The following is a 115,343-nucleotide window of genomic DNA, read 5'->3' as shown; positions in this document are numbered from 1 at the left end:
ACAAGAAAAATATAAGGATGTTGGCAAGGAATAGCTTGTAATCGCCACCTTCCTTAGAGAAGAGCAATATTTTAAGAAATTCTATTAGCTCCTTAAAGAGTAAAAACGCTAGTATGAGTGCTAAGAGGACTAGGCAAACATTCAGAAAAAGTTGCAAAGACTTTGGTACAGCTTTAATGAGCTGTATATAGGTTGAATTTTTATGATTCATATAACTCCTCCAATCTGATTTGTATAGTGAGCCTAAACATATTTATCATATGGCAAAATACGAGTGTATTATGATATAAATATAACAAATTGTCGTAAATCTTTCTTTTATAAATTGTAAAGTTTTGGTATTTTTTGCGAAAGAAAGTTTTTAAAATAATTTAGTGGTATGCTAAAATAGATGTGCATGAATATAAAATTTAAAAGGGGTTTTTGAAATGGCAAAATCAGCAAAAACAGATGCGAAAATTACACCAGAGCGTTTAGAAGAAGCGTTAGTTGTTCGCGATCGTCTTATTATCGAACTACTTGTTCAAGTACTTGATGAGAAGCTAGTAATTGAACGCCCAGTATTACGTGAGCGTGTAGGTAACCTTGTAGATCTTTCTAGCTATGATGCAGAACTAAAGGAAACAATCCACGCAGTTATTAACAAACTATAATGAAAAGAAGAATGCTACGACCAATTCGTAGCATTCTTTTTTATAGGATGTCACATGTCATGTAAAGCGTTCTACTAATTCATACATGCGCTCTGCCTCTGTATGCAGCTCCTGTGAGGAGTGCATGATAGACGTAACGGCTGACTTTTGTTCATCAATGGATGCATTAATTTGCTCTGTTGCAGCAGCAGATTCTGTGGCCACGCTTGCTATTTCGTTAATAGCATGAATGACCACTACACGATTTTCTGCCATTTCACTCATACCCTCATTAAGAGAAACAAGGTGCTCGGTTATGTCTTGAATAGAATCGGCTAGGAAAGTAAAAGCTCCTTTTACTTCTGTAATCGACATTGCCTGACTTTGTGAAAGCTGAAGAGTGTGTATCATTTTTGTATCTGAATTGACCGTATCTATCTCAATGCGCTGTAATAGATTTTTAACGCGATTAGTAGCTTCATTTGTATCCTCTGATAAATTTCGTACTTCTTCTGCTACTACAGCAAATCCTTTACCATGTTCACCTGCACGAGCTGCTTCGATACTTGCATTTAGCGCTAATAAATTTGTTTGCTCTGAAATGGAAGTTATTGTTTGTACGACTTGATGAATTTCTTTCATCTGGCTTGTTAAACTTGAAAAATTAGTTCTTAACTCTTCGATTACTTGCGTGAATTCATGAGAATTTTGCAGTAATAGATCTACTTTTTGTCTACCATTTTCTTGTGATTGATTAATAGTATTCATATTTTCGGTAATGTCATTATATTTACTTGTAGCATTGGAAATCAGAGATGATAGTGTTTCCACTTTACTACTAGCCATTTCAGCCTCCTCTGCTTGCACAACAGCCCCTTTAGAAATGTCGTTGATAGCTTGATGGATTTCATCAGCTGAGGCGGTCGTTTCCTCTGTAATCGCACTAAGCATTTCTGAAGAAACTCTCATTTGGGAGGCACTGTCCTTTGTATTGTTGACCATCTCATGCAAGCTTTGCTTCATATCATTGACATTCTTCGCTAGTGTGCCAAGCTCATCCTTTGTCGTAACGGGGATGTCCTCTCCCGCGAGCTTACCTTGCGCAATATCCGATGTGATCACCATAATTTTTCGTATGTAGGCGGTCATCTGTCCAGAGAAGAACCAAAAAAGCACGACACCAATTATAGTAGCTAGCATGGTTGTACCAAGTGTGTAAACTAAAACATTTTTAGTGCCTGCATTAAAATCCATTTCATATGTACCAGCCGCGATGATCCATCCCCAATGCTTGTCCATTTCAACATAAGTAATTTTTGGAGCAACAATATCTGGATTGGAGGGTAGTGCCCAGTCATACCGCACATATCCGCCACCTGCTTGTGCCGTTTCAATCATTTCCTTTACAAAATAACGTCCATCACTCGTTTGTAAATCGGATATATTTTGACCTTCAAGAGAGGGGTGAGTTTCAACCATACCATTATCCTTAAAGGCATAGAAATAAAAATTATCACCGTATTTTACAGGGTTATCGATAGATCGCCTTTGATCTTCAATTTTATTCCCAACAATCTGTGTTCTGGCACTTTCCTGTGCTTCTTCTAACGTTAATTTTCCATTTTGAACCTGGCCATCTAATTGTGCAATTAATTCAAGTATACCTAGAGTGCCATTCTTAAGACTTTGTCTACCTACCTGATCCATCTCGCCTTTTGCTACAAAATAATTCACTGTTCCAACCAGCACTGTAGATATGAGAATAACAATAATAGCTAAAGCGACCAACTTATTACGCACTGATTTAATCATAGAAAAGACCTCCGTTCCTCCAAAGTAATACAGTATATTTATAGTATAATATAAAATTATCTAATAAAATAGAAAATTCTGATAATAAATAGAATATTTTGTTTTGTATTGTAGGCACGGTGTTTATAAAGAAATGGGGTAATGAAATGATCAAAAAAACCCCACTTCAGATTGTTCTATCCTGAAGTGAGGTTATAACGTATTAGTACACTTTATCTCCATTGAAGATAGAGTTTTTCACGATTACATAATCAACATTTCGAATAGCATCTAGCTTTGTGCCACCTGCATAAGAAATAGAAGATTGTAAGTCTTGCTGCATTTCAATTAATGTATCTTTAATGCTTCCTTTATGCTCAACATACATTTTCTTTCCTTCGACGTTTTTACGTTCGCCTTTTTGGAATTCTGAAGCAGAGCCGAAGTATTCTTTTACCTTTTTACCATCGACTTCGATTGTTTGACCAGGTGACTCTTCGTGACCCGCGAATAAAGAACCGATCATCACCATTGAAGCGCCAAAACGTACAGACTTAGCAATATCACCGTGTGTACGAATACCACCATCAGCAATAATTGGCTTTGTAGCAGCTTTTGCACACCAGCGAAGTGCAGCTAACTGCCAGCCACCTGTACCAAAGCCTGTTTTAATTTTAGTAATACAAACTTTACCTGGTCCAATTCCAACCTTTGTCGCATCAGCCCCAGCGTTTTCAAGCTCACGTACAGCTTCTGGTGTTCCCACGTTACCAGCAATAACAAAGCTATTTGGTAAGTGTTTTTTAATATGCTGAATCATACGAATAACAGCATTAGAATGACCATGTGCAATATCGATTGTAATGAAATCAGGTACTAAATTTGTAGCTGCTAATTCTTCAATAAACACATATTCTTCTTCTTTTACACCAACGCTAATAGAAGCAATTAGACCACTGCCATGCATGTCTTGAATAAAGTTGATACGTGCTTCTGGTTGGAAGCGGTGCATGATATAAAAGTAACCGTTTTCAGCAAGCTTCTTAGCAAGAGTTTCATCTATAATTGTTTGCATATTAGCAGGTACTACAGGAAGTTTAAAAGTATGTCCTCCTAAAGTAACGGAAGTATCACATTCTGAACGGCTTTCTACGATACATTTTGCGGGAATTAGTTGAATATCTTCATAGTCAAATACGTTATCCATTATATACACTCCTAAAATACGAATATTTTTAAAGATTTATTTTAAATTGTTCGCCATTTGGTAATTTACATGATTTTTGAGGAAATGTCAAAGCTTTTGCTAAAATAAATAAAAAATTTGAAGATAAGGCTATATTTCTTATGTTATAGATGAATTATTTATCTTTTAGTTTGTGTTATGATTTATAATCCATGTACAATATAATTGTTTCAAAAAATGTCAAGGGAGTGTTGGAAATGGCGGTAGAGGTATATTTAATTTTTAACGGAAATTGTCGAGAAGCTGTAGCGTTTTACGAAGATGCTTTTAGTACGGACAAGGCTGAAATTATGACATTTGGGGATTCACCACAAAACCCTGATTATCCATTACCAGAGGAAGCAAAAGATCTTGTTATGCATACACGACTTTCCGTATTCGGTAGTAGAATTATGTTCTCAGATACATTTCCAGGCTCACCATATGCGGTTGGAAACAACGTTACATTAGCAGTTGTTTCTGATGATGAAGAGCAGATGCGAAAAGCATTTGATAAGCTTAAAGATGGTGGGAAAGTTGTTATGGAGCTTCAAGAAACTTTTTGGAGTAAATGTTACGGCTCCCTTACAGATAAATTTGGTGTAGAGTGGCAGTTTAGCCATGAGGTAAATGAATAATTAATACAATTCAAAGCACGGTGATCATTCACCGTGCTTTATTTTTAGTAATGAAAACGATTGACATAGCCCTGTAATTCATCCGCCATATCGAGTAATGCTTTAGAAGATGATGCGATTTCCTGCATCGAGGACAATGTTTGTTCAGTTGAAGCGGCTACTTCTTCAGATGCTGCTGCATTGAGTTTAGCATGATCCGACAGTTCAATGGCCGTTGCCGAAACCTCTTCCACTACAGCAGACATTTCCTGAGCAGAAGCCGATATATCCTCCATTTTAGGAGCAATGTTTCGTAAGCTCTCAATAATACTTATAAATTTCTTCTTTGTGTCCTCAGACAGCTGTAAGCCCTCTTGGACATCTGTAGAAGCCTTCATCATGGTTTGAACAGATTTAGCCGTATCTTGTTGAATGCCTGTAATTAGCGTGGCAATTTGCTCTGCTGATTGATGAGATTGTTCTGCCAATTTACGTACTTCATCTGCCACAACTGCAAAGCCTTTGCCATTTTCGCCAGCTCGTGCTGCCTCAATCGCTGCATTCAATGCAAGAAGATTTGTTTGGTCTGAAATATTACTAATAATCTCGATGATGGAGCCTATTTCTTTTGTACGATCGAATAGTGATTTAATCATGCTATCAGACTGTGCTACAGATTCATTGATGGATACCATTTGATTCACCGATTGTTCGACAGATTGTCCACCCTCCACTGCTAAATGGATAGCCTGACTGGATAGATCAGAGACTTGTAGTGCACTATCTGCTACCTCTACAACTCCTTTTGCAATTTCCTCTATGGAAATGGCATTTTGATCGATTCCTGTTGTTTGTTTTTCTGTACTTATAGCTACTTGCTGCATTGCCTCTGTCACTTGTTCAGAAGCAGCGATATTCTGCTCAGCATTTGCTGAAAGACCTTGTGCAGCAGTTTGAACATGCTGAGAGCTTTGATCAACATTGCGAATGAGCTTTTTTAAGTTTACTTTCATGGAGACAAATGCCTCACCAAGCTGTCCAATTTCATCCTTCGTATGAATATCAATATATTCCGTTAAATCCCCATCACTTATTTTTAGTGCGCTCTGCTGTAATCGCTTAATAGGGCTAACAATGGATTTAATCATAGCAAGCATAAAAATAATGCCAACAATAATAGAAACTGCAATGATTAGTAGGGTGATATTAAGTGTTGCTGAGGCAGCATCTGTAGCCTCTACGGTAAACATTGTTCCGATAACCTTCCATCCTGTCAGTTCGTTTGTCTCAAAGCGTAAATGTTGGTTTTTTTCAATAATGATGCCTTCCTGTTGTTCATAAACCTTGGATATATATTTTTCTGTAGCTTCGGTTCCACTTTCTTTATCCCTTTGTGCTACATATAGCTGATTACTATCCAGTATGGCCGCAAAGCCAGTTTTCCCAATACGTGTATCATCTGTTAGTGCACTTAGCACAGAGATATTTAAATCTAAGGCAATAACACCTGAATCATCAGGGAGAGCTTGCATAACGGTCACTACGATATTATTTGTAGATTTTGATAGATAAGGAGAAGTGATTGACGCATGTCCCTTGTTTTCAATCGCTTCCGTATACCAAGGTCGAACACGCGGATCATAATCGCTAGCATACTCATGGACAGGTGCATCAATCATGCCACCATCTGCAGTACCTATATAAAGCAATTCTACCTCAGGGTGTGTATGAACGTATTCTTGGAAAAGGTTATTCAATTCCTGACGATTCTCTGGCTGTAAATGAGATAGATTTAACTTTTTTGCAAAATATTCAATATCATATACTTTAGGCGCAATCATATTTGTAATATTGGTATTAAGCATTCTGACACTTTCCATAGCACTTGCTTGTTGCTCATTTAAAATTTGACTTTTAGTACTTTTAAAGGAGGTATAGCCGATCATAAGTGCAGGAACGAGAAGGATGACTAAAAATGCAAAGATGAGTTTCTTTCTTAAACTAAGTAGTTTCATAGGGTATTCCTCCTTAATATGTCATGATTAGTTTGTAGATCATGGGACAACGAAGGCTAATAATGGTTGTACATGGAATTAGTCTTTGTTGTAATCTGATTCTAAGAGGAAAAGAGAGAATAATCAACATAATTTTCTGAAAAATCTGGAAAATAAAGTTAGGTTTTGGTGATATTTAAAGAAAAATGTCCTATTTTGTAGTTTTAGACAAAAGAAAAATCTGGGCTCCATGAAGTGCTGAACCCAGATTTTTAAATGAGGTACCTTAATAGTGAAAACGATTTACATGACCCTGTAATTCATCAGCCATATCAAGTAACGTTTTAGCAGCAGAAGCTATGTCCTGCATGGAGGATAAAGTTTGTTCAGTTGAAGCTGCAACTTCCTCTGTAGTTGCTGCATTTAATTTAGCATGGTCTGATAGTTCAATGGCTGTAGCAGAGACTTCCTCCACGACTGCTGACATTTCTTGAGCAGAAGCCGAAATATCCTCCATTTTTGGTGCGATGTTTCGAAGGCTTGCAATAATATTCGCGAATTTTTTATTCGTTTCCTCCGTTAGTTGTAAGCCATCTTGGACATCTGAAGATGCTTTTACCATTGTTTGTACAGATTTAGCGGTATCTTGTTGAATCGTCGTAATGAGTGCAGAAATTTGGTCTGCTGAGTGATGTGATTGCTCTGCTAATTTTCGAACTTCATCAGCCACTACGGCAAAGCCTTTTCCATGCTCTCCTGCTCTTGCTGCCTCTATAGCCGCATTCAGCGCAAGTAAATTTGTTTGGTCGGAAATCGCACTAATCATTTCCAAAATAGAGCCAATTTCTTTTGTGCGATCATAAAGTGTCTTAATCATTATATCTGATTGTGTAACAGACTCATGAATCGAATTCATCTGCCTAACGGTTTGTTCGACAGCTTGCCCGCCTTCCTCTGCCAATTGGATAGCATGGCTAGAAAGATCAGATACCTGCATAGAGCTATCTGCAACTTCCACAACCCCTTTAGCAATTTCCTCCACGGAAATCGCATTTTGGTCAATAGCAGTAGTTTGTTTCTCTGTACTGATAGCCATCTGTTGTACGGCGTCAGCAACCTGCTCAGAGGCAGCAATATTTTGCTCAGCATTTGCAGATAAATCTTGAGCGGATGTTTGTACATGCTGTGAGCTTTGGTCCACGTTGCGAATCAATTTTTTCAAGCTCACCTTCATAGAGATAAAGGCTTCACCAAGTTGTCCAATTTCATCCTTGGAATGAATGTCTATAAACTCAGTTAAATCGCCTTCACTAATTTTTAATGCGCTATGTTTCAGCTTATTAATTGGATTAACAACAGATTTAATCATAAAGAGCATGAAAATCACACCAACTACAATTGAGACAACAATGATTATTAAGTTGATATTTAATGTGGAGGCAGCTGCTTTTGCTGCTTCTGTGGTAAACATTGTTCCAATAACCTTCCAACCTGTAAGCTCATTAGTAACAAACTGTAAATGACGATCTCTTTCAATAATCGTCCCGTTTTCTTGTTCATAAACTTTCGCGATATAGTTTTCTGTTGCCTCAGTACCACTTTCCGTATCAGGCTGAGCAATATAGATTTTATTGTTATCTAAAAGAGAGGCATAGCCCGTTTCGCCGATGCGTATTTCATTCGTAATGTCACTTAATGTAGAAATATTTAAATCTATTCCTATTACACCTGAACCATCTGGTAGAGCTTGAGTGATGGTAATGACAATATCGTCTGTAGATTTTGAAACATAAGGTGCGGTAATTGAGACTTGGCCATTATTTTCTAAAGCCTGCTTATACCAAGGTCTTGTACGAGGGTCAAAGTCATCCGCATACACTTGGACAGGTTCATCCAGTAGTTTCCCGTCAGCAGTACCAATATAAATAAGGTCAACTTCAGGGTGCATATTCACATATTCCTGTAGAAGGGATTTAAGCTCAGGAATTTTATTTTCCTGCAAATAAGATTGATTAAACTTTTTTGAGAAATATTCCACATCTTTCAATTTTGGTTCAATCGTGTTCGTAATATTGGTATTAAGTATGCGCACGCTTTCAGTTGCACTAGCATGCTGTTCTTCTGAAATTTGCTTTTCAGCGCTTTGGTACGACACTATTCCAATTAACAGTGTTGGAATAAGAAGCATTGCTAAAAACGAAAAAATAAGCTTTTTTCTTACACTTAGTTGTTTCACTTGTATTATCCTCACATAACATTTTTTATTCTATACTTTTCCCTATAAGGTAAATAATTCTCATTCTAACAGAAATAAAGTAAAAGGTAAGCCCTAATAGATATTATTATCAATTTTTAGAAATTTCTCTAAACAGATTTGTTAGAAGCTATATAATGCTTTGATTTGTTGTATACTAAATTCATACAAGAGGAGGGAATAGAGTCATGATTCATCAAATTGGACAAGTCATGTTATATGTTAACGACCAAGATGCTGCAGTGAAATTTTGGACAGAAAAAGTAGGGTTTATTATTAAAAACGAGCAGGAAGAGGCGGGAATGCGTTGGATTGAAATTGCACCGTCGAAGGAAGCTCAAACATCCTTTGTGCTACACAATAAAGAAATCATTGCTAAAATGCAGCCAGAATTAAATTTAGGAACACCCTCTATTATGTTTTACGCTGACCACATTGAAGAAATGTATCAGGATTTTCAGGCAAAGGGCATTAAAGTGGGCGATTTAGTCATGATGCCAATGGGTAGAGTTTTTAATTTTGCTGATCCAGAAAACAATTACTTTGCATTAGTTGAAAAATAATAATAAATGAATGAATCTGCTTATTTTTGTCGTGAAGTAGGCGAAAATAAGCAGATTCCTGTTTAATATCTTCTTATATAAATGTGAGTTAGCCCTCTATGGCAAATCTTCTCCGAAAATACTAACCGTTTGTCGATCTACTACAAATTCGTGGCCATCCCATTTTAATATATTTTCCACATATCCTAAGCCATCAGCATGGTACCTACCCGCAATCTCTTGATACGCTAAAATTTCATAGGTCCCATCCCGATCATAATCAACAGGGTATAATCCGCTAATTGGGTCAACCCAGCCTTCAATCGGTTGCTTTAATGTCCCATCTGGATGATAGATTTCTGCTAAATATTCTGGGCCTTTATATTGTAGATCAAGTATATATTTTTTTGCAGGAGCCTTACTTTGAACAACTGCCTTATAGTTGTTGGCATAATTGACAGTATATTGGAGCTTAGTATTAAATGATTCTGTGTCAAAAATGGAATGCACCTGATTATTCGTAGAGGAGAATATTTCCCCGTTAATAATTCCTCCGCTACCTCCTGTATCAGAAATAACCATGATATCCTCAATATGATTACCAGTAAAATCTCCTAGAAAAATGGTTGGGTGATAGCCCACATTTTCTTTTAGTGGGATTTGTTCAATTCGCCCTGTTTGCCCATAAAAAATGGTTAAGGTTATGTTTTCCCATAATGGGCTACCAGGCCTTTGAGTCCCCATTAAAAAAATAGTTTCAAAGAAGCCATCCCCATTAATATCTCCAAATTTAGTTTGAATAACCTGTGGTGCTAAATGGGATGCGATGCCCGTACCTTGCGGAGAATTTATGTTATTAGTCATATATACACCTCTCTCATAGTCTTAGCATATGTTGTAAACAAAGCTTGGTGCATAAAAATTCGAATAGGTCTAAACCATATTAAACAGACAAAAAAACTTGAATTTCACCCATTGACATTTTTAAAGGTGATAAGTAATATAAATGTCAACGAATCAGAAAATTCAGTACCACATGTTATCTCACTACAAATTTGTAGCGCGGGATTTTTTTTATTATTAATCCTTAGTAAATATATAAGATTTATATATATTGGGAAGAAGGAGATTTTTTGAAGAAATTATTTGTTAAAACGGAGCAACAACGATTTTGGTTAGATAAGTTAGAAGCCATCTCAAGTCCTATAAAGGCCGAGGCAGCTGAGGTAGATGAACAATCTCGTTTCCCGTTCGAAGCACATCGACTACTCCAGCAAATTGGTTATCCGCAACTCACTTTACCGAAACAATATGGAGGAGAGGGCCTATCAGTCTATGACATGGTGCTTATACAAGAAACATTAGCAAGCTATGACGAGAATGCCTCGCTCTCCCTCGGATGGACATTAGGCGTTGTTGGCGAAATATATGACACAAAATTATGGACGGAGGATTTATTAACGGCATTCGCGGAGGAAATAAAGAAAGGTGCCATGATTAATAGGGCTGTAAGTGAAGCAGCAACTGGGAGCCCAACACGTGGGGGGAGACCAGGGACAAATGCTGTGTCTATAAAAGATGGATGGCGCATAAATGGACGCAAAATCTTTACTACAGCTTCGCCAGTGTTAGATTATTTTCTCACTTCGGCTTGGATTGAAGAGAAGCAACAAATTGGGTTCTTCCTCATCCATAAAGATTCAATAGGATTATCCATTGAGGAAAATTGGGAAATGTCTGCCATGCGAGGTACTAGCAGCCATGATCTCGTATTAAATGATGTCGTTGTGGCTAAAGATCACTTAGTCGAATTACCGAGCCATGCTAGTGGCGGTAAAATAAATGGCTGGATTCTACATATCCCGGCCACATATTTAGGCATTGCACAAGCTGCCCGTGACTATGCCGTACATTTCGCTAATCATCATCAGCCTAATAGCTTGAATGCCCCGATTAGTACATTACCAAATGTTCAACAGCTTTTAGGAGACATTGAGTTAAAGCTTCATCAAGCACGCTTTGTCTTATATGGGGTAGCTGAGGCATACGATGATCCGGCAAGACGCGCCATTTTAACAAATGAAATGGCTGTTGCTAAACATACCGTAACGAATATCGCAATTGACATTGTTGATAAGTCGATGCGTGTAGTCGGGGCGAAAAGCTTACAATTGTCAAATCCGCTACAGCGCTATTATCGAAACGTACGTGCGGGGCTTCATAACCCACCAATGGATGATATGACCATAATTAAATTAGCAACGGCTGCTATCGAACAGCAGAAATTAAATGACCATCAATAATAATGTGGATAATAAGGAGAAATGTTACATGAAGAAGAATAAGATATTTCAATTTGCCGCGATTGGATTAGCTTCCATCGCACTTTTAGCGGGCTGTAATTCTGGAGAATCAGCTGATAAGAATTCAGATGAAGGTAGCGAAGTTCGTACAGTCAAAGTTGCCTATGATCAGGCCTCAAAGCCTATTAGTTATATAGACGATAATGGAAATCCAACAGGTTATGACGTAGAGGTAATGAAATTAGTAGATGAATTATTACCAGACTATCAATTTGAATATGTAGGAACGACAAGTGATGATTTATTAATTGGTGTAGAGCAAGGGAAATATCAGGTAGGGGTGAAAAACGCATTCTTTACACAGGAACGTACAGAGAAATTTATTTTCCCAAAGGAATTTTTAGGGTTAAGTAGTGCAGGCCTAGTATTACGTAAAGAGGATGAAGGGATAAAGACATTAGCTGATTTTGCGAAAAAGGGCTATTCGTTGGCACCTATTGCAGCTAATAATGCGCAATACACAATTATTGATGAATATAATACGGCCAACCCTGACAATAAAGTAAAGCTTCAAGCGGGTGACGCATTTACAGTTGACGTTGTGCAGTGGGTAAATGAAGGACGTGTCGATGGTGGCGTTATGATTGAAGGACCATTTAAACAGCAAGTGCTTGCAGAAGATGGACCCTATAATAACTTAAAAGATGAAGTAGTCTATAATGAATTTTCTGTGATTAAAACATGGCCTCTTTTCAATAAAAAGGAACAAGAATTTGCGGATGCTTACGATAAAGCCATCGCTCAAATTAAAGAACAGAAGAAAACAAACGAATTGAGCACGAAATTCTATGGCCGTGATTTATTTGAAGTGTTGGAAACGGTTAATCGTTAATTTAAAGCATATTGACCATTATTAGGACTGTTGAGGCTGGCACGCTCAGCAGTCTTTATTCATAAAATAAAAGTTGGTGAGGAAATGGATAAATACTTTGACGCGACCTATATTTGGAGCGCGATCCCCGTCTTATTACCGTTTTTAAAAATCACGTTTTTAGTTGCAGGGTCCTCTATAGTCTTAGGCACAATATTTGGCTTATTACTAGCGGCAGCTAAGCTCTCTTCTGTCAAGCTATTACGAAGATTAGCGAACCTGTATACGACGATTATGCGATGTACACCATCTATTGTTTTATTATTTCTTGTCTATTATGGTGTGCCCGCATTAGCTGAAAACTTTGGTCTCAATCTCCATTCCATTGAAACAGCTATTTTCGTGGTAGTAACATTCACATTACAATTTGCAGCAATTATGTCAGAGGTGATGCGATCGGCTTATTTAGCCATTCCGAAAGGGCAGTTTGAAGCGGCTGTTAGTGTAGGGTTAACGCCCATACAAGCCTACCGAAGAATTATTTTCCCCCAGGCACTTGTCGTTGCATTACCGAACTTTGGAAATGGCATGATTGCTTTATTACAGGAGGGTGCCTTGGCCTATACAATTGGATTAATTGATATTGTAGGGAAGGCCAATTTAATTATAGCTAGTAATATTAATGCGCATGCCTTAGAGATTTATATCGCCTTGGCAATTATTTATTGGGTATTATCTATTATTATTGAAAAGATATTTGCTATATTAGAAAAGATATTTGGTAGGGGTAAAAAGACCTTAGAAACAACATAAGGAGGCGTAACCATGAATTATCAATTTTTACTTGAAACATTTTTCGTTGCACTATCAGGTGTTCCCATCGCACTCCTTGTCACAGTTGTTGCTTTGTTCATTGCGCTTCCACTAGGATTTTTACTGGCGTTAACGAGGATAAATAAAATTCCAGTTATACATCATTTAGCAAAGATCTACGTATCCTTTGTGCGAGGAACACCAATTATTATACAAATCTTTATTATTTATAGTAGTATTCCGCTTATGTTAAGAATTATTTTTGAAAAATATCAAATTCCATATGATATATATAAAATCAATCCAATATGGTATGCATTTATTGTGTTTGCATTCAGTTCAACAGCTATATTAATAGAGGTATTTCGTTCTGCATTAAGTACCATTGAAAAGGGACAATTGGAGGCAGCATACTCAGTAGGTTTGACAACATTCCAAGCGTATACCCGAATCATTATTCCACAAGCATTAGTTGTTGCGCTTCCAAATATTTGTACAGCGACAGTCAATTTGATAAAAGCAACTTCTTTAGGGTACGCAATGTCTCTACCTGAAATTACCTTGAAGGCAAAGGTAGCTGCAAATGTCGGCTACAATTACGTGGAAGCCTATCTGGATATCTTTATTGTGTATTTAATTTTATGTAGCACAGTCGAATACTTGTTCAAGCGTTATGAAAAATATTTAAGCAAATACAAAGCGGCAAATGCCTAAGGGGTGAATGAGCATGTTAGAAATTAAAAATATTCATAAATCATTTGGTGAAAATGAAATTTTAAAGGGTGTAGATTTAGCTATCGATCAAGGTGATGTAGTCGTTATTCTAGGTCCTAGTGGCTCAGGAAAAACAACATTATTACGCTGTATCAATTTTTTAGAGAAAGCGGATCAAGGACATGCGACATTTGGAGATATTGAAGTGGATTTTCAACATGTAAAGAAAAAAGACGTACATGCAATTCGCCAGCGTGTGGCATTTGTCTTCCAAAACTATAATCTTTTCACGAATAAAACGGCATTAGAAAATGTCACAGAAGGGCTAATTATTGGACGAAAAGTTCCTAAGACAGAGGCAGTGGAAATTGGCAAAAGGGCTCTTGATAAAGTAGGCTTATCTGAAAAATACGACGCATATCCAAGTCAGTTATCGGGAGGTCAGCAACAACGGGTAGGGATTGCAAGGGCGGTAGCGTTGAATCCAGATATTATTTTATTCGATGAGCCAACGTCTGCACTTGACCCCGAACTAGTAGGCGAGGTACTACAGGTCATGAAAAATATTGCAGCTGAGGGGACAACAATGCTTGTGGTGACGCATGAAATGGGTTTTGCAAAGGACGTAGCAAACCGTGTTATCTTCATGGATGGAGGAGTTGTCGTAGAGGAAGGTAGTCCTCATGATATTTTTGTTAGCCCGAAAGAAGAGCGGACGAAGAAATTTTTAAAACGTGTCATTCCAGAAGACTATACGTTCTATATATAACGAGGATCATTTCCATTCGGACTAAGCTCCATGTATACAGGGGTGTCGTCTGGAGCTTTGTAGCCCTGAATGGAAATCACTTCGTGCATTCAACACTTCCCTATCATTGAAGGAAGTACGTTAATTTATTGATGGAATAAATGTGTAACTCATGCATAGCTCTCGTACAGGCTGTATAGAAATAGTTACGTTCTGTTTCTCGTGAATAGTTGGCGGCTGATGCATTATAAATCAGGACCGCGTCAAATTCGATCCCCTTTGCCATATAAGCAGGAAGTAATAATATCCCCTTTTTAAATTGCTTAGTATTGTGTGTAATAAGTTGAATATCAACGTGATGGCTTAATTGTTCAAACACTGCTGAGCATTCCGCTGCAGTTTTACAAATAACAGCGATCGTTTCAAATTTATGAGATAGGTCGTTGATGCTCTGAATAATTTGTTTATTTAACTCCAACTCATTTGGCAATATTGTAATCGAAGGTTCTAGACCATTTCGGTTAAACGCCTCTACTTCACTACCATCATTTAAAATTTTAGCCGTGAGCTGAATGATTTGCTTTGTTGAACGATAGCTTTTCGTTAAAATCATCTTTTCGGCCTGCTCACCATACAATTGAGGGTCAAGCAGTGAAGGATTATCAAAGGTATGCGGATGTATGGTTTGATGGCTATCGCCTAAAATTGTCATACGCGCTTTAGGGAATAACTGCTGTAAGACGGTTAGTTGGAATGGTGAATAATCTTGTGCTTCATCAATTAGTACATGGCGAATTGTTGTATTTGTTTGCTGACCTTCAATTTTATCCTGTAAATATAAAAACGGGGCTGCATCTTCATAAGCAATTAATCGTTTTGCTAAATTAGGAAGGGTGTTTTGGCAAATATCCTCCCAATTGTCTGGGACAAGCTGCTGAAAGTCTTGATTGAGAGTATTAGATATATCAAAGAGTTGACGATAGGTACCTAATATATGAACGAACCTTAATTGATTGACAGAGTTTCGTAAAGGTTTAAAATGCTTTTTTACAATTTGGCGCGCTAATTTTTTGCGTTCATGATCAAAATCATCAAATGAGTTTTCTGTATAGCGTCCCTCATATAAGAGCTCACTGTAAGACTTGGAGTAGTCTTCCTTGTCTAATAGCTCAGTTGCTTCTTCTACCCAATCCTTCGTACGCTCAGCTCTTTCAATTTTCGTTAATTGCTGTAATAACCATTCCTTCACTAATTGTAGGCGGTTTGGTATCGACATGGAGGATGGGAACGAATAAAAGTATTCCGTAATTTCCTGTGCAGTAATAATTCGTTCTCCACGAAAAACAATATTTTTAAATAATAAGCCTTTGTTCGACAAATAACTTACATATTGGTCGATCAATTGCTTGTAAGTCAGGCTTGCTTTAAATGAAATGCTATTTAATTTTGTTACATATTGAGCTTCATCTTTTTCTGTTAATAGATCTTCAAGCTGCTCATAAGGGTATTCTAATTGGAACTGACGACCTAAACGTTTTTCAGCATATTCAATAAACGTTAGTTGTTGCATATTGTCTTCACCTAAATCAGGTAGGACAGTATGGACATATTGATTAAAAAGCTGGTTAGGCGTGATTAATAAAATTTGATCTGCTGTCATTTCATTACGATATCGGTATAATAAATAAGCCACTCGTTGGAGTGCAACGGCCGTTTTACCACTACCCGCAACACCCTCTACTATGAGGTAACGTGAGTGGATATGGCGAATAATTTTGTTTTGTTCCGCTTGAATGGTGGCAACGATACTGCGAATATGTTCGTTTGCATTTTGTGCAAGGATATCGAGCAATAAGTCATCACCAATGGTTAAGCCGGTATTAAACATGGATTGTAGCTGACCATTTTTAATAATAAATTGCCGTTTAAGCAGCATCTCACCGTGAATATCCTCCGTTGTAGTTTCGTAGGAAGCTTCACCAGGAGTGCAATCATAATACATACTGGAAATGGGTGCACGCCAGTCATAAATGATGATGTTTTCATCTTGCTCATCCAAAAGTGTGGCAACACCTATATAAATTTTTAGAGGTTCAGAATGCTCACTTTGTAAAAAATCGATTCGTGCAAAATAGGGTGACTGCTGTAAACGTTCATAAACCTTCACATTTCGAATGGCCCTTTGCTGTGCAAGTTCTGAATCTGAAAGTAGCTCTACTTGTTGTTTAATAGCAAAAAATGTTTCATCAACATCCTCAGCAGTATCTAAATTGACTCTGACATCGTTCCAGAAAGTTTTCTTAATGGCGACAGCATTTTCTTTAAAGCCCTTTTCTTGAAGCAGTAATTCCTTCATTTTGGCATCAATGATATTTAAACAATGCTCAAGGTGCTGCTTTTCTTCCATCCACTCATGTTGATTTTCCAATGTCTACTCACATTCCTCTCCATAGTTATTATCTTCGCTCGGCATGAACCCTTACCTATATAGATGGTGGGATGTAGGTAATTGTGATTCCTTTTCAATGGCTGAACACTGATCCTTTGAATAACTCGAAAGTCCTCAAACGTAATTATCTCAAGGAGATTTAGTATGGTGATTGAATCAGGAAATTTATCATACATCTACTTCAGCAAGAAGTATAGTCTAGTAATTTTTGTAAATTTATGATACAATAATGGTGTAAGGTAATAAAATATTGATATGCATAGACTGCTCTACGAAAAGGTGGAGCAGTCTTTTTTATATGTAGAAAAGTCCGGAATTATTCCTGTTTTTATAGAAATGAGTATTAATTACGTGTCCTTTTAGTAGAAATGTATTTATTTGAATTATCAAAATATATTGACATTTTATATTCTATTTTTTATTCTTGAGTATAAAGTTTCCGTTAATCGGAACAGTTTTCCGTGTAACGGAAAAATAGAGGTATAATCACTTGCCTAATTGCTATGTTGTCTATGTCTCGGTTTAAAGAATAATAAATAGTAGGGGGAGACGGTTATGGTAAACCTGCATCAAGAAAAAAAAGAAGATGAACCACGTATAAAGGGAATTAATGCATTTGTATTAATGTTTATTATTATTTTAGTGATGTCGCTATTAACGTATATTTTACCAGCGGGACAGTATGAAAGAGTTGAGAGTAATGGGAGAATGGTTGTTGATCCAGAATCCTTTCAATACATAAGCTCCAATCCTGTTGGCTTCCTTGAAATATTTAATAGTGTGCATTTGGGGATGCTTGAGGGTGCTCCCATCATTTTATTTGTCTTTCTATTTGGTGGAGCTTTAGGGATCATGCAAAAAACGGGTGCTATTGATTCGTTTATTAAAGTGATGGCCTCTAAGTTTGGGAAAAAGGAGTACGTATTAATCCCTATTCTCGTATTAATATTTGCTAGTTTAGGAACATTAATTGGCTCTGCAGAGGATACGCTAGTATATATAGCCATCATTATCCCTTTAACAATGGCACTGGGTATGGATGCAATGACAGGCTTTGCAATCGTTATGCTCGGTACATTAGCAACGGGCTTTACATCGGGCATTACAAACCCTTTTAACATTGGTGTCGCTCAAACAATTGCGGAGCTTCCAATGTATTCAGGGATGTCATATCGAATAGTCGTGTTTGCCGTTTTTTATATTTTGACAGTCCTTTTTATATATAGACATGCTAAAAAAGTGAAAAGCGACCCATCGAAAGGGATTTATGGAAAGTTTAATCCGGAGGAAAGCATAAAGATTGATCTGGACTTTAAAATAAGTACACGACATTTACTAGCATTACTCGTACTATTAGTTAATTTTGTTGCATTAATTGTAGGGGTAATAAAGTTCCAATGGTATATAAGTGAAATTGGCGGCATCTTTTTATTGAGTAGTATTATTATGTCTATTATATGTAAGATTGGACCGAATAAAATGGCTGAAGGTTTTATTATGGGAGCTCGAGATATGGTAGAAGGAGCTCTAATCATTGGATTTGCCCAAACCATTTTAGTAATTACGACGAATGGAGGATTAATTGATACTATTCTGCATTTTGTTTCTAATGCCGTAAGTGTTCTACCAGCTTCTATCAATGCAGTAGGGATGTTTTTACTGCAGCTTTGCTTAAATTTCTTAGTACCATCTGGAAGTGGACAAGCAGCGTTAACAATGCCGATTATGACACCCTTAGCAGATTTAATTGGTGTAACTAGGCAAACTGCAGTGCTGGCTTTCCAATTTGGTGATGGTATTTCAAATATGGTTATTCCAACGAGTGGGGTTTTATTAGCAGGATTAGCAATCGCAGGTATCCCATTTTCAAAATGGGTTAGATGGGTATTTCCTTATTTCCTTATACAGACAAGCTTAGCCATTGTCTTATTAGTCATTGCACATCTCATAAACTATGGACCATTTTAATAATATATCAAATAGTAGGAGTGATTAGATTGGTAGAAACAATTGATTTAAAACAACAGGTAATAAAATGGCGTCAGCATTTGCATATGTATCCAGAATTATCACATCAGGAGCATGAGACAGCCCGATATATTTATAATCAACTAGTAACCTTTCCACATTTAGAGGTGAAGCGTTTAACAGAGACGAGTGTATGCGCATTTTTAAAGGGGACGAAAACAGAAAATAAGGGGCATACCATTTTACTACGAGCTGATATTGATGCATTGCCGATTGAAGAAGAAACGGATTTACTTTTTAAATCAACCAATCCTGGAGTCATGCATGCGTGTGGTCATGATGCCCATCCAGCGATGCTACTTGGTGCAGCAAAAGCATTGGCTGAGCGTGGGACAGATTTTTGTGGAGAAATTCGTTTTGTTTTTCAGCATGCTGAAGAGGTGACGCCTGGAGGAGCTGCTCAACTAGTAGCCCTAGGAATTGTAGAAAATGTCGATTATGCCTTTGCTCTACATGTGAGCCCTGATTATGAGGTAGGACAATTTGCTATGAAAGATGGTAAATTTACTGCAGCAGCCGATGATTTTGAAATTAAAATCTACGGTCGAGGCGGCCATGCGTCTACACCAGAGGTCGCTATAGATCCATTACTTATTGGTTCTGAAATAGTTGTAGCTCTGCAAACAATTGTGTCACGTAAAGTACCAAGTACACATGCGCCTGTTTTAACGGTGGCAAAATTTCATTGTGGAACGGCCTTAAATATTATTGCAGATACAGCAGAGCTTGGTGGAACGATTCGTTCACTAGATTCTACGATTCGTGTAGATGCGCGAAAACATTTAGAAAAGATAGCTACAAGTATTGCTTCCATGCACGGTGCAAAGGTAGAAATTAAATGGGAGCTAGGATGTCCCTCTGTTACAAATGATAAAGAGTTAACAGCGTTATCTCGCCGTATAGCGGGAGAGATTGTGGGAGATACAGGTGTGAAGGAGTTACCTGGACCAATGTTTGGTACTGAGGATTTCGCAGATTTTTCAGAAGTTGTTCCTTCATCGATGCAATTTATAGGGGTACATAACGAAGAGTTTGGAGAAGCGTACCCATTACACCATCCTCGTTTTAAAATTGATGAAGAAGCTCTAATTTATGGTGTTCGTTACTTTGAAAATATTGCACGAACACTATGTCCATAAGGGTGAAGTAAGCTAAAAATAATTCATATAGAAGGCATGAGTGCGATTTAGTACATGACTCGTGCCTTTTAAATTGCTTGTAAGGATATATTGAAAAGCACTAAAGGATTGTTTATCTTATACGATATAGAAACTGGAAGGGAGGTGAGAAGAGATGAAGGTAATTTTCACAGTTGGATTACCTGGAAGTGGAAAAAGTACATTTGTGAAGCAGCTTGCGAAAAGAGAAAATGCCGTTGTTCTTTCTAGTGACGCTATACGTCAGGAGTTATTTGGTGACGCAACAAAACAGAAATCACGTCAGGTCTTTCGTACATTATATGAGCGTCTTAATGACCTTGTGGCAAAGGGTTATACGGTCATTGTAGATGCTACCAATATCGAACGGGAGCGGAGGATATTTGCACTACGTAAATTGCCAAGCTCGGTTAGGAAGGAATGCTATTATTTTGACACGCCCTATTCCATATGTGTAGCTAGAAACCAACAACGGAAGAGAAATGTACCATTAGTGGTAATGGAAAAAATGAGTAAGCATTTAGAATTTCCGACGGCGGGAGAAGGGTTTGATGAAGTGCATATCGTACATGAATCTAGCCCCTATGCAATTTCCCAACAACAATTTATTTCGCTTATTCAACGTGAGCCCAATTATGAGGAGCTTTTTCAAACACTTCGAGCAATCCCACTTTTTAAAGAGATTTATCATTTCAATCAAGAAAATCCACATCACCAATTCCTATTATGTCAGCATACTTATTTTGTCTTTGCCTATATCAATGAATACTATTCGGAAAGTGATAAGCTGGCATTACAAATAGCAGCATTATTCCATGATGTGGGTAAGCCATTTTGTAAGAAGTATAAACCGTTGCAACAACGATTTGGCTATTTTGGCCATGAAAATGTATCGGCACAGAGGGCTTGTCATTTTTTATTGGAATTGGGCTTTGAAGAGGATTTTGTATTAAAGGTCGTCTATTTAGTGCAATTCCATATGCTAATCCAGTATGGTGGCGATCAAGGGGGAAGTGAAATTTATCATTTATTAGATGGGGATTTATTAACTAGGCTTTACTTTTTCCGTGAGGCCGACCAATTTGCTAAATAAACAGTAAAGAAAGGAAGTGTAAATATGACGAAATTAATGAAATACCCAAGAAGCTTCCATTTACCATGGAGCAGAAGCTATACCCATGATGACAAGGTTGCTAAAAATGTGAATCATTTTATTGGGAAAGAGGTTGTTGTCACTGAAAAGTTAGATGGAGAAGGGACAACGCTGTACAAGGACTATATGCATGCTAGAAGCATCCATTCAGCTAACCATCCTTCTAGACATTGGGTCAAAACATTCCATGCTAGTTTTTCTTATCAGATCCCAGATAGTTGGCGATTATGTGGGGAAAACATGTATGCGAAGCATTCTATATATTATCAGGCATTAACAAGTTATTTTTATTTATTTAGTATTTGGAATGAAGATAATATTTGTTTAAGTTGGGATGAGACGGTGGCCTTTGCGGAAAAATTAGGTGTTGAAACGGTGCCTGTTTTATACAGAGGGATTTTTGATGAGCGTAAAATAAAACGAATGTTTACTGGGAAATCAATGTTTGATGGTGAGCAAGAGGGTTATGTCATTCGAAATGCTGGATCCTTTCATTATGAGGACTTCCAATATAATTTGGGTAAATTTGTGCGACCTCATCATGTTCAAACAAGTGAGCATTGGCTACAAGAAGAAGTAATACCTAACCGTTTAAAATAAACGTAATTACATTCATTTATGAAAAGGACTGAGAAAAATGTAATACTTTATAGAATAAATCAACCATCGTATATATGAGGAAGTTGCTAGGCTGCATATCCCTTTCATCTAGGGATTACAGGTTCGATTCCTGTCATCCTCCATCCAAAAAAGAACTCCCGTCACTAGTACGAGAGTTCTTTTATATTATTTAGTGTAATTATCGAAATATCCTTGAATATAAATCATAGGAGTTCCTTTGTCCCCTGAACCGGATGTTAAATCAGATAGAGAGCCGATAAGGTCAGTTAAGCGGCGCGGTGTTGTTCCTTGTGCAGCCATTTGACCTGTTAAATCTTCATCTTTATTTTGAATGTATTCAGAAATAGCAGCTTTTAACTCTTCTCCTCGAAGATCAGCAAAGTCATTATCTGCTAAATATTTTAATTTAACCTCGTTAGGAGTTCCATTTAATCCGGCTGTGAAGGCTGGAGAAACAACAGGATCTGCTAACTCCCAAATCTTACCCACAGGATCTTTGAATGCACCATCTCCGTAAATCATAACTTCTACAGTTTTTCCTGTAGCTTCTTTGATTTTAGCTTGGATACCGTCAACAATCGGCTGGCAAGTATGTGGGAACAACTTAATACTATCTTCTGTAGCTTTGTTAGAGCCAAGTAGTCCATATTCAGCATTGAAACCAGAACCATTGATGGATTCAGCTAAAATATTATCAAGGCTGTAAACTTTTTCAGCACCGTTTGCTGTTAAAATGCGCTTTGTGCGGAAACGCGAGTGAATATCACATGCTAGAACACTCTTTGTATAATCTAAAATTGTTTTTGGGTTATTTGAGAAGATGACCTCACATGTAGCCCCTTCTGCTTCAATTAATTCTTTATAGTATTCAATATAATCTACACCAGTAAATGTATGCTTTTTATAGCCGAAATGCTCGCGGAATTCCACTTCATTTAATGTATCTGTCCAAGGATTAATGCCTTTTACATCTAACTCATCGATATCGACAAGATGATTACCAACTTCATCAGATGGGTAGCTTAGCATTAAGACAACCTTTTTAACGCCCTTAGCAATACCACGTAAACAGTTAGCAAAACGATTTCGACTTAAAATAGGGAAAATAACTCCTACAGTATCATTGCCAAATTTCGCGGCCACGTCCACAGCGATATCATCAATTGTTGCGTAGTTCCCTTGTGCACGTGCTACTACTGACTCAGTTACGGTCACAATATCTCGATCCTCAATAGCGTAACCTTCTACTTTCGAAGCATTTAACACCGTATCTACAACGATTTGTTCAATATGATCGCCTTCGTTAATAATAGGACCACGAAGACCTCTTACAACTGTACCGATTACACGTTCCAACTTAATCTCTCCTCATTTAACTTTCGTAAAGTGATGTAAAATCCATATGGTTTTACTATACGCCTCACTCATGATATAAGTAAAATTAATAGTTCATATACTAGCTATAAGAGGTGCTTATATGATAGGGAAATTAGATTTATACCGTGTTTTTAGTGTTGTAGCTAAAAATAATAGCTTTTCAAGAGCCGCCAAGGATTTATATATGACTCAACCTGCTGTTAGTCAAGCGATGATGCAACTGGAAAAGGAGCTGGGTACACGTCTTTTTAATCGAACGCCTAAGGGGGTCACTTTGACAACAGAGGGCAGTCTGCTATTTGAATATACAAATTCGGCTTTAGGACTATTAGATGCGGGTGAAGAAAAGTTATTAGAATTTAAAAATTTAACAACTGGGCAACTAAAGATTGGCGTAGGAGATACGATTTCACGTTTTTTCCTTATGCCTTATTTAGAAGCATTTCATACGATGTATCCGAATATTAAGTTGGAAATGCTAAATGGTACTACCTCTGAAATTTGCAATTTTATTAAATCGGGTGAGGTGGATATCGGTTTTTGTAATTTTCCTATAGAGGATTCGACATTACAGTTAACGGTATGTACGGATATTCAAGATATTTTTGTCTGTGGGGAGAAATATAAGACACTGGCTTCTAAAAGTTTAAGCTATGAGGATCTGTTAAAATTCCCGCTTATTTTCCTAGAGAAAAAATCCAATTCACGCAAATATGTAGAGGATTTCTTACTATCCAATGGGGTTCATATTGAACCTGAGTTTGAGTTAGGTTCACATGATCTTGTATTAGAATTTGCCCGTAGTAATCTCGGAATCGCATGTGTTACAAAAGAGTTTTCAAAGGATTATCTCCACCGAGGGCTTCTATACGAATTATCTTTAAATGGGAAAATTCCGCCAAGGAGTATAGGTATGTGCTTTTTAAAGACCGTACCCCTTTCTCGAGCGGCGACCAAATTTGTCGAAATCATTGAACATAAACGTTTTAATACTAGAAGAACCATCAAAAAAGCTTAGCGACGGGAAAAGTCAGCTAAGCTTTTTTGATAATGCTTCAATTAAAATATCGACATTCCGCTTATTTTTCATAGTTGGCGAACAAAGATAAGAAAATGTCCGCATAAAATGCTGTCCTTCAAGGGAGAGAATCGCCATATCACCATTTTTCAACTCACGCTCAATGACACACGCAGACAGTAGGGAAAGCCCAAGTCCTTGCATAACGCTTTCTTTAACGCCCTGATTACTGCTAATGGTTAACAGTGATTGAACCAGTAAACCATTAGCTCTAAATAAATGATCTAAATAATAACGTGTGCCAGAGCCTTCCTCACGCGCAACCCAGCTTTGCTGTTGAAGCTTGTCCGCAGAAATTGGCTGTTGCTTTGTCAGTGGATGATTACTTGCACTGACAATAAACAACTCATCCTGCATAAATGGCTTTATCAAAAGTTCATTGTCGTGTGCCTGTCCTTCTATCAGGCCAATATCAACTTGCAATAATTTTGTATATTGAATGATTTCTTTCGTATTACCAATAATAATTTGAAGCTCAAGTTGTGGGAAGCGTTGTTGCAAGCTAGCGATAATGGGAGGCAATATATATTCTCCAATGGTAAAACTAGCACCTATGACAAGTGTCCCTTGAACTTCTTGATGATAGGCTGCAATGTCATCCTTAGCTGCCTCAGTGATAGCCATAATCTGCTTAGCCCGTTTATAGAGAATTTCACCAGTTGGTGTAATTTGTACAGATTTTGGTGAACGAATAAATAAAGTAGTTTGTAATTCCTGCTCAAGGTTTTTAATGTGTAAGCTGACACTTGGTTGTGAAATATGAAGTATTTCTGAGGCCTTTGTAAAATTATTGACCTCTACCAGTGTGATGAACGTTTTTAAAGCCTCATATTGCATATCTACACCTCTATAATTAGAAATATTAATAATAACTATTATATATATGTATTTTACTAATCATGAGCTTTTTAATAAAGTAGAAATCAACAAAGGAGAAAGAAGTGAACATCATGATTAATGGACAGAGCAAAGGAAAATACGCACTTCATCCAAACTTTCTAAAGGGACTATTACTAACACTCTTTATAGCCTTAGTTGCAAAATATATTGCTACTTTTCCTTTCTTTTCAATTTTGGGCCAATTGGTCATTGCTATTATATTAGGGATGGCTTGGCGTGCAGCATTTAAAGTACAGGATTCCTGGCAAATTGGAATTGCATTTTCCAGTAAGAAGCTATTACGATTCGGTATTATTTTATTGGGGATGCGTTTAAATTTAGCTGATATTTATCACGCTGGAGCCAATGTTTTTTTGATTGCCGTCATTAATTTATTATTTGCATTAATCGTAGTGTACGGTCTTACAAAAATTTTTCAAGTGGATCAAAAGCTAGGGATACTAACGGCTTGTGGAACCGCCATTTGTGGAGCTGCTGCTGTAGTGGCAATCGCACCTCAAATTAAAGCAAATGAAAAGGAAACCGCTGTGGGGGCAGCCATTGTTGCGTTATTAGGAACGGTATTTACACTTGTTTATACAGTGCTTTATGCTGTTATGAATTTAACGCCAACAGAGTATGGCATTTTCGCAGGTGGTACCTTACATGAAATTGCTCATGTTATTGCCGCTGCATCTGCAGGTGGAAATGAAGCCATTGATATAGCGGTCATTGTAAAGTTAACACGGGTCGCATTGCTTGTACCAGTAGCCATTATAATCGGTATTTTCTATCGAAAAACGGCTAAAGGGGAAGAGAAAAAACCATTTTCATTGTCAATCATACCGTGGTTTATAGTAGGTTTTTTGGCAATGAGTGCGATTAATTCATTAGGTATTATACCAGCTTATGTGGCGCAAGCCCTTGTAAATATTGCTTACATTTTGATTGCTATGGCGATGGCTGGTCTTGGGTTAAATGTTGAGATTAAAACGTTTAAGGAGCTTGGAGTAAAGGCATTTGTTGCTGGTTTAATTGGTTCAGTTTGTCTATCCGTGTTAGGCTATTTTCTTGTTATTTTTTTAGTATGATGATGAAAAATATCTCCCTGTATATTAGGACTAATCATTTATTAAAAGATGCTGTACAAACTATCTTAATGAAAAAGACCCTGCATTGTATGTCAACATGCAGGGCTTTTTAGATAGAATCAGAAGATCATGTATAAATATTTAGTGTGTTTATGAACGTAATGCTTCAATGGAAGTTGCTAATTCAGCAACTACTATTTTGCTACCGATAATTGGGCTATCCGTTTTTTCCCCTTCAGAGCCTGAACTTGGACGGTGATGGGCTGCAGCAAATGCATCGCTATTACGCCATGCTTGGAAATGCTCCTTGGATTCCCAATACATATTAACACTCATTTCGTCATAAGTAGGATCATCAGTTGAAATTAATACCTCTACTTTATGGAAGCCTTCAAATTGTTGTAGAGGACCTGGTTTTGTAAAGTTTGGAGCCATTCTTGCTGCAAAACCTGGCTTCACTTGAATACGATTTGTAACAATGATCATGCTTTTCCCCCCTTATTTAATTTACTAGGTTATTGAATGAATTATCACTGATTATCATTCGCAATCAATGATAAGTGGCTGAGGAAGACATTGTCAATAGAAGTCCTCAATATATTCTCATCGTAAGTAAACTTCTGCTTATATGCTGACATTTAACTGACATAATCCGGTGCTATAATAAACATAAGAGCTAGTTAGTCGCGAGGTGAACAAAAATGGCGCATATATTAGTAATAGAAGACGAATATGCAATTAGCCAGGTGTTAAAAGTTTATTTAAAAAAGGTCGGCTATGATGTAACACAGTGCTTTAGTGGTGGTGAGGCTTTACATAAATTTATTGAGACTCAACCAGATTTAGTGTTACTAGATATTATGCTGCCTGAGAAAAATGGTTGGATTATTTTAAAGGAAATTAGAGAATACAGTGCTTGTCCCATTATAATGTTAACCGCTTTAGGCGAGGTTAATTACCGTTTAGAAGGATTTGACCAAGGAGCAGACGATTATATTCCAAAGCCCTTTATTGCAGATGAAGTTGTTGCGAGAGTGAAGGCCGTTTTAAGACGGGCTGAAGGAAGCACCGATTCATCCTCTTTAAAGCGTTACGGTTCTCTCGAAATTGATAGGAAGGCACATAGAGTGTTTCTAAGAGGGAAGGAAATACTATTAACGCCTAGAGATTTATCGGTGCTTTTATTTTTAGCTGACCATCCGAACCAAACATTTACGCGTGATCAGCTCATTGATCATGTTTGGGGCTGGGAGTATGACGGAAGTGATCGAGCGGTAGATTTAGCAGTGAAACGGCTTCGTAAAGCGTTGATGGATTGGGATGAAACAGAGGGCGAAATAAAGACACTACGTGGATTGGGGTATCAGCTGAGTGTTCAAAAGAAATAAAAGAATATCTTTACTTCAATATTGGACAAGCCGTTACTTACTTACACTATTTATAGGTTTAGCTATAATTTCCTTGATTTCGGCAGCTTGGATTCGCCATACGACGTTTGAAAATCGACTAGAGATGATGGAGTTTTTAGCGGATGAGACGGTCTATCGTTTAACCGATAATTCGGGACTCAATAATGGGCCGTTTAACGGTATTCCTGGTTTCATTGGGGATCGGGAACGTTTTACTATGAGAGAAATTGATCCTATCCTGTATGTAGTCGATACAAAGGGCAATATCATAACAAGTAACCGCCCTGTACCACCAGGCAGTGCTAAAAATGTAGAGAGTATGTTAGATGGTGAAGAAGGTACAAAGGAATTAACGATAGGATTAGAGCCTGTTCAATATGTGGTCAAAAGAAAAATAGAAAATAGTCAGGAGCTAATTGGCTGGGTGCTAGTAGTGGAGAAGAAAGAAAATTTAACAAGAGTGAATCAAGCCTATGGTCAGCTTGCTATATTGATTGGGGCGTTGGCTTTGTTAGGCTGGGTTGCTATCTATTTTTTATCCAAACGATTAGCACGTCCCATCAAACAAGTAGCAGCAGCAGCAAAACAAGTGCAGGAGGGTAGCTATTCAGTCGATTTACCTCAGGATTGTAAGGAAAAAGAGGTATATGAGCTTGTAACTTCCTTTGAAAATATGGCTCAAAAACTTGAACAGCTGGAGAAAACCAGAACAGAATTATTGGCAGGCGTCACCCATGAACTGAAAACACCGGTCACTTCTATAAGTGGGCTATTACAAGCTGTAAAGGATGGCGTTGTAACAGGACAAGATGCGATGGAATTTATTGATATGGCTGTGATCGAAACAACAAAAATGAAAACAATGGTCGGTGATTTACTTGCTTTTAACCACTTTGCAGTAGATGCGATTCCGGTGAAGCTTGAGACTGTAAATGTCAATCAACTTCTGCGGGAGGCGGTCGCACAGTGGGAAGTAATGCAGGAAGATGACAGTGTTCATGTAAGCTTGCACCTAGTTGATCCTGCCATCCATGTACAGGTAGATATTGTCCGTATTCAGCAAATTATGACGAACCTATTAACCAATGCGAAACAGTCGATGGATATAGGATCTGTAACGCTAACACTTAAAGAGCAAGGGGATACGGTCTCCATTATTGTAACGGATACAGGTCGAGGTATTCCTGTAGAGGATCAGGCATTTATATTTGAGCGTTTTTATAGAGGAGAGAATAAAAAATATGCCATTCGAGGGTTAGGTCTTGGATTACCTCTTAGTAAAATGATGGCACAATCAATTGGAGGTGACTTAAAACTAATCGAAAGTCATGCCACAGGAACTTCCTTTGAATTACTATTGCAAAAAGCTACTACGTCGTAAAGGCGTGGTAGCTTTTTTTATGGGCTTCATGGCAACACCAGGACAGAAATGATTTGTAAAATATCAGTGAAGAAAATGTAAAGTTGACATCTGCCTGACACAAACGCTCTTTATAGTAAACAGTGTAGACGAGAAACGAGCAAAAAGATGCTTTTGCTATCTTGGGCTTCAGCCGCTTTATGACAATGAAAATTTAGTAGGGAGTGAGATGTATATGCCTATAGTAACCTCATTTAATCCAAATGGTCGTCAAGAAATTAAACAGGCGATTTCCTATCCAGACTATGCGTTATTAAAAGCCAAGCTACAGTATATTATGCAGCTGGACAAGCATGCGGGTGCGGATGGGAAATATGTAATTCGAAGTACGTACTTCGATAATTTTGCGAATAAAGTGCTCAATGAGAAAAAGGAAGGCTATATTAATCGAGATAAATACCGTGTACGAATATACGGTCAATCTAGTGCCATTATCAATCTTGAGCGCAAGAGTAAACGGAATAATTTAACCTTTAAAACGAAGTGTGCAATAGCTCAAGCTGAATATGAAAAAATGCGTCTTGGAGATATTTCATGGATGGAGGAGGATGAGCGAGGACTGATTAGGGACTTATATCAGGAGATGAGTTACAGCCAACTTAGACCAACAACAGTAGTAGATTATGAGCGAGAGGCGTATATTTACCCATTTGGTAATGTGCGAGTAACTTTTGATAGTAAGGTGCAATCCAGCTTACGCAATACAGATATGTTTAATCCAAGCTTACCCATGGTGGATGTACTAGAACAAAACCTAGTGATTTTAGAGGTGAAATATGATGACTATTTACCGGACATCATCAAATATTTACTTCAGTCTGTAGATACACGTGCCGAGGCTTATTCAAAATATCAACTTAGTCGTATGTACGGCTAATAAAAGGAGAACGAACGATGGATACAATTAAATTTAGTGATATTTTTAAATCTAATTTTTTAGAAAAAACAACATCTTTTTCATTAATCGATTCAATTATTGGTTTGGTCGTAGCATTTTTCATTGGGCTTTTCATTTACGCAGTTTATAAGAAAACCTTTAACGGAGTGATTTACTCTCATTCATTCAATATTGCATTGCTCATTATGACAATGGCGACAGCACTCGTGATTATGGGGATCAGTTCGAATGTTCTTCTATCTCTTGGTATGGTTGGTGCATTATCCATTGTGCGTTTCCGAACGCCTATTAAGGATCCTATGGATTTAGTTTATATTTTCTGGGCAATTGTTTCAGGTATTTTATGTGGGGCAGGTTTTATTCCTTTAGTCATTATTGGAGCGGTGTTAATTGGTCTTGTGTTGTTAGTATTTGTCAATAAAATTACAGTAGAAAATCCTTATTTATTAATTGTAAAGTTTGAGGAAGAGCTAGCATCTCAAGAGGTGGAGCGAATTATAGCTGCACAAACAAAAAAATTCGCCCTCAAATCGAAGTCGATTATGAACAATGAGGAAATGGAAACTACGTATGAAATTCGCGTCAAACAAAACGATGCTAAACTAATGGATCTACTAACAAAAGTGCCAGGTGTAAAATCTGCCATTATGCTAAGCTATGACGGGAACTTTACAGCATAATGACTATTTTCACAAAAAGGATTCCAAAGCGAGGTGTCAGTGATGATTAAAACCCGAATTGTCTACCTATGCATGGCAATTCTTCTCCTTCTCTTTGTCGTGATATATGCTGTACTTCCGAATGTAGGCATTGAAACAAAGAATACCGAGTTCTCTTATGAGAATATAATTTTTAATAAAAACAAAGTTACTACAGTCGATATCGAGATAGCCGAGGAAGATTGGGCTGACATGCTGGAAAATGCGGCAGATGAAGAGTTAAAACAGGCAGATATTACAGTAAACGGCAAGAAAATTGAGAATGTGGCTATACGCACTAAAGGAAATTTAACGTTACGATCAGTCATCAACAGTGACTCAGATCGTTATAGCTTAAAAATTGATTTTGATTATTATGATGATACTCAAAGCTTATATGGCTTGAAAAAGTTAAATTTAAATAATAATTATAGTGACTCTACATTAATGCGAGAGTATATATCCTATGAATTAATGGAGCAAATGGGCTTACCAACGCCAGCACATTCCTATATGTATGTCACCGTAAATGGTGAGGAGCGTGGTTTGTTTTTAGGCGTAGAAGCAGTGGATGAAACGTTCCTAGCTAATAACTATGGCTCCAATAATGGCTTTTTATTTAAGCCAGATGGGACAGGCAGTGATTTAAAATATATAAGTGACGATATGACGGATTATACAGGTATTGGTTTAAAAACAAATAAAGATAATATGGATCAATCCAAATTTGTGGAAATGCTGGATGCTATTAATAATGGTGGAGACATTGAGAAATATTTAGATGTCGATGAAATGCTACGATATTTCGCCGTCAATACGGCACTTGTAAATTTAGACAGTTACCAAGGGAATATGAAGCATAACTATTATTTATATGAACAGAATGGCAAGTTTTCAATTATCCCTTGGGATTACAATATGTCCTTTGGTGGCTTTGGAGCAGGTGGCGGTGGAATGGGAATGGGTACAGAAAATCGTCAAAAGCCAGTGGATGCTTCTAATTCAAAAAGTTCACCAATGGAGAACAATGGACAAACGGATCAAGCGGGTGTGGATAGGCAACAACAGAATGGCCAGTTTAACATGGATATGGGCATGTCAGGAAATCTAATGTCCGAAAGTGCTATTAATTTTAGTGTGACTACTCCTGTCTCTGGCACAACTTTGGAGGAACGGCCACTACTAAATGCCTTACTTTCTAATGAGAAATATCGGGCTCAATATGAAGGCTATTTAAAAGAGTTAACGACGAATTATTTAACAGAGGATTATGTACAATCCATGACAAAAAAATTAGCGGTGCTTTTAACAACCTATGTCGAAGCGGATCCAACTAAATTTTCTACGACGGAACAGTTTTTAGAGGCAGTTGAAGGTGAGAATAGTTTACCAGAGTTTGCAAAGCAGCGCTCCGAATCTATTTTAAAACAGCTCTCTGGGGAGCTCGTTGTGGAAGCATCGACAACCTCTCAGGGAATGATGCCGATTCCAAATGAAAATGGAGAAATGAATGCTATGCCTGATAATTTTGATCCGAGTCAGCTACCTGAGAACTTTGATCCATCTCAAGGTCCTCCGTTTAACAAAGAAGGCAATGGACCAGGGAGGGGAGAAGGTCCAAATGGTGGGCCTATGCAGCGCCCCGATGAAAACGGAGCGCCGATGGGCATGCCTGGTGCCAATAATGAAATCGCCGATCCAGCGGCCACTATTGATAAGACTACAGTGATTACCATCATTGCATCCTTAGTATTATTACTCCTTTCACTTCTCTTTGTTTATAGATTTAAGCGTAGAGGCTATTAAAAAATGACCATATCCAAACTTTTGGGTATGGTTTTTGCTTTTTCTCGTGCTAAAATAAAGCATTCTGTTCTTAGGAGTCCTTTTATATGAATGAACAACAGTTTGATAAATATTTGCATATTAAGACCGTGGGAGAACAATATGGTTTCCCAAAGCTTGCCCACTATCACCGTTATGAACCAACCCCTTATATTGGGCTAGAACAATTATTTGCTATCTATGAGATGCCTAACGACCCTGTGTTTATTGATATGGGCTGTGGAAAGGGAAGGGTACCCATTTATGTTCATCATCAATTTCATATCCCAACGATCGGAATAGAGATGGACGCTGGATTTTATGCAGAGGCAGAAGAAAATAAACGAAGCTATCTTCAAAAAAAGCGTTCACATGCACCTATTACATTTATTCATACGATAGCAGAGGCATATGAAATAAAGCCGCGAGATAATGTGTTTTTCTTTTTTAATCCCTTTTCCATTCATATTTTCCGCACGGTTATTCAGAACATTTGGCAATCCTATGAGCAAAAAATGCGAGATATTCATATAATTTTATACTATCCTCCCTATGATTATTTACAGTTTTTACATCAGGGGACACCATTTGAATTGCTCCATGAAGTGCATTTAGAAAATGAAACTAATATGAATGAACGCCTTTGTGTGTTCGAATTAAAGAAAGCATAGGGCAATCGCCTTCATGCTTTTTTCTCTTTTCTAGACTTATTTTCAGGGAAATAATTTAATGAAGATGAAGAACAGCCAAACCCTTATCTTAAAAAAATAAACGCATATGATAGTTTTGTACCACACTATAAACTGAATTGAGAGATAATTCTTAAATAACTAATTATACTGAAAAATCACTCTAGACTAAATATAAAGAATGTTTTACAATGTAAAAGTCATAAATGAATAATATTGTTCTGTTGTTTTTAGGTAGTTATAAATAATTATTTTTGCTATTGAGGAAATGAATTTATTTGTTTATAATTATCAGAAATATCGAATATTTTAGAAATCTTCAGGGGGAATCTAATTATGAAAGAGAGTAAAAAGCTTAAGAAGTTCGGTTCACTATTAGTAGCATCTTCATTACTTGCTGGTGTACTTGCTGGTTGTGGTAACGGAGACGACTCAAGTTCAGGCGGTGGCTCATCATCAGGCGGTGGTTCATCTGATGGCGATACAATTAAAATTGGTGCAAACCTAGAGCTTTCAGGAAATGTAGCATCTTACGGTTCTTCAATCGGTCTGGGCGCAGAATTGGCTGTAAAAGAAATAAATGATGCTGGTGGTATTGATGGTAAGAAGATTGAACTGATTAAAGTAGATAATAAATCCGAAAACTCTGAGGCTACAGCTGCAGCTATTAAACTAGCAACGCAAGATAAAGTAGTAGCAATGCTAGCTCCTGCAACTTCAGGAAATACAGTAGCAACGGTTCAAATTGCCAATCAAAATAAAATCCCGATTGTTACTGGTTCTGGAACTGCCCCAAATATTACGGTAAATGAGGATGGCAGCGTTAACGAATATGCATTCCGTACATGCTTTATTGACCCATTCCAAGGGATTGTGGCAGCTAACTTCGCTTCAGGTGAGCTAAGTGCGAAAAACGTAGCTATTTTTGCTGACAATGCGTCTGATTATGCAAAAGGTTTAGCAAAGTCCTTTAAAGAAACGATTACTAAAAGTGGAGGGGAAATTGTAAAGGAAGAAGCTTATGTAGCGAAAGATACAGACTTCCGTACACAATTAACTAATATTAAAGCAGCGAATCCAGACTTTATCTTTATCCCTGGATACTATGAAGAGGTTGGATTAATTGTTAAACAAGCCCGTGAAATGGGTATTGATGTACCCTTAATGGGGGCTGATGGTTGGGATTCACCAACTTTAGTGGATCTAGCTGGCAAGGATGCATTAAATAATACGTATATTACTAACCACTATTCTGCAGAAGATCCAGACCAAAAAATTCAAGACTTTGTAAAGGCATTTAAAGCGGCAAATGGTGATAAGGCACCTGATGCGTTCAACGCACTTGGATATGACTCTATTTACTATATTGCTGATGCAATTAAACGTGCAGGTTCTACAGATGGAGAAGCTATTAAAAATGAATTAGCTGCAACAAAAGATCTTTCTTTAGTAACAGGTACTTTCTCAGTTGACGAAAACCATAACCCTATTAAAACAGCAACAGTTCTTGAATTTAAAGACGGTAAACAAGTGTTCAACTCTAAAGTTAATCCTTAATGTTTTGTAAGTAAGGGGGAGGCGGGTAAACACGCCTTCCTTTTTTCTGTTTTAGATAACTAGAATAGCAGCATAAAACATAACTTTTTAGTATCGAAGCATGTACAGATTTCTCATTTTTCAGAAAATTCAAAGGAGTGAATGCGTATGGAATGGATACAGCAACTTGTGAATGGTATTTCACTAGGAAGTATCTACGCGTTAATAGCGCTAGGGTATACGATGGTATACGGTATTATCAAGCTGATTAACTTTGCCCATGGTGACGTTTTCATGATTGGTTCATTTATCGGTTTTTACGCAATTGCTAAATGGGAGCTTGGCTTTTTCCCAGCATTATTATTGGCGATGCTCATTTGCGCAATTTTTGGTGTTTTAATTGAACGGATCGCCTATAAACGATTACGAAATGCAACACGTATTGCGGCACTAATTACAGCGATCGGCGTATCGTTATTAATTGAATATACAACGATTTTCTTCAGAGGGGCTCAACCGGCAGCGTATCCTGAAGTGTTCAAAAATAAGTCTTTTGATATTTTAGGCGTACAAATTAGTAGTACCTCTATTTTAATTTTATCAGTCGCAGTTGTACTGATGATTCTTTTACAATTCATCGTACATAAAACAAAAATCGGGAAAGCCATGCGTGCCGTTTCTCATGATGCGGATGCAGCACGTTTAATGGGGATTAACGTTGATAATACAATCTCTGCAACATTTGCAATTGGTTCGGCTTTAGCTGGTGCAGCCGGTGTTATCTTCGGTGTGTATTATACGAAAATTGACCCGTTAATGGGTGTTATACCAGGGGTTAAAGCGTTTATCGCAGCTGTTCTTGGTGGAATTGGGATTATTCCCGGCGCGATGGTCGGTGGTATGTTACTAGGCGTTGTAGAATCTTTAGTAAGTGCGCTTGGCTTCTCTTTATGGAGAGATGCAGCGGCATTCGTTATTTTAATTTTGATTTTAATATTCAGACCATCGGGTATCTTCGGTAAAAATGCCCGTGAGAAAGTGTAGGTGAGCGATTATATGAAAAAGTCTAAAGTTTTCTGGGGCTATGCCGTATTAGCGCTAGTCATCTATGCAGTTGTGCAATTATTGATTACGACCGAAGTCATTGATATGTACTATAAAAATATGCTGATTACGATGTGTATTAACATTATGCTTGCTGTCAGCTTGCATATTGTTATTGGGGTTACAGGTCAATTTTCGATTGGGCATGCTGGGTTCCTAGCAGTAGGGGCCTATGTATCAGCGATTATTACGACGAAACTTATGTTGCCATTCCCATTGGCGATTTTATTAGGGGCAGCGGCAGCAGCTGTCGCAGGCCTTATTGTAGGTATTCCGACACTTCGTCTAAAAGGGGATTATCTCGCAATTGCCACTCTAGGATTTGCGGAGATTATTCGTATTATTTTCTTAAATACGGATTATGTTGGCGGTGCTGCAGGGATGCAGGTTAAATATTTATCTAACTGGACGTATGCATTTTTCGGTGTAGTATTAACAATTCTTGTCATCTCCAACTTTACAAATTCGCGTCATGGTCGCGCATGTATTTCTATTCGCGAAGATGAGATTGCAGCAGATGCGATGGGAATTAATACAACTTACTATAAGGTTGTCGCATTTGCGATTGGATCTTTCTTTGCTGGGCTAGCAGGTGCAATTTTCGCCCATAACTTTTACATTATTCAACCGACAACTTTCGGTTTCCTAAAATCATTTGATATTTTAATTTATGTTGTACTTGGTGGCTTAGGAAGTCTTTCAGGTTCCGTGATCGCTGCGGTTTTCTTAACGATCGTATCGACATATCTAGCAAACTTCCCAGAGACTCGTATGATTATTTACAGTTTAGTACTAATTATCGTAATGCTTTATCGACCAACAGGATTAATGGGAACAAAAGAAATTACGGATTTATTTAAGTTTGGTAAAAAAGGAGGTACAAAATAATGACTGGAAACCTTCTTATTAATGTTGAAAACATGGGGATTCAATTCGGTGGTTTAAAGGCAGTACAGGGTGTTAATATGTATCTCAATCAAGGTGAATTAGTGGGATTAATCGGTCCCAATGGTGCTGGAAAAACGACTAGCTTTAATATGCTGACAGGGGTATATACACCAACAGAGGGGACCATCACATTTGGCGGACAGAAATTAAACGGGCTTGCACCTTACCAAGTAACACAAAAGGGAATAAGCCGTACATTCCAAAATATTCGTCTATTTAAAGAGCTATCTGTTCTAGACAATGTCAAAGTGGCCAACCATTCGCTTGCTAAGCATTCGATGTGGTCATCGATTTTTCGCTTACCCACGCATTTCAATGGTGAGGCTGAAATGGAGCTTCAATCCATAGAGTTTTTAAAAATCTTTGGTTTAGATGTCTATATGAATGAGTTAGCTAAAAATTTACCATATGGAATGCAGCGACGATTAGAGATTGCCCGTGCATTAGCGGCAAATCCAAAGCTATTATTATTGGACGAACCAGCTGCCGGGATGAATCCGCAGGAAACGCATGATTTAATGGAATTAATTGCATTTATACGTAAAGAGTTTGGTTTAACGATCTTACTGATTGAGCATGATATGAGCTTAGTAATGGGTATTTGTGAGCGTATTTATGTACTCGATCATGGACAATTAATTGCTGACGGGACACCAGAAGAAATTCGCAACAATCCAAAGGTAATTGAAGCGTACCTTGGTGAGGAGGTTATCGGCTAATGCTAAAAGTACAAAATATAGATGTTTATTATGGTAACATTCAAGCATTGAAGGGCCTCTCTTTAGAAGTAAATGAGGGTGAAATTGTCACATTAATCGGTGCAAACGGTGCTGGGAAAAGTACATTGTTAAAAACATTGTCAGGCTTATTAAAACCAAAAGGTGGCATTATTGAATACGAAGGCTTCTCTATAGCGGGGAAAGCAGCTCAAACTATTGTTAAATCGGGGATTTCCCACGTTCCAGAAGGACGTCGTGTTTTTGCCAATATGTCTGTAGAAGAAAATTTAGAGCTTGGTGCCTATTTGCGCAATGACAAAGCAGGAATTAAAAAAGATATGGACCATGTTTTTGAGTTATTCCCTAGACTATTGGAGCGTCGTAAACAGCTATCAGGAACATTGTCTGGTGGGGAACAGCAAATGCTTGCGATGGGTCGTGCCTTAATGGCAAAGCCCAAATTGCTATTAATGGATGAGCCTTCAATGGGGCTCGCACCGCTAATGGTTAAAAATATTTTCAATATTATTGAACAGGTAAATAAAGAGGGGACAACAGTATTGCTTGTTGAGCAAAATGCCAATATGGCACTGTCTGTCGCTAACCGTGCATACGTGCTCGAAACAGGGCGCATTGTTTTATCTGGTTCCGCTAAAGAGCTTCAAGAAAGTGAAGAAGTAAAAGCAGCTTATTTGGGTGGTTTATAATGGAGAGGGGCGTCTCAACAAGGAGAGGCCCTTTTTCGTTGTTCTTCCTACTGAATAATCGAAGGTAGCATTTTACTATTCATTTTTGGTATGGTGGAAAAAAGGAGTGATGTTTTTTGAACTATTCAGCACAATATTTTATTCAACAACTAAATTTAGCCGAACATCCTGAAGGAGGCTATTATATTTCTTCATTTCGGGCTGCAGAAGATATTGCAGTAAGGGATGTTCAGAGACCTATTTATACGAGTATTTATTTCTTACTTCGCTCACAGGACATTTCACATCTGCATCGTTTGCAGTCAGATGAGCTATGGTATTACCATGCCGGTAGTCCGCTTACAGTCCATATGATTTTTCCAGATGGAACATATGAAGCGAAGAAGCTTGGCTTGAACGTAGAAGCAGGGGAGATACCACAAATTGTGGTCCCTAAAAATACGATATTTGGATCATCGGTGGAGGAAGCAGATACGTTTAGTTTAGTGGGATGTATGGTTGCCCCAGGCTTTGACTTTGATGATTTCGAATTGTTTACACAGGACGAGCTTTTAGCAGATTACCCTCAGCATGAGGCTGTAATTCGTAAAATGGCCTACCAAACGATTAAATAAAAAATATGCCGTCTCATTCATTGTGAGGCGGCGTTGTTTGTTTACCATAAAATTTCTTCCGGATAGCTAAGCTGCATTTGTATGGCGTGTAAAGGTTGCTTCGTGGCAATCGCGGCTTCCATTAGGTGTGATTTAAGTGCTACATATTCATGATCCTCTACAAGTAAGCGTAATGCAAATGCTGCTAGCTGAGCTTTACGTTCTTCTTTATTTAATTGGATATATTCTAAATTCAGAACATCCACATACTGTGTGGCGAAAAGGAAGGTTAAAGGGCTTTTTGCCTGTAGCATTGTTAAAAAGACTCCATAATCCTCTTCATTCACTTCCTGTTCTAAACAATCTGCAATAGCAGCTTGAAATTTACGAATCGTCGCTATCTCATGATTCCAAATAGATGCATTGTTTAATGTCAGGTGAAGATCAATGAAATCGTTTAAAGCGATAGCACTAAAGATAATTTCAGGCCAAAGGATATCTGTAGCAAAATATATGTTTTTATTGGGGAAAATCAGTTCATGTTGTGTGAGGGTGTTCTTATTAACACCGTTACTCACAAACTCTAGTTGGTGTTCCCCAAGCATAGCATGTCTCAGTTTATAGCAAACGCTTAAAATACGGAGTCGGGGACCTTGATAATCATAGTATTTATTGGCATCACCAGTTACTTTGTAAATAGCGTTGATCAGCTCATCTAAATCCCAAAAATCTCCGCAAATTTGTACACCTGTTAACTGCTCTGTGCTTTGAATGGAAATCATCGTCCTCGCCCTCCTCTAATACTTATTTTGGTGTGTAATTTAGTAGTTTGAATAGCTCTGCCTGCTCTTTATCAGTTAGGTCTCGCCATTGGCCTATTTTTAAATTTCCAAGCTTAATATTCATAATACGAATACGCTGTAGACGCTTTACCGAGTAGCCAAGAGCTGAACACATCCGGCGTATTTGACGATTTAAGCCTTGCTCCAAAATGATTTTAAAAACTTTGTCTGATATCTTTTCAACATAACAAGGTAAGGTCGTGGTATCTAGAATATCTACACCTGCGCCCATCTTGTTAATAAATTGCTCTGTTATAGGTTTATCTACTTGAACAATATATTCTTTTTCATGATGGTTTTCAGCGCGAAGAATTTTATTGACGATATCGCCATCATTAGTTAATAACAATAGCCCCTCCGATTCCTTATCGAGACGCCCAATATGAAAAATTCGTAAAGGATGATTTACAAAATCAACGACATTGCCTTTTATATGGCGTTCCGTTGTGCTTGTTATGCCGACCGGCTTGTTTAAAGCTATATAGACAAGCTTTTGTTCTTTCTTTACCTCTTTTCCATCAACGCAAACAATGTCGCCATTCTCTACCTGACTTCCAACTGTCGCAGGTTCGCCGTTAATTGTAACTTTTCCTTCGGCTATCCACTTATCAGCGCCACGACGCGATATAATGCCTGTTTCACTTAAATATTTATTAATACGCATATTGTTCTCCTAAATCTAATATTATTTTTAAGTATACCTTAACGTTATACAAACCGTGAATTCTATATACTTTTCTAGTAAAAATAAATTGCTTGAAAAATTTTTTAAAAAGTTGAAATTATTATTTGTTTCTGACAATATATTAGATGAGAGGATCTCTATGAAAATATTGTTATTTCGCTATAAAATAATGTTTTTTGTAGATAGTCTCATTAAATTGTGTAAAGGGGAGAAGTAAAATGGTTTATGCATTTCCAAACACTGAAGGATCGGTAGTCCAATTCAAACAGAAATATGATAATTATATTGGTGGCGAATGGACACCTCCAGTGAAGGGTCAATACTTTGATAATGTCACTCCTGTTACTGGACAAGTTTTTACACAAGTAGCACGTTCCACAGCTGAGGATATTGAACTGGCACTTGATGCAGCACATGCTGCTAAAGATGCGTGGGGAAAAACATCACCGACAGAACGTGCAAACATTTTACTTAAAATTGCGGACCGTATCGAGCAAAATTTAGAAAAGCTAGCCGTTGCCGAAACATGGGATAACGGAAAGGCGGTACGTGAAACTTTAAATGCAGATATCCCTCTTGCCATTGATCATTTCCGTTACTTTGCTGGAGCTTTACGTGCTCAAGAAGGCTCTGTAAGCCAAATCGATAACGATACAGTTGCTTATCATTTCCATGAGCCAATAGGGGTAGTGGGCCAAATTATACCTTGGAACTTCCCGTTATTAATGGCTGTATGGAAGCTTGCGCCAGCACTAGCTGCTGGTAACTGTGTCGTATTAAAACCTGCAGAACAAACACCAGCATCCATTATGGTGCTTGTGGAACTAATAGAAGATTTATTACCATCAGGTGTCATTAATATTGTGAATGGTTTTGGTTTAGAGGCTGGGAAACCGCTTGCATCTAATCCACGTATCGGTAAGATTGCTTTCACTGGTGAGACGACAACTGGTCGTTTGATTATGCAATACGCGTCTCAAAACCTAATCCCAGTTACATTAGAGCTTGGTGGTAAATCACCTAATATCTTCTTTGAGGATATTATGGATAAGGACGACGAATTTTTAGATAAAGCAGTGGAAGGCTTCGTATTATTTGCTCTGAACCAAGGGGAAGTATGTACATGCCCTTCCCGTGCAATTATTCAGGAATCTATTTATGATAAATTTATGGAACGTGTACTACAACGAGTAGAAGCTATTAAAGTTGGTAATCCGCTTGATCCAAACACAATGATGGGAGCACAGGCTTCAAGCGAGCAGATGGAAAAAATCCTTTCTTATTTAGATATCGGTAAGCAAGAAGGTGCAGAATGTCTAATCGGTGGGGAGAAAAATAATGTAGGAGAAGGCTTTGAAAATGGCTACTACGTTAAACCAACTGTCTTTAAAGGCCATAATAAAATGCGTATTTTCCAGGAGGAAATTTTTGGTCCTGTTGTAGCTGTTACTACGTTTAAAACGAAAGAAGAGGCATTAGAAATTGCGAATGATACACTGTATGGCTTAGGTTCAGGTGTTTGGACAAGAGATATTAATACAGCATATCGCTTCGGTCGTGAAATAGAGGCAGGTCGTGTTTGGACAAACTGCTACCATGCTTATCCTGCACATGCTGCATTCGGTGGCTACAAAATGTCAGGAGTTGGGCGTGAAAATCATAAAATGATGTTATCTCATTACCAACAAACGAAAAATTTATTAGTTAGCTATAGTGAAAATAAACTTGGTTTCTTCTAATCCATAGGGAGGTGCATGAGCGTGATTGAACGTGTATTAGCCACGGCAGAAGCGCTGGCACTCATCGAGCTATTAAAAGAGAAACATGGGCCTGTTATGTTTCATCAATCAGGCGGGTGCTGTGATGGTTCTTCCCCTATGTGTTATCCGGACGGAGACTTACTATTAGGTGATCAGGATATATGTTTGGGCGAAATAGGTGGAGCTCCATTTTATATGCATAAAAATCAATATGATTATTGGAAACATACTCAAATCATACTGGATGTAGTGGAAGGTAGAGGTGGGATGTTTTCATTAGAGGGCGTTGAAGGAAAACGTTTTTTAACAAGATCGAGAGCCTTCACATCAGAGGAGTTACAGGAGCTAGGATTAATTTAACGAGTCATTTGTACAGCGGCAAAAACTTTGCCGCTGTCTTTTTGCATTAATTTTTAGAAAAAAGGGTATGTAAAGCTATATTGTTAGACGAATTTCGTAAAAATAAAAATAGCTGTAAACGTTCTTTTAAGGTCACGGTAAATATTAATTTCCGAGTGGTTTTTGCAATCAACAGTAGTTCCTCCTTTCGTATTTGTTTAATATTTCCTATTAAATCAAAAAAATGGGGTAACATATATTAAATTAAGTTTACTTTTTATGTTAATTGTTACAAATGGGATGAATCTTTCTCGTATTATGTAACGTAAAATGGGTAAAGGAGCGTGCTAAATATGGATTACGTGATGATAGAAAATCAATTTACAAATACGGTAGAAGATGTTTCGAAGGCTGCGGGATGGACAGTGGATCGTAAAATTGTTTTAGCTATAGCTAGTACGTTTGTTGCGTCAGGGAAAACATTTGATGCGGTCCAATACAAACATATTTTACAGGAAATGAAGAAGCAATCCTCGTGGATGTCTCCCTTAAGAACTACGGTAGGCTATAGTATAGCTGCTAATTTAATGGAGCATGCGGACGCTGAAAAAGCAGTAATGAATTTATTAACGAATGTGAATGCATTAAAGGAAGCGAAATTTAGAAGCGGTAACTTTAGTTATATTGCAGCTCAGTTTTTGACAGAGGACGAAAAGGATAAAAACGCGCATGCATATGCAGCTAGAGCTTTATTTGATGCCATTCGGAAACATCATCCATTTTTAACATCCTATGAAGATATTCCATACACTGTGTTACTAAGTAGTCCATCTGATGATGTGGAAGTACGTGCGGAAACGATGAATCGCTATTATAAAGAGTTACGAACATATAATTTTAATGCAGGGAATGAGCTGCAATGGTTGTCACAAGTATTAACCTTCCTATCTCCACAATTTGATCGTCAACTAGTGCCCAATGTCGTGACCATTCGAGATACGCTAAAAAATCAAGATGTCAAAGTAAAGGCCATGCATTATCCCTTACTTGGATTTTTAGCCTTACTAGATCTTACTCATCACCAATTGCAAGAAGTTATACATTTATATCATGAATTAAAGGATTTAAAATTATTAAAATGGCATCGTGAATTTGTTTTCTTTATGGCTGTACAAATCGCCATTTATGATATGGCGAAAGTACAAAAATCACTGTCTATGACGCTTATGTCATCTATTGAATTATTAATTCAAGCTCAGCATGCTGCAATGATAGCGGCAGTTAGTGCAGCCGCTATTGCATCGAGTTCGAGCTCTTCGTGATAGAATGAGGGAGAACAATTATGGGAGGTGCATTTGAAGGATGAAGGAAACAAAACTGTGGATTAATGGTCAATGGCAAGATGCAAAGGAAAGCTATGAGCTAAAATCACCATATAGTGGTGAGGTGATTGCTCAAGTGGCAAAGGCATCTATACAAGATGTGGAGAGAGCAATCGATGGTGCACAGCAAGCATTCCTTTCGTTTAAAAAGACGACAGCCTACGAGCGTGCCGAAATTTTATATAAAGTTGTCGATTTAATGCGACAACGAAAAGAAGAATTTGCAGAGATTTTAGCATTAGAGGCAGGAAAGCCTTTGACAGCAGGGTTAGCGGAAATTGATCGTACCATTGCCACCTATCAATTTGCAGCAGAGGGTGCCAAACAACCAAAAGGCGAAACTGTACCGATGGATGCGGCACCTGGAGCAGGAGATCGTATAGGCTGGACAAAGAGAGAGCCATTGGGGGTAATTTCTGCTATTACACCGTTTAATTTTCCGTTTAATTTAGTGGCCCATAAATTAGGACCGGCGTTTGCAGTAGGTAATACAGTTGTTTTAAAGCCGGCAACTCAAACACCATTAAGTTCTCTTGTTATGGCAGAAATTTTCCGTGAAGCAGGTTTGCCAGATGGAGCGTTGCAAATTGTGACAGGAAGTGGTGGAGAGCTCAGCGATACTTTGGTTACACATCCTCACGTCAAAAAGGTGACGTTTACGGGCAGTGGTAAAGTTGGATTAGGTATTAAAGAAAAAGTTGGCTTACGTAAAGTAACTTTAGAGCTTGGTTCTAATGCAGCTGTCATTGTCGAACCATCGACGCCTTTTACTAAAATTATAAGTCGTTGTGTGAGCGGTGCCTTTAACTTTGCTGGACAAGTATGTATTTCGTTACAACGCATTTATGTACATTCTTCTATTATTGATGAATTTACGGAGGCATTTGTTGCGGAAACTAAAAAGCTTGTAGTAGGAGATCCTTTAGATAAAAACACAGATGTAAGTGCTATGATCAACCCGAATGAGGTTGGACGAATTAAAGAGTGGATTGAAGAAGCACAGGCACAAGGAGCAGTTATTGCAACTGGAGGAGTATTTACAGAACGGACGTTAACCCCAACTGTTATGACGAATGTGACGGCTGATATGAAAATTGTTTGTCAGGAAACATTCGCGCCAATCGTCTCAATTGTTTCATATGAAACATTAGATGACGCAATTCGACTTGTCAATGAGTCGGACCTTGGCTTAAATGCAGGTATTTACACGAATGTATTACCAGATGCCTTGTATGCAGCCGACGAATTACAGGCAGGTGCTGTCATTATAAATGATGTTCCGACATTCCGTGTAGATAATATGCCCTATGGTGGTGTGAAGATGAGTGGCTATGGGCGAGAGGGCATTAAATGGGCCATTGAGGAAATGACAGACATGAAATTTATTACGATGAAAAAATCGTTCTAAATTTGCATAAGCTCTTTTTCTACGATACGATGACGAAAGAACATACATGAAGGGAAGTTACAAGAAATATGACAAACAATGCTGTACCCATGAGCCAATCACGTACGGTTCAATCACGTCTCGTATTACCTCCAGACACAAACAATCACAATTCCATTTTCGGTGGAAGAGTGTTAGCTTATATTGATGAAATTGCTGCTATTACAGCGATGAAACATGCGAAGGGACTTGTAGTCACAGCTTCAATAGACTCAGTTGATTTTTTATCGGCTGCCCATGTAGGAGATATTCTTGAAATTGAAAGTATAGTTTCCTCTACAGGACGTTCTTCAATGGAGGTTTATGTTCGCGTTGTTTCCCGCAATATAGAGACTGGTGAGGAAAAATTAACGACAGAATCATTTGTAACCATGGTTGCAGTAAATGAAGAAGGAAAACCGGTACCGGTACCTGCCATTTATCCTGAAACAGATGAGGAAAAACGTTTATTTGAAACAGGGCCTGCAAGACGAGAGCATCGTAAACAAAAGCGTGCATTGCCACATTAAGGTTAAAGGGAGCTTCACCTAAAGCGGTGGGGCTCCCTTTGTTATATTACATATTCAATTCATTAACTACATTAATAAGTGAATCAGAAGAAGAGGAAACAAGTGTAGCTCCTTGTGATAGCTCGGTAATTAAATTAGAAATGGCTGAAATGTCTCTAGATGTATGAACATACTGTTGTTGAATGCCAGATACGGCATCAGCTATATCATTAAATGATTTAGATAAGTTTTCTTGCGTATTAACGCTATGTTGAATTTTTTGATCAACATTAATAACTGAATTTGCCATTGTTGTAATATTACTTTCAGTTTCTTTAATGAGATGTGACACATTTTGCACGGCATTTTTCGTTTCTTCAGCAAGCTTTCGTACTTCCTCTGCTACTACGGCGAAGCCTTTGCCATGTTCCCCTGCTCGAGCTGCCTCAATAGACGCATTTAAAGCTAATAAATTTGTTTGATCCGCAATGCCCGTGACAAGTCCTACAATCTCAGAAATTTTTTGAGAGGAGGTACGTAACTGATTCATAGTTACCTCAAGGCTGTTGACACTTTGTAAAATAACTTGGATTAAATCATTTTGCTCTTTCAGCTGATGTTGCCCACGTCTTGATTTCTCCTGTGTATCTGCAACGAAGCTTAATCCCTGTTTGGTTGCCTCTGCAATATCATCCGTTTGCGAGGAAATGACTAACAACGATGCAGCTGTCTCTTCACTAATGGCATTAAGCTCCTCAGCTGTACTTTGAATTGTCGTAACAAGGGCGTTTTTCGTTTGATCAGCGGCTGTTCGAATACGATCTTCCTCTTTTTCGTATGCCTCGATCACAAGCTGTTGCTCAAAATTAATGATTTTGCAAAATGCGTTAATTGCACGAATGGCATCATTCTTTGAGATATCCACTTCATTCACAAAATTTGTGAACGTAGAAGTAAGGGATTGGAAGGATGCTATATACCATTTTGATTGTAAGCCAATTCGAACATGAGTTTCAGCAATGGCTTTTCTTTCAGCGATATAGGCGTCATTAATATGACTTTCAAAAATATCGCTTAAATGCTTATGTAACGTAACTTTTAAACGATCTATATGCGAGGTTCTATTAATAATGTCTACTAAATCTTGGCTCAAGCTAATGGCTGCATAAAATTGCTCCACCATTGCAGGAATTAGATCCTTAGCTAACGGTTGTAGTTGCTTAATAATGGCTAAATCCTCAATTGTTAAATTTAAAAGCTGTAATTGCTTTTGAAGGTTTGGATGACTTAAAACATCTAATTGTACATGGCCCTTAAAATTTTCAGGTGTTAATGTAATTGAGTAGCTGGAACTGCTGTTTTTTGAAAACCAACTCATTATTGTTTGCTCCATTCTTAATATCCATAATAATTGTGAGTAAAATGCACTTCTGAATTTGTTAGGTCTGTAAATTTGATAAATAATTGGTATTAAATCTATTTTACTATTATTTGCTGAATATTTGGTTAAAAATTTGGTTATTTCTTTATTTTTTTACTTTATTGGCAGTCCGACTAGTGAGGCGAAGTAAATTTGAATTTAAATTGGGAAACCTGTAAAATACGAACTGTTTAAGGAGAGAAAAATTGAACGTGAAAGATTATAGGAGGAGGTATTATATGGAGAAAAAACGCTTTAAATTCGTTATTCCAGTCATGGTCATTGTTGCAATAGGTTCCGTTTACATGCTACGAAACTACTATGCGGAAGTACCACATATTGAACAGCTATTAATTACAATTTGCGCCGCTCTAGGGTCAGGGGTTTTAGCATACTTTTTATTCCCACAGCAGGGTGACAATAAAATTGACGATCGAGGTCCTTACTAATAGTGATAAATGAAGCTGCTCGTTTGATTGTTAAACGAGCAGCTTTTTGTGGGAATTAAGGCTTAAATAATTTAAACCAGCCTTTATGTTTAAAGATAGTAAGCATAGCGATTACAACAATAATCATAATACCGAGGACAATAAAATAGCTGTATTGTCCATGTAGCTCAGGCATATTATCAAAGTTCATCCCATAAACACCTGCAATAAAGGTTAGTGGAATGAAGATCGTTGAGACGATTGTTAGAGTCATCATTATGCCGTTCATGCGGCTTGAGCTCATAGCCATATAACTATCTCGCATATCTGCTGTCAGCTCTCGATTGGATTCAACCATTTCTGTCAGTTTTAAAAGATGGTCGTATATATCTCCAAAATAAGCTCTTTCAGATTTGTTCAATGAAAAGCGGTAAGAATTAAGTACTCGATATAAAAGGTCTCGCATCGGTAAAATGGCACGCCGCAAATCGAGCAAATCACTACGAAACTCGAAGACAATCTTCATGGCATTTACATTGCTTTGGTATGTAAGCTCGCCTTCAAGTGCATTTAAATGATCTTCAATTTTATAAACAAGTGGAAAATAACTATCAACGATTTTATCAATGGTTTGATACGTTAAGTAGACTGTGCCACGTTCCCAGTTTTTTGGCTGGCTTTCTAACGTCTTTTGTACCTTTTCAATTTCGGGAACGGGGTTCTTATGGAATGTCACAATATACTTATTCGAGGCAAAAATATTAACCTCTTCTGCAGCTAAGGTCAGCTCGTTTAATCGATGAATGACGAAAAAATGGAAATCGTCATAAAAATCGAGTTTAGGTCGTTGTAATCGCATTAAGCAATCTTCAATAGCTAGTGGGTGAAAATGAAAAAATGAATCTAGCAAAGATTCTTCCTCTGCAGTAGGGCAATTAAAATCGACCCAGTACCATTCGAATTCTTGTTGATGTATCGATTCCAAAGGGAAATCTTTTAGTAATTGTTGTTTTTTTGTAATGCCAATGGTGCTTATCACAGCTTTCACCTCAAAGTATTTACTACAAAATAAATTTAATCTTCTTCTTTAAAGCATACCCATCCACCAAACAAAGTAGTGGCAAAAAATCGAGCAGGTTTTATAAAACCTACTTCTTGTAATAAAGTTAAAATCGCTTCCTCGGGCATAAATGACAGGGCCCGGATGGATTTTTCCATTTCTGCAACATCAGCTACGGAAAGCTTTGTATGTTGGAGCCAATAGGAACGCCATAAATCGAATTGCAGTTCCGTTTCAATAGTACCAGGTTGACCGTATTTCGAAACTAGGACAAACGGTGCGCCAGGTTGTAAATGGTTCCAAATTTCTTTCAAGGTCGATAGCTTATCTTCATAGCTTTGAATAAAATGAAGGACGAGTACACAACTAGCTGCATCATATTTTATAGCAGGTAGATGGGTATCCAGCAATGTTCCTTGATAGAACGACAGATCATTCGGTAAAGATTGGAGACGCTCCTTTGCTATTTCGAGCATGGATTCTGACGGATCAATACCAGTAAATGACCAATGTGGTCTTCCATCTGCTAGCTGCAATATTTCATTGCCACTACCTGCACCAACAACCAATATATCCGCATGCTCATGTAATGTGGAACGATAAAAAGTTTGTATTAAACGAAGCATTGCATCATAGCTTGGTAGAGTACGGCGAATCCCCTTTTCATATTCATTTGCTAATATGTGGTTGAATTCCATTTCTCATCACGACCTTTCAAAATTTTTTTAAAAAACTCACTTTAAACTGAAACTATTACGGGTATAGTTCCGTAAATAGTAGTACATAAAACGATAGATAACGTATAAAGAAAGGGTTGATATATATGGAGAGTAAATGGTCTAAAGTAATCATACACGCAAGTTCGTTTTTTGCGCCATGGTTAGTTCCCATTATCTTCTTTTTAATTAGTTCGGATGAGGAAGTGAAGGCAATTTCTATTCAAGCTATTCTTTTCCAACTTGTCATGGCAATTTTACTTGCTGTTTCTGGATTCTTAAGCATTTTCATTATTGGCATTCCATTTTTAATTGTTTTTGGGATTATGCTATTTGTAGTACCAATTATAGGTATTGTCAAAGCATTAACTGACGAGCCTTGGCGTTATCCGATTGTAGGTCGTTGGGTATAATTTTTATAGACGCAAGTATATGCTAGTTGCATATGCTTGCGTTTTTTCTATGGATAAAAAGGGTACATTAGGTGTAGGAAGCAAAATGATATGCTTGATAACCACTAATTAGTGCTATTTTCTACGCTTGAATATCGTTTTTTAGCCTTTTCATTTTTCTCTAGGCGAAATCATTGCAATTATTTTCAAGCGTTTTGTATAATATACTCAAAGAAAGTCAAAGATAGTCAAAGTCAGTGAAGCAAGCGAGGTGTATTCCTAAAATGCGTAATATATCAGACATCATAGAAGGTTACTTAAAGCAAGTACTTGAATTAGGTGGAGAAGGACATATTGAAATAAAACGTAGTGAAATTGCAGACAAATTTCAATGTGTACCATCACAAATAAATTATGTCATTAATACAAGATTTACCGCCGAGCGAGGTTACCTTGTGGAGAGCAAGCGAGGTGGTGGTGGATACATTCGAATTTTACGTGTCCGCGCGAATTCACAGATTGATCTAATCGACGATGTTCTCCGGCATATTGAAGGTGGAGCATCGCAAACAATGGCAGAAGATTTAGTATATCGACTTATCGATGAGCAGGTAATTTCAAAGCGAGAAGCGAAATTAATGTTAGCAGCAATTGATCGCTCAACAATCGATTTACATCTCCCTCTAAGAGATATAATTCGTGCAAAAATATTGCGGGCGATGCTGACAACTATAAAATACGAGCAACAGAAATAGTGAGGTGATGGAAATGATATGTGAACATTGTAAACAACGTAATGCGACAGTTACTGTAACACAAGTTCAAAATGGGCAAAAGGTGGAGCACCATTATTGTGACGTCTGCGCCTCACAATTCCATCCATTTCATGCAGAGTTTAAACAAGAGCCAGTTTCCATACAACAGTTATTATCAAACTGGTTTGGCTCACCTACATGGCAAAAGGTAGGAGAAAAACAACAAACACAGCCACAACAGCAAACATGCCCACAATGTGAATTTACGTATAAGCAATTTTTAAAAGAAGGTAAGTTTGGTTGCCCAAGCTGTTATGACACTTTTAGTGAGCATTTACCTAAGCTCTTTAACCGCATACAGGCGGGCCCCCAACATATTGGGAAAATGCCAGGTGCCCATAGCAATGTGTATGTCATTAAAAAGCAAATAGAGGATATCCGTAAACGCATGAAGTTCGCTGTAGATGAAGAGCAATTCGAAGAGGCAGCAAAGCTTCGAGATGAAGTCAAAGAGCTTGAGAAGCAGCTACAATTTGAAGGTGGTGATGTGTCTTGATGATTGAATCGTTTTTAGAGCGTGCGACACCTACTTGGATGCGTATTGAAGACGACTATTCTGATATTGTCATTAGTACACGAATTCGCCTTGCTCGAAATTTAGATGGCTATCGTTTTCCACTATCGTTTTCAGAGAACGAGGCTTTACAGGTGGAACAGGCAGTTACACATGCAGTAAGCGATAGTCCAACCCTTCAAAATGATTATGCATATTTTGCTATCAATGATCTAACACCTTTACAACGTCAAATTCTTGTAGAAAAGCATTTGATTAGTCCGCAGCTGGCCAAAAAAGAACAGGTGGGCTCCGTGCTTCTGTCACAAGATGAATCCGTGAGTATTATGGTGAATGAAGAGGATCATTTACGCATTCAATGTATGACAGCGAGTTTCCAGCTTCAAAATGCCTATGAACAAGCGAATAAGATTGACCGTATTCTAGAGAAGGTCTTACCTTATGCTTTTCGAGATACGTTTGGCTATTTAACAAGCTGTCCTACAAATATTGGTACTGGGCTACGAGCATCTGTGATGATGCATTTACCTGCTCTTACGTTAACGGGACAGATGAATCAAATTATAAATGCGATGACACGCTTAGGTATGACCGTAAGAGGTATATATGGTGAAGGAAGCGAAAATTTAGGAAATGTTTATCAAGTGTCCAACCAAATTACTCTTGGAAAGACAGAGGAAGATATTTTAGCAGATATACAAAGTGTTGCTGAAAAAATTATACAAAAAGAACGGCATGCAAGAGGTAGATTGATGGAAAAAGCCGAGCTGGCTTTAGAAGATCGAGTTTATCGAGCTTTAGGTACCCTTACGTATGCAAGAATTTTAACGAGTGAGGAAGCGGCTACCTGTCTTTCGAATGTTCGTTTAGGAGTCGACCTACAGTTGATTGACGGTATACTCGCAACAACTTTAAATGAGTGTGTCGTCAGTATGCAACCAGGTTTTTTACAGCATTATGCAGGTGAGGCATTACCGCCTGCTGAACGTGATCGTGTACGAGCTGAAATGCTTCGTGAGGCATTATTTCAAACACACACGAATAAGCCTAATAATGGGGAAAAAGGAGAGGATTTATATGATGTTTAATCGTTTTACACAACGCGCGCAAAAAGTATTACAGCTTGCTCAGGAAGAGGCTATTCGTTGGAAGCACGAATCCATAGGAACAGAGCACATTTTATTAGGGCTTATACGTGAAGGCGGCGGTATTGCTGCAAAAGCGTTAGAAGCTATTGATATTAGTCCTCAAATGATTGAAGCTGGTATTGAAGAATTAGTCGGTAAAGGGAAAGAAGATGTTGGTCCAATAGTTCACTATACGCCTCGAGCGAAAAAAGTAATTGAACTATCGGTGGACGAATCACGTAAATTAGGTCATTCGTATATCGGTACAGAACATTTACTATTAGCACTTATCCGTGAAGGTGAGGGTGTAGCAGCTCGCGTCTTAAATAATGCAGGTGTAGGCTTAAATAAAGCTCGTCAGCAAGTTTTATTATTATTAGGAAATAATGATAACGCGCAGTCTGGTCAACAAGCGGCACAAGCGGCGAATACCCCAACATTAGATAGTTTAGCCCGTGATTTAACGCAAATTGCCCGTGAAGGTACGTTAGATCCTGTTATTGGTCGAAGCAAGGAAATTACACGTGTTATCGAAGTGTTATCGCGTCGTACAAAAAATAACCCTGTCCTAATTGGTGAGCCAGGTGTTGGTAAAACAGCTATTGCTGAAGGGTTAGCACAGCAAATTATTAATAATGAAGTACCAGAAATTCTTCGCGACAAACGAGTGATGACGCTTGATATGGGAACTGTCGTTGCAGGTACAAAATATCGTGGTGAATTTGAGGACCGTTTGAAAAAAGTAATGGATGAAATTCGACAAGCCGGCAATATCATTTTATTTATTGATGAATTGCATACTTTAATCGGTGCAGGTGGTGCAGAAGGTGCGATTGACGCATCTAATATTTTAAAACCGTCTTTAGCACGAGGGGAGCTTCAATGTATCGGTGCGACAACGCTTGATGAATATCGTAAATATATTGAAAAAGATGCAGCATTAGAGCGTCGTTTCCAACCGATCCAAGTGGATGAACCAACGGTGGAAGAAGCTATTCTCATTATTCAAGGTTTACGTGACCGCTATGAAGCACATCACCGAGTGAAAATTACAGATGAAGCAATTGAAGCAGCGGCAAAAATGGGTGATCGATATATTTCAGACCGCTTCTTACCGGATAAAGCAATCGACCTTATCGATGAAGCGGGTTCAAAGGTTCGCTTACGTTCATTCGCAGTGCCACCAAACTTAAAGGCACTTGAAGATAAGCTTGAAAATGTTCGCTCGGAAAAGAACGCTGCTGTTTCAGGTCAAGAGTTTGAAAAGGCTGCAGCACTTAGAGATACTGAGCAAAAGCTTAAAGATGAGATTGAAGCTACACGCAAGAATTGGAAAGAAGAGCAAGGCAAGGCCGAGTCCAAAGTGACTGTTGATGATGTTGCAGCAGTTGTATCGATGTGGACAGGAATTCCTGTAGCTAAAATCGCTTCTGAAGAATCTTCGAAATTATTACAACTTGAAGAAGAGCTACACAAACGCGTTGTAGGTCAAGGCGAAGCGGTAGAAGCTATTTCACGTGCTATCCGTCGTGCAAGAGCGGGCCTTAAAGATCCAAAACGACCAATCGGTTCATTTATTTTCTTAGGACCTACAGGGGTTGGTAAAACAGAGCTTGCAAGAGCACTGGCTGAAGTGATGTTTGGCGACGAAGATGCTATGATTCGTGTCGATATGTCTGAGTACATGGAGAAACATTCGACTTCTCGTTTAGTAGGTTCGCCTCCAGGCTATGTAGGCTTTGACGATGGTGGTCAATTGACTGAAAAAGTCCGTCGTAAACCATATTCTGTTGTATTACTAGATGAAATTGAAAAAGCACACCCTGATGTTTTCAATATTCTACTGCAAGTTCTTGAAGATGGACGATTAACGGACTCTAAGGGTCGTGTAGTAGACTTCCGCAATACAGTAGTCATTATGACTTCAAATGTTGGCGCGGATGCACTTAAATATCAAAAAAGTCTTGGTTTTAATGTTGGTGGCGCAGATTCTAAACATAACGATATGAAGAGTACGATGCTAGAAGAATTGAAAAAAGCATTCCGCCCAGAATTCTTAAACCGTATCGATGAAATGATTGTCTTCCATTCATTAGAAAAAGAGCATTTAAAAGAAATCATTGCGATGATGGGGAATGCTCTAACAAAACGTTTGAAAGAACAAGATATTTCACTAGAATTAACCGATGCAGCGCTTGAAAAAATCGCACAGGAGGGCTATGACCCTCAATACGGTGCACGTCCACTACGTCGAGCATTACAAAAACAAGTGGAAGACCGCTTATCAGAAGAATTACTAAAAGGTAATGTGGAGAAGGGTAATCATGTTGTCATTGATTATGTAAACGATGAATTTATTGTGAAGAAAAAAGAGGGCGTTTCTATCTCTAAATAATTTCGAACGAAAGACAGTGAGGCATTAAGTGCCAAGCTGTCTTTTTTTTTGTACAATTAATATAAGAACAAATATTCGAGGTGAAAGAAAATTGGCAAAGAAAAAAACGAAATTTGTATGTTCAGGCTGTGGCTATGAATCAGCAAAATGGATGGGAAGATGTCCAGGGTGTGGGGAATGGAATAAGATGGTGGAGGAAGTAGAAGTGATTGCGAAAGGACCACGTGGGGCTTTCCAGCATTCTGCCACTGTTACTCAAAAGGCAATCCCTATCATTCAGGTGGAAGCTAGTGAAGAGTCCCGTGTAGCGACAGAAATGGGCGAGCTGAACCGTGTATTAGGCGGTGGTATTGTGCCTGGCTCTCTAGTATTAATAGGCGGTGATCCAGGGATTGGGAAATCCACTTTATTACTACAAGTTTCAGCCTTGCTTTCTAATAAAGGTCATCGTGTGCTGTATATTTCTGGTGAGGAATCTATCCGTCAAACGAAGCTACGTGCGGAGCGTTTGGGGGTAATTTCGCAAGAGCTGTATATTTATTCTGAAACAAATCTTGAGTTTTTGAATCAAACGATTGAGGAAGTACAGCCGAAATTTGTCATTGTCGATTCCATACAAACCGTCTTTCATCCAGAGGTAACAAGTGCGCCAGGTAGTGTCTCACAGGTCCGTGAGTGTACAGCTGAGCTTATGCGAATTGCTAAGACAAAAGGAATTGCGATCTTCTTAGTTGGGCATGTTACGAAAGAGGGGCAAATAGCAGGGCCTCGTATTTTAGAGCATATGGTGGATACAGTCCTGTATTTTGAAGGGGAAAGACATCATAATCATCGTATTTTACGAAGTCAAAAGAACCGCTTCGGTTCTACAAATGAAATTGCTATATTTGAAATGCTACAGGGTGGGCTAAAAGAGGTTTTGAACCCATCTGAGCTGTTTTTACAGGAGCGTTCACAAGGAGCTGCGGGCTCCACGATTGTTGCCTCAATGGAGGGAACAAGGCCAATACTCGTTGAAATCCAGTCACTCGTAACGCCTACCAGCTTTAATTACCCTAAGCGGATGGCAACAGGGGTTGATCAAAATAGAGTGCAATTACTGATGGCCGTACTTGAAAAGCGTATGGGTCTCATGCTACAAGCGCAGGATGCATATATTAAAGTTGCTGGTGGTGTAAAATTGGACGAACCTGCCATCGATTTAGCTGTTCTGACAAGCATCGTTTCTAGCTTTAAGGATCAGGCTGTGCGAGCAACGGATTGCTTTGTTGGTGAGGTAGGTCTGACAGGAGAGGTGCGCCGAGTATCCCGTATTGAGCAACGTGTCATTGAAGCAGCGAAGCTTGGTTTTAAAAGAGTATTCATACCTACTTCCAATATAGGTGGATGGGATTTTCCACAAGGGATTGAAATTATCGGGGTAGAAACGATAAAGGATGCATTAAATGCCTGCTTTAGAGAGTTATAGGAAAAACCATGCATGTTGGATATTATTCTGACATGCATTTCCTTCAGTTTTGACGGAAAAAGAGGAAACTCAAGTAAAGGGATAGGCGTCCTAGTTAATGCATGGTGAAGGTGTAATGGAAAATAGAGATTAAATAATGATAATTTGATGGGCTGATGAAGGATTTTCTACAGTAAACTATGTATAATCTTAACTAACAATAGGAGGTGACAGCTTGTGAAAAAATTTGTTCAAATTGCTTTTTTACTGATTGGAGGAGCGTTGGGCCTTGTTTTCTTACCGCCATTATACGAATTGCTTCATTTATCATCTAATCCTTGGCTTGATAATCCTTACGTATCAGTAGCATTAGGAGCGCTTTTACTGTTTACATTGTCATTTGCGTTTTCCGATTATTTTGTGAAGCTCATTAGTTGGATGGAAGAGGTCCTGTTTAAGGTCCCTGTCGGAGATTTATTATTCGGTACGCTTGGCCTAATAATAGGGCTAATTGTAGCGTATTTCTTAGGCTTTGCTATTAATAGTGTAAAGGTCCCCTTTGTTACAGAGGTACTCCCTATTATCCTGTCATTTGTATTAGGATATTTAGGCTTCCGTCTAGGTTTTAGAAAAAGGGATGAATTAATACAGCTTTTTACTTTACGTAGTAATCATACGAAGAAAAAAGCTGCTGAGGGTGCTGAAATTCCAGAAGTGCGAGGAAGTTACAAATTATTAGATACAAGTGTCATTATTGATGGTCGTATCGCAGATATTTCTGAAACAGGATTCATCGAAGGGGTTCTTGTGGTGCCTCAGTTTGTCCTTACAGAGCTTCAGCATATTGCCGATTCCTCGGATACATTAAAGCGTACAAGAGGACGTCGAGGTTTAGATATATTAAGAAAGTTACAGGATGAACGTAAGACAAATGTAGAGATTACAGATGAGGATTTTGAGGATGTGCAAGAGGTAGATTTAAAACTTGTACGACTGGCAAAAAAAATGGGTAACGATACTCAAATTGTCACAAATGATTTTAACCTTAATAAAGTCTGTGAGCTACATCATGTGAAAGTATTAAATATAAATGACTTAGCGAATGCCGTAAAACCTGTCGTAATTCCAGGTGAAGATATGCAGGTGGTAGTCATTAAGGATGGGAAAGAGCATAATCAAGGGGTCGCTTATTTAGACGATGGTACGATGATTGTTGTGGAGGGCGGTCGTAGCTTTATAGGACAGGCCATAACAGTAACAGTAACGAGTGTATTGCAGACGTCAGCAGGTCGTATGATATTTGCGAAGCCGAAGGACGATTAGGATGTGAAAAAATGCAGTATGAAGTAGTTTTACCTGCCGCAGGAAGCGGTAAACGTATGGGGGCAGGACAAAATAAATTATTTTTAAAACTTTTAAAGAAGCCTATACTGATACACACATTAGAGGTCTTTCAACAAGATCCCTTTTGCACAGGTATTTGGCTCGCGGTAAAACCGGAGGAGCGTATCTATATTCAAGAATTGCTCGATGAATATCGCATTACGAAAGTCAAAGGTTTACCTGATGGTGGTGCTGAACGACAGCATTCTGTACATTCATGTATGAAGGAAATGCAACAGGTAGACATTGTGCTTGTTCATGATGCGGCACGGCCTTTTATTACACATGATATTATTGCAAAACTTGTTCAAAGTGCCCACGACTTTGGTGCAGCTATAGCAGGTGTCCGAGCGAAAGATACAATGAAAAAAGTTAGAAATGGTGTCATTGAGGAAACGGTAGATCGCGACAGCCTATGGATGATTCAAACGCCGCAAGCCTTTCGGTTTGATTTAATTGTTGAGGCAGAGGATGTTGCTGAAAAAGTAGGTTTTCTTGGTACCGATGAAGCGATGCTAGTCGAGCGTCTGGGTCACACGGTGCATATTGTAGAAAGCAGCTACGAAAATGTAAAAATGACGACGCAAGAGGATTTACTATTCGGAGAAGCTATTTTACGAAAACGCGCATTGCAACTAAACGAATAGTTAGTAGTTTAAACATCTCATTAGTGATAGTTGCTAATGAGATTTTATATTGATGTAGCAAGAAATGACGAAGAGGATATGCTTTTTTTTTAGCTGTCGTTCAAATGGCTGTTGTAATAATGGCGCGCGATATCAATGTGAATAAGGATTTATAGCTTGAAAAAACTAGAAGCAATCACACCTAGGTGGTAAGGTGTAATAGATCTAACGGTACAAGAAAATGCTCACTATTTGCTATCAGCTCAATTTCCTAGGAAATATGTTAAAATGTGAGGGTATAATAGTGAGTAAATAGATAATAGTGAAGGAAGGTGAATGAGACTGCATTATAGGCAAACTAGGAGCAATAAAATCCACATGTATTGCTAACGTAGTCTCTCTATCATATGTTTCGAATTGGACAAGGTTTTGATGTACATGCATTTGAAGAAGGGCGTCCATTAATTATCGGTGGTATTACTATTCCACATGAAAAAGGATTAGTTGGACATTCAGATGCAGATGTTTTATTACACACAGTGACAGATGCAGCGCTAGGAGCAATTGGCGAAGGAGATATTGGACGTCATTTTCCAGATACAGATCCAGCTTTTAAGGACGCGGATTCAGCCAAATTATTAGAATACATTTGGAAAATTGTTGAGGATAAAGGATATATTCTAGGGAATGTGGATTGTACAATTATGGCTCAACGACCAAAAATGGCACCATATATTGAGCAAATGCAAAATCGTATTGCACAATTATTACATGCTGAGCCGTCACAGGTAAATGTCAAAGCGACTACAACTGAACGTCTAGGTTTTACTGGTCGTGAGGAAGGTATAGCAGCGATGGCAACGATTCTTTTGATGAAGAAGTAAATGTGAGTGAACTCCGCTTTTATTTCCAGTTACAGAGTGGTAAAATGAACAAAGTCAATTTTGATCGAAAATTTAGGAGGCTTTTAATATGACGAAAGAAGTTCGCGTTCGTTACGCGCCATCTCCAACAGGTTTTTTACATATCGGTGGGGCACGTACAGCATTATTCAATTATTTATATGCAAAACATCATAACGGTAAATTCATTGTACGTATTGAAGATACGGATATTGAACGTAATGTAGAGGGTGGAGAAGCATCTCAGCTAGATAACCTAAAATGGTTAGGTATTGAATATGATGAGTCCATTGATATTGGTGGACCTTATGCGCCTTATCGTCAAATGGAGCGTCTTGATATTTATAAAGAGCACGCTGAAAAGCTATTAGAGCAAGGTGCAGCCTATAAATGCTTCTGTTCTTCAGAAAAACTGGAAGCATCTCGTGAGGAACAAAAAGCAAGAGGTGTAGCAGCTCCTACTTATGATGGTACATGCCGTCATCTATCTACTGAGGAAGTTGCTGCTAAAGAAGCAGCAGGTGAGCCATACACAATTCGTATGCGCGTACCAGAAAATGTGACTTATGATTTTGAAGATTTAGTCCGTGGACAAGTTACATTTGAATCTAAAGACATTGGTGACTGGGTAATTGTAAAAGCAAACGGAATTCCAACGTATAACTATGCTGTAGTTCTAGATGATCACTTCATGGAAATTTCCCATGTTTTCCGTGGTGAAGAGCATTTATCTAATACGCCAAAACAAATGATGATTTTTGATGCATTTGGTTGGGAGTATCCACGCTTCGGCCATATGACATTAATTATTAATGAAAACCGTAAAAAGCTATCAAAACGTGATGAATCCATTATTCAATTTGTTACTCAGTATAAGGATTTAGGGTATCTTCCAGAAGCAATGTTCAACTTCTTTGCTTTACTTGGCTGGTCTCCAGAAGGGGAAGAGGAAATTTTCTCTAAAGAAGAATTTATTAAAATCTTTGATGAAAAGCGTCTTTCTAAATCACCATCTATGTTCGATAAACAAAAGTTGACATGGATGAATAATCAATATATTAAAAAACTATCTTTAGAAGAAGTGGTTGCTTTATCTTTACCACATTTACAAAAAGCTGGACTCTTACCAGAGGAACTTACAGCGGAGCAACATGCATGGGCAACGGATTTAATTGGGCTTTACCATGACCAAATGAGCTTTGGTTCAGAGATTGTTGAATTATCTAGCCTATTCTTTAAAGACCATATTGAATATGATGAAGAAGCCAAAGCTGTTTTAGCAGGAGAACAAGTACCTGAGGTAATGGCTGCATTCAAGACGCAACTTGAAGAATTAGAAGAATTTACGCCAGATGCAGTAAAAGCAGCTATAAAAGCTGTGCAGAAAACAACAGGTCATAAAGGTAAAAATTTATTTATGCCGATCCGTGTTGTCACAACGGGTGAAACACATGGACCTGAGCTCCCAAATGCAATTTGCTTAATTGGTAAAGAGAAAGCAATTGATCGTGTAGAAAAATTTGCGCAATAAATAGAAATTCATTGACAATTGATTCGTTCGTTGTAAAATGTATTTACATTGGTAAAGCGTTGATAAGGAGAAGTAAGTGGCGCATGCTCTAAAGAGAGGACCATCACCGGCTGAAAGTGGTCTGAGCCTAGGCAAAACTGAAATGCACCTTTGAGCATAAAGCTGAACTATAGTAGGCTTTATCGATTCGTTCTCGTTAAAGAACGTCCAGAGTGGGAGGCTTTTTGTCTTCAATCAGAGTGGAACCACGCAAATTCAAGCGTCTCTGTCATTCCTTTTAGGGATGATAGGGGCGTTTTTTATTTTATCTTCATTCATTGATGAAGAGGGATGCATTTCAAACAAACATGCCACATCATCTTAGGCAGAGAATTCTAAAGAAAATTGACAACAGTGACAACTCTGTGTGAAGGATTTCTAGGAATTTGAGCAAGACCAACATAAAAAGGGGGAGTTTTTGTGTTTAAAAGGATGAAAGAAGATGTGGAAACCATTTTTGAGAATGATCCAGCAGCGCGTAGTGTTTTTGAAGTGATACTAACATATTCCGGTTTGCATGCCACATGGGCACATCGAGTGGCTCATTGGTTCTTTAAAAAACGTTTTTATTTCATGGCTCGTGCCATTTCACAAATAAGCCGCTTTTTTACTGGTATTGAAATTCATCCTGGCGCGAAAATTGGCCGCCGTTTTTTTATCGACCATGGAATGGGTGTTGTCATTGGTGAGACATGTGAAATTGGTGATAACGTTACATTGTATCAAGGTGTAACTCTAGGGGGTACAGGGAAAGAAAAGGGGAAACGCCACCCTACATTAGAGGATAATGTCCTTGTAGCAACAGGTGCTAAAGTATTAGGTTCTATTACAGTTGGCGAGAATAGTAAGATTGGTGCGGGATCGGTTGTTTTAAAAGAGGTGCCGCCAAATGCCACCGTGGTCGGTATACCTGGTAAAATAGTGATTAAGGATGGAGTTCGTCTAGAGAAAAAACTAGATCATCAAAATATACCTGATCCTGTGGAAGATCGCTGTCAAGCTTTTGAGAAGCAGATCATTGAATTAAAGCAAGAAATTGAACGCTTACAAAAGGAGAGAGAGACACAATGAGTATTCAAATTTTCAACTCATTAACACGACAAAAAGAAACCTTCGTGCCGCTAGAAGAAGGCAAAGTGAAAATGTATGTCTGCGGTCCTACCGTTTATAACTATATCCATATAGGGAATTCACGTCCTGTTATAGTTTATGACACAGTACGCCGCTATTTCCAATATAAAGGCTATGATGTAAAGTTTGTATCCAACTTTACGGATGTAGACGATAAAATTATTAAGGCTGCCAATGAGCTTGGTGAAGAAGTGCATGAGTTAACAGAGCGCTTTATTGCTGCGTACTTTGAAGATGTTACTGCATTAGGGTGCAAAAAGGCAGATGTTCACCCACGCGTTACGGAGCATATGACTGATATCATTCAGTTTATCCAAATCTTAATTGAAAAAGGCTATGCTTATGAGTCAGCAGGTGATGTATATTACCGAACGCGCAAGTTTAATGGCTATGGTAAATTATCACATCAATCAGTAGATGATTTAAAAATCGGTGCACGTATTGAAGCTGGCGAGAAAAAAGACGATGCATTGGATTTTGCTTTATGGAAGGCAGCGAAGCCAGGAGAAATTTTCTGGGAAAGTCCTTGGGGCAATGGCCGTCCAGGATGGCATATTGAATGTTCTGTAATGGCTCGTGAGCATTTAGGAGATACTATTGATATTCACGCTGGCGGACAGGATTTAACTTTCCCCCACCACGAAAATGAAATTGCACAATCAGAAGCTCATAATGATAAAACATTTGCACGTTATTGGATGCATAATGGTTATATTAATATTGATAATGAAAAGATGTCTAAATCTCTTGGGAATTTTATTCTGGTGAATGATATTCGTAAACAAATTGATCCACAAGTTCTACGGTTCTTTATGTTATCTGTACATTATCGCCATCCCATTAATTTTGCGAAGGATTTAGTAGAGGCAGCTGCAGCTGGCTTAGAGCGCATTCGTACAGCCTACAACAATGTGAAGCATCGCCTTACGACTACTGTCAGCTTAGGCGATCACTCAGATGAGTGGCTTAATAAAATTACTGAACAAAAAGCGCAATTTGAAGAGGCAATGGATGATGATTTTAATACTGCTAACGGAATTTCGGTATTATTTGAGTTAGCTCGTATTGCTAATATTTATTTAAACGAAACGAATACTTGCAAGAAAGTACTAGAAACTTTTATTGAAACTTTTGAAGTACTAGGTGACGTCTTAGGTATTAAATTTGCAAAAGAAGAGGAATTATTAGACGAAGAAATTGATGCATTACTACAAGAACGTGTAGAGGCACGTAAAAATCGTGATTTTGCTCGTTCTGATGAGATTCGTGACCATTTGCAAGCCCAAGGTATCATTTTAGAAGATACGCGACAAGGAACTAGATGGAAACGAGGGTAATTAAGTTGGATAAACTTCGCAATGAAGATGTTAAGCAATTAAATGCGTTGGCGTTAGCCTATATGGGTGACGCCGTATTGGAGCAAAAGATACGAGAACACTTACTACGTTCAGGTCGAGTTAAACCGAATACACTTCATCGAGAGGCAACACGTTACGTTTCGGCAAAAGCACAATCTATGATTGTTCATCGTATGATGGATGAGAATTATTTAACAGAGGAGGAGTTGGCAGTGTTCCGCCGGGGACGTAATGCCAAGTCCGGCTCTGTACCAAAAAATACAGATGTTCAAACTTATCGAAATAGCTCAGGCTTTGAGGCGGTACTTGGTAGTTTATATTTATTAAATGAACTTGAACGCGTCTATGAAATCATCGCATATGCTATTCAAATCATCGAGGAATCGAAAGGAGTGTAGAATTATAATGACAGAACAAAATGGAGAAATTATTGCAGGTAAAAACCCAGTGTTAGAAGCACTTCGTTCAGGACGCGATATGAATAAAGTATGGATTGCAGAGGGTGTAAAAAAATCGGGTGTCAACGAACTGCTAGATTTAGCTAGAGAACGCGGAGTGATCGTTCAGTTTGTTCCGAAAAAGAAAGTCGATCAATTATCAAGTGCAAATCATCAAGGGATTGTTGCTTCTGTTGCAGCTTATCAGTATGCTGAACTAGAGGATTTATTTACTGCAGCCGCAAAGAAACAAGAGGATCCTTTTTTCTTAATCTTAGATGAGCTTGAAGATCCACATAATCTAGGTTCAATTATGAGAACTGCTGATGCAATAGGAGCGCACGGTATTATTATTCCTAAGCGCCGTTCAGTGAGTTTAACAGCTGTCGTGGCGAAAGCATCAACAGGCGCTATTGAACACGTTCCTGTAGTCCGTGTAAACAATTTAGCTCAAACAGTAGATGAACTAAAAGATCGAGGTGTATGGATTGCTGGTACAGATGCAAAGGGCTCTGTAGACTATCGAAAAATGGATGCAACATTACCGTTGGCTATCATTATCGGTAGTGAAGGTAAGGGAATGGGGCGTTTATTAAAAGAGAAATGTGACTTCTTGTATCATTTACCGATGGTAGGACATGTGACATCATTGAACGCCTCAGTAGCTGCAGCGCTATTAATGTACGAAGTGTATCGTAAACGTCAAGAAGCGATTGAGTAACAATGAAAAACATTTTGCTAGTGGATGGCTATAATATGATTGGGTCCTGGAAAGAGCTTCGACCATTGCGGGATACAAATTTTGAGGATGCACGCAAAAGGTTGATAGAACTTATGGCTGAATATAAAGCAGCTATGGGTTGGCGTGTAATTATTGTTTTTGACGCACATCTAGTTCCAGGCGTAGAGCAATCTTATTTAGAAAGTGATGTTGAAGTCATTTATACTCGGAAAAATGAAACGGCAGATGAACGTATTGAAAAAATGACGCATGAACTTAAGGCTAGAAATGTACAAATACACGTAGCAACTTCCGATATGGCAGAGCAAAGTGTTATTTTTGGAAATGGAGCCTTGAGAAAATCAGCTAGAGAACTAGAAATAGATACAAGCATTATCCAGCATAAAATATCGCACGATGTGAAAAGGAAACAAGAAAGTAGACCACCTTCACGTATAGAATTAAAGCCAGATGTGGCGATAGCATTCGAAAAATGGAGACGTGGATTGAAATGATTGATTGACGCATATTTTCCAATTCCGTTATACTGTTCCTAATTATCTGTTGTGGCTGAGGTGATACCATGTTTAAAAATAGCATTGTACAAGTGACACAAGATTTTGAACGATTCAATGATGAAGAACTTATTGAAATGGTGCATCAAGGTAATACAGATGCGTTGGATTATTTAATTACGAAATACCGTTTGTTAGTTAGAGCGAAGGCAAGATCCTATTTCTTAATTGGTGCTGATAAGGAAGATATCGTGCAAGAGGGCATGATCGGTTTGTATAAAGCGATTCGTGATTTTAAAGGGGATAAGCTTGCCTCTTTCCGAGCTTTTGCTGAGCTATGTATTACAAGGCAAATAATTACCGCTATTAAAACGGCTACTAGGCAAAAGCATATACCTCTTAACTCTTATATTTCTTTGGACAAGCCTATTTTTGATGAAGAATCAGACCGAACGCTCATGGATGTTTTAACAGGCGCTATCATGGATGATCCAGAAGAATTAATAATTCATAGAGAAGAGTTTGGTTATTTAGAAGAGAAAATGAGTGAGATTTTAAGTGAACTAGAGTTACAGGTTTTAGCTCTATATCTAGATGGCCGATCATATCATGAAATTTCTGCAAAATTAAATCGTCATGTGAAATCGATTGATAATGCTTTGCAGCGAGTGAAGCGTAAATTAGAGCGACATTTAGTCCTTGAGGAAATGTCTTAGAGGGCAGAGGCTTTATTGACATTGACAAATATAGGTGTTAGTCTTAAAAAGACAAAGTGCCGAAAAAGGTGAGTATATGGCAAAAAAAGTCGTGCTAAATTGCGAGAAATGTGGATCGAGAAATTACACGTTCCCGGCTAAAGAAGGCTCCACTGTACGCCTCGAATTAAAGAAATTTTGCTCGCATTGCAATGAACATACAGTGCATAAACAAACGCTATAAAATGATATGTAAATAGACAGATTTTGATTGATTCGGAGGTTAAGCTAGAATGGGCAAGATCAAAGGCTTTTTCAGTGATGTAATGTCAGAAATGCGCAAAACAAGCTGGCCAAAAAGTAAAGAGTTGACTAAATATACAGTCGTTGTTATTTCAACTGTTGTCGTTATGGCTTTATTTTTTGTGTTAGTTGACTTAGGTATTTCATCATTATTCCGCTGGTACTTAGATTTATAATTTAGTAAATAGCATGTTAATACTTATGAAATAGCCCGTCCAATGCAATAACGGGTTTTTTCGTTTGTTTTATCTTCATTCAGCAGACAATTCCATCTTTGTGGGCAAGTGATATGGGTGAAGTGAATGGCAGTAAGATAATCTCATTATGATAAGTATGATAGTAGCAATAGATGACTATGCTAGTTTCGATACATATCATCAGGCTTTCTTAATAGGGAAAGGCTATGTCTACATGAGATGTTTGTGAAAAGAGTAAGAAATGCATCTAGCATATCGCGATTCATTTTCACTTTTATTTGTAAGGGAGGGACGGACGAGGAGTCCTAGTAGTTATGGAGAAAAATTGGTATGTTGTTCATACGTATTCAGGGTATGAGAACCGAGTAAAAGCAAACCTAGAGAAACGTGTAGAAACAATGGGAATGCAAGATAAAATCTTCCGAGTGATTGTTCCTGAACACGAGGAAACAGAAATGAAGGATGGGAAAAAGCGTACAATGATGCGTAAAGTTTTCCCAGGTTATGTATTAGTAGAGCTTATTATGACAGATGATTCTTGGTATGTAGTGCGTAATACGCCGGGTGTAACAGGATTTATCGGATCATCTGGTGGAGGAGCAAAACCAACACCTTTACTACCAGAAGAAGCGGATCGCCTACTACAGCAAATGGGTATGACTGATAAAGTTGTCGAAGTAGATATCTCTATTGGTGAAGCGGTTGAAGTATTAGAAGGGCCATTTGCTCATTTCCAAGGACGTGTTGAAGAAATTGACACAGAAAAAGGAAAAGTGAAAGTGTCTGTTGATATGTTTGGTCGCGAAACAATTATGGAGCTAGACTTCGAACAAATTCAAAAATTATAGTTCAATTACTAGAACTGTGACATGCCAATTGGTAGATGTTTCGCAGATTTTGTTAATTACCACTTGCTTAAAAAAATTAAAAGTGGTATCATTTCATAGGTCAGACTGTCATACTTTTGTTTGACGTCTGTAATGATAATTTTAATGTTATCGGCACTTAGCTGACAGACAGATATTGAGTGGGAGGGGCAACCCAATTACCACATCACGGACTTAAGGAGGTGTGTCTCGTGGCTAAAAAAGTTATTAAAGTTGTAAAACTTCAAATCCCTGCTGGTAAAGCTAACCCAGCTCCACCGGTTGGTCCTGCATTAGGTCAAGCGGGTGTGAACATCATGGGATTCTGTAAAGAATTCAACGCGCGTACTGCTGACCAAGCTGGTCTTATTATTCCAGTTGAAATTTCAGTATTCGAGGACCGTTCTTTCACTTTCATTACAAAAACTCCACCTGCAGCGGTTCTACTTAAAGTAGCAGCTGGTATCCAATCTGGATCTGGTGAACCAAATCGTAAAAAAGTGGCAACGGTTAAACGTGATAAAGTTCGCGAAATCGCTGAAACTAAAATGCCAGACCTTAACGCTGCTTCAGTAGAAGCTGCTATGTTAATGGTAGAAGGTACTGCACGAAGCATGGGTATTGTTATCGAAGACTAATCCCAGTTACTTGATGTTTTGTTTTTTGGAAGGTTGCGAAGTTTCTTTGTGAACACGCAACCTTTATTCGTGGGAGGTAAAATCCGCTATAACCACAATCAAGGAGGAAATATATAATGGCTAAAAAAGGTAAAAAACTGCAAGATGCAGCTAAATTAATTGATCGTAACTCACTATATAGTGCACAAGAAGCAATCGAACTTGCTCAAAAAACTAGCACAGTAAACTTCGACGCTACTGTAGAAGTTGCTTTTCGCTTAGGTATTGATACTCGTAAAAACGACCAACAAATCCGTGGTGCAGTAGTGCTACCAAACGGTACTGGTAAAACTCAACGCGTATTAGTATTCGCAAAAGGTGAAAAACTAAAAGAAGCTGAAGCTGCTGGTGCTGACTATGTAGGTGATGCAGAGTACATCCAAAAAATCCAACAAGGTTGGTTTGATTTCGATGTAATCGTAGCAACTCCTGACATGATGGGTGAAGTTGGTAAACTTGGTCGTGTATTAGGACCTAAAGGCTTAATGCCAAACCCTAAAACTGGTACAGTTACTTTCGATGTAACAAAAGCTATCGAAGAAATCAAAGCTGGTAAAGTAGAATACCGTGCTGATAAAGCTGGTATCATCCACGCTCCTATCGGTAAAGTTTCTTTCTCTGCAGAAAAATTAGTAGAAAACTTCTTAGCTGTATTTGATGTAGTTCAAAAAGCAAAACCTGCTGCAGCTAAAGGTACTTACATGAAATCTGTAAATATTACAACTACAATGGGTCCAGCTGTTAAAATTGACGCTGCTAACGTAGTAGTAAAATAATTTAAATATATATATTGACAACAGCGGTGGTTACATGATATAATCGTTGCTGTTGTGAATTATCCATTTGTACCGTAGACAGTAGGAGTGACTTGTCACTTAATGTTCCTACCGAGGACATCGGAATTCAGATTCTTATTTAAAGATGATGACTTTCAGCCTCTGTGTCTATTTGACGTAGGGGCTTTTCTTTTGTCGGTATAAATGACCCATTCTAATAGGAGGTGTCATCATGAGCAAAGCAATCGAAAACAAACAAGTACAAGTTCAAGAGATTACTGAGAAATTCCAAAGTGCTTCTTCTGTAGTAGTAGTGGATTACCGTGGTCTTAATGTTGCACAAGTAACAGAGCTTCGTAAACAACTTCGTGAAGCTGGCGTTGAGTTCAAAGTATACAAAAACACTTTAACTCGTCGTGCTGCTGAAGCTGCTGGTCTTGCAGGAATCAACGACGTATTAGTTGGTCCTAACGCAATTGCGTTCTCAAATGAAGATGTTGTAGCGCCTGCTAAAATCATCAATGAGTTCGCTAAGAAAAACGAAGCTTTAGAAATTAAAGCTGGTATTATCGAAGGTACAATCTCTTCTGTTGAAGATGTTAAAGCACTTGCAGAACTTCCATCACGCGAAGGTCTACTTTCTATGCTTTTATCTGTACTTCAAGCTCCAGTGCGTAACTTCGCACTTGCAACAAAAGCTGTTGCAGAACAAAAAGAAGAACAAGGCGCGTAATTTAATACGCCCAAAAACTTCCGCGGCCTGACCGCAAAAAAATAAAACATTATCCAATTAGGAGGAAATTATAATGAACAAAGAGCAAATCTTAGAAGCTATCAAAGCTATGACAGTTCTTGAATTAAACGATTTAGTAAAAGCTATCGAAGAAGAATTCGGTGTAACAGCTGCTGCTCCTGTAGCAGTAGTTGCTGGCGGTGCTGCTGCAGCTGAAGAGAAAACAGAATTCGACGTAGTATTAGCATCTGCTGGTGCAGAAAAAATTAAAGTAATCAAAGTGGTTCGCGAAATCACTGGTTTAGGTCTTAAAGAAGCTAAAGAAGTTGTAGATAACGCTCCTAAAGCTCTTAAAGAAGGCGTTTCTAAAGATGAAGCTGAACAAATCAAAACTAAACTTGAAGAAGTTGGCGCATCTGTAGAAGTTAAGTAATCTCGCGTTACTTTTAAACAAAAGGAAAGCTCGTCATATTGGCGAGCTTTTTTCTTCATTCTGAGGAGGCGTGAAAATGTCAGATCACTATTATACAAGTAATCCTCAAACTGAGAGTAAACCTCGTCACTGGACATTCAAATTACTAGGGCATACGTTTTCATTTGAAACGGATGCAGGTGTATTTAGTAAAAGCGAAGTAGATTTTGGATCCCGTGTTTTAATAGACGCTTTTCAAATGCCTAATATTGATGGTGCGATTTTTGATATAGGTTGTGGTTATGGGCCGATAGGATTATCCATCGCCAAAGCAAATCCAGACCGTACCGTCTGTATGATGGATATAAATGAACGCGCAGTTGCGCTTTCGCAAAAAAATGCGCAAGTGAACGGTGTTCAAAATGTGCGAATATTTGTGAGTGACGGCCTATCGATGGTTGATAAAGATATAGAAGCAGCAGCTATCTTAACGAATCCACCAATTCGTGCAGGGAAGGAAACGATTTTCCGCTTTTACGATGGAGCTTATGATAGACTAGTGTCATCTGGAGAGCTTTGGGTAGTGATTCAGAAGAAACAAGGAGCGCCATCGACAGTAAGTTACCTAGAAGGTAAATTTTCCGAAGTCGATGTTGTCGAGAAGAAAAAAGGATACTGGATAGTACGTGCAAAAAAATAAATGAAATATGTATAATTTATTGACTTGACAAATCGGCTATGATAATATGATACAATGCAAAAATATTATTTTGAGGTCGTATGCCCTTTTTGTATAGAATTGTTTTAATATGGGTATACTTGCCAAGATAAGTTTAGTTAACCGAAAATGAGATCTTTTTGAAGACTCGTTTTCTTTTTGTCTTTCGAAATCATACACTATTTGTATGATTTTGCAAAGACCTAATATCGCTTTATTGAGGGGTGAATGAGTTGACAGGTCAACTAGTTCAGTACGGACAACACCGCCAGCGTAGAAGCTTTGCGCGTATTAAAGAGGTGCTTGAGCTTCCAAATCTGATTGAGATTCAAACGGCGTCTTACGAGTGGTTCCTTGAAGAAGGTTTACGTGAAATGTTCCGTGACATTTCGCCGATCGAGGACTTTACAGGTAATCTTTCATTAGAATTCATCGATTATTCATTAGGTGATCCTAAGTATGATGTTGATGAGTGTAAAGAGCGAGATGTTACTTACGCAGCTCCATTACGCGTGAAAGTACGTCTTTACAACAAAGAAACAGACGAAGTGAAAGAACAAGATGTCTTCATGGGTGATTTCCCATTAATGACTGAAACAGGTACGTTCATTATCAATGGTGCTGAACGTGTTATCGTTTCACAATTAGTTCGTTCACCAAGTGTGTATTTCCATGATAAAACGGATAAGAACGGTAAAAAAGGTTTTGGGGCTACAGTAATTCCAAACCGTGGTGCATGGTTAGAGTATGAAACGGATGCAAAAGATGTAGTTTATGTACGTATTGATCGTACTCGTAAGTTACCAGTAACCGTATTACTTCGTGCATTAGGTTTTGGCTCAGACCAAGAAATTATCGATATTATCGGTGATAACGAGTATTTACGTAATACGTTAGAAAAAGATAACTCTGAAAGTACTGAAAAAGCACTTTTAGAAATCTACGAGCGTTTACGTCCAGGTGAGCCACCAACAGTTGAAAGTGCGAAAAGTTTATTATACTCTCGTTTCTTCGACGCAAAACGCTATGATTTAGCGAATGTTGGACGCTACAAAATGAATAAAAAGCTTCATATTAAAAATCGTTTATTCAACCAAACGATTGCTGAAACGCTTGTAGATCCAGAAACAGGCGAAATTTTAGTAGAGAAAGGTACAGTGCTTGATCGCCGTACTTTAGATAAAATCCTACCTTACCTAGAAGATTCTTCGAAAGGTATTGGTTTCCGTACTTTATCACAAGTTGGTGGAGTACTTGAGGATGATGTAACAATCCAATCTATTAAAATTTATGCACCGAAAGATGAAGCACAAAAAGAAATTAATATCATTAGTAATGCCTATATTGATGAAGAAGTGAAAAATATTACACCTGCTGACGTACTGTCTTCAGTAAGCTATTTCTTCAACCTGCTTTATCAAGTAGGAGCAACAGATGATATTGACCATTTAGGTAACCGTCGTCTACGTTCTGTAGGTGAGTTACTGCAAAACCAATTCCGTATCGGTTTATCTCGTATGGAACGTGTAGTACGTGAGCGTATGTCTATTAACGACACAGCGGCTATCGTACCACAACAATTAATTAATATCCGTCCAGTAATTGCGTCAATTAAAGAGTTCTTCGGAAGCTCTCAATTATCACAATTCATGGACCAAACAAACCCATTAGCAGAATTAACGCATAAGCGTCGATTATCTGCATTAGGGCCTGGTGGTTTAACACGTGAGCGTGCTGGTTTCGAAGTACGTGACGTTCACTACTCTCACTATGGTCGTATGTGTCCAATCGAGACACCAGAGGGTCCAAACATTGGTTTAATCAACTCATTATCTTCTTTCGCTAAAGTAAATAAATTTGGTTTCATCGAAACGCCTTACCGTCGTATTGATCACGAAACAGGTCAAGTAACGGAACAAATTGATTACCTAACAGCTGATGAAGAAGATAACTACTACGTAGCACAAGCAAACTCACTATTAAATCCAGATGGCAGTTTTGCAAAGGACGAAGTAGTAGGTCGTTTCCGTGGTGATAACACAGTATTCAATAAAGCTCAAATGGACTACATGGACGTATCTCCTAAACAAGTAGTTTCTGCAGCGACTGCGTGTATCCCATTCTTAGAAAACGATGACTCTAACCGTGCACTTATGGGTGCAAACATGCAACGTCAAGCAGTTCCACTTCTTAACCCAGAAGCACCATTCGTTGGTACGGGTATGGAACATGTGGATGCACGTGATTCTGGTGCAGCTGTAGTAGCGAAGTATGATGGTATTGTTGAGCACGTTGAGGCTCGCTCTATCCATGTTCGCCGCATTGAAGTTGTAGATGGCAAAGAGGTTAAAGGCGATTTAACAAAATATAAATTACAAAAATTCATTCGTTCAAACCAAGGTACTTCATATAACCAACGTCCACTTGTAAAAGTTGGTGAACGCGTGAAGCCTCGCGATATTTTAGCAGATGGTCCATCAATGGAAAAAGGCGAATTAGCTCTTGGACGTAACGTACTTGTTGCATTCATGACTTGGAACGGCTTTAACTATGAGGATGCTGTTATTATGAGTGAGCGCCTTGTAAAAGACGATGTTTATACATCTGTTCATATTGAAGAATATGAGTCAGAGTCTCGTGATACAAAGCTTGGACCTGAAGAAATCACTCGTGATATTCCAAATGTCGGTGAAGATGCACTTCGTAACCTAGACGAACGTGGTATTATCCGTATCGGTGCGGAAGTACGCGATGGTGATATTCTTGTAGGGAAAGTAACGCCTAAAGGGGTTACAGAATTAACGGCTGAAGAGCGTTTATTACATGCTATTTTCGGTGAAAAGGCTCGTGAGGTTCGTGATACATCATTACGTGTACCACACGGTGCTGGCGGTATCATTCTGGATGTTAAAGTATTTAACCGTGAAGATGGCGATGAATTACCACCAGGTGTTAACCAATTAGTTCGTGCTTATATTGTTCAAAAACGTAAAATTCGCGTTGGGGACAAAATGGCCGGACGTCACGGTAACAAAGGGGTTATCTCTCGTATCTTGCCAGAAGAAGATATGCCATTCATGCCAGATGGCACGCCAGTAGATATCATGTTAAATCCACTTGGTGTACCTTCTCGTATGAATATCGGACAAGTTTTAGAGTTACACTTAGGTATGGCTTCTCGCTACCTAGGCGTCCACATGGCAACACCAGTATTTGATGGTGCGAATGAAGAAGACGTTTGGGAAACAATGGAAGAAGCAGGGATGAACCGTGACGGTAAAACAATCCTGTATGATGGCCGTTCTGGTGAACCATTTGATAACCGTGTATCTGTTGGGATCATGTATATGATCAAACTTGCTCACATGGTTGACGATAAACTTCACGCGCGTTCAACAGGTCCTTACTCACTTGTTACGCAGCAACCACTTGGTGGTAAAGCGCAATTTGGTGGACAACGTTTTGGTGAGATGGAAGTATGGGCACTTGAAGCATACGGTGCCGCTTATACCCTTCAAGAAATCTTAACAGTTAAATCCGATGACGTTGTTGGTCGTGTGAAAACATATGAAGCCATCGTTAAGGGTGAAAGTGTACCAGAGCCAGGCGTTCCTGAGTCATTCAAAGTATTGATTAAAGAACTTCAATCTCTTGGTATGGACGTTAAGATGCTAACAGTTAATGATGAAGAAGTAGAGCTTCGTGATTTAGACGAAGAAGAAGATCTTCAACCAGCTGATGCACTTAACATCGCACCACAGCCAGATACTCAAGAAGAGCCAGTAGAGTCTTTTGAATAATGGAAACCAATATTCACATTAGTGAATAAGGTCAAACTTATTTTTCAAATTAGCCGGGCAGGATTTAACGCCCTGCCTGGCTTTTTCTTTTAATACATCATTCTATTTCTAATCCTTTGTCAAAGAGGTAATTCTTTGCAAACGATTATCGAGCTGCGTAAAAGAGTCTTTATAAAGACCTATACTAGAGGGAGGTAGGCTCCTTGATAGACGTTAATGAATTTGAATATATGAAAATTGGTTTAGCATCCCCTGACAAGATTCGCTCTTGGTCATATGGTGAGGTTAAAAAACCTGAAACAATTAACTACCGTACGTTAAAACCAGAAAAAGATGGTTTATTCTGTGAGCGTATTTTTGGGCCAACTAAGGATTGGGAATGTCATTGTGGTAAATATAAACGTGTTCGCTATAAAGGCGTAGTTTGTGACCGCTGTGGTGTTGAAGTAACGCGTGCTAAAGTTCGTCGTGAACGTATGGGTCATATCGAATTAGCTGCACCAGTTTCTCATATCTGGTACTTCAAAGGTATTCCTAGCCGTATGGGTCTAATTTTAGATATGTCACCGCGTGCACTTGAAGAAGTTATTTATTTTGCTTCATACGTTGTGATTGAGGCTGGTGCGACGAATCTAGAAAGCAAACAATTACTTTCAGAAAAAGAGTACCGTGCATACCGCGAAAAATTCGGAAATACATTCGAAGCTGCAATGGGTGCAGAAGCAATTAAAAAATTATTAGCCAAAATTGACCTAGAAGATGAGACGCATTCTTTAAAAGAAGAGTTAAAATCTGCACAAGGTCAAAGACGTACTCGTGCTATCAAACGTTTAGAGGTTGTTGAATCATTCCGTAACTCAGGTAACTCACCTGAATGGATGATTTTAGATGTACTACCTGTAATTCCACCTGAGCTTCGTCCAATGGTGCAATTAGATGGTGGCCGTTTTGCAACTTCAGATTTAAACGATTTATACCGTCGTGTTATCAACCGTAATAACCGTTTAAAACGTTTATTAGATTTAGGTGCTCCAAGCATCATCGTACAAAACGAAAAACGTATGTTACAAGAAGCTGTTGACGCGTTAATTGATAATGGTCGTCGAGGACGTCCTGTAACAGGTCCTGGTAACCGTCCACTAAAATCACTTTCACATATGTTGAAAGGTAAACAAGGTCGTTTCCGTCAAAATCTACTTGGTAAGCGTGTTGACTATTCTGGTCGTTCCGTTATCGTAGTAGGTCCAAACTTAAAAATGTACCAATGTGGTCTACCTAAAGAAATGGCTATTGAATTATTCAAGCCGTTCGTTATGAAGGAATTAGTAGAACGTGGTCTTGCTCATAACATTAAATCTGCTAAACGTAAAATCGAACGTTTAAACAACGACGTTTGGGATGTATTAGAAGATGTTATCCGTGAGCATCCAGTATTACTTAACCGTGCACCAACGCTACACCGTCTTGGTATTCAAGCATTTGAACCAACACTAGTAGAAGGTCGTGCTATTCGTCTTCACCCATTAGTATGTACAGCATATAACGCTGACTTCGATGGTGACCAAATGGCGGTTCACGTACCATTGTCTGCTGAAGCTCAAGCTGAGGCTCGTCTTTTAATGCTTGCTGCGCAAAACATCCTGAATCCAAAAGACGGTAAACCGGTAGTAACACCTTCACAAGATATGGTATTAGGAAACTACTACTTAACGCTTGAACGTGAAAATGCACGTGGAGAAGGTACTATTTTCTACGGTCCAAACGAAGTTTTAATCGCATATGATACAGGTCATGTGCATTTGCATACACGTATTGCTATTAAAGCTAGTTCATTAAATAACCCAACATTCACAGAGGAACAAAATAATATGTTCCTATTAACGACTGTCGGTAAAGTAATCTTTAACGAAATCTTGCCTGAATCATTCCCTTATATCAATGAGCCGACTGATTTTAACTTAGAGCAAGTGACACCAGAAAAATACTTTGCAAAATTAACAATTGACGAAGATACACTAAAAGAGCTTGAATCAGATAGTGCTTATAATAGCCTTGATGAAAAAGGGAAAATAGACGCACAACGTACAGCTGTATTGCGCAAGCATTTTGAATCTGTACCAGTTGTAAATCCATTCCGTAAAAAGTTCTTAGGAAATATCATTGCTGAAGTATTTAAACGTTTCCACATTACTGAAACATCTAAAATGCTTGACCGCATGAAAAACCTTGGATTCAAGTATTCAACACGTGCTGGTATTACTGTTGGTGTATCTGATATCGTCGTATTACCTGACAAAGGTGAAATTTTAGCAGTAGCTCAAGAAAAAGTAGATAAAGTTCAAGCGCAATTCCGCCGTGGTTTCATCACAGAAGATGAGCGTTATGACCGTGTTATCTCAAGCTGGAGTGCTGCCAAAGATGAAATCCAAGCGAAACTAATGAAGTCTCTTGAGAAAACAAACCCAATCTTCATGATGTCTGACTCAGGTGCCCGTGGTAACGCATCTAACTTTACACAGTTAGCAGGTATGCGTGGTCTGATGGCCAACCCGGCTGGTCGTATCATCGAACTACCAATTAAATCTTCATTCCGTGAAGGTTTAACAGTATTAGAGTACTTCATCTCAACTCACGGTGCTCGTAAAGGTCTTGCCGATACAGCCCTAAAAACTGCCGATTCAGGTTACTTAACACGTCGTCTTGTTGACGTTGCACAGGATGTAATTGTGCGCGAAGATGACTGTGGTACTGACCGTGGTTTAACAATTGGTGCATTAATGGAAGGCACAGAGCTAATCGAGGCTCTAGATGAGCGTATTGTTGGTCGTCATACGAAGAAAACAATCTTACACCCTGAAACTGGTGAAGTGATTCTAAACAAAGATGGTTTAATCGATCAAGATGTGGCTCGTGCAATTATTGAAGCTGGTATTGAAGAAGTGACTATTCGTTCAGCATTTACATGTAATACAAAACATGGCGTATGTAAAAAATGTTACGGCATGAACTTAGCAACAGGTGAAAAGGTTGAGGTAGGAGAGGCAGTTGGTATTATTGCAGCTCAATCAATCGGTGAACCAGGTACACAGTTAACAATGCGTACATTCCATACAGGTGGGGTTGCCGGGGACGATATTACACAAGGTCTTCCACGTATCCAAGAGATCTTTGAAGCACGTAATCCAAAAGGTCAATCTGTTATTTCAGAGATCGCAGGTACTGTTTCAGATATCACAGAAATCCGTGAGGGCTTAAAAGAAATCACTGTTCAAGGTGACGTAGAAACTCGTAAGTATCAAGCGCCTTATAATGCACGTTTAAAAGTTATCGAAGGTGATAATGTAGAGCGTGGTCAAGTTTTAACAGAGGGTTCTATCGATCCAAAACAATTGTTAAAAGTCAAAGACGTTTCAACTGTTCAAGAATATTTATTAAAAGAAGTTCAAAAAGTATACCGTATGCAAGGGGTAGAAATTGGAGATAAACATATCGAAGTAATGGTTCGCCAAATGCTTCGTAAAGTACGTGTAATTGAAGCTGGAGATACAGATTTATTACCAGGTTCATTACTAGATATCCACCAATTTGCAGAGGCAAACGCAGATGCTGTTATGAATGGCAAAAATCCTGCTACTTGTCGTCCTGTAATTCTAGGTATTACAAAAGCTTCTCTTGAAACAGAATCATTCTTATCTGCAGCTTCGTTCCAAGAAACAACACGTGTGTTAACAGATGCAGCAATTAAGGGTAAACGTGACGAGCTTCTTGGATTAAAAGAGAACGTAATTATCGGTAAACTTGTTCCTGCAGGTACTGGTATGCAACGTTACCGTCAAATCCGCATCGAAAAAGATGAGCTTGACACAGAAGTCGTTTCTGCTGAATAAACATTAATAATAGTGCCGAAGAGATGGAATTACGCCATCTCTTCGGACTTTTTAAAGATATTAGTTGACAGTATAAAATGGTAATGATAATATATTGAAGGTTGATAGTTAACTGTCTGTACTTCGGAGGATATGAAAATGTCTTATGATAAAGTAAGGACTAGTCAAACAATCATAGGTACAAAGCAAGCAGTAAAAGCAATGCGAGCCGGTTCAGTGAAAGAACTCCTTGTGGCACTTGATGCAGACAATTGGGTAACCGATTTGGCCATATCTTTCGCGAGAGAAATCGGTATACCAGTTATTCTTGTTGAGTCCAAAAAGGAACTGGGCAAGGCCTGTGGAATCCACGTTGGAGCTGCGGTAGTTGCAATTACTGGAGAGTAGTTTTTGTGTATTAAACACAAAGACTTTGTTTTTACCCAAAAAATGAACCACCTGGATGTGTGGTATTAACAAGGAATAAATGAAGGGAGGAAAAATCGATGCCTACAATTAACCAATTAGTACGTAAGCCTCGTCAATCTAAAAGCACGAAATCAAAATCACCAGCGTTAAACAAAGGATATAACTCATTTAAAAAATCTTTAACTGATGTTAAATCTCCTCAAAAACGTGGTGTTTGTACTCGTGTTGGTACAATGACACCTCGTAAACCAAACTCAGCGTTACGTAAATACGCTCGTGTACGTTTAACTAACCAAATTGAGGTTACAGCTTATATCCCAGGTGAAGGCCACAACTTACAAGAGCATAGTGTTGTTCTTATCCGTGGCGGACGCGTAAAAGACTTAGCGGGTGTTCGTTACCATATCGTACGTGGAGCTCTTGATACAGCTGGTGTAAACGGTCGTTTACAATCACGTTCTAAATACGGAACAAAACGCCCTAAAGAAAAAAAATAATTTAACGTTCAATAACGTTATTTAAAACTGAGCCTTATACTAATTGTCACAAATATTGAATCTTGCTAGCAGATTTGATATTTGATTGACGAATATAAAAAGGCAAACTTATAAAATAATCGATATTTATTCGAAAGGAGGAAAACACATGCCTCGTAAAGGTCCTGTTTCCAAACGTGACGTGTTACCAGATCCAATTTATAGTTCAAAACTAGTAACTCGTTTAATCAATAAAATGATGGTTGATGGTAAAAGAGGTACTTCTCAAAAGATTTTATACGGTGCGTTCGAAATTGTTAAAGAACGTTCTGGTGAAAATCCAATTGAAGTATTCGAAGCTGCTCTAAATAACGTAATGCCAGTTCTTGAAGTACGCGCTCGCCGTGTTGGTGGTTCTAACTACCAAGTACCGGTTGAAGTTCGTCCAGAACGTCGTACAACTTTAGGTCTTCGTTACCTAGTTAACTATGCTCGTCTTCGTGGTGAAAAAACTATGGAAGAGCGTTTAGCTAACGAAATTCTTGATGCTTCTAACAACACTGGTGCATCAGTTAAGAAACGTGAAGATATGCACAAAATGGCAGAAGCGAACAAAGCATTCGCTCACTACCGCTGGTAATATAACCTATGTGTTAACGGATTGGTTAGCACAAGGTCTCTTATACAGTCTTTACCCCAATATGGAAGGAGAAATTTCCTATGAAACGCGAATTCTCACTTGAGAATACTCGTAATATTGGGATCATGGCTCACATTGATGCTGGTAAAACAACAACAACTGAGCGTATCCTTTATTACACTGGTAAGATTCACAAAATCGGTGAAACTCATGAAGGCGCTTCTCAAATGGACTGGATGGAGCAAGAGCAAGAACGTGGTATTACAATCACTTCTGCAGCAACAACAGCCCAATGGGCAGGCCATCGTGTAAACATCATCGATACGCCTGGACACGTAGACTTCACTGTAGAAGTAGAACGTTCATTACGCGTACTTGACGGTGCTGTTACAGTACTAGATGCTCAATCTGGTGTTGAGCCTCAAACTGAAACTGTATGGCGTCAAGCTACAACTTATGGTGTTCCACGTATTGTATTCATTAACAAAATGGATAAAACAGGTGCAGACTTCTTATATTCTGTAGGAACTCTACATGATCGTTTACAAGCAAACGCTCACCCTATTCAATTACCAATCGGCGCTGAAGATCAGTTCTCTGCAATCATTGACTTGGTTGAAATGAAAGCTACTTTCTATGGTGACGAAAAAGGTACAGCAGTAACTGAGGGAGAAATTCCTGAAGAATACCGCGCACAAGCTGAAGAATACCGTGAAAAATTAATCGATGCTGTTGCAAGTGTTGATGAAGATATCATGGAAAAATATTTAGAAGGCGAAGAAATCACTGTTGCGGAACTTAAAGCGGCAATCCGTCGTGCTACAATCGCAGTAGAATTCTACCCAGTAATCTGTGGTACAGCGTTCAAACACAAAGGTGTACGCCCAATGTTAAATGCTGTTATCGATTACTTACCATCTCCAGTAGATGTACCAGCAATCAAAGGTACTTCTGTTGATGGTGACGAAGAGTTAGAACGTAAATCTTCTGATGAGGAGCCATTCTCAGCTCTTGCATTCAAAGTTATGACTGACCCATTCGTAGGTAAATTAACGTTCTTCCGTGTGTACTCTGGAACATTAGATTCAGGTTCATACGTACAAAACTCTTCTAAAGGTAAACGTGAGCGTGTAGGTCGTATCCTACAAATGCACGCTAACTCTCGTGAAGAGATTTCTAAAGTATTCGCTGGGGACATCGCAGCAGCAGTAGGTCTTAAAGATACTACTACTGGTGATACTCTTTGTGACGAGAAAAACCTAGTTATTCTTGAATCAATGGAATTCCCTGAGCCAGTAATTTCTCTTTCTGTAGAACCAAAATCAAAAGCTGACCAAGATAAAATGGGTCAAGCTTTACAAAAACTTCAAGAAGAGGATCCAACTTTCCGTGCTCACACTGACACAGAAACTGGACAAACAATCATCTCAGGTATGGGTGAACTTCACCTTGATATCTTAGTTGACCGTATGCGCCGTGAATTTAAAGTAGAAGCTAACGTAGGTGCTCCAATGGTATCTTACCGTGAAACATTCCGTGGCTCTGCAAAAGTTCAAGGTAAATTCACTCGCCAATCTGGTGGTCGTGGACAATATGGTGACGTAACGATTGAGTTCTCTCCAAATGAAGAAGGTAAAGGCTTTGAATTCGAAAACGCTATCGTTGGTGGTGTAATTCCTCGTGAATACATTCCTGCAGTTGAAGCTGGTCTTCGTGACTCTCTTGACCGCGGTGTAGTAGCTGGTTACCCTCTAATCGATATTAAAGCGAAATTAGTATTCGGTTCTTACCATGACGTTGACTCGAATGAGATGGCGTTCAAAATTGCTGCATCTATGGCTCTTAAAGAAGCATCTAAACAATGTGATGCTGTTATCTTAGAACCAATGATGAAAGTAGAAGTTGTAATTCCAGAAGAATACCTTGGTGATATCATGGGTAACATTACTTCTCGTCGCGGTCGCGTTGAGGGTATGGATGCTCGCGGTAACTCACAAGTTGTTCGTGCTATGGTTCCTTTAGCAGAAATGTTTGGTTATGCAACGACTCTTCGTTCTGCAACGCAAGGTCGTGGTGTATTCTCAATGACATTCGATCATTATGAAGAAGTACCAAAATCAATTGCTGCTGAAATCATCAAAAAAAATAAAGGTGAATAATTGAATTTTCATCTTGCATAAAGTATAACTAATTTGTAAGCTATGATTGCAGGATAGGGGATGGGCCCGTTCTCTATCAGCATTCATTCTATAAATTTCAAAAATAAAACATATAATTTTGAGGAGGCAATCTCTAATGGCTAAAGAAAAATTTGACCGTTCTAAAACGCATGCTAACATTGGTACAATCGGACACGTTGACCATGGTAAAACTACTTTAACTGCTGCAATCGCTACAGTTCTTTCTAAAAAAATGGGTGGTACAGCTAAATCATACGCTGACATCGATAACGCTCCTGAAGAAAAAGAGCGTGGTATCACAATCAATACTTCTCACGTAGAATACGAAACTGAAACTCGTCACTATGCACACGTTGACTGCCCAGGACACGCTGACTATGTTAAAAACATGATCACTGGTGCTGCACAAATGGACGGCGGTATCTTAGTAGTATCTGCTGCTGATGGCCCAATGCCACAAACTCGTGAACACATCCTTTTATCTCGTCAAGTAGGTGTTCCATACTTAGTAGTATTCATGAACAAATGTGATATGGTTGATGACGAAGAATTATTAGAATTAGTAGAAATGGAAATCCGTGACCTACTATCTGAATATGACTTCCCAGGTGACGATATTCCTGTAATCAAAGGTTCTGCTCTTAAAGCTCTTGAAGGCGAAGCAGAATGGGAAGAAAAAATCGTTGAATTAATGGACGCTGTAGATTCTTACATCCCAACTCCAGAACGTCAAACTGACAAACCATTCATGATGCCAGTAGAGGACGTATTCTCTATCACTGGTCGTGGTACAGTTGCAACTGGCCGTGTTGAACGTGGTCAAGTTAAAGTTGGTGACGTAATTGAAATCATCGGTATCGCTGAAGAAGCTAAATCTACTACTGTAACTGGTGTAGAAATGTTCCGTAAATTATTAGACTATGCTGAAGCTGGTGACAACATCGGTGCTTTACTTCGTGGTGTTGCTCGTGAAGAAATCCAACGTGGTCAAGTATTAGCTAAACCAGGTTCAATTACTCCACACACTAACTTCAAAGCTGAAGTTTATGTTTTATCAAAAGAAGAGGGTGGCCGTCATACTCCATTCTTCTCTAACTACCGTCCTCAGTTCTACTTCCGTACAACTGACGTAACAGGTATCTGTAACTTACCAGAAGGCGTTGAAATGGTAATGCCTGGTGATAACATCGAAATGACAGTTGAACTTATCGCTCCAATCGCTCTTGAAGAAGGTACTAAATTCTCTATCCGTGAGGGTGGCCGTACTGTAGGCGCTGGCGTAGTTGCTTCTATCCAAAAATAATTTTAGCTTTCGCTAATAGTCAAACCAATCTGTAGGGACGCTTACAGATTGGTTTTTTATGTTAAAATAAAAGTAATTAATGTTTTAATTAGTGTATGAATACATAACAGCGAGCATGTCATCTAGGTTAAATAATTAAGCAGAAAGGGATTTGAATATGGAGATGAAAATTTTACTGATAGAAGATGATCCGTCGATATTTAGTATGATTGAAGAACGTTTTGCACAATGGTCATTACAAGTTGTTGGACCTAAAAATTTTCAAAAGGTGATGGATGATTTTATAGAAGTGAAGCCACATCTTGTGCTAATTGATATTCAGTTGCCTGCCTATGATGGCTTTCATTGGTGTCGAGAAATTCGTCATCTCTCCAATGTGCCAATCCTTTTTCTATCCTCGCGAGATCATCCAATGGATATGGTGATGGCTATGCAAATGGGGGCAGATGATTTTATACAAAAACCCTTTCATATGGAAGTATTACTCGCCAAAGCACAGGCTATTTTACGAAGAACATATGACTATGTTGAAGCAAAGATGGATGTTACACGCTTTAACGAAGCCGTTATTGATTATGCAAGGAGTGAAATTATGTGTGATGGAGCTATAGCTTCCTTAACAAAAAATGAACTCTTTATATTGCGCATCTTAGTGGAACAGGCTAATCATATCGTCTCAAGAGATGAACTAATGCGAAAACTGTGGGATGATGAACGTTTTGTAAACGATAATACGTTATCGGTGAATGTTAACCGTTTACGCGCAAAGTTAGAGGATATTGGCTTACATGAAGTGATTCTAACCAAAAAGGGACTTGGCTATATAGCAGTAACCCAAGGGACGTGAACTAATTTGTTACTATTATTTATAAAAGAGCGCTTTGCATGGATCGGTTTTTTTGGATTTATAATGGTACTATTAAACGTGCTATTTTCTTTAGATGTTGGTTTAAATAGTGTGTCTATTTGGTATGTAAATGTTAGTTTGCTTGTTAGTTTCGCACTCTTTTTCGTATGGCGCTTTATCGCTGAAGTTGGGAAATTAAATGATTTCCTGGGAAATATGGATGGTCATCTTGATGAAGCACATAAAAGTAGCTTATCATTATCACCTTTTCAAGAAGTGGGCTTTCGAAAAATAGAGGATGTCTTTCATGAGAAGAATATGGAATTGAATCAGGCCAAAGTGCAGCTCCAAGAGTATTCAGATGAGTTGCTGGCATGGGTTCATGAAGTAAAAGGACCTTTAACAACTATAAATCTAATGTTAGACCATGTAGAGGATTTATCCACACGTCGAAAATTAGAAAATGAATGGTTAAGACTACATCTGTTAGTTGATCAACAGCTGCACCAAACTAGACTTACTTCTATAGAAAAGGACAATTATTTAACCGAAATTGAGTTGAAACCAATTGTTTATAAAGAGATTCGAGCTATGCAAGCCTGGTGTATAGAAAAGGGAATTGGTTTTGAAATAGATGAACTGACTGAAAAGGTGATGACGGATGGTAAATGGCTAGCATTTATTGTACGGCAAATTCTCTCGAACGCCATAAAATATAGTTCAGCCAATTCAGAGGTAACGATTTTTACTGAACTTGACCCAACAGGTGCGACTTTATTACATATTAAAGATATAGGTATTGGTATACCCTCGGAGGATTTACCTAGAATTTTTCAAAAGTCATATACAGGTAACGTAGGGAGAGAATCTACTCAGTCTACTGGTATGGGTCTTTACTTAGCATATAATGTCGCGCAAAAAATAGGTATCCGTATAAATGTTCAATCGAATGTAGGTGAGGGTTCATTATTTACGCTACGGTTCCCATTACAAAATGAATATGTCAAACTAACAGGTAGATGACGAAAATGTCACCTACCTTTTTATATTGTCATGTAAAACACACGAATGAATAGGTGCAACAGGGTACACTTGGAATATAGAGAGGGGCGTTTATAAGTGACAGTGTTAATTGGTCGTAAAATAAAAAAAGTTTATGGAAAGAAATCAACGGCTCAGGAAGTGTTAAAGGGTATTGATTTGGAAGTGAGTAAAGGTGAATTTGTAGGTATTATGGGACCTTCTGGCTCAGGAAAAACAACACTTTTAAATGTCTTATGTTCAATCGACTTTGCAACAGAAGGAGTCATCGAAATAAACGGTCATAATTTACGGGGAATGAAGGAAAAGGCTTTGGCCAACTTCCGTAGAGAGCAATTAGGTTTCATATTTCAAGATTATAATTTATTAGATACATTAACCGTAAAGGAAAATATTCTTCTCCCCTTAGCAATCAGTAAATTGCCTAAAGCAGTTGCTGAAAGCCGTGTAAAAGAGCTAACATCCTTACTAGGCATAACAGAAATTTTAAATAAATATCCCAATGAAATATCCGGAGGTCAAAAACAGCGTACTTCCGCTGCGCGTGCACTTATTACAAATCCATCATTGGTATTTGCAGATGAGCCTACTGGGGCATTAGATTCCAAATCAGCGACAGCCTTGCTTCAAAATCTACAAAATATTAATGAGACAAAAGAAGCGACAATCATGATGGTTACGCATGATGCAGTAGCTGCAAGTTTCTGTACACGTGTTTTATTTTTAAAGGATGGTCTTATTTATAGTGAGCTTTATAAAGGGGATAAAACAAGACAGGCTTTTTTCCAGGAAATCATGCATACGCAAAGTGTGCTAGGCGGTGATGGTTATGAGTCTTAGTAAGCTAGTGTTAAGAAGCATGAAGAAAAATATGAAGCACTACTATTTATATTTTTTTGCGCTTATTTTTAGCGTTACTTTATATTTTTCCTTTGTAACATTACAAAATAATTCTGCAGTATGGGATGCTGTTCAAATGAGTGGAACGGCGACGGCTGGATTCAAAGCAGCAACTTATATTTTATATTTTATCGTCTTGTTCTTCGTCTTGTACGCCAATCATTTATTTATGAAGCGTCGTAGTAAGGAGATAGGCTTGTACCAATTGATTGGCATGACCAAGGGATTGATTGTACGCCTATTAGCAATCGAAAATATTCTACTATTTGTCGGAGCTGTAATTTTAGGTATGTTGGCCGGTTTCTTTAGTTCACGTGTGTTTGCAATGATTTTATTGCGTGTACTTGAGAAAGAAGCTCTTGTATCCATGACATTTAGTACGCAGGCATTACAGCAATCCGTGATTGTATTTACGATACTTTTGTTGATTGTCCTTATACAAATGGCCTGGATGATCCATCGCGTTTCTTTACTATCATTATTTACCGCAGCTAAACAAGCAGATGAACGTGTAAGACGTTTTAGTACATTACAAATGGCCATAGGCTTTATGGGGCTAGTTTTAATTGTTTATGGTTACTATGCTTCAACAAAGTTGTTTGATATTGAATCAGCCGGTAACCTATTTATTAATATGATCATTATTCTAGCTACTACAATTGGTGGAACATTTCTGGTCTTTCGATTCTCGGTAGCGTTTATTATGAATACAATTCGCTTAAAGAAAAAAGGGCATCTTTCCATCCAGGATGTATTGGCATTAACGCCTATTATGCATCGTATGAAGAGCAACGCTAAGTCATTAACGCTTATAACCGTATTAACAGGTGTATCTCTAGGAGTGACGACATTATCCTATATCTCCTACTATTCCTCAGAAGCATCGGCATATAGTCAAGTACCAGGTGATTTTATCTTGCTAGAAGAGCAGGGGATGTCTTTCTTACATGCGTTAGAGGAAAATAACATAGTCTATGATAAGGTAGATTATCGTTTGCAAGGAGTAACAGCCTCCGTAGGACAATTAATGTCTAAAAAGCAGCAGGATAATCCTTTATATGATATGGAAGGAACAATTTATACGATTCCACTTTCTGATTATAAGAAGAGCGTTCCAGAAGCCTCGCTATCAGGGAACGAAGTGATTTTAACAAACTATGGTGGGTATATGGCTGAGATGTTCCCATTAGAGAAAGATCGTGAGGTAGTAGTATCTGCAGGGGAGCTTGAAGAAACTTTTCATGTTGTAGAAGTACACGATAAAAGTATTATAAGTGGTATTGTTACAGCTGGAGGTGGTGGGCCCATCTTTGTTATAACAGATGACATGTTTAAAAGTCTAACTATGCAATCAGAGCATTACCCTTGGCATCAACAATCATCTATTACTATCAATTCAAAAGAAGACTTAATAATGGCAGAGAAATTATATGTACAGACAAATGCCGGGGTGATTATAACTAAAGATCATGAAGGTAAAACACAGCAATATACTCAATCTTCATATGAAGAGAAACGTAAAGATAATATTGAATCATTAGGTCTCACTATTTTTACAACTGCCTTTTTAGGATTAGCCTTCTTAATGACAACTGGTAGCATTCTGTACTTCAAACAAATGTCCGAGGCAGAGGAAGAGCGTGGTTCCTATACAATCCTCAGAAAAATTGGCTTTGCAGAAAAAGATATTATGAGAGGCATATATATGAAACAAGCCTTTAATTTTGGAGTCCCTTTAATTATTGGACTATTGCATAGTTATTTTGCTGTTAAATCAGGATGGTTTTTATTTGGTACAGAGTTAACGGCACCCTTGTGGATTGCAATGTGCTGTTATATAGCGTTGTATACGATTTTTGCCATTTTGTCGGTAGGCTATTATAAAAAAGTCGTTCGAGAATCATTGTAACAATTAAATAAGTAAAACATAGAAACAGTGTGATGCTAAATAGATCATACTGTTTTTTTATTGCTTCGAACGATGAAAAACCTTGACTTTCAATTATCAGAATAATAATCTTTAACATGTTAGTAATTTAGTGTATGAAAGTGAGTGTAACAATGAATGCAGTAATAGTGGCAGTAGCCGTCATGTTAATATTAAGCCTACTTCGCATCAATGTCGTTCTTTCTTTAGTGTTAGGAGCGTTTGTAGGCGGCCTTACAAGCGGAATGAGCATTGAGGCGACAGTAGAATCATTTACAGAAGGGTTAGGGGCAGGTGCAACGATTGCATTAAGTTATGGCTTACTTGGCGCCTTTGCCATCGCCATTGCCAAAACAGGGATACCTGAATTGATGATTACGGGGATGCTAAAGATTTTAAATAGTGAAAGTAATCGTAAAGGTTTAGTGAAGGTCTTAATTTTTTTCCTTATTTTCTTGATGTCCATTTTATCTCAAAATGTCATACCTATTCATATCGCCTTTATTCCACTATTGATTCCTCCTGTTTTAAAAATTTTAAATATGCTAGAGGTCGATCGACGTCTAGTGGCAACTTTAATTGCAGTGGGCTTAATCGGTACGTATAGCTTTGTACCAGCTGGCTTTGGAGCGATCTTTCAAGATATCGTTGCTACACAGGTGTCTGAGGCTGGGATGGTAGTATCCTCACGTGATGTTCCTGTGGCAATGGCGATTCCAGTGCTAGGTATGTTGGTTGGACTATTTACAGCCTTTATTGTATATCGCAAGCCAAGGAATTATAAAAATAATGAAATAGAGGCTGACTCACTCCATGTTAATGTCAGCAAATTTGTGATGTTTTCCACAGCCTTTGCATTAGTCGTATCATTATGTGGTCAAGTGTTAACAGATTCTATGATTGTTGGTTCCTTTGCAGGTATTATGGTTATGTATTTTACAGGGGCGCTGAAATGGAAAGAGGCAGATGACATTTTATCTGAAGGAATGAAGATGATGGCCTTTATAGGATTTGTTATGATTGCCGCAAATGGCTTTGCTGCGGTCATTAATGCTACTGGACATGTGGATAGCTTAATTACAAGCTCTATAACTATTTTAAAAGGAAATAGAAGTTTAGCGGTATTTATTATGTTAGTCATAGGATTAGTTGTGACAATGGGGATTGGCTCTTCCTTTGCCACAGTGCCAATTATCGCGACACTATTTGTTCCTCTTGCACAAGGGTTAGGAATGAGCCCGTTAGCGATCCTTTGTTTAATAGGTACAGCAGGAGCTTTAGGCGATGCAGGCTCTCCAGCATCAGATTCTACATTAGGGCCAACAGCAGGATTAAATGTAGATGGACAACACCATCATATTTGGGATACCTGTGTTCCTACTTTTATATTCATTAACATCCCACTAATTCTATTTGGTTGGATTGCATGTGTGTTCTTTCTATAGAAGTAAGAAGGGGTACTACTATTTAAAAAGACTTCATAGTTATTTGAAATGTTCGACATTGTTGCTTGATAACCTTAGGTGTTGCAATATGTAGTGAAATTTTATATACTAATAAACGGCTTAACAAAGCGAAGTAATAGTAGTACTAAGAATATCTGCAACATTTAAAAGAATTTAGCGAAAAGACTTGCTTATTCTTTTTTTATTGTATATAATGTTGAATGTTGGTCTTTGACTGCGATGAAGCGAGAGGTTGCCGACACACCCGGCCGCTTTGCCATGGCGGTGTGTGGGAAAATTTTCGTGGAGAATGTCTAGAAAATAGGCGAGAAGGAGGGAAAATAATGGCAAAACAAAAGATTCGTATTCGTTTAAAAGCGTATGATCACCGTATTTTAGATCAGTCTGCTGAGAAAATTGTGGAAACTGCAAAACGTTCAGGTGCAAGTGTATCAGGTCCGATTCCACTTCCAACTGAGAAGTCTGTGTACACAATTCTTCGTGCGGTTCACAAGTACAAAGATTCTCGTGAACAGTTCGAAATGCGTACGCATAAACGTCTGATCGATATCGTTAACCCAACACCACAAACTGTTGATGCGTTAATGAAACTTGATTTACCATCTGGCGTTGATATCGAAATCAAACTTTAATGGTAAAAACAATATAACTTTTTAAAACTTACAGGAGGTGTGACAAATGGCTAAAGGAATCTTAGGTAGAAAAATTGGTATGACACAAGTTTTCGCTGAAAACGGCGATTTAATCCCGGTAACAGTTATCGAAGCTACTCCAAACGTAGTACTTCAAAAGAAAACTGTTGAAACAGACGGCTACGAAGCAATTCAAGTTGGTTTCGAAGATAAGCGCGTTAAGCTTTCTAACAAACCACAACAAGGTCACGTAGCAAAAGCGAACACTGCTCCTAAGCGCTTCATTCGTGAATTCCGCAACGTGAACGTGGAAGAGTACGAAGTTGGTCAAGAAGTCAAAGTAGAAATTTTCGCAGAAGGCGATGTAATTGATGTAACAGGTGTTACTAAGGGTAAAGGTTTCCAAGGTGTAATTAAACGCCACGGACAATCTCGTGGTCCTATGGCCCACGGTTCTCGTTACCACCGTCGTCCTGGTTCAATGGGTCCAGTTGCTCCGAACCGCGTATTTAAACAAAAGAAATTACCTGGTCAAATGGGTGGCACTGTAGTTACAATCCAAAACTTAGAAGTCGTGAAAGTTGATACAGATCGTAACTTACTACTTGTTAAAGGTAATGTTCCTGGTTCTAAAAAAGCTCTAGTTACAGTAAAAACTGCAATTAAAGCTAAGTAATCACTTAAGGAAAGGAGGAAACAGGAATGACAAAAGTATCTGTACTTAGTCAAACAGGTGCTTCAGTTGGTGAAATCGAATTAAACGATGCGATCTTCGGAATCGAGCCAAATGAAGCAGTATTATTCGACGCAGTAGTAGCTCAACGCGCTTCTCTACGTCAAGGTAATCACAAGGTTAAAAACCGTTCTGAAGTTGCTGGTGGTGGTCGTAAGCCATGGCGTCAAAAAGGAACTGGTCGTGCTCGACAAGGTTCTATCCGTTCTCCACAATGGCGCGGCGGTGGTGTCGTATTCGGTCCTACTCCACGTAGCTATTCTTATAAATTACCTAAAAAAGTTCGTCGCTTAGCTCTTAAATCTGCTTTATCAGCTAAAGTAGTAGAACAAAACTTCTTAGTTCTTGATGCTCTAACTCTAGCAGCACCAAAAACAAAAGAATTCACAAAAATCCTTAAAGATCTTTCTTTAGAGAAAAAATCTTTATTCGTAACTGCTGACCTAGATGAAAACGTAGCATTATCAGCTCGTAACATCCCTGGTGTAACAGTTTTAACTGCAAATGGAATCAACGTTCTTGATCTTTTAGGTCACGAAAAAGTTGTATTCACTAAATCTGCAGTAGAAAAAGTTGAGGAGGTGCTTGGATAATGGAAGCACGTGATATTTTAAAACGTCCAGTCATTACTGAGCGTTCTTCAGAACTTATGGCAGAGAAAAAGTATACTTTCGAAGTAGACACTCGCGCTAACAAAACTCAAGTAAAAGACGCTGTAGAAGAAATCTTTGGTGTAAATGTTGAGAAAGTAAACGTTCTTAACTACAAAGGTAAATTCAAACGCGTTGGCCGTTACGGTGGTTACACTAACAAACGTCGTAAAGCGATTGTTAAATTAACTGCTGATAGCAAAGAAATTGAATTATTCGAAATGTAATCCCTAGTGGATTTATGATTTGAACACTCAAGAAGGAGGGAAAACACAATGGCGATTAAAAAGTATAAACCTACCTCTAATGGTCGTCGTAACATGACGTCATTAGACTTTGCGGAAATTACAACTAACAAGCCTGAGAAATCATTGCTTGAACCAACTAAACGCAAAGCTGGTCGTAACAACCAAGGTAAAATCACTGTTCGTCATCATGGTGGTGGTCATAAGAAGCAATACCGTGTTATCGATTTCAAACGTGTTAAAGATAGCATTCCGGCAAAAGTTGCTACTATTGAATATGATCCAAACCGTTCTGCGAATATCGCATTAATCAATTACGCTGATGGAGCAAAAGCTTACATCTTAGCACCAAAAGGTCTAGAGGTTGGTCAAACAATCGTTTCTGGTCCAGATGCAGATATTAAAGTAGGTAACGCATTACCATTAGCAAACATTCCAATGGGTACTACTATCCATAACATCGAGTTAAAACCTGGTAAAGGTGGACAATTAGTACGTTCTGCTGGTACTTCTGCTCAAGTACTTGGCCGTGAAGGAAAATACGTAATCGTACGTCTTCAATCTGGTGAAGTACGCTTAGTATTAGCTACTTGCCGAGCTACAATCGGTCAAGTTGGTAACGAACAACACGAACTTGTACACATTGGTAAAGCAGGTCGTAGCCGTTGGTTAGGTAAACGCCCAACTGTACGTGGTTCTGTAATGAACCCTAACGATCACCCACACGGTGGTGGTGAAGGACGTTCTCCAATCGGACGTAAATCACCGATGACTCCTTGGGGTAAACCAGCTCTTGGTTACAAAACTCGAAACAAGAAAAACAAATCGGATAAATTTATCATCCGTGGTCGTAAAAAATAAAGTGGTTAAACTACGGTTCTATGTGAGAGCCGTGGTGGAATCACGGAGGGAGGTTCCTACATGGGTCGCAGCTTGAAAAAAGGACCTTTTGTCGATGACCACTTAATGAAAAAAGTGGAAGTACAAGAGGCTTCTGAGAAAAAACAAGTTATCAAAACTTGGTCACGCCGTTCTACAATCTTCCCGAACTTTATCGGTTTAACGATTGCTGTATATGATGGACGTAAACATGTTCCTGTATACGTAACAGAAGATATGGTAGGCCATAAACTTGGTGAGTTCGCACCGACACGTACTTACAAAGGTCACGGTGCAGACGACAAGAAAACAAGACGCTAATTTTGAGAGGAGGTAAATCCTAATGACACAAGCTAAAGCTATCGCTCGTACAGTACGCATTGCTCCTCGCAAAGTACGTCTAGTTGTAGACTTAATCCGAGGCAAGCAAGTTGGTGAGGCAGTTGCAATTTTACGTCATACTCCAAAAGCGGCGTCTCCAGTCGTTGAGAAAGTATTAAAATCTGCAGTTGCTAATGCTGAGCACAACTACGATCTTGACATCAACTCTTTAGTAGTTTCTGAAGTGTTCGTTGATGAAGGTCCAACTTTAAAACGTTTCCGTCCACGTGCGCAAGGACGTGCAAGCGCAATTAACAAACGCACAAGCCACATCACTCTAGTGGTATCTGAGAAGAAGGAGGGTTAATCCGTGGGTCAAAAAGTACATCCAATAGGACTACGCGTTGGTATTATTCGTGACTGGGAGTCAAAATGGTACGCTGAAAAAGACTATGCAACTCTACTTCACGAAGACATCAAAGTGCGTAAATATATTGAAACGGCTCTTAAAGACGCTTCAGTTTCTAAAGTAGAAATCGAACGTGCTGCAAACCGTGTAAACATTACAATTCACACTGCGAAACCAGGTATGGTAATCGGTAAAGGTGGTACTGAAGTTGAAAATCTTCGTAAATACCTTAGCGAGTTAACTGGTAAACGTGTACACATCAACATCATTGAAATTAAACGTGCAGATCTTGACGCTCGTCTAGTAGCTGAAAACATCGCTCGTCAATTAGAAAACCGTGTATCATTCCGTCGTGCGCAAAAGCAAGCGATCCAACGCACAATCCGTGCTGGTGCAAAAGGAATTAAAACACAAGTATCTGGTCGTTTAGGTGGCGCTGATATCGCGCGTGCTGAACACTATAGTGAAGGAACTGTTCCACTTCATACTCTACGTGCTGACATTGATTATGCACACGCAGAAGCTGACACTACTTACGGTAAATTAGGCGTTAAAGTATGGATCTACCGTGGTGAAGTTCTTCCTACGAAGAAATCTGTGGAAGGAGGCAAATAATATGTTATTGCCTAAACGCGTAAAATACCGTCGTGAACACCGCGGAAACATGCGTGGCGAAGCGAAAGGCGGCAAGGAAGTATCTTTCGGCGAATGGGGCTTACAAGCTCAAACAGCTAGCTGGATTACTAACCGTCAAATCGAATCTGCACGTATCGCGATGACTCGTTACATGAAACGTGGCGGTAAAGTTTGGATTAAAATCTTCCCACATAAACCTTACACTAAAAAACCTCTAGAAGTCCGCATGGGTTCTGGTAAAGGTTCTCCTGAAGGTTGGGTAGCAGTAGTAAAACCAGGAAAAATTATGTTCGAAATCGCTGGTGTGTCTGAAGAGATCGCACGTGAAGCACTTCGTTTAGCATCACATAAGCTTCCTGTTAAATGTAAGATCGTAAAACGTCAAGAAACTGGTGGTGAATCTAATGAAAGCTAATGAAATCCGTGACCTTGCCACTTCTGAAATTGAATTAAAAGTGAAATCACTGAAAGAAGAGCTTTTCAACCTTCGCTTCCAATTGGCGACTGGTCAATTAGAAAACACAGCTCGTATTCGTGAAGTGCGTAAAGCAATCGCGCGTATGAAAACTGTTATTCGTGAAAGAGAAATCAGTGCAAATAACTGATAAAGGAGGTTTTCAAGTATGACTGAGCGTAACCAACGCAAAGTTTACACGGGCCGCGTTGTTTCAGATAAAATGGACAAAACTGTTACTGTTTTAGTTGAAACTCACAAAAAGCACAAGCTTTACGGTAAACGTGTAAAATACTCTAAAAAGTTTAAAGCTCATGATGAGCAAAACCAAGCGAAAATCGGTGATATCGTACGTATCATGGAGACTCGCCCGCTATCAGCTACTAAACGTTTCCGTCTAGTTGAAGTTGTAGAAAAAGCGGTTATTATTTAATAACTATTTCGGAACAACCATTTCCGAAGGGAGGTAACCTAAGTGATCCAACAAGAAAGTCGTATGAAAGTTGCTGACAACTCAGGTGCACGTGAAGTTCTTACAATTAAAGTGCTTGGTGGCTCTGGCCGTAAAACTGCTAACATCGGTGATATCGTTGTTTGTACAGTTAAGAAAGCAACACCAGGTGGCGTTGTCAAGAAGGGTGACGTTGTTAAAGCTGTTATCGTTCGTACTAAATCAGGCGTTCGTCGTAAAGACGGTACGTACATCAAATTTGATGAAAATGCTTGTGTAATTATTCGTGATGATAAATCACCACGCGGAACTCGTATTTTCGGACCTGTTGCACGTGAATTACGTGACAGCAACTTCATGAAAATCGTTTCTCTAGCTCCAGAAGTTCTTTAATTTCATGATAGTGCCAATCAAGGAGGTGCGACAGCATGCATGTAAAAAAAGGTGACAAGGTTAAGGTTATCACTGGTAAGGACAAAGGCAAAGAAGGAGTAATCCTAGCTGCTTTCCCTAAACAAGATCGCGTTCTTGTTGAAGGTGTTAATATCGTGAAAAAACACGTTAAACCTAACCAATTGAATCCACAAGGTGGGATTGTAAGCCAAGAGGCTGCAATTCACGTTTCGAACGTAATGCTAATCGATCCTAAATCTGGCGAGCCGACTCGTGTAGGTTATAAAATCGAAAACGGTAAAAAAGTTCGTGTTGCAAAAAAATCAGGTGCAGTAATCGACTAATTAGTAAATAAAAGAAGGGAGGTACACACATGAGCCGCCTAAAAGAAAAGTATTTAAACGAAGTTTCTCCTGCTCTTATGAGCAAATTTGGATATAAATCAGTTATGCAATTGCCGAAAGTTGACAAAATCGTTATCAACATGGGTGTTGGTGATGCTGTTCAAAACTCTAAAGCATTAGATGCAGCTGTAGAAGAATTAACAATTATCACTGGTCAAAAACCAGTAGTAACTAAAGCGAAAAAATCGATCGCTGGTTTCCGTTTACGTGAAGGTATGCCTATCGGTGCTAAAGTTACATTACGCGGTGAGCGTATGTATGAATTCTTGGACAAATTAATCTCAATCTCACTTCCTCGTGTACGTGACTTCCGTGGTGTTTCTAAAAAAGCATTCGATGGTCGCGGTAACTACACTCTAGGTGTTAAAGAGCAATTAATTTTCCCAGAAATCGATTACGATAAAGTTTCAAAAGTACGCGGTATGGACATCGTGATCGTAACGACAGCGAACTCTGACGAAGAAGCTCGCGAGTTATTGACACAATTCGGTATGCCGTTCCAAAAGTAATCAAACAAGGAGGGCGAAAACGTGGCTAAAAAATCTATGATCGTTAAACAACAACGTAAGCAAAAGTTTAAAGTGCAAGAATATACACGTTGTGAACGCTGTGGCCGTCCACACTCTGTATATCGCAAATTTAAACTTTGCCGTATTTGTTTCCGAGAACTTGCATATAAGGGACAAATTCCTGGCGTGAAAAAAGCCAGCTGGTAATCCCCTAATTTGGGAAGGAGGTAAATGTAATGACAATGACTGATCCGATTGCAGATATGCTTACTCGCATTCGTAATGCGAACATGGTTCGTCACGAGAAGTTAGAAGTACCAGCTTCCAACGTGAAAAAAGAAATCGCTGAAATTTTAAAGCGTGAAGGTTTCGTACGTGACGTAGAATACGTGGAAGACAACAAGCAAGGTATTATCCGTATCTTCTTAAAATACGGTAAAGATAACGAGCGTGTTATCACTGGCTTAAAACGTATTTCTAAACCTGGTCTACGTGTATACGCAAAAACAAATGAAGTTCCTAAAGTACTGAACGGTCTTGGTATCGCTTTAGTGTCAACTTCACAAGGTTTATTAACAGATAAAGAAGCTCGCGCTAAACAAGTTGGCGGCGAAGTTCTAGCATACGTTTGGTAATTAGCAATAAATGAATGGAGGTGCAACTAAATGTCTCGTGTAGGTAAAAAAATTATCGAGGTACCAGCTAACGTAACTGTTACTGTTGCAGCTGACAACACTGTTACTGTTAAAGGTCCTAAAGGCGAACTTGTTCGTTCTTTCCACCAAGATATGAAAATTGAGCAAGAAGGTAACGTAATCTCAGTATCACGTCCTTCTGAATCAAAAGAACACCGCACAAACCACGGTACTACTCGTGCGCTTCTAGCGAACATGGTTACTGGAGTTTCTGCAGGTTTCGAAAAAGCTTTAGAACTTATCGGTGTTGGTTACCGTGCGCAATTACAAGGCAAAAAACTTGTACTTAACGTAGGTTACTCTCACCCAGTAGAGTTCACACCTGAAGATGGTCTTGAAATTGAAGTTCCTTCTAACACTAAAATCATCATTAAAGGTATCAGCAAAGAGCGCGTTGGTGCTCTAGCATCTAACATCCGTGACGTTCGTCCACCAGAGCCATATAAAGGTAAAGGTATCCGTTACGAAGGCGAATACGTTCGTCGTAAAGAAGGTAAAACAGGTAAATAATGCTGCTTAAGCATTAGAAAGGAGTGACCCTTGTGATTACGAAACAGGATAAAAATCAAGTTCGTAAAAAACGTCATGCGCGAGTACGTTCTAAAATTTCGGGTACTGCTGAGCGTCCACGCTTAAACGTATTCCGTTCTAACAAGAACATCTACGCTCAACTTATCGATGACGTAGCAGGCGTAACAATTGTTAGCGCATCTTCTCAAGAAAAAGGTTTTGAAGGTGCTGGTAGCAATGTTGAAACTGCATCAAAAATCGGTGAAACAATCGCGAAACGCGCTGCGGAAAAAAATATTACTGCTGTAGTTTTTGACCGTGGTGGTTACTTATATCATGGACGCGTGAAAGCTTTAGCTGAAGCTGCACGTGAGAATGGTTTAGAATTTTAATAAGAAGGAGGGACACATTTCATGAGTCGAATTGACGCAAACAAACTTGGAGAACTTGAAGAACGCGTAGTTACTATTAACCGTGTTGCTAAAGTTGTTAAAGGTGGACGTCGCTTCCGCTTCACAGCACTTGTTGTTGTTGGCGATAGAAACGGTCATGTAGGTTTCGGTACTGGTAAAGCTCAAGAGGTTCCAGATGCTATCCGTAAAGCTGTTGAAGATGCGAAGAAAAACTTAGTAGAAGTGCCACGTGTTGGTGGAACAACTCCACACTTAGTGCTTGGTCGCTTCGGTGCAGGAGAAATCCTAATTAAACCTGCTGCTCCTGGTACAGGGGTTATCGCTGGTGGTCCAGTACGTGCAGTACTAGAACTTGCTGGTATTACTGATATTCTTTCAAAATCTCTTGGATCTAACACACCAATCAACATGGTGCGTGCAACTGTTCAAGGTTTAACTGAATTAAAACGCGTAGAGGACGTAGCAAAATTACGTGGTAAATCAGTGGAAGAAATATTAGGATAAGGGGGGAAAGATAATATGGCTAACAAATTAGAAATCACCCTTACTAAATCTGTGATTGGTACTAAACCTGCTCAACGCAAAACTGTTGAAGCTCTAGGTTTACGTAAATTACACCAAACTGTAGAGAAAGCTGATAACGCAGCTACTCGCGGTATGCTTGATAAAGTAGCTCACTTAGTTACTGTAAAAGAAATTTAATTTCTAATTAATGAACAAGGAGGTGCCACCCACTATGAAACTGCATGAGTTAAAACCAGCAGAAGGTTCTCGTAAGCAACGCAACCGCGTTGGTCGTGGTATCGGTTCTGGTAACGGTAAAACAGCAGGTAAAGGTCATAAAGGTCAAAACGCTCGTTCTGGTGGCGGTGTACGCCCAGGCTTTGAAGGCGGTCAAAACCCATTATTCCGTCGTTTACCAAAACGTGGCTTTACGAACATTAACCGTAAAGAATACGCGATCGTTAACCTTGATGCTTTAAACCGTTTCGAAGACGGTGCAGAGGTAACAACTGCATTATTACTTGAAACTGGTCTTGTGAGTAATGAAAAAGCTGGAATTAAAGTTCTTGGCAACGGAACTCTTAACAAAAAGCTTACTGTAAAAGCTCATAAATTCTCAGCTTCAGCTAAAGAAGCAATCGAGAATGCCGGCGGAACTACTGAGGTGATTTAATGTTTCAGACAATCTCTAACTTTATGCGTGTTCGAGATATAAGAAATAAAATCATTTTCACACTTTTAATGTTAATCGTTTTCCGTATTGGAACATTCATTCCAGTGCCTAACGTTGACGCAAATGTATTAAAGGCAACTGATGAGTTTAACCTCGTTGGTTTCCTGAATACTTTTGGCGGTGGTGCTTTAAAGAACTTCTCTATCTTCGCGATGGGAATTATGCCTTACATCACAGCCTCAATTATTGTTCAGTTATTGCAAATGGACGTAGTACCGAAGTTTGCTGAATGGGCAAAGCAAGGTGAAGTCGGAAGACGTAAACTTGCACAATTCACTCGCTACTTTACTATTATTCTTGCTTTCATCCAATCATTCGCAATGTCATTCGGTTTTAATAGAATGTATGGCGGATCATTGATTAAAGAAGAAGGGGTTCTAACATATGTTACAATCGCCATTGTATTGACAGCGGGGACAGCTTTCCTTGTATGGCTTGCAGAGCAAATTACTGCACACGGTGTTGGTAATGGTATATCTGTTGTAATCTTCGCAGGTATCGTTGCAGCATTGCCTACAGGAATTAACCAAATCTTTGCACAGCAAATCGAGGGTGCTGGTGATAAATTATTTATCAATATCGTAATCCTTGCATTGCTTGTATTGGTTTTACTCGCAGTTGTAGTTGGAGTTATATACGTGCAACAAGCACTACGTAAAATTCCAATTCAATATGCAAAACGAGTTACTGGACGTAATCAACAAGCTGGTGGTCAACAAACACATTTACCTTTAAAAGTAAATGCTGCAGGGGTTATTCCGGTAATCTTTTCAGTAGCGTTTATTGTTACACCACGTACGTTAGCTACGTTCTTTGGTCAAAACGACGTAACAACTTTCATAGAAAACACGTTTGATTATACGAAACCTGTTGGAATGATTATTTACGTTGCATTGATCGTCGCGTTCACATATTTCTATGCATTCGTACAAGTGAATCCTGAAAATGTGGCAGACAACTTGAAAAAACAAGGTGCTTATATTCCGGGTATTCGTCCTGGTGAAAACACTCAAGCGTATTTAACAAGCGTGTTATATCGTCTAACATTTGTTGGTGCGATATTCTTAACTGTTATTGCTGTAATGCCGATTTTATTCATTAACTTTATGAATTTACCTGCCTCAGTGCAAATCGGTGGTACTAGTATTATTATCGTAGTCGGCGTAGCGCTCGAAACGATGAAACAGCTAGAATCTCAACTTGTTAAACGTCACTACAAAGGCTTTATGAAATAATGTTGGTTTTTAGGGAACGTTCCATCGTTTCCTTAAATCAGCAAACCTTTGGTGGGAGGAATATTTCCTAATGAATATCGTTTTAATGGGTCTGCCAGGTGCTGGTAAAGGTACTCAGGCAGATAAAATTGTTGAGAAGTACGCGATTCCTCATATTTCTACAGGCGATATGTTCCGTGCTGCTATTAAAGAAGGTACAGAACTTGGCCTACAAGCTAAGTCGTTTATGGATCAAGGTGCTCTAGTACCGGATGAAGTAACGATTGGTATTGTTCGTGAGCGACTGGCTAAACCTGATTGTGAAAAGGGCTTCCTATTAGATGGTTTCCCACGTACTGTTCCTCAAGCTGAAGCTTTAGATAGCATTCTTGCTGATCTTGGTAAGGCAATTGAACATACTCTAAACATTCAAGTTGAAAAGGATGAGTTAATTGCTCGTCTTTCAGGTCGACGCATTTGTAAAACTTGTGGCGCATCCTATCATTTAATTTTTAATCCTCCAGCTGAGGAAGGAAAATGTGATAAAGATGGTGGCGAGCTTTACACACGTGCCGATGATAATCCTGAAACGGTTGCGAACCGTCTGGAAGTGAATATGAAACAAGCACAACCTTTACTTGATTTCTATCAATCAAAAGGTGTGTTAACTAATATAGATGGACAGCAAGATATAAACAAAGTGTTTGCTGATCTTGATGCTCTTTTACAGGGCAGCCGCAGCTGATACCCGGCTCCGGGCGCAGAATACTGCTTCCGCGGGAGGCATGCGGGAGCAACAACGAAACATAATTTTTTTGAGAGTTGCAAAAGCATATTGTGCCCGGTATATATTTCTTCTAAAAAGTGCAACATAGCTTTTGGAGGAGTATAATGGGTTTCGTGGAAGCATCTGTGTAACGGGTATGAATATCTCATCAAAGACATTCCGGTATTCGTGTAAACATGGGAGTTACAGTGCCCTTATAGGTTCTGGATATTCCGTGGATTGTGTGAAGCGAAACCAGACGAGCGTCTTTCAAACATCTCTCATACAATCCAAACATATGTTGAAACGAGGTTGCTTCTATAGTTGCAGCAGATATCCGTTTGATGTAACGATGAGAACTTTAATTTGCATATAGAGAGGAGACAGAGTAGATGGCGAAAGATGATGTAATTGAAGTCGAAGGGACAGTTGTTGAGACTTTGCCAAACGCGATGTTTAAGGTAGAATTAGAAAATGGACATGTGATTCTAGCACACGTATCTGGTAAGATTCGTATGCACTTTATCCGTATTCTACCTGGAGATAAGGTTACTATCGAGTTATCTCCTTATGATTTAACTCGCGGTCGTATCACATACCGTTTTAAATAATCTTTTGCGCTCCGGACTACTAAGGAGGTTAGGTTAGATGAAAGTGAGACCATCTGTGAAACCGATCTGCGAAAAATGTAAAGTAATTCGCCGACGCGGTAAAGTAATGGTAATCTGTGAAAATCCTAAACATAAACAAAAACAAGGTTAATTCTAAAGGAGGTGCACAACGTACATGGCACGTATTGCTGGTGTTGATATTCCTCGCGACAAACGCGTGGTAATTTCATTAACGTACATTTTCGGTATTGGTAAAACTACAGCTCAGAAAGTACTAGCTGACGCAGGTATTTCAGAAGATACACGCGTACGCGACTTAACTGAAGATGAGTTAAACAAAATCCGTGAACAATTAGATTCTTACAAACTTGAAGGTGACTTACGTCGCGAAACTTCATTAAATATTAAACGTCTGATGGAAATCGGTTCATTCCGTGGTATCCGTCACCGTCGTGGCTTACCTGTTCGTGGCCAAAATACGAAGAACAATGCGCGTACGCGTAAAGGTCCTCGTAAAACTGTAGCGAACAAGAAAAAATAATTGGTAAAGGAGGTTCCTTCTTAACATGGCTCGTAAACAACAAACTCGTAAACGTCGTGTGAAAAAGAATATCGAATCTGGTATTGCACACATTCGTTCTACATTTAACAATACAATCGTAACGATTACAGATATGCAAGGTAACGCTGTATCTTGGTCAAGTGCTGGTGCTCTTGGTTTCCGTGGTTCACGTAAATCTACACCATTCGCTGCCCAAATGGCTGCAGAAACTGCTGCTAAAACATCCCTTGAACATGGTCTGAAAACGTTGGAAGTAACTGTTAAAGGTCCTGGTGCTGGTCGTGAAGCTGCAATCCGTGCACTTCAAGCTGCTGGTTTAGAAGTAACTGCTATTAAAGACGTTACTCCAGTTCCTCATAATGGTTGCCGTCCGCCAAAACGTCGTCGCGTGTAATGGGTGCGTCTCATATTGTATGAGAACATCATTTTTTGTACAGACTGTCTTGTGCAGATAATAAACGATACGTCATTGACGATCGAATCTATGATGGAAAGAACCTATACATTCGATGTTTTGAAGGAGGGTAAATAAAATGATCGAAATTGAAAAACCAAAGATTGAAACGGTGGAGATCAGCGAAGATTCCAAGTATGGAAAGTTTGTTGTAGAACCGCTTGAACGCGGATATGGAAACACTTTGGGTAATTCTTTACGTCGTATCCTTCTGTCTTCATTACCAGGAGCTGCTGTCACGTCCATTCAAATTGATGGCGTTCTTCACGAATTCTCAACTGTAGAAGGCGTAGTAGAAGATGTAGCTTCAATCATTTTGAACGTGAAAAAACTAGCTCTTAAAATCTACTCTGACGAAGAAAAAGTTATTGAGATTGATGTAAAAGGCGATGGTACAGTTACGGCTGCTGACATTACACATGACAGTGATGTAGAAATTTTAAACCCTGATCTATATATTGCAACAATCGCTAAAAACGGTCATTTACGTATGCGTATGTACGCACAACGCGGCCGTGGTTACACTCCTGCTGATCAAAACAAACGTGAGGATCTTCCTATCGGCGTGATCCCGATCGACTCTATTTACACTCCAGTATCACGCGTCAATTTCCAAGTGGAAAATACTCGTGTAGGTCAGTCTTCTGACTACGATAAACTTTCTCTTGATGTGTGGACAGATGGCAGCATCGGTCCGAAAGAGGCGATTTCGCTCGGAGCAAAAATTTTAACCGAGCATCTTAACATCTTCGTTGGCATGACAGATGAGGCACAAACTGCTGAAATCATGGTCGAAAAAGAAGAAGATCAAAAAGAAAAAGTTTTAGAGATGACTATCGAAGAACTTGACCTTTCTGTTCGTTCTTATAACTGCTTAAAACGCGCTGGTATTAACACAGTACTAGAACTTGCGAATAAGTCAGAAGATGACATGATGAAAGTTCGTAACCTTGGACGTAAGTCACTAGAAGAAGTAAAAGCGAAGTTAGAAGAGCTTGGTTTAGGATTACGCAAAGAAGACTAAGCGATTTAAACAAAACTAACAAGGTCAGATTTTTTTCTATAAAGGAGGGAAACATCCATGGGTTACAGAAAACTTGGTCGTACAAGTTCTCAACGTAAAGCGATGTTACGTGACTTAGCTACTGATTTAATCATCAACGAGCGTATCGAAACTACTGAGGCTCGCGCTAAAGAAGTACGTAAAGCTGTTGAAAAAATGATTACTTTAGGTAAGCGCGGAGATTTACATGCACGCCGTCAAGCTGCTGCATTCATCCGTCGTGAACTAGTAACAACGACTGATGCTGAAGGTAACGAATCAACATCATTTGCACTTCAAAAGTTATTTGATGATGTTGCACCACGTTATGCAGAGCGTCAAGGTGGTTACACTCGTATTCTTAAAGTAGGTCCTCGTCGTGGTGACGGTGCACCTGTAGTTGTGATTGAACTAGTTTAATCATAAGAGAAAACTTGTGGTGAAGAGGGTGGGAATCACCACCCTCTTTCTTTATAAACGATTTATACGACAAATAATTAAGCTGAGCGTTATGATGAGCGGACACTAAGGTGTGGCGTCTCGTTTAGCTCTCCGCACCTCATTCAGGAGAAATAAGGGCTTGAGCACCCTTATTTCTTGAAAATGTAACGACTAGCGCATTTCTATTGAATGAGGTGCGCGCTTTTTTATTACTAAGGACAGCGCCAATTTGTGGTGCTTTTTTTAATATATGGGTTTAATGTTTTCCCCAAATCATAGCATGACGAGAACGTTTCATTATTTTAGTATTTTACTTTTATCGACATAAGGATTGTAGTAGAATTCATACATAAAAAAGTGTAAGTTAGTTAGTAGAGCTGAGCATGTAGAGAGGAGTTCTAGAAATGCCTGAAATTTTATCTTTAAATAATGTGACTTTTTCATATACACCAGAAGAACCAACTAGTCGTAATGCTGTCGAAAATGTTAGCTTCGCCGTTGAAGAGGGAGAATGGATTGCTATAGTAGGACATAATGGTTCTGGAAAGTCGACCATAGCAAAGTTGATGAATGGTTTGCTATTTCCTCAAAAAGGAGATGTCCGCATTTTACGAGAGCCATTAAGTGAAGAAAACCTTTGGGAGTCCCGTTCTCTCATGGGGATGGTTTTTCAAAACCCGGACAATCAATTCGTCGGTGCAACCGTACAGGATGATGTTGCGTTTGCATTGGAAAACAATGGCGTGCCTTTTGAAGAAATGGTACAGCGTGTTCATGCGGCACTGGAACAAGTAAAAATGAGCCATTTTTTAGATCATGAGCCACACCATTTATCAGGAGGGCAAAAGCAGCGTGTTGCGATTGCAGGAGCACTTGCTTTAAAGCCGAAGCTTCTTATATTAGATGAAGCTACTTCTATGCTAGATCCGCAGGGACGTGGAGAGGTATTGCAAACTGTTCAAACTTTACGTGCTGAAACAGGACTTACTGTCCTATCCATCACCCATGATTTAGAAGAGGCGATGCTAGCAGATCGTGTACTCTTTATGAATGATGGGAAGAAGTTTGCAGAAGGTATCCCTGCTGAAATATTTGCTCTTGGGGACAAGCTAGTGGAATTTGGACTAGACTTGCCATTTGCCCTAAAGTTATCAAAGCTATTGCAAAAGGAAGGTGTTCCGTTAATGGGACAACATATGACAGAAGAAGAGTTGGTGAATGATTTATGGACATCAAACTTCAACAAGTAAGCTATGCTTATGCACAAGGGACGCCTTTTGAAAAACGGGCACTATTCGATGTAGAATTCGATATCCCATCACACACGTATCAAGCAATTATTGGTCATACAGGTTCGGGTAAATCAACTATTCTCCAGCATTTTAATGCGCTTCTAAAACCTACTTCAGGAGAAGTACATATCGGGGATCGTGTAGTGGTAGCCGGAAAAAAAGCAAAGGATTTAAAAGCTGTACGACAAAAGGTCGGTATCGTCTTTCAATTCCCTGAGCATCAATTATTCGAAGAAACTGTGTTAAAGGATATTATGTTTGGTCCCATGAACTTTGGCGTACCAGAAAAGGAAGCCGAAGATCGGGCACGAGAACTTGTCAGCTTAGTGGGGTTACCAGAAGACGTTCTAGATAAATCTCCGTTTGATTTATCGGGAGGTCAAATGCGTCGAGTAGCGATAGCAGGTGTTTTAGCGATGGAGCCTGAAGTAATTGTGTTGGATGAACCTACCGCAGGCTTAGATCCACGTGGTCAGAAAGAAATTATGGATATGTTTTATCAGCTTCATCAGGAACGTCACCTGACAACGATTCTAGTGACGCATAGCATGGAAGATGCTGCTCGATATGCTGATAATATTGTGATTATGCATGAAGGTAAAAATGTTTTAAGTGGAACACCACGAGATATATTTAAGGATGTTGATACATTAAAGAGCTTCCGCTTAGAACCACCGCGCATTGTCCGCTTTCAACAAAAGATAGAGCAAATGATGGAGAAACCCTTATCAAAAGTTTGCTTGACCGAAGAAGAACTTGCAGTTGAAATTGCTCAACTGCTAGGAGAGGAGCGTGCGGAATCATGATGGAAAAAATGATTTTTGGACGCTTCTTACCTGGAGATTCTCCCGTTCATAAACTGGATCCACGCTCTAAGCTAATCTTTGTTTTTGCTTTTATTATTATAGTATTTTTGGCCAATAATACAGTGACGTATGCTATGCTCTTGGCATTCACGCTTCTTGTTGTATTAATATCACGAATTCGCTTGTATTTTTTGATAAATGGTCTTAAACCGGTTCTCTTTTTGATGGCCTTTACCTTCTTGCTTCATATTTTTATGACGAAGGAAGGCGTTCCCGTTTTTGACTCGAAGTATATTACCATATACGATGAGGGGATTAGACGTGGGATTTATATTTCAGTACGTTTTCTAGTATTAGTATTTATAACATCTATCTTAACTTTAACAACGTCACCGATTTCCATTACAGACGGTATTGAAGTTCTTTTAAATCCTCTGAAGGCATTGAAAGTACCTGTCCATGAATTAGCTTTAATGATGTCGATTTCTTTACGCTTCATTCCAACTTTAATGGATGAAACAGATAAGATTATGAAAGCACAGATGGCACGAGGCTCTGATCTATCCTCAGGCCCAATAAAAGACCGTATTAAAGCTGTAGTGCCATTACTAGTACCTCTTTTTGTGAGCGCATTTAAACGGGCCGAAGATTTAGCCACAGCGATGGAAGTAAGAGGCTATCGCGGAGGGGAAGGGCGTACTAGATATCGTAGGCTAAAATGGGATATGGGTGATACATTTGCGCTTGTATTATTAGTAGCAATAGGTGTATTGCTATTCTTCTATAGAAGCTAAAGGAGTATGCTTTATGCGACGATTAAAAGTAATTATTAGCTATGACGGTACACTTTTCTCAGGCTATCAAGTACAGCCTGGGGAACGCACCGTGCAGGCAGAAATAGAACGTGTATTAGCCATTATGCATAAAGAGGAAAAGGTGAAGGTAACCGCAAGTGGACGTACAGATGCTAGGGTTCATGCAACAGGGCAAACATTGCATTTTGATACACCACTAGCCATTCCAGCTGACAAGTATCGCAAAGCTTTGAATGTGCAGCTCCCTAGAGATATTCGCGTAATGTCTGTAGAAGAAGTAGAACATGATTTTCATGCACGCTATAGTGTAACTGGGAAGCGATACCGTTATATTTGGTCCTGTGAGCCTATTCAAAATCCATTTAGGAGACATTATACCGTTGAGACAAACGGGGTCAAACCTGATGTAGTTGCCATGCAGAAGGCTGCTCAAGCTATCATTGGGACACATGACTTTTCATGCTTCTGCGCAGCCAATACAAGTGTTCAGGATAAAGTAAGGACAGTCACCTCATTACAATTTGAGTGGCATGGGGAAGAGCTTCATATGGTTATTGAAGGCAGTGGCTTCTTATATAATATGGTGCGAATTATTGCAGGTACATTGTGGGAAGTGGGTATTGATCGCCGGACGATTGAAAATATAGCTCTGGTAGTTGCTTCAGAAGATCGAGATAAAGCTGGGAAAACTGCGCCACCACAAGGTTTGTACTTAGAAAAAGTGTTCTATTAGTGTCACTTTCAACCTCGAAACAACTTTACCAGGTGTTTAATGAAATTGCTTGACTTTAAAAGTCATTCATTATATGATAACAGATGGTATTTTCATTACCACCACAAATAAGCCCCGAAAACTTATAGTGTAGTTTAATGAAAAATAACGGTAATCGAATCGATTAGGAGGATATATACATGCGTACAACATTCATGGCTAAAGGTCACGAAGTAGACCGTAAATGGTTAGTAGTTGATGCAGAAGGCCAAACTCTTGGACGTTTAGCTTCTGAAGTAGCTGCAATCTTACGTGGTAAACATAAACCAACATTCACACCAAACGTTGACACAGGTGATCACGTAATCATCATCAACGCTGACAAAATCCATTTAACTGGTAACAAATTAGAAGGTAAACTTTACCGTCACCACACTCAATTCGCAGGTGGTTTAAAAACTCGTACTGCTGGTGAAATGCTAGACAAGTACCCAACAAGAATGATCGAATTAGCAGTTAAAGGAATGCTTCCTAAAAACTCTTTAGGTCGTAAAATGTTCACTAAACTTAATGTTTACACTGGAACAGAGCATCCACATGCTGCACAAAAACCAGAAGCATACGAGCTTCGCGGATAATATAAATTAAGAGGAGGATATTACTTTGGCACAAGTTCAATACATCGGCACTGGTCGCCGTAAAAGCTCTGTAGCTCGCGTACGTTTAGTACCAGGTACAGGTAAAATTGTTATCAACAAACGTGAAATCGAAGAATACGTACCATTCGCTGCATTACGTGAAGTAATTAAACAACCATTAGTAGCTACTGAAACTACAGGAAGCTATGATATCCACGTAAACGTTAACGGTGGTGGATACACTGGTCAAGCTGGTGCTGTTCGTCACGGTATCGCTCGTGCTCTACTTCAAGTAGACCCAGATTTCCGTGCTGCATTAAAATCAGCTGGATTACTTACTCGTGATTCACGCATGAAAGAACGTAAAAAACCAGGTCTACGCGGCGCTCGTCGTGCACCTCAGTTCTCAAAACGTTAATTTCAAATTTTTCTATCAAAGACTCTTTCTACTTTTGTGGAAAGGGTCTTTTTGTGTGAAAAGAGTAGCCATTATAATAAGCAATCTTTGGAGTTGTTGTCCTAAGATTGCTCAATATTATTTCTGATGGAATTGTCGATGGAGCTGATGTACCTGTGTAGCTAGTTCAGGAGCTGGACCATCAATAGGTGTGTATCTTGACTCACTTCTTGAATAGATAAATGACGAACGCGAGAGGTAGTAGAGATGCCTATATCTTTCAACCATTGTGCAAGCTGTTTGGACGAGCTAGGATAAACAATTCTCCCTAAACCAACCCAACCATGGGCCGCTGCACACATAGGGCAATGTTCACCAGAAGTATAAACCGTTGCGATATTTCTTTCCTAAGTTTTAGCTGCCCAACGTGCTAATGCAAACTCAGGATGTTGCGTATGGTCGCCACCAGACACATAATTTCGGTCTTCGGCAAACACCTCGCCATTCGTAGCTACAAGGATTGAACCAAAGGGCTCATCACCTGCTTCCAATGCATCTTTGGCTAGCTCGATACATTTAATTACGTTAAATCAGTAGGATGGATCATCAAATACCTCCTTATATTAACGCTTACTACAACCTTCTGACTCAGCCTCTTTTAAAATTAGCTCTATTTTATGAAAACCTAGTTGTTTTGCATGCTGTAACGGTGTGACTCCATCTCTATCAGTAATATTCAAATTTGCCCCATAATCCACTAATAGTTGAACGATTTCTTGATGTCTCTCACCGCCATTCCCTAAAATGACGGCTTCCATTAAAGCTGTCCAATGTAAATTGTTAATATGATTGATATCAATATCTGAATGGTTTAGGAGGACACGAACTACTTCTACATGACCCCGTTCGGCAGCGGGGATAATGGCCACTCCTCCGAAGCGGTTCGTCAATTTCGTATTGGCACCAGCAGCGATGGCTAATTTCACGATTTCTAGAAAACCTGATGCCCCTGCATGGAGGAGTACATTTTCTAGATGATTATCTTGAATATTTACGTCCGCATCATGCTGAATAAGAGCCCTTACTGTTTCCACCTGATTATAATAAGTGGCTGCTACTATCGCCGTTCTGCCTAATTGATCGGTGGCATTGATATCGGCCCCTTCTTGTAGAAGTGTTAGGACTTTATCAGTTTCTCCATTTGCAGCGGCAATAATTAAATGATCGCTCATCTCTATCACCTTCTCTTTCCATATTATAAAAATATGGTAACACGTAACATCTAGAGCGAATAATATGAAAAAAATATACTACGCTTAGCTTTTACATATAGTAAGACACGCTCTTTAGTATATTTATAAAACATTTAAATCGTCTTCTTAGCATAATAATTGTTAATTCTGCACAGATTTAAAATTATTAAAAATATTTTCGGATAAGTTTATGCTTTTTTAAGAAATTATTTAGAGGGAGTTTAACAATTCATTTTAATATAAATTATGAAAGCTACAGCAAGCCTTTCAAGAGATAGGCGGGTGTAGTTAAAAAATATAAAGCAAAAATGGAGGTAAGTAGGTATGAAAAAATTATTGATTGTATCTGTTGCAGCAATGGCACTACTTGCAGCATGTCAAGATAAGGAGCCTGCGAAAGGCAACACTTCAAATAGTGAGGAAACAAAAACGGAAAGCGCAGCTACAGATAATACAACGAAAGAACAAGCACAGAAGGAACTAACAAAGGGTCAAGAAATGGCTACTATTCTTAGTGCTACAAACTGGCAAGGTACAAAAGTATACGATAAAAATAACAATGATTTAACTGAGGAAAACTCAAACTTTATTGGCTTGGCTAAATATGATGTGAAGACAGGTCATTACGAATTCTTTGATGCTACTACTGGTGAAAGTCGTGATGATAAGGGAACATTTTTCATTACAAATGATGGGAAACAAAGAATCTTAATTTCTGAGTCCAAAAATTATCAAGCGCTTGTAGAGATCACAGAATTAAACAAAGATATTTTCACTTATAAACGAATGGGTAAAGATGCTGCTGGTAACGATGTAGAAGTCTTTGTAGAGCATATTCCTTATCAGGAAAAAGAGCTTACATTTACAGATCCAGACAAAACTCTTAATGCGGCTACAGGTGATATCGTAACTGATGTAGATGGTGATGAAATTTTAGCGAATACATTGTGGCAGGGCACAGTTGCTTTAGATGAAGATGGTAATGATGTAACCGAATTTAATTCAAATTTCATTAGTATTGCAAAATACGATGCAGAAACGAATAAATATGAATTCTTTAATCCTGAAACAGGCGAGAGTCGCGGCGACTATGGTTACTTTGACGTCATTCATGATAATAAAATCAGAGCTCACGTTTCACTTGGTGATAATAAATATGGTGTGGCTCTTGAAATTACTGAAATGAATGAAAAGAAGTTTACGTATAAACGAACAGGTAAAGATAAAGATGGAAATGAGATAACTGTGTTTGTTGAGCATGAACCATATGAAGGGGAATATAAACCAGAATTTACACTGCAATAAAATTGTTTATCCTCCCTCTATATAAAATAAATTAAAAACTCTCAAGTTGAATACTTGTGAGTTTTTTTTTCTTTATGGCATAGTTTATCCACTAACTTCGTACACTAAATGTAAAAGGGTGGTGGATATGGGTGAAGCGCTGGCTGGCACTAGGAGTAATTATGCTTATGAGTATAGTGTTCGTGGCATATGAAACAAATGCTTCGGACCGTAACTTCTTTTTACCAGACCCACTTGGTGGCATAAAGATTGTCATTGATGCAGGGCATGGTGGAGAGGATGGAGGAGCTTCGAAGGGCGAAGTCATTGAAAAGGATATTACACTTGCAATTTCTCAGCATGTAGAGAAGAAATTGAAGAAGAAAGGCGCAACAGTCATCATGACAAGAACAAAAAGTGGTGATGTTATTGATGAACATGCGCCATCAGAAAAATATGGAACATTAAGAGAGCGTAAAAAACAAGATATCTTTTTAAGAAAGGATATTGTAGAGAAAGAAAAACCAGATGTGTTTATTACCATTCATGCCAATGCGATTCCGGAAACAAAATGGCGTGGTGCACAGGTGTTTTATCATAAGGAAGGACATGCTGACGGTGAGATCCTTGCAAAAAGTATTCAAGAGTCGATTCGTACTAATTTAAAAAATACAGACCGAGAAGCATTGTCTATTAAGCAGATCTATTTACTGAAAAAAGCAGAAGTACCTGCGGCATTAGTAGAGACTGGATTTATTAGTAATGATGAAGAGCGAGCGTTATTAACAGATAAGAACTACCAAGAAAAAATGGCAGATGCAATTGTTGAAGGTATAGAAGAGTATTTATTAGCCAAAGTTGAGTAGAGCAACATCACAACGTAAATTAAATCATTTATGATATACTAACATGGAGACAATATAAGGGGAGTGTTCGTCGTGATTACTGAACAACAAGTACGAGAAATACTAGGACAACTACAAGATCCATTTTTACATAAATCGCTTGCAGAAACAGATGGTATTACAAACGTAGCAATAAAAGAAGAAAAAAATCATGTCAGTGTAAAAGTTGCGATTGCTAAATTGAATACACCTGAACAATTACAACTACAAATGAAAATTGTTGAGATGTTAAAAGAAGCGGGTGTAAATACGGTTGGTATTCGTTTTGAAGAGCTATCAGCAGAAAAGCTTCAAAGCTTCCGTGGCACAGCAACAGAATCTGAAGCACAGGATATTTTATCACCGCTTAGCACAGTTCAAGTTATTTCAATTGCTTCGGGTAAAGGTGGAGTAGGTAAATCTACAGTTTCGGTTAACTTAGCAGTTGCCCTAGCTCGTCTAGGCAAAAAAGTGGGCTTAATCGATGCAGATATTTACGGTTTTAGTGTGCCCGATATGATGGGTGTAACGGATATGCCTAAAGTAGTCGATAATCGTATTTTCCCAGTAGATCGCTTTGGTGTAAAAATGATTTCAATGGGCTTCTTTGTAGAAAATAATGCTCCTATTGTATGGCGTGGCCCGATGCTAGGTAAAGTATTAGATCAATTCTTCCGTGATGTAGAGTGGGGAGAGCTTGACTACCTATTATTAGATTTACCACCTGGCACAGGTGATGTTGCATTAGATATTCATCAAATGTTACCTTCATCAAAAGAGATTGTAGTCACAACGCCTCACCCAACAGCAGCATTTGTTGCAGCTCGTGCAGGTGCCATGGCGCTACAAACGGACCATGAAATTTTAGGTGTCATTGAAAACATGGCTTGGTTCCAATCGAAATCAGGTGAAAAAGAGTTTGTCTTTGGGCAAGGCGGAGGTCCTAAACTAGCAGAAGAGCTACGTACGGAGCTACTTGGTCAAATTCCACTTGGTCAACCAGATTGGACTGATGCTGATTTTGCACCTTCTGTATATGCTGAAAAACATACTACCGGACAAATTTATTTAGACATCGCGACGACAATCATTGAAAAATTAAATAAATAATAAAAAACGGATTTCCATCCTTTGAAGGAAATCCGTTTTTTTTAATAATCCCACGATTATTCAGTGCCTTTTTGCTCCTTATCAGCGCTGCCACCGCTTTCACCACTTGCTTCTTTCTTATCGCCACTTCCAGATGAAGTTGTTTCGCCACTCTTTTTAATTAGCTCTTGCCATTTTGATTGCATTAAAGGGCTTTCGATCGTTTCCTTCACTACTTCCTCCATCTGCTTTCGCATATTGGATGATTTAAGGATAGTCTCTAGCTGTTTCTGCATATCAGGCTGTCCAAAAAAGGCTTCCATATCCTTTTGGAAAGTTGGATCTTTTATTAAATCCTTCATAATATCCTGTTGCTGTTTTTGCATACTTTTTGCAACGGTTTCCTTAAACTTTGGATCTTCAAAGGTTTTCTTCCAAAAGTCTTCAGCTTCCTTGGAAAGTAATGTTTCCTCAGTAGCTTTTTTCACTTCATCATGCTCTAAAATCAACAGCTCACGGAAACTTGGCTCTTCTAAAAGCTGTCGCAATGCCTTTTTACCGTCCTCTGTTTGTAAAGAGTCAATCATGATTTTTTTTATTTCATCATAGGACATAGTAGAGGTTTTATCTTGTGAACAGGCAGAAAGAAATAGCATTAGAATCAGTAATAAGGTGAATTTTCGCATCGACAATCAGTCCTTTCTATAGATAGACTCTTTCAATTATTGTTCACATTTCTGATGACTTTATGTATTGGGAAAGATGAGAAATAGCTTTTTTAACAATGCATTGATAAAATAAGGACAGATATATTGAGAAATTGGGGGACTTTTAGTTGTGACGATACGAAATTGGGCAAAGTTTTTCTTCTTTGCAATGCTCGTTGGTGGGGTAGTCAACGGAGGTTTTAGTTTATTTATTCGCTGGGATTTCTTCCAACCATACATAGCAAACGGTCATTGGGGAGAATTTTTCGCTGGACTGTTATGGATGGTCTTCTTAGGATTTACAATGAGTGTTATTGCACAGGCTGGCTTTTTCGCTTATTTAACACTCCATCAAGTAGGTGTAAATATCTTTAGAACACTTACATTGTGGAATTGGGTACAGCTTTTACTCATTGCAATTACTATTTTTGATATTATTTTCTTCCGTTTTGTACCTGGTGTAAAGGATGGACAAAGCTGGTTGTTTTATGTTGGATTATTAATTGTCCTCATTTTTGGAGCCATAGCTACAGCCGTTCAAAAAGTAAAGTTAACAGGGAAAAAACATGTATTCATTTCTGCTCTGTTCTTCATGATTGTCATTACAACCCTGGAATGGACAATTGCGTTAATGGGTCGTGATGAAAATATTAATGAATACGTCGCGTTATTATTATTCCCGTTATTGGCGGTTAATGCATATCAATTATTAGTATTGCCAAAATATAATGCAAAATCTGATGAGGATCGTCAAAAATTAGAAGCACGCCGCAAAGCGCGCCAAGAACAAGCAAAAAATGCTTAAATGAAAAAATTGCCTCCTACAAAATAGAGGCAATTTTTTTTATGGAGATTTTTTAGTTTGTACTTTATAGCCAAATATATTTTCCTCAATCGACATAAACTTATGTTGCTGTATGAAAGTATTAAGTTCTTTAAAAGTAATGGAGCTATCTTGGTGTAATGGAACAAAGACAAAGTCACCTTTCTGGAGTTTTGGTGTTTTCTCACCCTGCCAAATAAGGGATGGAGATAGCAAATTCATTTGTTGCTGAAACAGAGATTTTTGTAAGTCTTGTGAATACTGGTGATTCCGAGTAGCAAACCAAAGTGGCTTTTCCTTCAAATATTGTTCATAAATATCAATATCCTTTTGTACAAGCTTAATGTTAATAGGTTCCTCTATTGAATCCTCTGGTCCGAGTAGTCCTGTAGGTAATTTCCGTTCTTGAATAATTTTTATATGGTCTGGGGAACGCTTGATCCAATCTGTATCTAGAAGAAGAAGCGGATAAGGCTCTTTTACCGTTTTAAGCCAATCCATTAGAGACTCATCAGAGAAAGAAACCTCGACAACAAGAGATGTACCGTAATGACCTTTTGTAACGACAACTGGTGCGTTCGCAATATTAAATACAGAAATCATCGTAGAATTTATAGGCTTTAGAAAAACAAAGAGAATTCCGATTAGAAGCAGTGAAATCAACGTTTTACGGATCATAATAACAACCTCGTTTCTATAATTTAAAATAAAAAATAAGTCTCTTTAAAAAAACTTATGATTTAGTGTTGACTTTCATGAATAATCGATGTTATTATGTATAAGTCGCCAAGAGGTGACAGTGAAACAAACAACATGAACCTTGAAAACTGAACAAGCAAAACGTAATCAATAAAGTTTTAAGTAGCTAGCCTAGCTAGTGAACGAAACAAAATTTTGGACATCAAAATTGATGCCAGCAAAACAATTTGAGCTAATCAAATTTCTTTT

At 38.6% G+C, this 115,343-nt stretch carries 124 protein-coding genes, 4 pseudogenes and 2 other annotated features (1 of these 130 running past the window's edge); of the genes and pseudogenes, 108 read left to right on the top strand and 20 right to left on the bottom strand.

What is annotated here, in order from left to right; all coding sequences use genetic code 11:
* Positions 1-211, bottom strand: partial view of a phosphate-starvation-inducible protein PsiE gene (gene psiE, locus KVT27_RS16710; RefSeq protein WP_036121763.1) — the 5' portion only. The gene continues 245 nt to the left of window position 1, outside the view; 211 of the gene's 456 nt are visible here — the first part of the coding sequence; it begins with the start codon at positions 209-211; its stop codon lies off the left edge, out of view.
* A 217-nt stretch (positions 212-428) separates the two neighbouring features.
* On the opposite strand from psiE, the gene KVT27_RS16705 reads away from it, so the two are divergent.
* Positions 429-653 (top strand): hypothetical protein, encoded by a 225-nt coding sequence (locus tag KVT27_RS16705; protein ID WP_008177853.1) that lies wholly within the window; start codon positions 429-431, stop codon positions 651-653.
* A 57-nt stretch (positions 654-710) separates the two neighbouring features.
* Here KVT27_RS16705 and KVT27_RS16700 read toward each other — a convergent pair whose 3' ends face one another.
* Positions 711-2,444, bottom strand: coding sequence for a methyl-accepting chemotaxis protein (locus KVT27_RS16700; protein ID WP_217581637.1), 1,734 nt, complete (start codon positions 2,442-2,444; stop codon positions 711-713).
* Positions 2,445-2,646: 202 nt separating this feature from the next.
* Complete coding sequence (guaC, locus tag KVT27_RS16695; RefSeq protein ID WP_036121753.1) at positions 2,647-3,630, bottom strand: GMP reductase; 984 nt, start codon at positions 3,628-3,630, stop codon at positions 2,647-2,649.
* A gap of 236 nt (positions 3,631-3,866) precedes the next feature.
* On the opposite strand from guaC, the gene KVT27_RS16690 reads away from it, so the two are divergent.
* On the top strand, positions 3,867-4,286 hold the full coding sequence (locus KVT27_RS16690) for a VOC family protein (RefSeq protein WP_025116510.1): 420 nt from the start codon (positions 3,867-3,869) through the stop codon (positions 4,284-4,286).
* Between the two features lie 44 nt (positions 4,287-4,330).
* On the opposite strand, the gene KVT27_RS16685 is transcribed toward KVT27_RS16690, so the two are convergent.
* Both KVT27_RS16685 and KVT27_RS16680 read right to left on the bottom strand, forming a co-directional pair.
* Positions 4,331-6,280, bottom strand: coding sequence for a methyl-accepting chemotaxis protein (locus KVT27_RS16685; RefSeq protein ID WP_217581636.1), 1,950 nt, complete (start codon positions 6,278-6,280; stop codon positions 4,331-4,333).
* Between the two features lie 265 nt (positions 6,281-6,545).
* Positions 6,546-8,495 carry a HAMP domain-containing methyl-accepting chemotaxis protein gene (locus KVT27_RS16680; protein WP_150906470.1) on the bottom strand — a complete coding sequence of 650 codons (1,950 nt, stop codon included), beginning with the start codon at positions 8,493-8,495 and terminating at the stop codon, positions 6,546-6,548.
* A gap of 206 nt (positions 8,496-8,701) precedes the next feature.
* Here KVT27_RS16680 and KVT27_RS16675 point away from each other — a divergent pair, with 206 nt between their 5' ends.
* Entirely contained in the window at positions 8,702-9,076 is a 375-nt protein-coding gene (locus KVT27_RS16675) for a VOC family protein (protein WP_036121745.1), read from the top strand.
* A gap of 96 nt (positions 9,077-9,172) precedes the next feature.
* Here KVT27_RS16675 and KVT27_RS16670 read toward each other — a convergent pair whose 3' ends face one another.
* On the bottom strand, positions 9,173-9,919 hold the full coding sequence (locus tag KVT27_RS16670) for a hypothetical protein (protein WP_036121743.1): 747 nt from the start codon (positions 9,917-9,919) through the stop codon (positions 9,173-9,175).
* A 269-nt stretch (positions 9,920-10,188) separates the two neighbouring features.
* Between KVT27_RS16670 and KVT27_RS16665 the strand changes: the two genes are divergently transcribed.
* The 5 genes from KVT27_RS16665 to KVT27_RS16645 all read left to right on the top strand — a co-directional run bounded on the left by KVT27_RS16665 (position 10,189) and on the right by KVT27_RS16645 (position 14,525).
* Positions 10,189-11,358, top strand: a complete 1,170-nt coding sequence (locus tag KVT27_RS16665; protein ID WP_036121740.1) for an acyl-CoA dehydrogenase family protein — start codon at positions 10,189-10,191, stop codon at positions 11,356-11,358.
* 28 nt (positions 11,359-11,386) lie between these two features.
* Positions 11,387-12,250, top strand: coding sequence for a transporter substrate-binding domain-containing protein (locus tag KVT27_RS16660; protein ID WP_036121738.1), 864 nt, complete (start codon positions 11,387-11,389; stop codon positions 12,248-12,250).
* An 84-nt stretch (positions 12,251-12,334) separates the two neighbouring features.
* Complete coding sequence (locus KVT27_RS16655) at positions 12,335-13,042, top strand: amino acid ABC transporter permease (protein WP_036121735.1); 708 nt, start codon at positions 12,335-12,337, stop codon at positions 13,040-13,042.
* 12 nt (positions 13,043-13,054) lie between these two features.
* Complete coding sequence (locus tag KVT27_RS16650; RefSeq protein WP_036121732.1) at positions 13,055-13,756, top strand: amino acid ABC transporter permease; 702 nt, start codon at positions 13,055-13,057, stop codon at positions 13,754-13,756.
* A gap of 13 nt (positions 13,757-13,769) precedes the next feature.
* A complete protein-coding gene (locus KVT27_RS16645; protein ID WP_008180632.1) occupies positions 13,770-14,525 on the top strand; it encodes an amino acid ABC transporter ATP-binding protein in 756 nt (251 codons plus the stop codon).
* A 103-nt stretch (positions 14,526-14,628) separates the two neighbouring features.
* Here the strand turns inward: KVT27_RS16645 and helD are convergent, their stop codons facing one another.
* Complete coding sequence (helD, locus tag KVT27_RS16640) at positions 14,629-16,932, bottom strand: RNA polymerase recycling motor HelD (protein WP_036147882.1); 2,304 nt, start codon at positions 16,930-16,932, stop codon at positions 14,629-14,631.
* A gap of 576 nt (positions 16,933-17,508) precedes the next feature.
* Here helD and KVT27_RS16635 point away from each other — a divergent pair.
* The 4 genes from KVT27_RS16635 (at position 17,509) to KVT27_RS16620 (ending at position 21,891) form a co-directional block, all read left to right on the top strand.
* Positions 17,509-18,921, top strand: coding sequence for a YfcC family protein (locus tag KVT27_RS16635; protein WP_036121727.1), 1,413 nt, complete (start codon positions 17,509-17,511; stop codon positions 18,919-18,921).
* Between the two features lie 29 nt (positions 18,922-18,950).
* The gene (locus KVT27_RS16630; protein WP_036223253.1) at positions 18,951-20,120 is read left to right on the top strand and encodes a M20 metallopeptidase family protein; all 1,170 of its coding nucleotides are present in this window, start codon (positions 18,951-18,953) and stop codon (positions 20,118-20,120) included.
* 154 nt (positions 20,121-20,274) lie between these two features.
* A complete protein-coding gene (locus KVT27_RS16625; protein ID WP_150906481.1) occupies positions 20,275-21,231 on the top strand; it encodes an AAA family ATPase in 957 nt (318 codons plus the stop codon).
* A gap of 24 nt (positions 21,232-21,255) precedes the next feature.
* Positions 21,256-21,891 (top strand): RNA ligase family protein, encoded by a 636-nt coding sequence (locus KVT27_RS16620; protein WP_036121721.1) that lies wholly within the window; start codon positions 21,256-21,258, stop codon positions 21,889-21,891.
* Between the two features lie 186 nt (positions 21,892-22,077).
* On the opposite strand, the gene KVT27_RS16615 is transcribed toward KVT27_RS16620, so the two are convergent.
* Positions 22,078-23,268, bottom strand: coding sequence for a coenzyme F420-0:L-glutamate ligase (locus KVT27_RS16615; RefSeq protein WP_036147885.1), 1,191 nt, complete (start codon positions 23,266-23,268; stop codon positions 22,078-22,080).
* 121 nt (positions 23,269-23,389) lie between these two features.
* On the opposite strand from KVT27_RS16615, the gene KVT27_RS16610 reads away from it, so the two are divergent.
* Entirely contained in the window at positions 23,390-24,307 is a 918-nt protein-coding gene (locus KVT27_RS16610; protein WP_008180625.1) for a LysR family transcriptional regulator, read from the top strand.
* A 12-nt stretch (positions 24,308-24,319) separates the two neighbouring features.
* Here the strand turns inward: KVT27_RS16610 and KVT27_RS16605 are convergent, their stop codons facing one another.
* The gene (locus tag KVT27_RS16605; RefSeq protein WP_217581635.1) at positions 24,320-25,204 is read right to left on the bottom strand and encodes a LysR family transcriptional regulator; all 885 of its coding nucleotides are present in this window, start codon (positions 25,202-25,204) and stop codon (positions 24,320-24,322) included.
* A 113-nt stretch (positions 25,205-25,317) separates the two neighbouring features.
* On the opposite strand from KVT27_RS16605, the gene KVT27_RS16600 reads away from it, so the two are divergent.
* On the top strand, positions 25,318-26,337 hold the full coding sequence (locus KVT27_RS16600) for a YeiH family protein (RefSeq protein WP_217581660.1): 1,020 nt from the start codon (positions 25,318-25,320) through the stop codon (positions 26,335-26,337).
* Between the two features lie 150 nt (positions 26,338-26,487).
* Here the strand turns inward: KVT27_RS16600 and KVT27_RS16595 are convergent, their stop codons facing one another.
* Complete coding sequence (locus KVT27_RS16595; RefSeq protein WP_036121712.1) at positions 26,488-26,823, bottom strand: heme oxygenase; 336 nt, start codon at positions 26,821-26,823, stop codon at positions 26,488-26,490.
* Positions 26,824-27,038: 215 nt separating this feature from the next.
* On the opposite strand from KVT27_RS16595, the gene KVT27_RS16590 reads away from it, so the two are divergent.
* The 12 genes from KVT27_RS16590 to KVT27_RS16535 all read left to right on the top strand — a co-directional run bounded on the left by KVT27_RS16590 (position 27,039) and on the right by KVT27_RS16535 (position 38,903).
* On the top strand, positions 27,039-27,725 hold the full coding sequence (locus KVT27_RS16590) for a response regulator transcription factor (protein ID WP_208704950.1): 687 nt from the start codon (positions 27,039-27,041) through the stop codon (positions 27,723-27,725).
* Positions 27,709-29,127 (top strand): sensor histidine kinase, encoded by a 1,419-nt coding sequence (locus tag KVT27_RS16585; RefSeq protein ID WP_217581634.1) that lies wholly within the window; start codon positions 27,709-27,711, stop codon positions 29,125-29,127. The genes KVT27_RS16590 and KVT27_RS16585 overlap by 17 nt, the downstream gene beginning before the upstream one ends.
* 214 nt (positions 29,128-29,341) lie before the next feature.
* Positions 29,342-30,043: a polyphosphate polymerase domain-containing protein gene (locus KVT27_RS16580; RefSeq protein WP_036121705.1), complete on the top strand. Its 702-nt coding sequence runs from the start codon at positions 29,342-29,344 to the stop codon at positions 30,041-30,043.
* 17 nt (positions 30,044-30,060) lie between these two features.
* Positions 30,061-30,744 (top strand): DUF4956 domain-containing protein, encoded by a 684-nt coding sequence (locus KVT27_RS16575; protein WP_031416746.1) that lies wholly within the window; start codon positions 30,061-30,063, stop codon positions 30,742-30,744.
* 42 nt (positions 30,745-30,786) lie between these two features.
* Positions 30,787-32,568, top strand: coding sequence for a CotH kinase family protein (locus tag KVT27_RS16570; protein ID WP_217581633.1), 1,782 nt, complete (start codon positions 30,787-30,789; stop codon positions 32,566-32,568).
* Between the two features lie 86 nt (positions 32,569-32,654).
* Entirely contained in the window at positions 32,655-33,257 is a 603-nt protein-coding gene (locus KVT27_RS16565) for an SAM-dependent methyltransferase (protein WP_036121696.1), read from the top strand.
* Between the two features lie 354 nt (positions 33,258-33,611).
* On the top strand, positions 33,612-34,832 hold the full coding sequence (locus KVT27_RS16560; RefSeq protein ID WP_036121694.1) for an ABC transporter substrate-binding protein: 1,221 nt from the start codon (positions 33,612-33,614) through the stop codon (positions 34,830-34,832).
* A gap of 147 nt (positions 34,833-34,979) precedes the next feature.
* Positions 34,980-35,855 carry a branched-chain amino acid ABC transporter permease gene (locus tag KVT27_RS16555; RefSeq protein WP_012296114.1) on the top strand — a complete coding sequence of 292 codons (876 nt, stop codon included), beginning with the start codon at positions 34,980-34,982 and terminating at the stop codon, positions 35,853-35,855.
* Between the two features lie 12 nt (positions 35,856-35,867).
* Positions 35,868-36,803 carry a branched-chain amino acid ABC transporter permease gene (locus KVT27_RS16550; protein ID WP_150906487.1) on the top strand — a complete coding sequence of 312 codons (936 nt, stop codon included), beginning with the start codon at positions 35,868-35,870 and terminating at the stop codon, positions 36,801-36,803.
* Positions 36,803-37,582 carry an ABC transporter ATP-binding protein gene (locus KVT27_RS16545; protein WP_150906489.1) on the top strand — a complete coding sequence of 260 codons (780 nt, stop codon included), beginning with the start codon at positions 36,803-36,805 and terminating at the stop codon, positions 37,580-37,582. Before KVT27_RS16550 ends, KVT27_RS16545 begins: the two co-directional genes overlap by 1 nt.
* Positions 37,582-38,289 carry an ABC transporter ATP-binding protein gene (locus KVT27_RS16540; RefSeq protein WP_025116481.1) on the top strand — a complete coding sequence of 236 codons (708 nt, stop codon included), beginning with the start codon at positions 37,582-37,584 and terminating at the stop codon, positions 38,287-38,289. The genes KVT27_RS16545 and KVT27_RS16540 overlap by 1 nt, the downstream gene beginning before the upstream one ends.
* A 116-nt stretch (positions 38,290-38,405) precedes the next feature.
* Positions 38,406-38,903 carry a cupin domain-containing protein gene (locus KVT27_RS16535; protein WP_036121687.1) on the top strand — a complete coding sequence of 166 codons (498 nt, stop codon included), beginning with the start codon at positions 38,406-38,408 and terminating at the stop codon, positions 38,901-38,903.
* 41 nt (positions 38,904-38,944) lie between these two features.
* On the opposite strand, the gene KVT27_RS16530 is transcribed toward KVT27_RS16535, so the two are convergent.
* A complete protein-coding gene (locus tag KVT27_RS16530; RefSeq protein ID WP_217581632.1) occupies positions 38,945-39,664 on the bottom strand; it encodes a DUF6904 family protein in 720 nt (239 codons plus the stop codon).
* Positions 39,665-39,686: 22 nt separating this feature from the next.
* Entirely contained in the window at positions 39,687-40,388 is a 702-nt protein-coding gene (gene rluF, locus KVT27_RS16525; protein ID WP_150906493.1) for a 23S rRNA pseudouridine(2604) synthase RluF, read from the bottom strand.
* Between the two features lie 239 nt (positions 40,389-40,627).
* Here rluF and adh point away from each other — a divergent pair, with 239 nt between their 5' ends.
* From adh to KVT27_RS16500, 5 genes are all read left to right on the top strand, one after another.
* The gene (gene adh, locus KVT27_RS16520) at positions 40,628-42,148 is read left to right on the top strand and encodes an aldehyde dehydrogenase (RefSeq protein WP_036121678.1); all 1,521 of its coding nucleotides are present in this window, start codon (positions 40,628-40,630) and stop codon (positions 42,146-42,148) included.
* Between the two features lie 21 nt (positions 42,149-42,169).
* Complete coding sequence (locus KVT27_RS16515) at positions 42,170-42,529, top strand: DUF779 domain-containing protein (RefSeq protein ID WP_036121675.1); 360 nt, start codon at positions 42,170-42,172, stop codon at positions 42,527-42,529.
* Between the two features lie 332 nt (positions 42,530-42,861).
* The gene (locus tag KVT27_RS16510; protein ID WP_217581631.1) at positions 42,862-43,830 is read left to right on the top strand and encodes a DUF4003 family protein; all 969 of its coding nucleotides are present in this window, start codon (positions 42,862-42,864) and stop codon (positions 43,828-43,830) included.
* Positions 43,831-43,870: 40 nt separating this feature from the next.
* Positions 43,871-45,298: an aldehyde dehydrogenase family protein gene (locus KVT27_RS16505; RefSeq protein ID WP_036147902.1), complete on the top strand. Its 1,428-nt coding sequence runs from the start codon at positions 43,871-43,873 to the stop codon at positions 45,296-45,298.
* 68 nt (positions 45,299-45,366) lie between these two features.
* Positions 45,367-45,846, top strand: a complete 480-nt coding sequence (locus KVT27_RS16500) for an acyl-CoA thioesterase (protein ID WP_025116473.1) — start codon at positions 45,367-45,369, stop codon at positions 45,844-45,846.
* A gap of 46 nt (positions 45,847-45,892) precedes the next feature.
* On the opposite strand, the gene KVT27_RS27540 is transcribed toward KVT27_RS16500, so the two are convergent.
* Complete coding sequence (locus tag KVT27_RS27540) at positions 45,893-46,675, bottom strand: methyl-accepting chemotaxis protein (RefSeq protein WP_369794269.1); 783 nt, start codon at positions 46,673-46,675, stop codon at positions 45,893-45,895.
* Positions 46,658-47,203: pseudogene (locus KVT27_RS27535) on the bottom strand (protoglobin family protein); the annotation flags it as partial. The pseudogene KVT27_RS27535 and the gene KVT27_RS27540, both read right to left, overlap by 18 nt.
* A gap of 281 nt (positions 47,204-47,484) precedes the next feature.
* On the opposite strand from KVT27_RS27535, the gene KVT27_RS16490 reads away from it, so the two are divergent.
* On the top strand, positions 47,485-47,694 hold the full coding sequence (locus tag KVT27_RS16490) for a hypothetical protein (protein ID WP_008180623.1): 210 nt from the start codon (positions 47,485-47,487) through the stop codon (positions 47,692-47,694).
* Between the two features lie 55 nt (positions 47,695-47,749).
* Here the strand turns inward: KVT27_RS16490 and corA are convergent, their stop codons facing one another.
* Both corA and KVT27_RS16480 read right to left on the bottom strand, forming a co-directional pair.
* Positions 47,750-48,712, bottom strand: a complete 963-nt coding sequence (corA, locus tag KVT27_RS16485) for a magnesium/cobalt transporter CorA (protein WP_217581659.1) — start codon at positions 48,710-48,712, stop codon at positions 47,750-47,752.
* Between the two features lie 35 nt (positions 48,713-48,747).
* On the bottom strand, positions 48,748-49,431 hold the full coding sequence (locus KVT27_RS16480; protein WP_217581630.1) for a class I SAM-dependent methyltransferase: 684 nt from the start codon (positions 49,429-49,431) through the stop codon (positions 48,748-48,750).
* Between the two features lie 125 nt (positions 49,432-49,556).
* On the opposite strand from KVT27_RS16480, the gene KVT27_RS16475 reads away from it, so the two are divergent.
* The 72 genes and pseudogenes from KVT27_RS16475 to rpsI all read left to right on the top strand — a co-directional run bounded on the left by KVT27_RS16475 (position 49,557) and on the right by rpsI (position 108,376).
* The gene (locus tag KVT27_RS16475) at positions 49,557-49,862 is read left to right on the top strand and encodes a DUF4870 domain-containing protein (protein WP_036121655.1); all 306 of its coding nucleotides are present in this window, start codon (positions 49,557-49,559) and stop codon (positions 49,860-49,862) included.
* 263 nt (positions 49,863-50,125) lie between these two features.
* Positions 50,126-50,596, top strand: coding sequence for a CtsR family transcriptional regulator (locus KVT27_RS16470; protein WP_031416734.1), 471 nt, complete (start codon positions 50,126-50,128; stop codon positions 50,594-50,596).
* 13 nt (positions 50,597-50,609) lie between these two features.
* Entirely contained in the window at positions 50,610-51,152 is a 543-nt protein-coding gene (locus KVT27_RS16465) for a UvrB/UvrC motif-containing protein (RefSeq protein ID WP_025116467.1), read from the top strand.
* Entirely contained in the window at positions 51,149-52,258 is a 1,110-nt protein-coding gene (gene mcsB, locus KVT27_RS16460; RefSeq protein ID WP_036121652.1) for a protein-arginine kinase McsB, read from the top strand. The genes KVT27_RS16465 and mcsB overlap by 4 nt, the downstream gene beginning before the upstream one ends.
* Positions 52,248-54,692, top strand: a complete 2,445-nt coding sequence (locus KVT27_RS16455; RefSeq protein ID WP_008180611.1) for an ATP-dependent Clp protease ATP-binding subunit — start codon at positions 52,248-52,250, stop codon at positions 54,690-54,692. The genes mcsB and KVT27_RS16455 overlap by 11 nt, the downstream gene beginning before the upstream one ends.
* A 91-nt stretch (positions 54,693-54,783) precedes the next feature.
* Positions 54,784-56,160: a DNA repair protein RadA gene (gene radA / locus KVT27_RS16450; protein ID WP_008180607.1), complete on the top strand. Its 1,377-nt coding sequence runs from the start codon at positions 54,784-54,786 to the stop codon at positions 56,158-56,160.
* Positions 56,161-56,376: 216 nt separating this feature from the next.
* Entirely contained in the window at positions 56,377-57,462 is a 1,086-nt protein-coding gene (locus KVT27_RS16445) for a PIN/TRAM domain-containing protein (protein WP_036121647.1), read from the top strand.
* Positions 57,463-57,473: 11 nt separating this feature from the next.
* Positions 57,474-58,169: a 2-C-methyl-D-erythritol 4-phosphate cytidylyltransferase gene (gene ispD, locus KVT27_RS16440; protein ID WP_036121646.1), complete on the top strand. Its 696-nt coding sequence runs from the start codon at positions 57,474-57,476 to the stop codon at positions 58,167-58,169.
* A 386-nt stretch (positions 58,170-58,555) separates the two neighbouring features.
* Entirely contained in the window at positions 58,556-59,032 is a 477-nt protein-coding gene (gene ispF, locus KVT27_RS16435; RefSeq protein ID WP_036121644.1) for a 2-C-methyl-D-erythritol 2,4-cyclodiphosphate synthase, read from the top strand.
* A gap of 88 nt (positions 59,033-59,120) precedes the next feature.
* Entirely contained in the window at positions 59,121-60,581 is a 1,461-nt protein-coding gene (gene gltX, locus KVT27_RS16430) for a glutamate--tRNA ligase (protein WP_036121641.1), read from the top strand.
* Between the two features lie 50 nt (positions 60,582-60,631).
* Positions 60,632-60,851 (top strand) — a binding site (T-box leader).
* A gap of 189 nt (positions 60,852-61,040) precedes the next feature.
* The gene (gene epsC / locus KVT27_RS16425) at positions 61,041-61,691 is read left to right on the top strand and encodes a serine O-acetyltransferase EpsC (protein WP_036121638.1); all 651 of its coding nucleotides are present in this window, start codon (positions 61,041-61,043) and stop codon (positions 61,689-61,691) included.
* Positions 61,688-63,088 carry a cysteine--tRNA ligase gene (cysS, locus tag KVT27_RS16420; RefSeq protein WP_036147905.1) on the top strand — a complete coding sequence of 467 codons (1,401 nt, stop codon included), beginning with the start codon at positions 61,688-61,690 and terminating at the stop codon, positions 63,086-63,088. Before epsC ends, cysS begins: the two co-directional genes overlap by 4 nt.
* Before the next feature lie 5 nt (positions 63,089-63,093).
* Positions 63,094-63,507: a Mini-ribonuclease 3 gene (locus KVT27_RS16415; protein ID WP_012296087.1), complete on the top strand. Its 414-nt coding sequence runs from the start codon at positions 63,094-63,096 to the stop codon at positions 63,505-63,507.
* A gap of 7 nt (positions 63,508-63,514) precedes the next feature.
* Positions 63,515-64,267, top strand: coding sequence for a 23S rRNA (guanosine(2251)-2'-O)-methyltransferase RlmB (rlmB, locus tag KVT27_RS16410; protein WP_036147906.1), 753 nt, complete (start codon positions 63,515-63,517; stop codon positions 64,265-64,267).
* A gap of 2 nt (positions 64,268-64,269) precedes the next feature.
* Entirely contained in the window at positions 64,270-64,782 is a 513-nt protein-coding gene (locus KVT27_RS16405) for an NYN domain-containing protein (RefSeq protein ID WP_008181857.1), read from the top strand.
* Positions 64,783-64,850: 68 nt separating this feature from the next.
* The gene (gene sigH / locus KVT27_RS16400; RefSeq protein ID WP_025116456.1) at positions 64,851-65,498 is read left to right on the top strand and encodes an RNA polymerase sporulation sigma factor SigH; all 648 of its coding nucleotides are present in this window, start codon (positions 64,851-64,853) and stop codon (positions 65,496-65,498) included.
* A 76-nt stretch (positions 65,499-65,574) separates the two neighbouring features.
* A complete protein-coding gene (rpmG, locus tag KVT27_RS16395) occupies positions 65,575-65,721 on the top strand; it encodes a 50S ribosomal protein L33 (protein ID WP_075807303.1) in 147 nt (48 codons plus the stop codon).
* 49 nt (positions 65,722-65,770) lie between these two features.
* The gene (gene secE, locus KVT27_RS16390; protein ID WP_025116455.1) at positions 65,771-65,956 is read left to right on the top strand and encodes a preprotein translocase subunit SecE; all 186 of its coding nucleotides are present in this window, start codon (positions 65,771-65,773) and stop codon (positions 65,954-65,956) included.
* Between the two features lie 335 nt (positions 65,957-66,291).
* Positions 66,292-66,825, top strand: a complete 534-nt coding sequence (gene nusG / locus KVT27_RS16385; protein WP_036121629.1) for a transcription termination/antitermination protein NusG — start codon at positions 66,292-66,294, stop codon at positions 66,823-66,825.
* 230 nt (positions 66,826-67,055) lie between these two features.
* Positions 67,056-67,481 (top strand): 50S ribosomal protein L11, encoded by a 426-nt coding sequence (gene rplK / locus KVT27_RS16380; protein WP_004233593.1) that lies wholly within the window; start codon positions 67,056-67,058, stop codon positions 67,479-67,481.
* A 116-nt stretch (positions 67,482-67,597) separates the two neighbouring features.
* Entirely contained in the window at positions 67,598-68,296 is a 699-nt protein-coding gene (rplA, locus tag KVT27_RS16375) for a 50S ribosomal protein L1 (RefSeq protein ID WP_031416727.1), read from the top strand.
* 54 nt (positions 68,297-68,350) lie between these two features.
* Positions 68,351-68,496: a sequence feature (ribosomal protein L10 leader region), on the top strand.
* Between the two features lie 32 nt (positions 68,497-68,528).
* The gene (gene rplJ, locus KVT27_RS16370) at positions 68,529-69,029 is read left to right on the top strand and encodes a 50S ribosomal protein L10 (RefSeq protein ID WP_036121626.1); all 501 of its coding nucleotides are present in this window, start codon (positions 68,529-68,531) and stop codon (positions 69,027-69,029) included.
* A gap of 73 nt (positions 69,030-69,102) precedes the next feature.
* Positions 69,103-69,462, top strand: coding sequence for a 50S ribosomal protein L7/L12 (rplL, locus tag KVT27_RS16365; RefSeq protein ID WP_008181586.1), 360 nt, complete (start codon positions 69,103-69,105; stop codon positions 69,460-69,462).
* Positions 69,463-69,538: 76 nt separating this feature from the next.
* Positions 69,539-70,141: a class I SAM-dependent methyltransferase gene (locus KVT27_RS16360; RefSeq protein WP_025116452.1), complete on the top strand. Its 603-nt coding sequence runs from the start codon at positions 69,539-69,541 to the stop codon at positions 70,139-70,141.
* A gap of 242 nt (positions 70,142-70,383) precedes the next feature.
* A complete protein-coding gene (gene rpoB / locus KVT27_RS16355) occupies positions 70,384-73,959 on the top strand; it encodes a DNA-directed RNA polymerase subunit beta (RefSeq protein ID WP_008181590.1) in 3,576 nt (1,191 codons plus the stop codon).
* Positions 73,960-74,162: 203 nt separating this feature from the next.
* On the top strand, positions 74,163-77,846 hold the full coding sequence (gene rpoC / locus KVT27_RS16350; RefSeq protein ID WP_036121619.1) for a DNA-directed RNA polymerase subunit beta': 3,684 nt from the start codon (positions 74,163-74,165) through the stop codon (positions 77,844-77,846).
* Positions 77,847-77,984: 138 nt separating this feature from the next.
* Entirely contained in the window at positions 77,985-78,233 is a 249-nt protein-coding gene (locus KVT27_RS16345) for a ribosomal L7Ae/L30e/S12e/Gadd45 family protein (RefSeq protein WP_025116449.1), read from the top strand.
* A gap of 98 nt (positions 78,234-78,331) precedes the next feature.
* Positions 78,332-78,751, top strand: a complete 420-nt coding sequence (gene rpsL / locus KVT27_RS16340; RefSeq protein ID WP_008181595.1) for a 30S ribosomal protein S12 — start codon at positions 78,332-78,334, stop codon at positions 78,749-78,751.
* A gap of 148 nt (positions 78,752-78,899) precedes the next feature.
* Positions 78,900-79,370, top strand: coding sequence for a 30S ribosomal protein S7 (gene rpsG / locus KVT27_RS16335; protein ID WP_025116448.1), 471 nt, complete (start codon positions 78,900-78,902; stop codon positions 79,368-79,370).
* Between the two features lie 80 nt (positions 79,371-79,450).
* Positions 79,451-81,529, top strand: a complete 2,079-nt coding sequence (gene fusA / locus KVT27_RS16330) for an elongation factor G (protein WP_036121615.1) — start codon at positions 79,451-79,453, stop codon at positions 81,527-81,529.
* 136 nt (positions 81,530-81,665) lie between these two features.
* Positions 81,666-82,853 carry an elongation factor Tu gene (gene tuf / locus KVT27_RS16325; RefSeq protein ID WP_008181778.1) on the top strand — a complete coding sequence of 396 codons (1,188 nt, stop codon included), beginning with the start codon at positions 81,666-81,668 and terminating at the stop codon, positions 82,851-82,853.
* 157 nt (positions 82,854-83,010) lie between these two features.
* Entirely contained in the window at positions 83,011-83,700 is a 690-nt protein-coding gene (locus KVT27_RS16320) for a response regulator transcription factor (protein ID WP_008181776.1), read from the top strand.
* Positions 83,701-83,763: 63 nt separating this feature from the next.
* Positions 83,764-84,723 carry a sensor histidine kinase gene (locus tag KVT27_RS16315; protein ID WP_225316076.1) on the top strand — a complete coding sequence of 320 codons (960 nt, stop codon included), beginning with the start codon at positions 83,764-83,766 and terminating at the stop codon, positions 84,721-84,723.
* A 96-nt stretch (positions 84,724-84,819) separates the two neighbouring features.
* The gene (locus tag KVT27_RS16310) at positions 84,820-85,581 is read left to right on the top strand and encodes an ABC transporter ATP-binding protein (RefSeq protein ID WP_025116444.1); all 762 of its coding nucleotides are present in this window, start codon (positions 84,820-84,822) and stop codon (positions 85,579-85,581) included.
* Positions 85,571-87,550: an FtsX-like permease family protein gene (locus tag KVT27_RS16305; RefSeq protein WP_217581629.1), complete on the top strand. Its 1,980-nt coding sequence runs from the start codon at positions 85,571-85,573 to the stop codon at positions 87,548-87,550. Before KVT27_RS16310 ends, KVT27_RS16305 begins: the two co-directional genes overlap by 11 nt.
* 152 nt (positions 87,551-87,702) lie before the next feature.
* Positions 87,703-89,013 carry a Na+/H+ antiporter family protein gene (locus tag KVT27_RS16300; protein ID WP_217581628.1) on the top strand — a complete coding sequence of 437 codons (1,311 nt, stop codon included), beginning with the start codon at positions 87,703-87,705 and terminating at the stop codon, positions 89,011-89,013.
* A 344-nt stretch (positions 89,014-89,357) separates the two neighbouring features.
* The gene (rpsJ, locus tag KVT27_RS16295; RefSeq protein ID WP_004233624.1) at positions 89,358-89,666 is read left to right on the top strand and encodes a 30S ribosomal protein S10; all 309 of its coding nucleotides are present in this window, start codon (positions 89,358-89,360) and stop codon (positions 89,664-89,666) included.
* A gap of 46 nt (positions 89,667-89,712) precedes the next feature.
* Positions 89,713-90,342 (top strand): 50S ribosomal protein L3, encoded by a 630-nt coding sequence (gene rplC, locus KVT27_RS16290; protein ID WP_036121600.1) that lies wholly within the window; start codon positions 89,713-89,715, stop codon positions 90,340-90,342.
* 26 nt (positions 90,343-90,368) lie between these two features.
* Positions 90,369-90,992 (top strand): 50S ribosomal protein L4, encoded by a 624-nt coding sequence (rplD, locus tag KVT27_RS16285; protein ID WP_025116440.1) that lies wholly within the window; start codon positions 90,369-90,371, stop codon positions 90,990-90,992.
* A complete protein-coding gene (gene rplW / locus KVT27_RS16280; protein WP_008181914.1) occupies positions 90,992-91,276 on the top strand; it encodes a 50S ribosomal protein L23 in 285 nt (94 codons plus the stop codon). Before rplD ends, rplW begins: the two co-directional genes overlap by 1 nt.
* Positions 91,277-91,324: 48 nt before the next feature.
* Positions 91,325-92,155 carry a 50S ribosomal protein L2 gene (rplB, locus tag KVT27_RS16275; protein ID WP_036121597.1) on the top strand — a complete coding sequence of 277 codons (831 nt, stop codon included), beginning with the start codon at positions 91,325-91,327 and terminating at the stop codon, positions 92,153-92,155.
* A gap of 60 nt (positions 92,156-92,215) precedes the next feature.
* Positions 92,216-92,494 carry a 30S ribosomal protein S19 gene (rpsS, locus tag KVT27_RS16270; protein WP_008181911.1) on the top strand — a complete coding sequence of 93 codons (279 nt, stop codon included), beginning with the start codon at positions 92,216-92,218 and terminating at the stop codon, positions 92,492-92,494.
* A gap of 22 nt (positions 92,495-92,516) precedes the next feature.
* Positions 92,517-92,861, top strand: coding sequence for a 50S ribosomal protein L22 (rplV, locus tag KVT27_RS16265; RefSeq protein WP_004233639.1), 345 nt, complete (start codon positions 92,517-92,519; stop codon positions 92,859-92,861).
* A 3-nt stretch (positions 92,862-92,864) separates the two neighbouring features.
* Positions 92,865-93,518, top strand: coding sequence for a 30S ribosomal protein S3 (gene rpsC / locus KVT27_RS16260; RefSeq protein WP_025116438.1), 654 nt, complete (start codon positions 92,865-92,867; stop codon positions 93,516-93,518).
* Between the two features lies 1 nt (position 93,519).
* A complete protein-coding gene (gene rplP / locus KVT27_RS16255; RefSeq protein WP_025116437.1) occupies positions 93,520-93,954 on the top strand; it encodes a 50S ribosomal protein L16 in 435 nt (144 codons plus the stop codon).
* Positions 93,944-94,144 carry a 50S ribosomal protein L29 gene (rpmC, locus tag KVT27_RS16250; RefSeq protein ID WP_004233646.1) on the top strand — a complete coding sequence of 67 codons (201 nt, stop codon included), beginning with the start codon at positions 93,944-93,946 and terminating at the stop codon, positions 94,142-94,144. Before rplP ends, rpmC begins: the two co-directional genes overlap by 11 nt.
* 18 nt (positions 94,145-94,162) lie before the next feature.
* Positions 94,163-94,426 carry a 30S ribosomal protein S17 gene (gene rpsQ, locus KVT27_RS16245; RefSeq protein ID WP_008181723.1) on the top strand — a complete coding sequence of 88 codons (264 nt, stop codon included), beginning with the start codon at positions 94,163-94,165 and terminating at the stop codon, positions 94,424-94,426.
* A 42-nt stretch (positions 94,427-94,468) separates the two neighbouring features.
* On the top strand, positions 94,469-94,837 hold the full coding sequence (gene rplN, locus KVT27_RS16240) for a 50S ribosomal protein L14 (protein ID WP_004233650.1): 369 nt from the start codon (positions 94,469-94,471) through the stop codon (positions 94,835-94,837).
* Between the two features lie 35 nt (positions 94,838-94,872).
* Entirely contained in the window at positions 94,873-95,181 is a 309-nt protein-coding gene (gene rplX, locus KVT27_RS16235) for a 50S ribosomal protein L24 (protein WP_004233652.1), read from the top strand.
* A 29-nt stretch (positions 95,182-95,210) separates the two neighbouring features.
* Positions 95,211-95,750 (top strand): 50S ribosomal protein L5, encoded by a 540-nt coding sequence (gene rplE / locus KVT27_RS16230; RefSeq protein ID WP_008181719.1) that lies wholly within the window; start codon positions 95,211-95,213, stop codon positions 95,748-95,750.
* 21 nt (positions 95,751-95,771) lie between these two features.
* Complete coding sequence (locus KVT27_RS16225) at positions 95,772-95,957, top strand: type Z 30S ribosomal protein S14 (protein ID WP_004233656.1); 186 nt, start codon at positions 95,772-95,774, stop codon at positions 95,955-95,957.
* Between the two features lie 29 nt (positions 95,958-95,986).
* On the top strand, positions 95,987-96,385 hold the full coding sequence (gene rpsH / locus KVT27_RS16220; RefSeq protein ID WP_008181717.1) for a 30S ribosomal protein S8: 399 nt from the start codon (positions 95,987-95,989) through the stop codon (positions 96,383-96,385).
* A gap of 30 nt (positions 96,386-96,415) precedes the next feature.
* Positions 96,416-96,955, top strand: coding sequence for a 50S ribosomal protein L6 (gene rplF / locus KVT27_RS16215; protein ID WP_008181715.1), 540 nt, complete (start codon positions 96,416-96,418; stop codon positions 96,953-96,955).
* A 32-nt stretch (positions 96,956-96,987) separates the two neighbouring features.
* Entirely contained in the window at positions 96,988-97,347 is a 360-nt protein-coding gene (gene rplR, locus KVT27_RS16210) for a 50S ribosomal protein L18 (RefSeq protein WP_008181713.1), read from the top strand.
* 21 nt (positions 97,348-97,368) lie between these two features.
* Positions 97,369-97,872, top strand: a complete 504-nt coding sequence (gene rpsE / locus KVT27_RS16205; protein ID WP_008181711.1) for a 30S ribosomal protein S5 — start codon at positions 97,369-97,371, stop codon at positions 97,870-97,872.
* 15 nt (positions 97,873-97,887) lie between these two features.
* Positions 97,888-98,070 (top strand): 50S ribosomal protein L30, encoded by a 183-nt coding sequence (gene rpmD / locus KVT27_RS16200; RefSeq protein WP_004233668.1) that lies wholly within the window; start codon positions 97,888-97,890, stop codon positions 98,068-98,070.
* 34 nt (positions 98,071-98,104) lie between these two features.
* A complete protein-coding gene (gene rplO, locus KVT27_RS16195) occupies positions 98,105-98,545 on the top strand; it encodes a 50S ribosomal protein L15 (RefSeq protein WP_008181708.1) in 441 nt (146 codons plus the stop codon).
* Positions 98,545-99,840 carry a preprotein translocase subunit SecY gene (gene secY, locus KVT27_RS16190; protein ID WP_036121593.1) on the top strand — a complete coding sequence of 432 codons (1,296 nt, stop codon included), beginning with the start codon at positions 98,545-98,547 and terminating at the stop codon, positions 99,838-99,840. Before rplO ends, secY begins: the two co-directional genes overlap by 1 nt.
* A gap of 70 nt (positions 99,841-99,910) precedes the next feature.
* A complete protein-coding gene (locus KVT27_RS16185; protein ID WP_025116434.1) occupies positions 99,911-100,564 on the top strand; it encodes an adenylate kinase in 654 nt (217 codons plus the stop codon).
* 249 nt (positions 100,565-100,813) lie between these two features.
* Positions 100,814-100,891, top strand: a pseudogene (locus tag KVT27_RS16180) (type I methionyl aminopeptidase); the annotation flags it as partial.
* Positions 100,892-100,977: 86 nt separating this feature from the next.
* The gene (gene infA, locus KVT27_RS16175) at positions 100,978-101,196 is read left to right on the top strand and encodes a translation initiation factor IF-1 (RefSeq protein WP_004233690.1); all 219 of its coding nucleotides are present in this window, start codon (positions 100,978-100,980) and stop codon (positions 101,194-101,196) included.
* 37 nt (positions 101,197-101,233) lie between these two features.
* Positions 101,234-101,347: a 50S ribosomal protein L36 gene (gene rpmJ, locus KVT27_RS16170; protein WP_000868344.1), complete on the top strand. Its 114-nt coding sequence runs from the start codon at positions 101,234-101,236 to the stop codon at positions 101,345-101,347.
* Between the two features lie 24 nt (positions 101,348-101,371).
* Positions 101,372-101,737, top strand: a complete 366-nt coding sequence (rpsM, locus tag KVT27_RS16165; RefSeq protein ID WP_004233729.1) for a 30S ribosomal protein S13 — start codon at positions 101,372-101,374, stop codon at positions 101,735-101,737.
* Between the two features lie 25 nt (positions 101,738-101,762).
* A complete protein-coding gene (rpsK, locus tag KVT27_RS16160) occupies positions 101,763-102,152 on the top strand; it encodes a 30S ribosomal protein S11 (protein ID WP_004233731.1) in 390 nt (129 codons plus the stop codon).
* 139 nt (positions 102,153-102,291) lie between these two features.
* Positions 102,292-103,236 (top strand): DNA-directed RNA polymerase subunit alpha, encoded by a 945-nt coding sequence (locus tag KVT27_RS16155; RefSeq protein ID WP_004233733.1) that lies wholly within the window; start codon positions 102,292-102,294, stop codon positions 103,234-103,236.
* A gap of 57 nt (positions 103,237-103,293) precedes the next feature.
* Entirely contained in the window at positions 103,294-103,674 is a 381-nt protein-coding gene (gene rplQ / locus KVT27_RS16150; protein ID WP_008181938.1) for a 50S ribosomal protein L17, read from the top strand.
* A 425-nt stretch (positions 103,675-104,099) separates the two neighbouring features.
* Positions 104,100-104,945, top strand: coding sequence for an energy-coupling factor ABC transporter ATP-binding protein (locus KVT27_RS16145; RefSeq protein ID WP_036121589.1), 846 nt, complete (start codon positions 104,100-104,102; stop codon positions 104,943-104,945).
* A complete protein-coding gene (locus KVT27_RS16140) occupies positions 104,921-105,793 on the top strand; it encodes an energy-coupling factor ABC transporter ATP-binding protein (RefSeq protein ID WP_217581627.1) in 873 nt (290 codons plus the stop codon). The genes KVT27_RS16145 and KVT27_RS16140 overlap by 25 nt, the downstream gene beginning before the upstream one ends.
* A complete protein-coding gene (locus KVT27_RS16135; RefSeq protein ID WP_036121584.1) occupies positions 105,790-106,587 on the top strand; it encodes an energy-coupling factor transporter transmembrane component T family protein in 798 nt (265 codons plus the stop codon). The genes KVT27_RS16140 and KVT27_RS16135 overlap by 4 nt, the downstream gene beginning before the upstream one ends.
* Positions 106,588-106,600: 13 nt before the next feature.
* Positions 106,601-107,341, top strand: coding sequence for a tRNA pseudouridine(38-40) synthase TruA (gene truA, locus KVT27_RS16130; RefSeq protein ID WP_036121581.1), 741 nt, complete (start codon positions 106,601-106,603; stop codon positions 107,339-107,341).
* Positions 107,342-107,520: 179 nt separating this feature from the next.
* Positions 107,521-107,958, top strand: a complete 438-nt coding sequence (gene rplM, locus KVT27_RS16125; RefSeq protein WP_004233742.1) for a 50S ribosomal protein L13 — start codon at positions 107,521-107,523, stop codon at positions 107,956-107,958.
* Positions 107,959-107,983: 25 nt separating this feature from the next.
* Positions 107,984-108,376 (top strand): 30S ribosomal protein S9, encoded by a 393-nt coding sequence (gene rpsI / locus KVT27_RS16120; RefSeq protein WP_004233744.1) that lies wholly within the window; start codon positions 107,984-107,986, stop codon positions 108,374-108,376.
* 117 nt (positions 108,377-108,493) lie between these two features.
* Here rpsI and KVT27_RS16115 read toward each other — a convergent pair.
* A pseudogene (locus KVT27_RS16115) lies at positions 108,494-108,936 on the bottom strand (nucleoside deaminase).
* Positions 108,937-108,978: 42 nt separating this feature from the next.
* Positions 108,979-109,587: an ankyrin repeat domain-containing protein gene (locus KVT27_RS16110; RefSeq protein ID WP_036121550.1), complete on the bottom strand. Its 609-nt coding sequence runs from the start codon at positions 109,585-109,587 to the stop codon at positions 108,979-108,981.
* A 447-nt stretch (positions 109,588-110,034) separates the two neighbouring features.
* Here KVT27_RS16110 and KVT27_RS16105 point away from each other — a divergent pair.
* The 3 genes and pseudogenes from KVT27_RS16105 to KVT27_RS16095 all read left to right on the top strand — a co-directional run.
* A pseudogene (locus KVT27_RS16105) lies at positions 110,035-110,913 on the top strand (DUF4822 domain-containing protein); the annotation flags it as partial.
* Positions 110,914-111,044: 131 nt separating this feature from the next.
* On the top strand, positions 111,045-111,758 hold the full coding sequence (locus KVT27_RS16100) for an N-acetylmuramoyl-L-alanine amidase (protein WP_008175554.1): 714 nt from the start codon (positions 111,045-111,047) through the stop codon (positions 111,756-111,758).
* 72 nt (positions 111,759-111,830) lie between these two features.
* On the top strand, positions 111,831-112,886 hold the full coding sequence (locus tag KVT27_RS16095) for a P-loop NTPase (RefSeq protein ID WP_036121544.1): 1,056 nt from the start codon (positions 111,831-111,833) through the stop codon (positions 112,884-112,886).
* A gap of 56 nt (positions 112,887-112,942) precedes the next feature.
* On the opposite strand, the gene gerD is transcribed toward KVT27_RS16095, so the two are convergent.
* Positions 112,943-113,551: a spore germination lipoprotein GerD gene (gene gerD / locus KVT27_RS16090; protein WP_036121541.1), complete on the bottom strand. Its 609-nt coding sequence runs from the start codon at positions 113,549-113,551 to the stop codon at positions 112,943-112,945.
* Positions 113,552-113,702: 151 nt separating this feature from the next.
* Here gerD and KVT27_RS16085 point away from each other — a divergent pair, with 151 nt between their 5' ends.
* A complete protein-coding gene (locus KVT27_RS16085) occupies positions 113,703-114,377 on the top strand; it encodes a KinB-signaling pathway activation protein (RefSeq protein ID WP_217581626.1) in 675 nt (224 codons plus the stop codon).
* Between the two features lie 39 nt (positions 114,378-114,416).
* On the opposite strand, the gene KVT27_RS16080 is transcribed toward KVT27_RS16085, so the two are convergent.
* Positions 114,417-115,073: a hypothetical protein gene (locus KVT27_RS16080; protein ID WP_036121535.1), complete on the bottom strand. Its 657-nt coding sequence runs from the start codon at positions 115,071-115,073 to the stop codon at positions 114,417-114,419.
* Positions 115,074-115,343 lie beyond the last annotated feature (270 nt).

The organism is Lysinibacillus sp. GbtcB16 (genome assembly GCF_019091145.1).
GTDB classification, from domain to species: Bacteria; Bacillota; Bacilli; order Bacillales_A; family Planococcaceae; genus Lysinibacillus; species Lysinibacillus fusiformis.
The sequence above is the reverse complement of the archived record's forward strand: the minus strand, read 5'-3'. Positions and strand labels throughout refer to the sequence as shown.

Excerpts from the sequence above, each read along its gene's own strand:
- rpsS (WP_008181911.1), top strand. The coding sequence starts at position 92,216 with ATGGGTCGCAGCTTGAAAAAAGGACCTTTTGTCGATGACCACTTAATG.
- KVT27_RS16570 (WP_217581633.1), top strand. The coding sequence starts at position 30,787 with ATGATTAAAACCCGAATTGTCTACCTATGCATGGCAATTCTTCTCCTT.
- rplC (WP_036121600.1), top strand. The coding sequence starts at position 89,713 with ATGGCTAAAGGAATCTTAGGTAGAAAAATTGGTATGACACAAGTTTTC.
- KVT27_RS16645 (WP_008180632.1), top strand. The coding sequence starts at position 13,770 with ATGTTAGAAATTAAAAATATTCATAAATCATTTGGTGAAAATGAAATT.
- rpsL (WP_008181595.1), top strand. The coding sequence starts at position 78,332 with ATGCCTACAATTAACCAATTAGTACGTAAGCCTCGTCAATCTAAAAGC.
- KVT27_RS16700 (WP_217581637.1), bottom strand. The coding sequence starts at position 2,444 with ATGATTAAATCAGTGCGTAATAAGTTGGTCGCTTTAGCTATTATTGTT.
- rplO (WP_008181708.1), top strand. The coding sequence starts at position 98,105 with ATGAAACTGCATGAGTTAAAACCAGCAGAAGGTTCTCGTAAGCAACGC.
- rpmJ (WP_000868344.1), top strand. The coding sequence starts at position 101,234 with ATGAAAGTGAGACCATCTGTGAAACCGATCTGCGAAAAATGTAAAGTA.
- rpsM (WP_004233729.1), top strand. The coding sequence starts at position 101,372 with ATGGCACGTATTGCTGGTGTTGATATTCCTCGCGACAAACGCGTGGTA.
- KVT27_RS16135 (WP_036121584.1), top strand. The coding sequence starts at position 105,790 with ATGATGGAAAAAATGATTTTTGGACGCTTCTTACCTGGAGATTCTCCC.
- KVT27_RS16140 (WP_217581627.1), top strand. The coding sequence starts at position 104,921 with ATGGACATCAAACTTCAACAAGTAAGCTATGCTTATGCACAAGGGACG.
- KVT27_RS16480 (WP_217581630.1), bottom strand. The coding sequence starts at position 49,431 with ATGGAATTCAACCACATATTAGCAAATGAATATGAAAAGGGGATTCGC.
- rplX (WP_004233652.1), top strand. The coding sequence starts at position 94,873 with ATGCATGTAAAAAAAGGTGACAAGGTTAAGGTTATCACTGGTAAGGAC.
- sigH (WP_025116456.1), top strand. The coding sequence starts at position 64,851 with ATGTTTAAAAATAGCATTGTACAAGTGACACAAGATTTTGAACGATTC.
- KVT27_RS16555 (WP_012296114.1), top strand. The coding sequence starts at position 34,980 with ATGGAATGGATACAGCAACTTGTGAATGGTATTTCACTAGGAAGTATC.
- rplL (WP_008181586.1), top strand. The coding sequence starts at position 69,103 with ATGAACAAAGAGCAAATCTTAGAAGCTATCAAAGCTATGACAGTTCTT.
- KVT27_RS16500 (WP_025116473.1), top strand. The coding sequence starts at position 45,367 with ATGACAAACAATGCTGTACCCATGAGCCAATCACGTACGGTTCAATCA.
- gltX (WP_036121641.1), top strand. The coding sequence starts at position 59,121 with ATGACGAAAGAAGTTCGCGTTCGTTACGCGCCATCTCCAACAGGTTTT.
- KVT27_RS16565 (WP_036121696.1), top strand. The coding sequence starts at position 32,655 with ATGAATGAACAACAGTTTGATAAATATTTGCATATTAAGACCGTGGGA.
- KVT27_RS16505 (WP_036147902.1), top strand. The coding sequence starts at position 43,871 with ATGAAGGAAACAAAACTGTGGATTAATGGTCAATGGCAAGATGCAAAG.
- KVT27_RS16080 (WP_036121535.1), bottom strand. The coding sequence starts at position 115,073 with ATGATCCGTAAAACGTTGATTTCACTGCTTCTAATCGGAATTCTCTTT.
- KVT27_RS16405 (WP_008181857.1), top strand. The coding sequence starts at position 64,270 with ATGAAAAACATTTTGCTAGTGGATGGCTATAATATGATTGGGTCCTGG.
- rplD (WP_025116440.1), top strand. The coding sequence starts at position 90,369 with ATGACAAAAGTATCTGTACTTAGTCAAACAGGTGCTTCAGTTGGTGAA.
- rplE (WP_008181719.1), top strand. The coding sequence starts at position 95,211 with ATGAGCCGCCTAAAAGAAAAGTATTTAAACGAAGTTTCTCCTGCTCTT.
- rlmB (WP_036147906.1), top strand. The coding sequence starts at position 63,515 with ATGACAGAACAAAATGGAGAAATTATTGCAGGTAAAAACCCAGTGTTA.
- gerD (WP_036121541.1), bottom strand. The coding sequence starts at position 113,551 with ATGCGAAAATTCACCTTATTACTGATTCTAATGCTATTTCTTTCTGCC.
- KVT27_RS16320 (WP_008181776.1), top strand. The coding sequence starts at position 83,011 with ATGGAGATGAAAATTTTACTGATAGAAGATGATCCGTCGATATTTAGT.
- KVT27_RS16625 (WP_150906481.1), top strand. The coding sequence starts at position 20,275 with ATGAAGGTAATTTTCACAGTTGGATTACCTGGAAGTGGAAAAAGTACA.
- KVT27_RS16545 (WP_150906489.1), top strand. The coding sequence starts at position 36,803 with ATGACTGGAAACCTTCTTATTAATGTTGAAAACATGGGGATTCAATTC.
- KVT27_RS16540 (WP_025116481.1), top strand. The coding sequence starts at position 37,582 with ATGCTAAAAGTACAAAATATAGATGTTTATTATGGTAACATTCAAGCA.
- KVT27_RS16655 (WP_036121735.1), top strand. The coding sequence starts at position 12,335 with ATGGATAAATACTTTGACGCGACCTATATTTGGAGCGCGATCCCCGTC.
- rplW (WP_008181914.1), top strand. The coding sequence starts at position 90,992 with ATGGAAGCACGTGATATTTTAAAACGTCCAGTCATTACTGAGCGTTCT.
- KVT27_RS16490 (WP_008180623.1), top strand. The coding sequence starts at position 47,485 with ATGGAGAAAAAACGCTTTAAATTCGTTATTCCAGTCATGGTCATTGTT.
- KVT27_RS16605 (WP_217581635.1), bottom strand. The coding sequence starts at position 25,204 with ATGCAATATGAGGCTTTAAAAACGTTCATCACACTGGTAGAGGTCAAT.
- rplA (WP_031416727.1), top strand. The coding sequence starts at position 67,598 with ATGGCTAAAAAAGGTAAAAAACTGCAAGATGCAGCTAAATTAATTGAT.
- KVT27_RS16580 (WP_036121705.1), top strand. The coding sequence starts at position 29,342 with ATGCCTATAGTAACCTCATTTAATCCAAATGGTCGTCAAGAAATTAAA.
- KVT27_RS16470 (WP_031416734.1), top strand. The coding sequence starts at position 50,126 with ATGCGTAATATATCAGACATCATAGAAGGTTACTTAAAGCAAGTACTT.
- rpsK (WP_004233731.1), top strand. The coding sequence starts at position 101,763 with ATGGCTCGTAAACAACAAACTCGTAAACGTCGTGTGAAAAAGAATATC.
- KVT27_RS16670 (WP_036121743.1), bottom strand. The coding sequence starts at position 9,919 with ATGACTAATAACATAAATTCTCCGCAAGGTACGGGCATCGCATCCCAT.
- KVT27_RS16560 (WP_036121694.1), top strand. The coding sequence starts at position 33,612 with ATGAAAGAGAGTAAAAAGCTTAAGAAGTTCGGTTCACTATTAGTAGCA.
- KVT27_RS16685 (WP_217581636.1), bottom strand. The coding sequence starts at position 6,280 with ATGAAACTACTTAGTTTAAGAAAGAAACTCATCTTTGCATTTTTAGTC.
- KVT27_RS16510 (WP_217581631.1), top strand. The coding sequence starts at position 42,862 with ATGGATTACGTGATGATAGAAAATCAATTTACAAATACGGTAGAAGAT.
- KVT27_RS16610 (WP_008180625.1), top strand. The coding sequence starts at position 23,390 with ATGATAGGGAAATTAGATTTATACCGTGTTTTTAGTGTTGTAGCTAAA.
- rpsQ (WP_008181723.1), top strand. The coding sequence starts at position 94,163 with ATGACTGAGCGTAACCAACGCAAAGTTTACACGGGCCGCGTTGTTTCA.
- rpsG (WP_025116448.1), top strand. The coding sequence starts at position 78,900 with ATGCCTCGTAAAGGTCCTGTTTCCAAACGTGACGTGTTACCAGATCCA.
- rpmD (WP_004233668.1), top strand. The coding sequence starts at position 97,888 with ATGGCTAACAAATTAGAAATCACCCTTACTAAATCTGTGATTGGTACT.
- ispD (WP_036121646.1), top strand. The coding sequence starts at position 57,474 with ATGCAGTATGAAGTAGTTTTACCTGCCGCAGGAAGCGGTAAACGTATG.
- rplP (WP_025116437.1), top strand. The coding sequence starts at position 93,520 with ATGTTATTGCCTAAACGCGTAAAATACCGTCGTGAACACCGCGGAAAC.
- KVT27_RS16360 (WP_025116452.1), top strand. The coding sequence starts at position 69,539 with ATGTCAGATCACTATTATACAAGTAATCCTCAAACTGAGAGTAAACCT.
- rpsE (WP_008181711.1), top strand. The coding sequence starts at position 97,369 with ATGAGTCGAATTGACGCAAACAAACTTGGAGAACTTGAAGAACGCGTA.
- KVT27_RS16705 (WP_008177853.1), top strand. The coding sequence starts at position 429 with ATGGCAAAATCAGCAAAAACAGATGCGAAAATTACACCAGAGCGTTTA.
- KVT27_RS16345 (WP_025116449.1), top strand. The coding sequence starts at position 77,985 with ATGTCTTATGATAAAGTAAGGACTAGTCAAACAATCATAGGTACAAAG.
- KVT27_RS16550 (WP_150906487.1), top strand. The coding sequence starts at position 35,868 with ATGAAAAAGTCTAAAGTTTTCTGGGGCTATGCCGTATTAGCGCTAGTC.
- rplF (WP_008181715.1), top strand. The coding sequence starts at position 96,416 with ATGTCTCGTGTAGGTAAAAAAATTATCGAGGTACCAGCTAACGTAACT.
- cysS (WP_036147905.1), top strand. The coding sequence starts at position 61,688 with ATGAGTATTCAAATTTTCAACTCATTAACACGACAAAAAGAAACCTTC.
- KVT27_RS16590 (WP_208704950.1), top strand. The coding sequence starts at position 27,039 with ATGGCGCATATATTAGTAATAGAAGACGAATATGCAATTAGCCAGGTG.
- KVT27_RS16650 (WP_036121732.1), top strand. The coding sequence starts at position 13,055 with ATGAATTATCAATTTTTACTTGAAACATTTTTCGTTGCACTATCAGGT.
- tuf (WP_008181778.1), top strand. The coding sequence starts at position 81,666 with ATGGCTAAAGAAAAATTTGACCGTTCTAAAACGCATGCTAACATTGGT.
- rpsH (WP_008181717.1), top strand. The coding sequence starts at position 95,987 with ATGACAATGACTGATCCGATTGCAGATATGCTTACTCGCATTCGTAAT.
- rluF (WP_150906493.1), bottom strand. The coding sequence starts at position 40,388 with ATGCGTATTAATAAATATTTAAGTGAAACAGGCATTATATCGCGTCGT.
- KVT27_RS16305 (WP_217581629.1), top strand. The coding sequence starts at position 85,571 with ATGAGTCTTAGTAAGCTAGTGTTAAGAAGCATGAAGAAAAATATGAAG.
- KVT27_RS16660 (WP_036121738.1), top strand. The coding sequence starts at position 11,387 with ATGAAGAAGAATAAGATATTTCAATTTGCCGCGATTGGATTAGCTTCC.
- KVT27_RS16465 (WP_025116467.1), top strand. The coding sequence starts at position 50,610 with ATGATATGTGAACATTGTAAACAACGTAATGCGACAGTTACTGTAACA.
- rplB (WP_036121597.1), top strand. The coding sequence starts at position 91,325 with ATGGCGATTAAAAAGTATAAACCTACCTCTAATGGTCGTCGTAACATG.
- KVT27_RS16300 (WP_217581628.1), top strand. The coding sequence starts at position 87,703 with ATGAATGCAGTAATAGTGGCAGTAGCCGTCATGTTAATATTAAGCCTA.
- KVT27_RS16635 (WP_036121727.1), top strand. The coding sequence starts at position 17,509 with ATGGTAAACCTGCATCAAGAAAAAAAAGAAGATGAACCACGTATAAAG.
- KVT27_RS16595 (WP_036121712.1), bottom strand. The coding sequence starts at position 26,823 with ATGATCATTGTTACAAATCGTATTCAAGTGAAGCCAGGTTTTGCAGCA.
- rplJ (WP_036121626.1), top strand. The coding sequence starts at position 68,529 with ATGAGCAAAGCAATCGAAAACAAACAAGTACAAGTTCAAGAGATTACT.
- KVT27_RS16155 (WP_004233733.1), top strand. The coding sequence starts at position 102,292 with ATGATCGAAATTGAAAAACCAAAGATTGAAACGGTGGAGATCAGCGAA.
- KVT27_RS16690 (WP_025116510.1), top strand. The coding sequence starts at position 3,867 with ATGGCGGTAGAGGTATATTTAATTTTTAACGGAAATTGTCGAGAAGCT.
- KVT27_RS16575 (WP_031416746.1), top strand. The coding sequence starts at position 30,061 with ATGGATACAATTAAATTTAGTGATATTTTTAAATCTAATTTTTTAGAA.
- secY (WP_036121593.1), top strand. The coding sequence starts at position 98,545 with ATGTTTCAGACAATCTCTAACTTTATGCGTGTTCGAGATATAAGAAAT.
- rpmC (WP_004233646.1), top strand. The coding sequence starts at position 93,944 with ATGAAAGCTAATGAAATCCGTGACCTTGCCACTTCTGAAATTGAATTA.
- KVT27_RS16475 (WP_036121655.1), top strand. The coding sequence starts at position 49,557 with ATGGAGAGTAAATGGTCTAAAGTAATCATACACGCAAGTTCGTTTTTT.
- infA (WP_004233690.1), top strand. The coding sequence starts at position 100,978 with ATGGCGAAAGATGATGTAATTGAAGTCGAAGGGACAGTTGTTGAGACT.
- rplQ (WP_008181938.1), top strand. The coding sequence starts at position 103,294 with ATGGGTTACAGAAAACTTGGTCGTACAAGTTCTCAACGTAAAGCGATG.
- KVT27_RS16110 (WP_036121550.1), bottom strand. The coding sequence starts at position 109,587 with ATGAGCGATCATTTAATTATTGCCGCTGCAAATGGAGAAACTGATAAA.
- KVT27_RS16620 (WP_036121721.1), top strand. The coding sequence starts at position 21,256 with ATGACGAAATTAATGAAATACCCAAGAAGCTTCCATTTACCATGGAGC.
- nusG (WP_036121629.1), top strand. The coding sequence starts at position 66,292 with ATGGAGAAAAATTGGTATGTTGTTCATACGTATTCAGGGTATGAGAAC.
- KVT27_RS16315 (WP_225316076.1), top strand. The coding sequence starts at position 83,764 with ATGGTACTATTAAACGTGCTATTTTCTTTAGATGTTGGTTTAAATAGT.
- rpmG (WP_075807303.1), top strand. The coding sequence starts at position 65,575 with ATGGCAAAAAAAGTCGTGCTAAATTGCGAGAAATGTGGATCGAGAAAT.
- guaC (WP_036121753.1), bottom strand. The coding sequence starts at position 3,630 with ATGGATAACGTATTTGACTATGAAGATATTCAACTAATTCCCGCAAAA.
- adh (WP_036121678.1), top strand. The coding sequence starts at position 40,628 with ATGGTTTATGCATTTCCAAACACTGAAGGATCGGTAGTCCAATTCAAA.
- ispF (WP_036121644.1), top strand. The coding sequence starts at position 58,556 with ATGTTTCGAATTGGACAAGGTTTTGATGTACATGCATTTGAAGAAGGG.
- KVT27_RS16145 (WP_036121589.1), top strand. The coding sequence starts at position 104,100 with ATGCCTGAAATTTTATCTTTAAATAATGTGACTTTTTCATATACACCA.
- truA (WP_036121581.1), top strand. The coding sequence starts at position 106,601 with ATGCGACGATTAAAAGTAATTATTAGCTATGACGGTACACTTTTCTCA.
- KVT27_RS16675 (WP_036121745.1), top strand. The coding sequence starts at position 8,702 with ATGATTCATCAAATTGGACAAGTCATGTTATATGTTAACGACCAAGAT.
- fusA (WP_036121615.1), top strand. The coding sequence starts at position 79,451 with ATGAAACGCGAATTCTCACTTGAGAATACTCGTAATATTGGGATCATG.
- rplM (WP_004233742.1), top strand. The coding sequence starts at position 107,521 with ATGCGTACAACATTCATGGCTAAAGGTCACGAAGTAGACCGTAAATGG.
- secE (WP_025116455.1), top strand. The coding sequence starts at position 65,771 with ATGGGCAAGATCAAAGGCTTTTTCAGTGATGTAATGTCAGAAATGCGC.
- KVT27_RS16530 (WP_217581632.1), bottom strand. The coding sequence starts at position 39,664 with ATGATTTCCATTCAAAGCACAGAGCAGTTAACAGGTGTACAAATTTGC.
- KVT27_RS16185 (WP_025116434.1), top strand. The coding sequence starts at position 99,911 with ATGAATATCGTTTTAATGGGTCTGCCAGGTGCTGGTAAAGGTACTCAG.
- rplV (WP_004233639.1), top strand. The coding sequence starts at position 92,517 with ATGACACAAGCTAAAGCTATCGCTCGTACAGTACGCATTGCTCCTCGC.
- KVT27_RS16600 (WP_217581660.1), top strand. The coding sequence starts at position 25,318 with ATGATTAATGGACAGAGCAAAGGAAAATACGCACTTCATCCAAACTTT.
- KVT27_RS16455 (WP_008180611.1), top strand. The coding sequence starts at position 52,248 with ATGATGTTTAATCGTTTTACACAACGCGCGCAAAAAGTATTACAGCTT.
- rpsJ (WP_004233624.1), top strand. The coding sequence starts at position 89,358 with ATGGCAAAACAAAAGATTCGTATTCGTTTAAAAGCGTATGATCACCGT.